Origin of the sequence: Ewingella sp. AOP9-I1-14 (assembly GCF_052375995.1) — a bacterium.
Lineage (GTDB): Bacteria > Pseudomonadota > Gammaproteobacteria > Enterobacterales > Enterobacteriaceae > Ewingella > Ewingella allii.
In genome coordinates this window covers 283758-397103 of the sequence record NZ_JBQSVA010000002.1, presented here as the reverse complement: position 1 = coordinate 397103, position 113346 = coordinate 283758, and the positions used below count along the sequence as shown (strand labels likewise).

Genomic DNA, 113346 nt, shown 5'->3' with positions numbered 1-113346 from the left:
CACGGAATGGCAGGAGACGCAGCAATTTTATCACCATCTTCTTAAAGTCTGGCGCAGCTGGAGTGAGGAGATGAGTGAGGTCAGCGCTGGCGTCTTGCATCAGCAGGCGGAAAAGATTGCGCGCATTGAACAGCAGGATAAATGGTTCAAAAGCAGCGAGTTGGCCGCCGTGCAAAAAAGTATCGCCGAATCCTTTACCGCCGTGCCGGTGCCGGTTGAGCGTTTGCACGAGTTCAACAATTGTCGCGAAGACTACGAGCTGTGTCTGAGATGGCTGCGTCAGGGCAAAGAGAGCGTGGTGTCCCGCAATCAGGCATGGACTGAAAGAACTATCGAGCAGCATCGCGATTTCTTCGACAACATCGAAACCACTCCCCTTAATGACAGCCAGTGCCGCGCCGTGGTCAACGGCGAAGACGCCGTTTTAGTGCTTGCAGGGGCAGGGAGTGGCAAAACGTCGGTGCTGGTGGCCCGCGCGGGCTGGCTATTGTACCGTCAGGAAGCGATTGCAGAACAGATCCTGCTACTGGCGTTTGGTCGTCAGGCCGCCGACGAGATGAATGAAAGAATTAAAGAACGCCTGCACACCAGTGACATTAAAGCTAAAACCTTCCACGCCCTGGCGCTGCACATTATTCAGGAAGGGAGCAAGAAAACGCCAAAAATCAGCAAGCTGGAAACTGATAGCAAAGCCCGTCGCAGCCTGTTGATCAAAACCTGGCAGCAGCAGTGTGCCGAGAAGAAAGTTCAGGCCAGCGGCTGGCGCGCATGGATGACCGAGGAACTAGAGTGGGAGGTTCCTGAAGGAGATTACTGGAAGAACAAGGCGCTGGCGGAGCGTCTAGGCAGCCGCCTCGAGCGCTGGCTGGGGTTGATGCGCATGCACGGCGGCAGTCAGGCTGAAATGGTTGAGCAGGCGTCCGACGAGGTGCGCGATCTGTTCCAGAAGCGGATTCGCCTGATGGCACCACTGCTCAAAGCCTGGAAGTCAGCGCTGAAAGAAGAGGACGCCGTGGACTTCTCCGGGCTGATTCATCAGGCGGTCAATATTCTGGAGAAGGGGCGTTTTGTCAGCCCGTGGAAACACATCTTAGTTGATGAATTCCAAGATATTTCCCCGCAGCGGGCGCGCCTACTGGCCGCATTGCGCGAGCAAAATAGCTACACCAGCCTGTTTGCCGTTGGCGATGATTGGCAGGCTATCTATCGTTTCAGCGGTGCCGAGCTTTCCCTCACTACCGCCTTTGAAGGCCATTTTGGCGAAGGGGCGCAGTGCGCGCTGGATACCACCTATCGCTTTAACGATCGCATTGGTGAAATCGCCAATAAGTTTGTTCTGCAAAATCCGTATCAGTTGATGAAGCCGTTGAATAGCCTGACTAAAGGCAGCAAGAAAAGCGTCACGATTTTGCCCAATGAACAGCTGGATGCCCTGCTGGATAAGCTGAGCGGCTTCGCCAAAGCCGATGAAAAAATCCTCATTCTGGCGCGTTATCACCATCTGAGGCCGGAGGTTTTGCAGAAAGCGGCGACGCGCTGGCCTAAGCTCAATATCGAATTTATGACCATTCACGCCAGCAAAGGGCAGCAGGCGGAGTATGTGATTATTGTCGGTTTGCACGAGGGCAATGACGGTTTTCCGGCCCCGGCGCGCGAATCTTTGTTGGAAGAGGTGTTACTGCCCGAGCCAGAGGATTTTGCCGATGCCGAAGAGCGCCGCTTGCTGTATGTGGCGATCACCCGCGCCAAGCATCAGGTGTGGCTAATGCAGGATAAATCGCAGCCTTCAGTGTTTGTTGCCCAGCTTGAAGATTTGGGCGTGCCGGCGCAGAGAAAGCCGTAATCTGGCTCCGTAATACAGTAAAACGCCCCCGCGAATGGGGGCGTTTTGCTTAGGCTTTCAGGCGGGAAAGCAGGTAATTTTGGTAGTCGGGAATAGAAATCTCGACTTCCTCTTTAAATAGCGGCGAGGCGATAAGGAAATCGGCGGTAGCAAGATTAGTGGCAACCGGAATGTTCCACACGGTGGCGAGGCGCAGCAGGGCTTTAACGTCGGGGTCGTGCGGCACGGCATTCAGCGGGTCCCAGAGAAAAATCAGCAGATCAATCTTCCCTTCGGCGATCATCGCGCCCACCTGTTGATCCCCACCCATCGGGCCGCTGAGCATGCTTTTCACGTCAATTCCGGTATTGCGCTGCACCAGATTCCCGGTGGTGCCGGTGGCATAAAGGGTGTGCTGCGACAGCTCCGCGACGTTCTTATCAACCCATCTCATCAACATGTTTTTACAGTGATCGTGGGCAACCAGCGCGATATGCTTTTTTTTACCAATGGTGCGGGTGGTGAATTCCATAAATATTCCCTTCGACGCCAAATAGAGTTGCGTCCAGAGTACTGAAACTCATATTTTCTGCATAGCTCTGATGCAACAATTCAGCCGAACGTTGAGGTTTTTCGTGACATCAGGCTGATAATGGAGGGTTTTTCAGGATGAAGGGAAGCTGAACCAAGAGAAAAAACGGCCGACGTGCGGGGAGGCGACCAGCTTCGGCCAGCTCGTTTTACCCGGGCTGCTGTGCTTTTGGCTGGAAACGTTGAGCATCGACAGTGATGTGGTATTGAACAGTGAGCTGTCCCGCTGTTGTACGGCAGTGGCGAAGGCCGGCACGGACGCTCGCAGACCAGATAAGTTATAGCGCAGCATCACCTTTTCTAAATCAGTCGCATTGCCATAAACCACCTGACGAAGCACGTCGCGGCGGCTCGGAATGTCTCGACCGTCTTGATCAACAAGGCGATAATTGAGCTTTCTGCTAAAGAATGCGGCATCCATTTCGTTATTCAGCGTTGGCAAAATGAAGGAAGCCGAACGAACCCCTTTGGCGCTAAAGCTGACTATCATGGCGGGGGAGTGGTACATCAGGGCATTCATGGTGGCCGGATGCAGGTTTTTGCTGACCTGGAATAAAATCTGATGCTGTCCTGCATCGACTTCAAGGCTTTCTGCCCCTTTGAGAATAGCGCCGGATATACGTTTTCCATCCAGCACTAGCAGGTCGATGTCCGATGAAAGTTTCAGACTGGTCGCGCAAACGGGTGCCAGCAGGCAAACCGACATTAAAGCGGCCATTAATCTGACTTTCATACTTCACTCCTTACCTTTCACTGACAGCCTCTATTATTGAGCAATGCGGCGAATGTGTCAAAACTTTACAGGATGTATTTATTGTTACATTTATACCCATTTTCTTGGCAATCAGTGCTTTCAGCCGCAGTTTTAAGCTAAAAACTGCCGAAGTTTTGACACTGAGTTAAACTGGTAATACGTCGCTTAATGAGGGAAATGGCATGCAAGATAATGACATCGTCACCATCTTAAAAGAGGTGAAAACTATTGCGCTGGTGGGGGCGAGTGACAAGCTGAACAGGCCGAGCAACGGCGTCATGGCTTATTTATTGTCTCAGGGATATGAGGTAACCCCTGTCAGCCCGAAACTGGCTGGAAGCACGCTGCACGGACAGAAGGTCTACGCCACGCTGGCGGATATTCCCCATGAGATTGATATGGTTGACGTTTTTCGCAATACCGAGGCGGCTTATGGCGTCGCGCAAGAGGCCATCGATATTGGTGCGAAAGTGCTATGGCTACAGTTGGGGGTGATTAGCGAACAAGCGGCGGTGCTGGCTAAACAGGCTGGTCTGAAAGTGGTCATGGATAAATGCCCGAAAATTGAAATTCTGCGCTTAGGTCTGGAGAAGTAGGTCTGGCCATAAATCTGCTGCATGTAGACATAAAAAAACCGACCCGAAGGAGTCGGTTTTTTATTGCCGCAGGCAGCAGGTTTAGTGACGCAGGCGCGGTAAGGTTAACTGGCTGCGAATAGACTCGGCCAAATCATCTAAAGAGCTTTGTTCCGGGTGGGAACGCGCCGCTTCGTGATCGATTTGGATCTCTGCCAGATAAGTGTGTACCGGCTCGCCTTTTTCGTCTTCCATCACCACGTGATACCAAGGCGCGGTGCGCATAGAGTCATCGGTCTCGAGTTCCTCGACCTTTGGCTTCTCGAGCGAATACTCTGCGTCCACGTCAATCACGACGCCGAGATAACCTAACATTCTGTGGCGTACTTGCTGGCCAATACCGAATTTGCTGGCGATCATAGTCATCTCCTGAAAAAAATTACCTTAACTTCTATATGGAGGTTAGCGGCGCTATTTCAAGTTTTGACCCTGTTTTGCGGTGTTAATTCAGGTTCTGTGCCGTGATAAGGCACAGAACGATAAATTACGACATCACTACGCAAGCGAAGCCTTTCAGGTACAGACCTTCCGGGTAAGAACCGATAACCGGGTGGTCAGCGGCCTGACGGAACTGCTCCACGAACTGGATCTCGCGATTGGCGTCCAGCGCGGCGTCGGCGAGGATTTTCTGGAACAGATCGGTAGGCAGCAGGCCAGAACAGGAGAAGCTCAACAAAATGCCGCCCGGACGCAGTAACTGCAACGCCAGCATGTTGATATCTTTGTAGCCACGGCAGGCGCTGGCCAGCTGGCTCTTGTTTTCAACAAATTTTGGCGGGTCCATGACGATCATGTCGAACTGCACGCCTTCGGTGCGGTACTTGCGCAGCAGTTGGAACACGTCTTCGCGCACGAACTCGGCTTTCGACAGATCCAGATTATTCAGCTCAACGTTTTGACGAGCGATGTCCAGCGCGTCTTGCGAGGTATCAACGTTAGTCACTTTCTCACAGCCGCCCATCAGCGCCGACACGGCAAAAGCGCCGGTGTAAGAGAAGCAGTTTAGGACTTTGCGGCCTTCGGCATATTTACGCGCAGCCAAGCGGCTATCGCGCTGGTCGAGATAGAAACCGGTTTTGTGCCCCTGTTTGATGTCCACCAGCAGGCTCATGCCGTGCTCTTGGATCGGCAGCAGTGCAGGTGGCTCGGCACCAATCACGTGGCCCTGAGTCAGCTCTAAGCCTTCTTTTTTACGCACGGCGACGTCGGAGCGATCCCAGATTGCGCATTCCGGGTAACATTTTTGCAGCGCGGCCAGCAGAGGGGCGCGCTGATATTCAGCACCGGCAGAAAGCAGCTGCAGCACGAGGAAATTCTGGAAACGGTCGATGGTGATACCCGGCAAACCGTCGGACTCACCGGCAATTAGGCGATAGCCATCAAGCCCGTCACGCTTGGCAATCCAGTTACGCCAGCTCTGCGCTTGCTGTAAACGACGCACGAAAAATTCGATATCGATATCTTCGTCCTGGCGGAAGGTCCAGACGCGTGCGCGGATTTGCGACGACGGAGAATATGCACCGCGAGCCAGCCATTTCCCGTGACTGTCTACAATATCAATAGTATCGCCAGAGTTTGCTTTACCTTCGACACGGGTTACCGCACCGGAAAATACCCACGGGTGGCGGCGTAAGAGAGATTTTTCGCGGCCTTTGGCCAAGAATAAACGAGCAGTCATAGAATTAGGTTCTGTCAGTTCGGGGCAAAAAAGAGCGTCATTGTCCGAGCAAGCAGCCAAAATTGCAACGAACCATACCGCTAACGGAGAGAATATTATGGCAAAAGTCAGTATAGCCGCCTATGTCTACGGCCGGGTGCAGGGCGTAGGATTTCGTTTCGCCACGCAACAGCAGGCCAACGGCTTGGGCCTGACGGGCTATGCGAGAAACTTGGATGATGGCAGCGTAGAAGTCATTGTTTGCGGCGAGCAGGAGCAGGTGGATCAACTGCTGGCGTGGCTTAAACAGGGTGGCCCGAAACACGCCAAGGTAGATAAAGTGTTAAGCGAGCCCGCGCCACCGGGGGATTATGGCGAATTTAAAATCCGCCATTAGCTTTCGCTATCACCTAAAAGCTACAGGCATTTGACCGGTTTTGGCAGGCCAGCAATTTTGGTGGCTTGCTTCGCCGGGCCTTTAGGGAACAGTCGGAACAGGTAGCGGCTGTTGCCTTTCTCTTCACCATATTTTTGCGCCATGGCTTTGACCAGCATGCGAATGGCGGGGGAGGTATTGAATTCGAGATAGAATTCCCGCACAAAGCGCACCACTTCCCAGTGAGCCTCGGTCAGCACGATCTCTTCTTCTTCGGCCAACATAGGGGCCAGATCTTCGTGCCAATCAGCACTGTTTTTTAGGTAGCCCTGAGCATCGGTTTCAATCTCGCGGCCTGCAAACTCCAACATAACACCTCAATTCTCAATAAAACGCTGCGCGCAGTTTAGCAAAAAGGTCGGAGCCACAAAATAAAAAGCCCCGCTTTCGCGAGGCTTGGCTTGCTGAAGGGCCGGATTAGTTGCTGCGGGACAAACCTAAGATACTCAGCAGGCTGACAAATACGTTATACAGAGAAACGTACAGGCTCACCGTGGCACGAATATAGTTGGTTTCGCCGCCGTGAATAATGTTGCTGGTTTCCCACAGGATTGCGCCAGCGGAGAACAGGATGAACAGGCAGCTAATCGCCAGTGACAGGGCAGGGATCTGCAGGAACAGGTTAGCGATAACCGCTACCAGCAGCACCACGAAGCCCGCCATCATCATGCCTGACAGGAAGGACATGTCTTTACGGGTGGTCAGCACGTAGGCTGAACAGCAGAAGAACACCAGCGCCGTGCCACCAAGGGCCAGCATAATGATGTCACCCGCGCCAACCGAAAGCAGGGAGCTAAGCAGTGGGCCGAGGGTGTAACCCATAAAGCCGGTCAGGGCGAAGGCCGCAAGAATACCCACAGGGCGGTCAGCCGTGCGGTAAGTCAGGAACATCAACCCGTAGAAACCCACCAGCGTCAGCAGCATACCCGGCGAAGGTAAACGCAGTAGGGTGCTAGCGGTAGCAGTAATAGCGGAAACGCCGAGCGTCAGCGCCAGCAGGAAATAGGTATTACGTAGAACTCTGTGGGTGCTTAACAGCGCGCCCGCACGAGAGGAGGAAGAGGCAACAATACGTTCCATTTAAAATCTCACTTATCGACAAAAGTTGGAGTCGGTGAAAATACAATCAGCCATGAATAGTAGATAGTTACCTGCCGTGATTAAAGGCGTTTTACCCTTCTTTACCCATGAGTTACCGCCAACTCGCCGTAGAAATGACGCTTCCCTGTTTTAAAACTGGCCGTAATGTCGATTTAATCATCATTTGAAACGCCAGTGCCTGTTTTTCAGGCAAACGAACATAATCAGGCTTTACAACCTAATGGCCTATGTTTATAGTTCGCTTCGTTGCGGAGGGGTGGCCGAGCGGCTGAAGGCACCGGTCTTGAAAACCGGCGATGGGAAACCATTCAAGAGTTCGAATCTCTTCTCCTCCGCCATATACAACACAAGAAAGCTGCTAAGAAATTAGCGGCTTTTTTTGTCTCTGCGTTTTGGCATTTCCTGTCTCGACTTTCCCATGTTTCTTCCTTTGTTCGATTTCTCAGCAATTAATGAATTTTGCAAGAATGCTTATTAAATCAACAAAATAGAACGAAAATAATGTTTGCATCTTCTTCTGCTTCTTGTATACTACGCCCCGTCTGATGAGCACTGCTCTTGAGACAGATTGTTGTTGCGGAGGGGTGGCCGAGCGGCTGAAGGCACCGGTCTTGAAAACCGGCGATGGGAAACCATTCAAGAGTTCGAATCTCTTCTCCTCCGCCATTAACAACAACGCAAATGAGCTGCTAAGTGATTAGCGGCTTTTTTTGTGCCTAAAATTCACCGAAATCTCTCTTTTCCCTCTTTTTGCATTTTTCCTGAGCTGTTAACCCCCGGTTTTTAACTCTTTCCTGAGGTTTTTTCGTGGTGTTAATGGTGTTAATTGCCTAAAAAATGCCCCGTCTCACAATTCGCGAACATAACCCGTTAACCTGATTGCGCAGGAAGTGGCACTGCCTATATGTTGATTTTTAGTTTCCCAAATGTAACTAGAGGTTAACAATAATGTCTAAGAAATTACGTATCTCTCTGATTGCTACTGCCGTTTTGATGTCTTCCTCTGCAATCTCTGCATTACCTGAAGGGTACCCGGCTGACTACCAGAATCTGGTCGACGGCGCCAAGAAAGAGGGCAAAGTCGTTATTTATTCCACCACCGACGTTAAGGCCGCAGGGCCGCTGATCCAGGGCTTTGAAGCGACTTATCCGGGTGTGAAAGTCGAATACAACGACATGAACAGCACCGAGCTGTACAACCGTTTTATCAGTGAGCAGGCGGCGGGCGGCAACAGCGGCGACGTGGTGTGGAGTTCCTCCATGGACACCGCGCTGAAGCTGGCGACCGACTACGCGCAGGAATATACCTCGCCGGAACATGGGCAACTGCCTAAGTGGGCAGTGTGGAAAGAGAAGGCTTACGGCACCACCTATGAGCCAGTGGTGTTTATCTACAACAAACGCCTGATCCCAGCCGGTGACGTGCCGGACTCTCACGCGGCCTTGGCTAAGCTGATTGCCAGCCAGACCGACAAATTCAAGAAGAAAGTCACCACCTATGACATCGAGAAATCAGGTCTGGGCTTCATGCTTTCCGTTGAAGATTTCAAGGCTGACCCGAACTACTTCAAAACGCTGGCTGACGTCGCCAAGGGCGGCTTAGCCGTGCAGTCCTCCACCGGCACCATGATGGAAAGGGTGTCCTCTGGCGAAAACCTGATTGGTTTTAACATTTTAGGCTCCTACGCCGAGGCCCGCGCCAAAACTGACCCGTCGCTCGGGATCTCCTATCCGAAGGATTACACGCTGGTCCTTTCCCGCGTCTCCTTCATCAGCAAAGAAGCCAAAAACAGCAACGCGGCGCGCCTGTGGCTGGACTACGTGCTGTCGGAAAAAGGCCAGAGCATCCTGGCGAATCAGGGCGACATTCCTTCCATCCGTAACGACATCGAAGGCAACAACGATATCGACGGTATGACCAAAATGCTGGGTAACGCCCTCAAACCTATCCCGGTTGATGAAACGCTGTTGGAGTACTTACAGCAGAAAAAACGCCTTGATTACATCAAGCAATGGCGCGAGGCCGCGGCCAAATAAAATACCCGTCAGCCTTCGAGCCATAGGGGCGACTCACCCGAATCACTGACTTGAGTAAGCTCATCGGGGGGCATTTGCTTGCCGCCTTCCTATGACTCAAATGATTTAGGGTATTGATTGATTTAAATCGGTAAAACGGGATGCGCGTCGGTGAAAAAGGGCGCGTATCCCCTCGATTTGCTCTGACCGTCTTCATTTGCATGGCTCAGAGCGCATAACCGAAGGGACGTGACATGATTGCATTACGCAGAAAGTGGCAGAGCCTGCCGCGCAGCGTAGTGGTGTTGATAACCGCGCTGGTTATCTACATTCCACTGTCGTTTATCGTTATACAAAGTTTTCTCTCGGCGCCTTTCTTTTCGCCTTCGAAGGAGTTCAGCCTTGAATCCTTTGAATTTATCTTCACCGATCCTGATTTCTATAAGGCGCTGAAAAGCGGCTTTATTCTGGCCTTTGGGCTGATTGTCATTTCTATTCCTCTGGGCGGCATTCTGGCGTTCCTGATGGTGCGCACCGATTTACCGGGAAGACGCCTGATCGAGCCGCTGATCCTGGTGCCGATTTTCGTGTCGCCAATGGTATTGGGCTTTGGTTACGTGGTGGCGGCGGGGCCAGTGGGATTCTTCTCCCTGTGGGCTGAATCGCTGTTCGGTTTCGTGCCGTGGAACATCTATGCCATGTCGAGCATCGTGGTGATCGCGGGCCTGACTCACGTGCCGCACGCCTACCTTTATATCTCCTCAGCGCTGCGCAGCGTTGGGTCAGATGTAGAAGAGGCCGCGCGCACGGCGGGGGCCACGCCGCTACAGGTCATGACCGCCGTCAGCCTGCCGATGGTGCGCCCGTCGATTCTTTATGCCAGCGTGCTGCTGTTTTTCCTCGGGCTGGAAGTGTTCGGCCTGATGCTGGTGTTGGGCGACCCGGAAGGCAACATGGTGCTGGCCACCTACCTTTATAAGCTGACCAATAAGCTCGGCACGCCGTCTTACCACCTGATGGCTGCCGTCGCCGTGGTGCTGATTTGTATCACCGTGCCGTTGGTGATGCTGCAACGCCGCCTGATGCGCACCGCCAACCGTTTTGTCACCGTCAAAGGTAAGGCCTCGCAGGCTCGCGCACTCCCATTGGGCAAGTGGCGCTGGGTGGCTGGCGCGGTGGTGGCCTTCTGGCTGACCGTCACCATCGGCGTGCCGCTGGTGGGCGTGGTGCTGCGCGCCTTTATCTCCAACTGGGGCGTCGGCGTGTCGCTGTGGGACGAACTTTCGCTCAATACTTTCCGCACCATTTGGGAACAGCCAAACCTGCTGCGGGCGATTGTGAACTCAATGGCAATTGGCGTCTTTGGCGGGGCGCTGGCGGTGGTCTGCTACCTGTTTATCGGCATCGCCATGCATCGCAAGCCGGACGGCGTGACGCGCTTCCTCGACTATAGCGTATTGGTGCCGCGCGCGGTGCCGGGCCTGCTGGCCGGTCTGGCCTTCCTGTGGGTGTTCCTGTTCCTGCCGATGTGGCTCGACAACGCGCTGAAATCGGGCTGGCTCTCTGGCCTGCCGGTGTCTGAGTGGCTGCGTGAGAATCTGGTGGTGTGGCTGCGTTCGCTGCGCAGCACCATCTTCAGCGTCTGGCTGGCCTATACCGTGGTGTGGATGGCTTACGGCCTGCGCCTTATCTCGTCGACCCTGCTTCAAGTCGGGCCGGAGCTGGAAGAGGCGGCACGCAGCACGGGCGCCACCCGTGGGCAAATCACCCGCCACGTCACCATCCCGCTGTCGCGTTATGGCCTGATTGGCTCCTGGTTGCTGATGTTCCTGATTTTCGAGCGCGAATATTCCACCGGCGTCTATCTGTTGTCGCCGGGCACGGAGACTATCGGCTCAATGCTGGTTTCCCTGTGGGCGGCGGGGGCGATTGATATCGTGGCCGCGCTCTCCTTTATTAACATCCTGCTGGTGGTGTTAGGTCTGGGTATTGCCTTACGTTTTGGAGTCAAATTACATGATTGAGTTAAGCGTCGATAATCTGCATTTAACCTATGGCGACAACCCGGTGCTGAAAGGCGTATCCATGGATTTAAAACGTGGAGAAGTGGTGTCACTCCTTGGGCCATCCGGCAGTGGCAAAACCACGCTGCTGCGCGCCGTGGCGGGGCTGGAGAAGCCGACGCAGGGCCGCATTGTGATCGGGAAAAACACCGTTTACGACGGCAGCCCGCGCAGCGAAATCCCGGCCGAAGAGCGCAATTTGGGGCTGGTGTTCCAGTCCTACGCCCTGTGGCCGCACAAAACCGTGTTCGAAAACGTGGCTTACCCGCTGAAACTGCGCAAAGTGGCCTCGGGCGAAATGAACCAGCGGGTGCAATCGGTGCTGGATCAGCTCGGGCTGGGGCATCTCGGCAAGCGCCACCCGCACCAGCTGTCTGGTGGACAGCAGCAGCGCGTGGCCATTGGCCGTGCCCTGGTTTATAACCCGCCGGTGATTTTGCTGGATGAGCCACTCTCCAACCTTGATGCCAAACTGCGCGAGGAAGCACGCGTCTTCCTGCGCGAACTGATCATTAAGCTAGGCCTGTCGGCGCTGATGGTCACCCACGACCAGAACGAGGCGATGGCGATTTCCGACCGCATTTTGCTGCTCAACAATGGCAAAATTGAACAGCAGGGCACGCCGCAGGAGATGTACGGTTCGCCGAAAACCCTGTTCACCGCCGAGTTTATGGGCAGCAATAACCGTCTGCACGGCAAAATCACTGAGCTGAGCAACGGCAGGGCGCGCATTGAAGGTAAGGATTGGGCGCTGTGGGGACTAGCGGGCGAGGGCGTGCAGGTCGGGCAGCAAGCCACGGCGGTGATCCGCGTCGAGCAGGTGAAACTGGGCGATAGCGCCGAGGGCAACCAAATCGAGCTGCCGCTCCTAACCAGCATGTATCTTGGCGATCGCTGGGAATACCTGTTCCGCACGGTCGCCGAAGATTTTGTGGTTCGCGCTTATGGCAGTGAAGTGCGCGGTCAGGAGATGTTCCGCCTGTCGCTACCCGCTGAACACCTGTGGATCTTCCCGAAAACTTGATGTGATGACTGACTTTCAGGGGCTGCGGCCCCTGAAATATTTCTGTCATTTCCCACGAGTAAAATTCTGCCTACGCTAAAAATTATGCAGAATAATCATGAAATTAACTTTCCCTTTCTTTAAAGCTCATGGCCTTTTCAGCACAGTATTCCGCACAGCTTTCACATCTCGCCCAAGAGGTATTCTTTTTGGGGTAATTTGCGTTATCACGCTATTTTCCGCCTTGCAGATCTTCTCGACCCTTATCCTCACCAACATCCTGCAAGATGCCCGCCAAAACGTCATTGCCACCGAAAGCCTGCGCCAGCAGCAGGCGGTGATGGACAAGGCGCGCATGGAGCTGCTGATCGCCAGCGATAAGCTCAACCGCGCGGGGATTTATTTCATGCAGGACAAAGAGACGGGTTCAGACGGCAGTTGGCACAGTCTGATGGAGGAGTCGCAGGCCGCGCTGGCCGCGTCTGATAAGGCTTTCAAGCGGTTTGCCACCATGACCGGCGGCTTGCAGGGCGACGCGCAAAAGGCGGCGACCGACCTTCAGGCCAGCTACCAGATGTTCTATGACGGGCTGCGCGAGCAGTCTGACGGCCTGCAAAAAACTAATACCATTGATTCCTTCTTTAATGTGCCTATTCAGGCGTTTCAGGATGATTTCAGCGACAAATATTATCGCTATCTGAGTGTCAATGAGCAGACGGCAGTCTCGCTCAGCGACCATCTGCTGGCGGCGCTGTCACAGGCGAAATCTCTGTTCCTCGGCACATTGGTGCTGCTGGCGGTGATTGCCCTTATGGTCTGGCGCGGCATTACTCGCTGGGTTATCAGACCTTTACAGCAGCTGATCGCCCACATTCGCGTGCTGGCGGCCGGGGATTTATCCGAGCAGATTGGCGGCAAAACCCTGCGTGTCACCGAGGTTTACCAGCTCAATCAAAGCCTGAGCGAGATGCAAGCCGGGCTGCGCAGATTGATTAGCGAAGTGCGCGACGCCTCGTCGCATATCATGGTGAACATTAATGAAATCGCCTTAGGTAATGAGGAGTTGTCAGCCCAGGCCCTGAAGCAGCGCGATGAGCTGGCCGCCGCCAACCAGCACATTAGCTCCCTGACCGAGCGCGTGAAGGACAACGCGCAGCATGCCCATCAGGCCAGCCAGCGCGCCGAGCAGGCCCAGCAGGTGGCGACCAGCGGCGGCGACGTGATGCATAAGGTGGACAGGGCGATGAAAGAGATTGTCAGCCAGTCCGCCGAGATGAGCAATATCGTGGCGATGATCGACAGCGTGGCGTTCCAGACCAATATTTTGGCGCTCAATGCCGCCATTGAAGCCGCTCACGCCGGGCAGCACGGTCGCGGTTTTGCCGTGGTGGCGAAAGAGATTGGGCTGTTGGCGCAAAAAAGCAGCCATTCGACGCGCGGCATTCATCAACTCATCGAAGATTCAATGGCGCAAATCGGTCGCGGCTCAACCTCGGTGACGCACTTGGGCAAAAGCTTAAATGAGATCATCACCCTTTTTAGCGGGCTAAATACGCTGGTGGGTGAAATCTCTGACGCGACCCAGCATCAGCGCGAAAGTATTCATGAAGTGTCCGAACGCATTGTCACTCTGACTCAGGTAACGCAGCAAAACAGCCAGTTGGCGCAGCAGGCGGCCAGTTCGTCGCAGGAGTTATTGGCGCAATCGCAACGTTTGGAGAGGGCGGTGTCTAGATTTGGTTTGGGCGAAATTCAGGCTGCGGCTTGACAGTCAACGGGGGAATCGACAAATTAGTTGCCCTGATTGCTTAAAACGGTTTTCCCATGACTGAGACTTCATCTCCATCCAACGCCTGTGCTGTGAAGATTGCCAACCTTGCGGATGTTCCCCAGTACCTCGAGGTGATCACAGAATACCTGCATGGCGAATGGTCTGCTTTTCCGCACTGGGCCCAGAAAGAGTATATTCGTCAGCGACTTACCCAGAGACTTGCCAGCAAAGGCCGCCAGTTCGTGCTGGTCGCTTTTGATGAGAATAACGAGGTTGTCGGCACTGCCGGCGTGATGCGCTATGAGCTGGACGACGTGGCCGAGCGCAAATATTGGCTGGGCGAAGTCTTTACCCGCCACCACCTGCGCGGCCGTGGTATTGGCTCCGCCTTGATCAATGCCAGCATCGAGCGCGCGCGCGCGGCAGGTGTTGATACCCTTTGGCTTTATACGCCGGACCAAAAGGGACTCTATTCCCGCCTTGGCTGGCAGGAAGTGGAAACACGCGAAGTGGACAACGAGCAGGTCACGGTTATGCAGCGCCCGCTGCGCTAATCCTGCCTGACCTTATTTCGCCGCGTGCCAGTAATGCATACTTCCTTCTGAATGGCCGGTGACCGGATCGCTCTCCGGCATCGGCACCTGATTTATCGCCTTAATTCGCTCCGCCATCTTCTTCGGCTCATCGTGGCACAGGTCGGCGGTGACGTTCGGCGGATAGGCGCCCACCAGCATAAAATTGTCATCCGCTGAAATCTGTTTGTGGCCGACGCCGGCCGGAATAAGCAGCACATCGCCAACATTAACCTCAATGATCTTGCCTTTCTCTCCCCCCAGTTGCAGCTTGGCCGCGCCTGCGTACACGCCGACCACTTCATGGGTATTAGAGTGAAAGTGGGTGAAAGGGTAGACCGGGTAGCGCCACTGCGGCGGCCAGCCGTTAGCGCGGAACAGATGTTCAAGGTATTCGGCGTTGTCAGCCACTTCTGGCGGGATAACGTGATGATAAATCAGCACCGGCAGCTTGCTGTTGGGCACGCCACCGTCCGGTTTGCCGGTATGTAGGATCTCCACGGCGACCTCCCGAGGTTGGGCTTTAAGGGTTAAAGGTAAGGGCAGCAGGGCGGCAACGCTGAGTAAAGTACAAAATCGACGTCTGTCCAAAGCCATTAGCACTGCTCCTTGTTACAAAAGAGAAACCAATAACCCTAAGTTCAAGGGTTTACTTCCTTCATTTATAGAACAAAGTGGCTGCTTTCACATCAGCTGAACGGCAATGTCGGCTATTCTTTAACCGCTCTTATCAGAAAAAGCCTAATTAGCCGACTTATTCACATATAAAAGTCATATTAACTGGCGAAATTGACCGTTTCTTCTAGTCTTAACTAAACATAAGCACTTCAGGAGAAAGAAGTCATGAATAAGAAGATGTTAATTATTGTTGCTACAGCGGTATCAGTGCTTGCTGGGTGTCAGACTTACGATCGCGCAGCGAGCTATGTCAAAGAGCCTGTGGTCAGCGACGTTAAAGTCGGTATGACCAAAGCGCAGGTTCGTGCTCTGGCGGGTCCACCTTCAACTGAAGCGACGCTGGTCCATGCTAAAGGGACTTGTCAGACCTACGCCGTTGCGCCACGTGATGGTAAAGCTCAGACTTACTTCGTCAGCTTTAACGACACGGGCCACGTAATGAATAAAGGCTACCAGTCTTGTTCTGATTACGACAAAGACCCACAAGCCGGCCAATAACGGTTGATTTAGCGGCTAGTTTGCTGGCCGCTAAAGAAGAAAACGCCTGTCAGGTTTAACCTCACAGGCGTTTTTTTTATGATTTTTTTGGCGGGAAGTTTAGCAGGAAGTCTGTTACTTAGGCTTTTTCGGTCACAATTCTTACCCCGACTTTGCTCACGTCTTTGCCATCCATCTCGGCAATGGTCCAGGTTAAGCCGTCCCATTCAATATGGTCACCAATAACCGGCTCGCCGCCCAACAGCTGAATAACGAAGTTGCCCAGTGACAGGGATTTATCCACCGAGTCATCCAAATTCAGGCCATAAAGCTGTGAAATGGCGTCCAGCGGGGCATCGGCTTGCAGGATAAAGTCACCGAAGAATCTGTCATCCAGCACCACCGCGTTGCTGTCGCTAAACAGCTTGCCCAGCTCTGGCAGGTCTTTTTCCTGCCCAATCACGCAGAGAATATCCCCCTCTTTCAGCCGCGTGCTGCCCGTGGGGTGCAGCATCTCAGTGCCGCGAAACAGGGCGGCAATGCGCGTTTCAGCGGGCATTTTCAGGTCACGCAGCGCCGCGCCCACGCACCATTTCTCAGAACCCAGCTGGTAAATAAACTGTTCCCAATTGCTGTACACGTCGATATCCAGCCCCACGCGGGAAATTGGTGTCGGCATCGGCGGCACGATCACCTTAGCTTTCTTGGCGGCAAAGCCCAGCGAGGTGCCTTGCAGCAGCAGGGAAACCAGCACCACGAAGAAGGCCACGTTGAAGTACAGGTTGGCCTGCGGGATGCCCGCCATCATGGGGAATACCGCCAGAATCACCGGCACCGCGCCGCGCAACCCGACCCACGAAATAAAGAAACGCTCGCGCAGGGTAAAGTTTTTGAACGGGAACAGCCCGACGAATACCGAAAGCGGGCGGGCAACCAGAATCATCCACAGAGACAAGGCCAGCGCGCCGGCGGCAATCGGCAGCAGATCGCTTGGCGTCAGCAGCAAGCCGAGCACCAGGAACATGCCGATTTGGCTCAGCCACGCCAGCCCGTCGAAGGTCTGCATAATGCCGTGGCGGTTGCGGATCGGCATATTGCCCAGCACCAGACCACAGAGATACACCGCCAAAATTCCGCTGCCGTCCATGGCCACCGTCAGGGCATAGACCATCAACCCGCCGCTGAAAGCCAACAGGGGGTAGAGGCCGGTGGCCAGAGAGATTTTGTTGATCAGCTTATGCAGCAGCCAGCCGCCGCCCAGCCCGAAGAAAATGCCCAAACCAAATTGCTGAATCACGTCGAGAACGAACATCCAGCTCAGTCCGTGCTGGCCTTTGGCAATCATGTCGATCAGGGTGATGGTCAGGAATACCGCCATCGGGTCGTTACTGCCTGACTCAATCTCCAGCGTGGCGCTGACACGTTCGTTTAAGCCTTTGCCGCCAATCAGTGAGAACACCGCCGCGGCGTCGGTGGAGCCGATGATCGCGCCAATTAACAGGCCTTGAATCATATCGACTTTAAACAGCCAGGCCGCCGCCATGCCGGTTAATCCGGCGGTAATGAGGACACCGACGGTGGCTAGCGACAGGGCGGGCCAGAGGGCCACGCGAAAGGAGGAGGCCCGGGTGCGCATGCCGCCGTCGAGCAGGATCACCGCCAGCGCCAAGTTACTGACTAAATAGGCCGCCGGATAGTTGTCAAAGGCGATGCCGCCAATGCCGTCAACCCCCGCCAACATACCGATGGCGAGAAAAATGACCAAAATGGGAATTCCGAGGCGGGAAGAGAGCGAACTGAGCAGAATGCTTGCTGCTACCAACAGGGCGCCGACGAAAAAAAGTGTGTTGATAGTGCTTGCGTCCAAAATGCCTTCTCCTGCTAATGCGCCGATAAAACCTGATTAAGCCAGTATGCCATTGACTCACGTATTAATTTATCAGGAAAAAGTTATCGTCGCTGAAGGAATATTCAGATATTTATTATTCGAACTCTGGCGGAATAAAACTATGCTTAATACTGAGCTCATGGAACCTGATATGAGCATCCGGCTTCAGTTTGATCACCAGAAAGAGGAACTTATGAGCGAATTTACTGGCATCCATCGCGAAGTCCTGAAAGACGGCACTATTAAGCACGTACTGGTGCGCGATAAATCTGGCCATGAACAGGCCAAAGCGGCGAAAGACTATATCTCTGAGGGCATTCAGCCCGATTTAGACGACCTGCCGGAAGTCTCGGCGGGCAGCGAGTACCCGAAAACGGGCAAAGGTAACGGCTAACTTTCTTCTCTTGCTTAACGCAGCCCGCGCCGCTGCTGGCCGCGCGGGCCTGCCATCTCTGTTTCAGAACAACTTTACCTCGCTACTCTTTCGCCTCAGCCAGCCACTGTTTGCCTTTGGCTTTCATCTCTTGTTCCTGCTGGCTAAATTTGGTGGCGAACACCCGTTTCACTGGGAAACCACTCTTCTCCAGCAGATAGGCTAGCGCCGCGTATTCGCGCGGATATTTCTCCACCGTGGCCTGATCGATATCCACCACGCCGACTGGGAAGGTGAAGTTACCCATATCGTAAATCGACTGGCGCTTAACAATGCGCCACACACCGTCGCGCTTCTCAACTAAGTCATAGAAACGGTTATGACCGTTACAGCCCAGCCCCAGCGAGGCATTTTCGCCAATAATAATGGCATTGGTTTCGACAATCGCCCGATCGCCATTAAAGGTGATCACCGGCGAGCCAATCACATGCTTGGTGCTGAAGCCAGAATTGCCCATTTTCTGTGACCCTTTGACGAATTCGCTGAACAGCCCTTCAAACCATGTGACTTCAATAATGCCGTCGTCATGGAACAATTCGAGCAGTTGATCCCACTCAGCTAAATCGCGATGTATCCAGCCGGTCATTAGGTCGGCAATGTCTTGGCGGTCTTGCAATGTATTGCTCATGGTGCTGCTCCTGATGATTCGTTGCTTAGTCATTTTCTGCTGACAGCATCGGCGTCTAGAGCCATCAAAACAAATAGTTTAAATTGAGCTATTAATCATTTTAGTTGATGAGTGCTAAAACATGGATTTGCGGCAAATGCGTTACTTTCTTACGGTCGTTGAAGAGGCTCATTTTGGCCGTGCCGCCCAGCGTCTCAACATTGTGCAGCCTGCGCTGAGTATGCAGATTAAAGCCTTGGAAGAGGAGGTGGGCGGGGTGCTGTTCCTGCGCACCACGCGCAAGGTGGAGCTGACCGAGGCCGGGAAACTATTCCGCGCCGAGGCCGAACTGGCCGTTGCTCAGGCCGAGCGGGCAAAAAGCGTGGTGCAGCGCGCCCTGCGGGGAGAAACCGGCAAGGTAAGGATTGGCTTTGCGGGCAACGCGGTATTCACCGGCAAGCTGCTGGCGGATATGCGCGCGTTCACCGCCGCCTATCCGCAGGTGGAGATTGAGCTGCAAGAGTTGGCTCCGCAGTGGCAAAGCGAGGCGATTCTGGCGGGCAAAATTGATGTCGGCTACTGCCCGGCAATGGGCATTGAGTTTGACAGCCAACTGAGTACCGAGATGATTGGCGACTGGCCGATGATCATCGCGCTGGCGAAGGACCACCCTTTGGCAAGCCTCGAACTGCTCACCCGACAGATGATTGCCAAAGAGCCGCTGATTGTCTATTCCACCGGCAAAGCTAATGGCGGACAGTTGGCGCAGTTGGAGCGAGCCTTGGGGAGTCCGCCGTGCATTGCTCATCAGGTTTCAAGCACGCTGAGCGTCTTGATGCTGGCGGCCGCCGGAGAGGGGATTGCGTTGGTGCCCTCGACTTTCGAACAGGTGCCGTTGCCGGGTCTGCTATACAAGCCGCTGGATAACTTCAGCCTGCGCGCCAATATGATTTTGCTGCATCGCACGCAAGAAACCACGGGTTCGGTAAAAGCCTGGCTGGCGCTTACCCAGGAGAATAAGTGAGTTAAATCAGCCTTGTAAGTCTAAAGAAATTCCGTATAACGGTAGTGTTACTAAGAATTACAGAGTCCATTAACGGCCACTCGGCTACAAGGAGAGTTATGCAAGAGTTTATCGTCCCTGTTATCACTCCCACGATTGAAATCACCACGCCGCGCCTGATCATGCGCCAATGGCGCGAAGAGGATCTGGCGCCTTTTGCCGAGCTGAATGCCGATCCGCGCGTGATGGAGTTTTTCCCTTCGGTTATGACCCGCGAAGAGAGTGACAACTTGGCCGAACGCTGTAGCGCCTTGATAACCGAACGCGGCTGGGGCATCTGGGCGCTGGAGACGCGCGACGAACACAGGTTTATCGGTTTCCTCGGCCTGCACACGCCGGGCTATCAGCTGCCTTTCAACCCCTGCGTCGAAGCCGGTTGGCGTCTGAGCGCCGAGTCATGGGGCAAAGGGCTCGCCAGCGAAGCCGCGCAGGCCGCCCTAAAGGTAGGTTTCAACCAGCTCGACCTGCATGAAATCGTCGCCTTCACCGCGCTGATAAACCTGCGTTCTCAGGCAGTAATGAAGCGCATGGGGATGACCTGTGACCCTGCGGAGAATTTCAATCACCCGGTAATAGCCGAGGGGGACAGACTTCAAGAGCACTGTCTTTATCGCCTGCGGCGGGATGATTGGGCGGCTGCCCAAAGCCGCTGAGATTTTTGCGTTGGCATGCAGACTGGCCCCTAAGGTCAAAACCGTGGGCTCGCCGCCCATACGGACCTGAAGGTCAAAACCTTGCGTTGCCACGCAAACTGGCCCAAAGGGTTTTAAACGAAACCCTTTGGAATCCTGCGTTTTTTTGCTGCTGTAAGATCGAGGCTGCGCAGGGTCGGAATGGACATGTTTCAGTCGCTTTGGTGACAGCCGCGAAGAGCCGCCGCTTAGGCGGTTCCCTCGCTGCGGGATTACAACCCGCGTAAAAAGCCACGCGGTTTTCCACCTCTTGCTCGGCGTCACTTCTGAACGCGACCTACTGGCTTATCAACCGAACCTTTTCAGTAGGGTTTGTTTAAGCTTTGGGTTTGCTCCTCCCCCTGATAAGGGGGAGGCCGTTGTGGCGGCAGCGCACGCTGTTGACCTTAAAGCGTCTGGCGTTCGCTCAAACGCCCCAACACGCTTGCCCCAATCATCCCACCATTGCCGCCAGCGCCAGCAAACTTGCCAGTGACGACCAGAGGTTCCGGGTAGCGATGCAGCACGCCGTGGCGGACGGCCAGATCCAGCGCGGTGATCAGGGGGATGGCGTTGGCTAAGCCGCCGCCGACCACGATTTTAGAGGGGCCAAGGATGTTGACCAGCAGCGCCAGAGGTTCGGCGACCAGTTGCAGCCAGGCTTGGATGGTTAAATCTGAGTCCGGCTGGCCGTTTTGCCAGCCATCGACGATTTGCTGGCTGGTGCGATCTTGCTGATTAAGATGCTGATGCAGGCGCTCCAAACCGCGCGCGCCGCCGAGTATATCCAGACAGCCGTGCTGGCCGCAGGCGCAGGGCAAGCGCGGGATATTGTAGGTCTTGCCATTGATCGGCAGCTCGGTGCGGGTGATTGCGCCGTGGCCCCATTCGCCGGTGACGCCGCCGTGACCGCGCACCAGTTGGCCGTTGATCACCAGACCACCGCCAACGCCGGTGCCGAGAATAATTCCCGCCACAATCGGCTGATTCTGCGCGTTTCCGGCGTAGGCTTCCGCCAGTGCAAAACAGTCGGCGTCATTGGCGGCGCTCACCGGGCGCTGCAAGGCGAGGCTGAGATCGGCCGCCAGCGAGCGGCCGGTAAATGCCGGAATATTGGTTGCCAGTAGCTCACCGGTTTGTGGCGACACTAGCCCCGCCGTGGAGATAGCCAGCGGCGTGTTGGCAGGGTAGTCCGGCGCGTACTGGGTGATCAAACCTTGTACGGCGGCAACGAAAGCATCCCACGAGGCGGTCGGGGTCGGCACCTTGCCAAACTCCTCCACTTCGCCTGAACGCGCGGAAATACCAAACTTAATAAATGAACCGCCGATATCGGCACAAAAAACCGCCGCGTCAGCTGACGCAGCGGAGAAAGGTTTGCTCATGAGCGGGTATCCAGTAAATCGCGTAATCCATCGCCCAGGACGTTAAATCCGAGCACCGTCAGCATGATAGCCAGACCGGGGAACAGCGAAAGGTAAATATTTATGCCGAGGAAGTTTCGGCCATCGCTCATCATAGTACCCCATTCCGGCATGGGTGGCTGCACGCCTAGGCCAAGAAACGAGAGGCTGGCGGCGGCCAAAATCACCGTACCGGCAGTCAGGGTTGATTGGACAATAATCGGCCCGACGGCGTTGCGCAGAATGTAGTGCACGATAATCCGGTAATGTGACAAGCCGAGTGCCTGCGCCGCCTCGACGTATTCCATCTGTTTCAGGCCCAGAGTCAGGTTGCGGCTCAGACGAGCATAAACCGGAATAGCGAACAGCGAGATGGCAATCAGCAAGTTGACCAATCCACTGCCCAGAATGCTGACCACCAAAATCGCCAGCACGATGCCGGGGAAGGCAAACAGCATGTCCATAAACCACATGATGACCATATCGACATAGCGCCCGGCCATCCCGGCGATCACCCCCAGCGGGATGCCGATAAGCATCGCCAAACCGACGCTCAGCACCACTTCAATAATGGAAATCCGTGCGCCGTAAATCACTCGAGCGAAAATATCGCGACCATAGTCATCAGTGCCGAAAAGATGGTCCGCCGAAGGGGCAAGCAGGGTATCTATCAGGTCCTGCGCGTAGGGATCGTGACGCGTCAGCCACGGCGCGAAAATACCGACTAAAACAATCGCGCCGACAATCAGACAGCCAAAGGTCACCGCCGGATGACGCCATAACCAGCGGAAGAACCGCAGCGTGCGCGGCTTGCGACGGGGTAGTTGGGTGATAATGGCAGACATTAATCGAACCTTATTTTTGGATTCAAGAAGGCAATCAACAGCTCGCCGAGCAGGTTCATCACCACCACGCCGCACACGGCAACCAGCGCCACGCCCTGAATAACCGGGTAATCGCGATAGCGCACCGAGTCCACCAACAGACGCCCGATGCCCGGCCAGTTAAACACCGACTCGGTGACCACCGCGCCGCCAATCAGGCTGCCGAAGTTGAGGGCGACAATGGTGACAATCGGGATCAGCGCGTTGCGAAACGCGTGGCTGCAATAGATGGTGACGGCGGACAGCCCTTTGGCGCGCGCGGTGCGGATGTAGTCCTCCGACAGCACGTCGAGCATGCTCGAGCGGGTCATGCGCGCCATCACCGCCATCGGCAGCACCGCCAGCGTCACCGACGGCAGGATGTAGCTCTTCCACGAGGTCGCGCCGAGCAGCGGCAGCCAGCCGAGCGACACCGAGAAGTAGTTCATCGCCATCAGCCCGAGCCAGAAGTTAGCAATAGAAGCGCCGGCAATCGCCAGCAGCATCACGCCATAGTCCGGCCAGCGATTACGATACACCGCGCCAATCATCCCGGCGGGGACGCCAATGACCACCGCCAAAAAGTAGGCCAGCACGGCGAGTGCTAGCGTATAGGGCAGGCGCTCGCCGATCTCCTGCGTCACGGGCTGCTGCGACTGCAGGGACAGCCCGAGATTCCCGTGCAAAACGTCGGTGGCAAAATGCACGTACTGGGTGACGATCGGCTGATCCAACCCAAGGCGCACGCGCATATTGTCCACCGCTTCCTGCGTTGCTTCCGGCCCGGCCATCAGGCGCGCCGGGTCGCCCGGCAGCGCGCGGATAGACCCAAAAATCAGCATCGACACGCCGATCAGAATGACCGGGAAGGCGATGAGTTTTTTTGCCAGATAAGCTTTCATATCAACCCTTATGTGCGTCTTTTACAACAATCTGACCGCCCGGAACCATGGTGACGCCGGACACGCCGGTGCCTGTCGCAAACAGGTCATTCTGGTAGTACAGCAGCACTTGCGGCGCCTGCTGGTTGATCTCTTTCTGCGCCTCGACGTAGATGGCGTTGCGGGCGTTTTCATCCTGCGTTGACGCCGCCTTGTCTAGCATTTCATCCAGTTTAGGGTCGTTGAAGAAGCCGAGGTTGGCACCGCCCGGCGCAAAGCTTTTGCTGTAGTAGAGTGGGCGAAGTTGCAGATCCGCGCCGTTAACGCCGGAAGACCAGGACGCCAGCACCGCGCCGGTGTTATCGGCTTTTTTGCCAGCCTGATCGGCAAAGGCGGCTTTGGCCCACACGCCGCTTTCCATCTGGCGGACGTCCAGCTTGACGCCAATTTTCGCCCACATGCTTTGCAGCACTTGGCCGATACGCGCGTCCTGCCCCTGTACGGCAATCGACATGGTAAAGCCGTTCGGCAGCCCGGCCTCTTTCAGCAGCGCCTTGGCTTTCTCCAGATTTAGCGGGTACGGATTGAGGGTTTTGTCATAGCCCGCCGTCACAGGCGCGAGAGGCGAGTTAGCCGGAATGGCGAAGCCGGACATGATGGCGCGCACCAGACCCGCGCGGTCGGTGGCGAAGTTCAGCGCCTGACGCACACGCACGTCATCTAACGGCTTAAGGTCGGTGTTGAGCGCCACCCAGAATACGGCGGAGCCAGGGCTTTCATGCAACTGGAATTTAGGATTGTTTTTCAGCACGTTGGCGAACTGCGGCGGCACTGGGTTAATCACGTCAGCTTCGCCCGCCTGTAGGGCCATGTTCATCACCGACGGCTCGGCGCTCCAGGTCCACTTCAGGTCGTCCGGCCCGCTGGTCTTATTCCCCCAATAGCCCGGATATTTCTCTTCCAGCACGAATTCACCGGTTTTGTACTGCACCATTTTGTACGGGCCAGTCCCCACGGCTTTGCTGTCCAGCGTGCCGGCTTTGTCGGCGGTTGGGCTGACCATCAAGGACGCGCCGGTCGTCAGTAAATTGAGGAAGGCGGGGTAAGGCTTCTTCAGGGTGAACAGCACCGTCGAGTCATCCACCTTGGTGACGCTTTCGAGGAAGGTGCGCAGACGCCCGCTGGCCGCCAGACCGCGCTTGGCGTCGAGGTGGCGGGCGAAGTTGGCCACCACGGCATCGGCATTAAACGGCGTACCGTCGTGGAAAGTCACCCCGCTGCGCAGCTTAAAGGTCCACTTCAGGCCGCTCTCATCGCTGCTCCACGAGGTGGCGAGCGCCGCCTCTGGCTTCAGCTCGGGCGACATGCGCAGCAGACCTTCATACATCGGGTCCAGCACCGTACCAGTAAAGGTCGCCGTCTGGTTGCCGGGGTCCATGCTGCGCGGCGCTTCGTTCTGCATGATGGTCAGGGTGGCCGCGTAGAGCGGGGAGGAAAGTGCGGCAAGCAGCGCCGTACTTAGTAGAGTTAATCGCATTTTGCTGTTCATCGTATTTCCTCTGCCCAAAATACCCGTCATCTTTCGAACCGCAGAGGCGTTGGCTGCTCTCTCTCCCGAATCACTTAACTGTGTAAGTGATTCGGAATTCGTTCGTTCGCCGCCTTTCTGCACGCCGAAATCTTTCGGGTATTACGTGTAATTGATTAAAAGGTGATTCGAAAACATCAAAAACAGTGTGAACGTTTTTTTGCGTAATTAGTTCATATGAAAAACTTATGTTGAGATGTTTGGTTCAAAATGTGAACTAATTGGCATTGATATATCCATTTTTAATGTTTAATGTCAACGCAGCTGATTGAAATTTGAGAGCCCGGAAACAAATATGCTAACCACCTTACAACAACAGATATTAGGGGCTATCACCGCAACGGATGGCCTGAGCCGCACTGACCTCGTTCAGCTCTCCGGCATGAGCAAGGCTGCGGTCAGCGGGGTGGTGCGCGAGATGATTGACGCCGGACTGCTGCTCGAATCGCAAACCGTGCCGGGCGCGGGGCAGGGTCGCCCCTCGGTGCGTTTAACCGTCCACCCGGACGGCGCCTATTTCGCGGGCGTGTCGTTATTACAAGATCCGGCGCATATGGTGCTGATTAACCTGCATGGCGAGATCCTGTCGCGGGTGACATTCCCCCTCGACAATCAGCCGCAGCGGCTAGCGGATAACATCGCCACCGCGCTGCCGGAGCTGCTGGCGGCCCACGCCGACGCCGCCGACAAGCTGCTCGGGCTGGGGGTGACGCTGTCGGGCTTCATCGATGAACATCAATCCACCTGCGTGCAATCCACGCTGCTGAGCTGGCGCGACGTGCCGCTGGCCGACTTGATCCGCCAAAGCATTCACCAGCACTGCCCGACGATTAATCAGGGCGGCGGCATTGCCGTCGCCATTGAAAACGACGCCAAGGCGCTGGCGGTGAGTGAGAAACGCTTCGGTCACGCCCGCGAACTGAGCAACTTCACCCTGGTCAGCCACGGCGCGGGTATCGGTAATGCCCACTTTATCTCCGGCCAGCTGCACCGCGGTTTTCACGGCGGCGCGGGGGAGATTGCCCACTGCACCATTGAGCTGGACGGCCTGCCGTGCCGCTGCGGCAAGCGCGGCTGTCTCGACACGCTGGCCTCTCTCAACGCCATTATGGAGCGCGCTAAGGCTGAGGCTCTGGATGTCGAATCCTTGGCGGAATTGGAAAAGCTGGCGGCGCGCGGCAGTAACGCGGCAATTGGCATTTTGCATCGGGCGGGCACCGCGCTGGGCCTGGCGATTTCGCATCTGATCCAAATTAATGACCCGGACATGATCCTGATCGCCCATCAGGAACAGAGCTTCTCCGGACTGTTTGGCACCGTGGTACAGCAGTCGATAGATGCCAACGTGCTGCCGGGCGTGGCCGGGCTAACGCCGGTCAAAACCTTCGCGCTTAATGACGATACCTGGGCGCGCGCTGCGGCAAGCATCCCGGCGCATCGTTTTTTGGTCGGCCTGAAATCTTGCTGAAACGTTTACTTTCACACTCTGAATTCTGAGGTTAAACACCATGCGTATAGCAGTCGGCGGTATCCATATCGAATGCAGCACTTACAACCCGGTGCTCAACGAAGAGAAAGACTTCCGCATTACCCGCGACGGGGCGCTGCTCGCCGCGCCTTACTTCAAGTTCTTGCAGGATTACCCGGCCACCTTCTTGCCAACCATTCACGCCCGCGCTATTGCCGGTGGCCCGGTGTCCCGCGCAACCTATGAAAAATTCAAAGCAGAATTTTTGAGTGGTTTGGAGGCGCAAAAGCCTTTTGACGGCCTCTACCTGCCGATGCACGGTGCGATGTATGTCGAAGGAATGGAAGATGCCGAAGGGGACTGGATCGCCGCGGCCCGCGAGGCGGTGGGCGACGACTGCCCGATCAGCGTTAGCTACGACCTGCACGGCAATGTGTCGCAGAAAATCATTGATGCGATTGATATGTTCTCCACCTATCGCACCGCGCCGCATATTGATACGGAAGAAACCATGCGCCGTTCGGTCGCCATGCTGATTAAAACCCTGCAAATCGGCGTCAAGCCGACACTGCTGTGGGCACCCGTGCCCGTGGTGTTGCCGGGGGAACGCACCAGCACCGAAGATGAGCCGGCGAAAAGCCTGTATGCCCGCTTGCCGGAAATAGATCAGATTGACGGCATCTGGGACAGCTCGCTGATGGTCGGCTATGTTTGGGCCGACGAGCCGCGCGCCACGGCGGCGGTGATCATGACCGGCACTGACCAAGCCGTGCTGGAACGCGAAGCCAAAAAGCTGGCGCAGGCTTACTGGGACGCACGCGAAGAGTTCGTTTTCGGCTGTGAAACCGACACAGTGAAAGCCTGCGTGGCCAAGGCGATTGCCAGCCCGACGCGCCCGGTGGTGCTTGCCGACTCAGGCGATAACCCGACCGGCGGCGGCGTGGGCGACCGTGCCGACGTGCTGGCCGAGCTGATTGCCCAATATGCCGAGGGCGTGATTGTCGCCGGTATTGCCGATTTACCCGCCACCGAAGCCGCATTCAACGCAGGCGTGGGTTCGCGCCTCAGCCTGACGCTCGGCGCGTCACTTGACCACTCAAGCCCGCAGGTGAAAGGGGAGTTCGAGGTGGTTCTGCTGCTCGACGCGCTGGCCCCGGCGGACCGTCAGGCGGTACTGCGCACTGGCGGCATTGATATCGTAGTGTCGGCGCGCCGTCGCCCGTATCACAACATTAGCGACTTCACCGCGCTGGAGCTGGCCCCCCACAGCGCCAACATCGTGGTGGTGAAATCGGGCTATCTGTCGCCGGAACTGGCGCCGATCGCCAGCCCGAACCTGATGGCGCTGTCCAACGGCGTGGTCGACCAGTTTGTCGAGCGCCTGCCGCGCCTGCGCAAAACGCGCGACACCTTCCCGTTCGACAAAGACTTTAGCTATACGCCAGAAACATTGCTGTCAGCCCGCAGCCGTTAATCGTTGGCTTAACCCGTTTGCCCTTGCCGGAGAAAGAACATGAACGCCACTACCCCGCAACAAGCCGCCGCGCCACGCCTGCCGGTGCTGGAAGTCAAAAATCTCACCACCTCGTTTCGTGGCGAAGATGATTGGCTGCCGGTGGTGCGCGACCTGTCGTTTGAGGTCTATCCGGGGGAGACGCTGGCGATTGTGGGCGAATCCGGCTCGGGCAAAAGCGTCACTTCGCTGTCGGTGATGCGCCTGCTCAAAGCCCAGTCGAGCAAGATTGAAGGGATAGTTAACCTCAATCAGCGCAGCCTGCTGGGGCTGTCGGACAAGGCGATGCGCGACATTCGCGGCAACGAAATGGCGATGATTTTTCAGGAGCCGATGACCTCGCTCAATCCGACGTTTAGCATCGGCAGGCAGATTGCCGAAAGCCTGAAACGCCATCGCGGGATGTCGTCGAAACAGGCGCGGGCCGAGACGCTGCGCCTGCTGGAGAAGGTGCGTATTCCTAATGCGCAGGCGCGGTTTGATGAGTATCCACACCAGTTTTCCGGCGGTATGCGCCAGCGGGTCATGATTGCCATGGCGCTGGCGTTGAAGCCCAAACTGCTGATTGCCGATGAACCCACCACCGCGCTGGACGTCACCATCCAAGGGCAGATCCTCGACCTGATTAAAACCTTGCAGGAAGAGGAGGGGATGGCGGTGCTATTCATCACCCATGATATGGGCGTAGTGGCGGAAATCGCTGACCGCACGCTGGTAATGTATCGCGGCGAGTGTGTGGAAAGTGGCGAAACCGCCGAGCTGTTCCATCGCCCACAGCACCCTTATACCCGCGCCCTGCTGGCGGCGGTGCCGAAGCTTGGCTCAATGCAGGGGCGACCTTGGCCGCTGCGTTTCCCACAAATTGACCTGCAAACGGGCGCGTCGACCCAGCCGCTGGAAGTCGCCAATACGCCAGACAGCGGGCAGACGCCGGTGCTGTCGGTGAAAAATCTCAGCGCGCGCTTCCCGGTCTACGGCGGTTTGTTGAGCCGACAGGTGGGGGCGGTTCACGCGGTAGAAAACATCAGTTTTGACCTGTTGCAAGGGGAAACCCTGTCGCTGGTGGGGGAGTCGGGCTGTGGGAAATCCACCACCGGCCGCGCCGTCACTCGTCTGATGACCCCGCACAGCGGCGAAATCGACTTCGACGGCTTTGACGTGATGAACATTGATAAGCGCCAGATCCTGCAAATGCGCCAGCGCATTCAGATGATTTTTCAGGACCCGTTCGCCAGCCTCAACCCGCGCATGCGTATCGGCGACGCCCTCATCGAGCCGATGCTGCAACATAAGCTGCATAACCGCGCCGACGCCAAAGAGAAGGCCGCCGCGCTGCTGCACAAAGTGGGGCTGTCGCCGGACATGATGCGCCGCTTCCCGCACGAGTTTTCCGGCGGCCAGCGCCAGCGTATTTGCATCGCTCGCGCGCTGACCCTCGACCCGAAAGTGATTGTCGCCGACGAATCTGTCTCGGCGCTGGACGTGTCGGTTAAGGCGCAGGTGGTGAATTTACTGCTCGATTTGCAGGAGAGCATGAACCTTTCATATCTGTTTATTTCCCACGACATGGCGGTGGTGGAGCGGGTCAGCCATCGGGTGGCGGTGATGTATCTGGGGGAAATTGTGGAAATCGGCCCGCGCGCCGCCATCTTCGACAATCCTCAGCACGCCTATACCCGCAAGCTGATGGCTTCCGTCCCGGTGCCAGACCCGGCGCGACGCGGCCTGAAGCGCCATATGCAGGTGGAAGAGTTGAAAAGCCCGGTGCGCGACAACGGCTATGTGCCACCGATTCGCCAATATAATGAAGTGTCGAAAGGCCATTTCGTGCAGGTTTAACGCTATTTTACTGGCTATGTTGAACGCGGCGGGTGAGCTACCGCCGCGTTCAGACTGTCTCTGGCAATGCGCCGATCGCCGCCGCAAGGTTTTCTTAACATCCCCTCACGTAAAGTTAATCCTTTCCTTAAAAGTTGTTATAAAATAGCGCTCTCGCTTTCGACGAGTTCCCTCGTCAGACTTGGTATGCGAACTACATTCAAAACGCAACAGGTTAATTTCTTAGGAGTTTTCATGTCTAACCAGTTCCCAAACTCACGCCTTCGCCGCCTGAGACAGTCCGATTCCATGCGCGCTCTTTTTCAGGAAACCGAATTTAGCGTGAATGACTTGGTACTGCCGATTTTCGTAGAGGAAGAGACATCTGAATACGTGCCGATCGAAGCCATGCCTGGTGTGATGCGTATCCCTGAATCCCGCCTGGCGTTTGAAATTGAACGCTATGCCCGCGCCGGTATTCGCTCGGTGATGACCTTTGGTATCTCCAAACATATGGATGCCACCGGCAGCGATACCTGGAATGAAAACGGTCTGGTGGCGCGCATGGCGCGTATTTGTAAAGACACCGTGCCGGAAATGATCGTGATGTCCGACACCTGTTTCTGTGAATACACCTCCCACGGCCACTGCGGCGTGCTGCATGACCACGGCGTCGACAACGACGCCACGCTGAAAAACCTCGGCAGGCAGGCCGTGGTGGCCGCCGCCGCCGGGGCTGATTTCATCGCGCCTTCTGCGGCTCAGGACGGCCAAGTACAAGCCATCCGCAGCGCACTGGACGAAGCGGGTTTTATCGACACCTCCATCATGGCGTACTCCACTAAGTTTGCTTCTTCTCTTTATGGGCCATTCCGCGAGGCGGGCGGCAGCGTGTTGAAAGGCAACCGCAAGCAGTACCAGATGAACCCAATGAACCGCCGCGAAGCCGTGCGCGAATCGCTGATGGACGAGCAGGAAGGTGCTGATGCGCTGATGGTGAAACCTGCCGGTGCTTACCTCGACGTGATCCGCGATATCCGCGAAGCGTCGCGCCTGCCTTTGGCGGCGTATCAGGTCAGTGGTGAATACGCGATGATCAAATTCGCTGCGCAGGCCGGTGCCATTGACGAGCGCGCCGTGGTGCGTGAAAGCTTAGGTGCCATTAAACGCGCCGGTGCCGATATCATCCTGACCTACTTTGCGATGGATATTGCTGAAAACGGCCTCTAATCGCTTGAGTCGTCAGCAAGAAAAGCCGGGCTTTGATGCCCGGCTTTTTTATCCGTTAAACACAGCTAATATCAGTCAGGTCATTCGCAACGGCGGTTTCTTGTTGCCGGGTGCAATTGATAATAAGCGCGACCATAGGGCTTACTATTATTAGTCGGCGGTGTAGCCACCTTCAGCCCGGAAACAAACAGTTGCGAATATTCACCTGAAACCCTCTGTTCCGGGTTACTGCTGGTTTCGAGATCGACATAGGTATAGCTCGATGGGTTATCTCGGTTAAATGACCAGATACCAATAAAGCTCAGTGGAGTGAGTTTGGCAAAGCGAGTTAGCGTATTGACATCGTCGAGCTTGAACATACTGGCATCATCGTTAAGTCCAATCATCGGCGTGATTGCTACCTTGCTTAATCGTTCTTTTTCAGTGAGATCGGGATAAAGCGGGGCAATCTGCGCACTGATGCTCAGGGCCGCGTCGACCGCTGCCTTACCCATGTCAGTTTGGGTCGAAGGGTCATTATCGGGATCGCCATAGTCCATTGCCATACCGTTTACGCTGAATTCAAAACCGGCATCTTTCGCCAGTTTGAGAATCGCGACGCCACTTGGATTCAAACCCGTAGGCATGGTTGGGAGGGTGAAACTGATTGCCACGTCGGGTTTGCGGCTGGCGACATTCTTCAGTGCAGCACAGATCTTCACGGCATCGAACAGGCCATTTTCCAAATCAAAGTCCAGCCCTTTGGCTTCGTAGAGTTCAATGGTGGTGATATAGATCTCTTCGAGTTCAGTAATGGAGAAATGGGTTGAGATATCAGAGTTAGAAGCCCCGCCAAATGAAATGATAACCGACAGCCCCGCGCTGTTTAGCTCTTGCGCGAGAGGGAGCGCCCAGTCTAAAGGCATGGCAGAACTGGCTGCCCAGCATGGCGTATTGGTTTCGGGATTCAGTGTGATAAAACCAAAAATCAATCCATCAATTTTCCATCTTAGCGCCCGCTCGTAATAGATTGGATTTGGGCGTCCCTGCGGATAATTTTGCCAGTCGCTCCATTGTGCATTAATCGTGACATCAATATAGGGGGTATATGAATTAGGCATAATAAATTCCTCGCATATGGTATTAGGTCTATTTTAAAAATGGGATCACAGAGTTTTATTAAATAGTGCATTATAAGTTTTAGTATTAATATTCATAAAAATAACCGTGGTATCGGTTTTGCCAATACGAATAACTTCGCCAACCCGATTAATGGAAATACCCTGAATCAAGAGCATTCTTTCAATGGCGGTGGTGGTGACAAAGACATAACGCGAAATATCATTGTGCTGAGCGTACATCACCAAATTGCGTAATAAGCGAATAACGGATTGCGAAAAGCCGTAACTTTTTGAGTCGGCATTTTTTTCAAATGAGAAGCGGGAAAGCTCGCAGACGCTGTCAGAGCTGGGCATTGGCTGCTCGCTTTGCCAAAGGTAGGGGAAGATTTCACTGAGCATATAGTGGCTGGTGGTCGGCAATAGCCTGACGCAGCCTTTAACATTATTATTAATGTCAGTGGTAACAATATATTGGGTTTGGTCATTGTCGAACTGATCGATTTCTAAATCATCAATGCTCGATACATCCCATTTGAGTCGTTGTTTAAATACGCGATGGCGTAAACCAAACATCGATAATAAGAGTTCTTGATTTTCCATTCCCCCAGAAATACAGCCATACAAAGAAGGGGGTGGAATATCTTTATTAAGGGTCTGGTGGCTGAGAGGAATAATCGTTCTCGCCAGCGGAATAATATCTGCTGTGCTCATGGTTAATTCTCATCATTTAAAGAGGAGTGCCTGCCGTAGCGGGGACTCATTTTTACCAGGAAAAACTGGGGAACAGAATGTTCCCCAGATGGAGTGTGACTTACTTACTTGTTATTACCCGGATTGCGGCCGCGTGGTGCGCAGGCTCTGCGAGACGGGCTGTTTGGCTGGCCGTCAGTTGGGTTAGCATCCAACTTGAGCCATGGTTCACCACCAGCCGAGTCTTCAGTGCCAGGCTCAGTGCCCTGCGTCCACCATTTCGCCACATAGTTGCTGCCTTTCCAGCTCACATGGTCGCCTTGGTTATACACAGCATTAGCATCCCATTGTGGGTAAGCGGAAGCGGGTTTCACAGTGACATCGTAAGATGCCGTGCTGGTCAGCCCACCCACGTCAGTGACGGTCAGTTTGAAGGTCAACTTCTCGTCAGCCAGCACCGATGGTGCGATATAATTCAGCGTGCTGCCGGTTACTGAAGTCGCCTTGACGTTAGCCGGTAGCGTCCAGAAGTAGCTTAATGGCTGGCCTTCTGGGTCAGACGATTTAGTCCCGCTCAGAGTACCTGAAGCGCCACTGTTAACGGTCTGGTTGCCAGAGACAGAAGCCACTGGTGGCTGGTTTGCTCCACCAACAACGGTGAAGGTATAGCTGCTTGTACCGGTTTTGCTGCCGTCGGACACGGTCAGTGAAACGGTGTAGCTGCTTTGGAAGCCCGTTTGCGGAACTTTTGCATAAATGATCGGGTCTGTCAGCCTACCCCTGAATTCCAGACCGGCTGGCACGCTCCACTGATAAGTGATGGGATCACCCTCTGGGTCGAAGGAATGAGTTCCATCAAAGGTCAACTCGGTCGCTGGTAAGACCGGGCTTTTCGGCCCTTCGATTTGCGCGACAGGGGCGCGGTCAACCGGATCTGGCGAGGTGTTGATGCCTTTGAAGTAGAACGGCGACATATCAATTTTTTGCGTGATAATCGGCGAGCCCAGACCTTCGCGAGCTGCGTTGACCAGCAAACCGTTGTCCTGATCGGCAGTCCAGGTAAACACGCCGCCCAGCCCTCTATTGCGTGCATAAGCCGCTTTAGCTTTGACTGAACGTGGTGTATCCAAGGACAGGAACAGCTTAGACGTTGAGCTATACAGGTAATCCGCATCAGCCACTTCATCGGTATAGAGGTCAAAGCCGTTTTTACCTTTTTGCGCTTCTAAATCGAGGTAGTTGTTGATGATGTCATACCATTCGGTACTGCCAGACTCGAAAGTCCCCGCGGTGGTAGCCGCGCCCGGCTCATAGGTGCCGACCAGTGGAGAAAGTTGCGAGATAGAGGCATTGCGGGCGTTACGGGTGTAACCGGCATAGCCGATATTGATATTGCTTTGCTGAACACCCAGACCAATCAGGAAGTCCACGGCTGCGTCGGTGCCATAGGTGGTGGCTTCGGTTTTGTGCAGGTTAGTGTGGTGGTTCAACGCCGGAGCCCAAGGGGTGCCGAAGAAGTCATAAGTCATCAGGTTGATGCCGTTAAGACCTGCATCCAATAAGCCCGGAATGTCCGATTTTGCCAGAATGGCCGGATCCGCGGATGACGCGATACTGATCTTGGTATTCGGCAGACCCGCATTATTGAAGGCGTTGCGTAACTCTCTGATCAAATGCACGTAGTAGACGCTATCGTCTTCAGCATATGGGTTGTTGTTACCCGGCGCACCTGGGTATTCCCAGTCGATATCCACTTCAGAGAACATTGGGAAACGTTTAAAGATATCCACAATGCTGGATGTGAAGCGTACACGCTGGATTGGATCGCGAGCCATGTTGTAGAAACCATTACTCATGGTCCAGCCACCGACGCTGAAGGAGAGCACCAGATCATGGCCTTCGGCTTTGGCGCGTTTTTGCAGATCACGTAGACCACCGAGCACACCCTGAACTTTCTCCTGCTGGAAATCGGCAGGCATGGTGACATCTAGGTAGCTTGGAAAGCCGTTGTTAACGAAAGTCTGGGTATCGCCCCACACGTCAAGGAAAGTGACAGAGCCGTCCTGGTCATGCAGACCGAAGGCCGCGGCGCCATTAGCGATCGCGGTGGATTTCTCGCCCAGGTCGCCGAGAATACCAACGAAACCGATGATCAGTTTGTCGAAAGCCGTCGGTGCGACCAATGCAAGGTCAACGCCACGGCCCCGGTCAGCGGGTTGCTGGCTGCCTTGCAGACGGCCGTCATACTGCGACCAGTCTGTGTAGTAACCAAATACCTTAGGACGACCGGCGTTGTTGTACTTGTTGTACACCGGCTTAGCTACGCGGGCAGAGGTATAGCTGTATTTCTCTGTAGAAGTAGCGGGATCAAAACCATCGATGCGGTAGGATTCTTCTGTAGCAGCATCAGGTTTAATGATATTTGACATAAGTATTCCTTACATTTCGCTAAGAGATTAAGTTTCTATACCGAATAAAAATTCGGCTATAGAACCCGTTGAGATATTCCAGACTTCGAGAATGAGTTTGGACTCAATTAATATTTATGCAAATTAGCGATATTTTACTTAATCTTTATTGCTCATGGACTTAAAGATAATAAAGAAAAAAAGTGATCAAACCTGACAGTTATTGCAGGTTCCTGAATGTGGAATAATTGACAGTTCCCTTAAGCTTTCTATAATCACAGCACGGCTCACCTTATGCGTGGTTAGAATATGATCAAAAGTGAGGATGTATATACTAAGTTTACCGATCTCAATTACCTGGTCGATGACCAAATAAAAATCAAACTTGATAGGTGGATTTACTCAATAAAATTCGATAGTTATGCCTATGTCATCGTGCCCACTACCGGCTTCGATGACCTCTTTATACTGGAGGGTTTTAATGCGGAATGGAGGCGGCAATATATAGAGTATGGCTTTAACAGAATCGACCCAATTATTAATAAAGCACAGCACTACCAGTCACCTAATATTTGGACAAGCATCGACTTATCTTTAGATGACCAATTTTTGAATTGCGCAAGAATACACGGCATTCGTTATGGCTATTCAATATCATTACCCTTGAACGAGAAATATATTGGCGTGCTAAGCGTGGTCCGAAAAGATGATTATTTTATTTCCAATAAGGACTCGATAAGTATTATTGGCATGATGTCTATTTATCTACAGGAGTTTAATAATTGTGCAGCAAAACACTTTAATAAGTCTAATGAAGAGCGGATTGTTTTACCTTCGTTAACCAGCCGAGAGCAGGAGTGCCTGCACTGGCTGGCCGAAGGGAAGACCAGTTGGGAAATCAGCCGAATCCTCTCCATCTCGGAAAGAACGGCGGTTTTCCACATTAATAACTGCATGTTGAAATTGGGGGCGAAGAACCGGGTGCAGGCGATCATGAAGGCGGTGAGGGCAAATGTGTTGAAGTGAAAGGATGAAAAAAGCGACATCAACAGATGCCGCTGCGCGACGAGCTCGGCGTTTTGCGCCTAACGGGTTGGTCGCTGTAGTAGGTTCGGGTCCAGCACCACGCGGCTCGCCGCTTTGGACGGATGCCCCGGCTGTTCCACTCTGACCATCAGGGTTAACACCGCAGCAATCAGGTAGAGTGCGGTATACACCCACACCACGCCGACAATATCAAAGAACGGCAGAATGATTGAAGCAATGGCGGGCGCCACAAAGTTACTTAGCCCGGCAGACAGGTTATAAATCGAAATGGCCGCGCCTTTATGGTTAGGCTCCAGCACCGGGAAAACGGCGGTCATGGGCACAAAGGCGGCGACGGTAATGCCTAACATCACGGCAGGGACTAGCGCGACCCAGAAATTATGCCCGGCATAGACCGGCAGATAGTAGAAGGCCAGGCTGGAGATTGCACAGCCAATACAGCCAAACCATCGTACCTGACGCAGCCAGCCAATTTTCTCGCCTAAAATTCCCCACATTACGTTCGTAAAAATCGTCACGAAGAAGAACACCGCCCAGATCTGTAGCCACTCCGACATGCTAAACCCAAGGCGGCCGACGAACAGCATCGGCATGATCACCGCGAAGCCAAACAGCGAAATGGTATTAATGATGCGAATCAGGCAGGAGAGGAAAATATTGCGATTGGTGAACAGAATGGTCACCGCGCGGCTGAGTTCGCCGAGTTTCTCTTTCGGGCTGAGATGGGCTTTACCGCTGGGTTTACCGACTTTTCGCAGCAGCGTCATCGCCATAATTCCGCCCACCGTCACCCAGGCAATAGCGAACCACAGCGTGCCGGTTTCGCCCATAAACGGAATGGTAAAGCTCGGCAGATAGCTCCCTACGCAGCCAATGCCGATGGAGTACATGGCCCAGAACCAGCCCATGGCGGAAGAAAGATTCTGCTTGGGCACGGTTTGCACCACCAACATGACGAACGAGTAGATAAACAGCGGGTAAGCCAGCCCGCGAATGCCGTAGAACAGCAGCATCAGCGGGTAATTCTTCATACCCAGCCCGAACAGCATAAACAGCGTGTGCATTACTATCCACAGGATGAAACCGATGCGCATGGCTTTCTGCGGCGTGATGATCTCCGCCACCACGCCGGAACTCCAGGCCGCCAATGCCGCCGCCAGTCCGTAAACCGTGAACACCACGGCGGATTGCGAGGCGCTGAAGCCCATGTCGATGATGTGTTTAGACAGAAAAGCCATTTCGAAGCCGTCACCGCTCATGAAAATGGCGATAGCGATGTAGCCCCAGAGCAGGTTCTTTGGTAAACCGAACCAGTGGGTTGCGTGTTTTTGCATGTCGAACTCCTGTGCTGCGTCGCCGCAGCGGCTGGTGAGTAGGGGCAGAGATGGGGCGCTTAGGCGCCCTCGGGGTGTTATTTTTGGGCGGTTCTCAGCGCGACCTGTTGCTGGTAAAGCTGCCGGTAGGTCTGCAATCGCTCGCGCAGCATGTCGCGGTTTTCGGCCTGCGGCTGGAAGCGGCGGGCGATCTCCGGCTTGCGGCACGCCTCGGTGACATCTCCTCCGGCAGCCAGCCAGCCCAGACGCGCCGCGCCCAGCGCGCCTCCGGCTTCCCCGCCGGAATGGGTGACAATCGGCAGGTCCAGCGCGTCACTGACCAACTGCGCCCAGCGATCGCTGCGCGCACCGCCGCCGACCAGCGAGCATTGTTGCAACTGAGTTCCTGCCTGTTGCATCACCGCCAGCCCGTCGGCCATGCCGAAAGCTACCCCTTCGAGCACCGAATATCCCAGCGTGGCGCGATCCGTGCTGTGGGTCATGCCGTGGAAAACGCCGGTGGCCTGTGGGTCGTTGTGCGGCGTTCTTTCGCCGGACAAGTAGGGCAGAAACAGCGGAGCCTGACGCTGCTGGGCCGGGCTAAGCTGGGTAATTTCCGCCAATAAGGTGGTTTCATTGCTGCCAATCAGCGTGCAGTACCAGCGCAGCGCGCTGGCGGCGGTCAGCATCACGCTCATCTGGTGCCAGCTGTTGGGCAAGGCGTGACAGAAGGCGTGCAGGGCCGATTGCGGGTTGGGCCGGAAACGGTCATTTACCGCAAACAGCACGCCAGAGGTGCCGAGAGAAATAAAGGCGTCACCCGGCGTGACGGCGCCAATACCCACCGCGCTGGCGGCATTATCGCCACCGCCGCCGGCAATGATCACGTCATCGCGCAGGCCCCAGGCGCGGGCAATATCGTTTTTCAGCGTGGCGCTGATTTCGCTGCCTTCCACCAGTCGCGGCATCTGATCGCGGCTCAAACCACAGGCCGCCAGCAGGGAGTCTGACCAGTCGCGCCTGGCGACATCCAGCCACAGGGTGCCAGCGGCGTCTGACATCTCCGACACCTTCTCGCCGCTCATCATCCAGCGCAGATAGTCTTTCGGCAGCAGCACGGAGGCGGTTTGCTCGAAAATCTGCGGCTCGTGGCGGGCGACCCACAGCAGCTTCGGCGCGGTAAAGCCGGGCATGGCCAGATTCCCCGCCACCTTAAGCAGTTCGGGGGCCGCCTGAGTCAGCTGCTCGCACTGCGCCGCGCTGCGGGTGTCATTCCACAAAATGGCCGGGCGCAAAACCCGCCCGTCGCGGCTGAGCAGCACCGCGCCGTGCATCTGGCCCGACAGGCCGATGGCGCGGATCTCCGCCCACTGCTGTGGCACTTTTTGCCGCAGACGACCCACCGCGCGCTGGGTTGCCTGCCACCAATCGTCGGGGTTTTGCTCCGCCCAGTGCGGCTGCGGGCGGCTGATTTCCAGCGGCTCACCGGCGCTGGCCAGCAGGTGGCCGTCGGCATCAATCACCACGGCTTTGATTTCTGACGTGCCTAAATCCAGTCCGAGATACATCGCTTTCCCCCTAGGCGCGCTTGGCGTCGGTCAGCCACTGGTTAACCCGCGATACCGACTGGCGCAGCAGATCCGCGAATTCAGTTTTACCGGCGAGGCTGCCAAACAGCTTGTCGTCGGCGGCAAAGCGGGCCAGCGGATCGGCGCTGTCGAACAGGGCGTGAACCGCCGCTGCGTCCAGAATGCCGTCCTGATACTCATAGGGCAGGCGACCTAAATGCCATTGCTGCATATAGACAAAGAACAGGGCGGGAAGCGCGGCGGTGGCGCGCGGCGTCTGCCCGCGCTGATAGCACTCTTGCAGCGTTGGGGCGATAAAGCCGGGGATTTTCGAGAAGCCGTCGGCGGCCACGCGCTGATTGGTGTCCTGAATATACGGGTTACTAAAGCGCTCCAGCACCACGTCGCGGTAGGCTTCAAGGTCCAGCGGGCTTGGCGTCAGAGAAGGGATCACATCTTCGGTCACATAGTCATAAGCCATCTGGCTAATAGCCTCGGTGCGGGTGCTTTCGTCAATAAAGCTTTGCCCCAGCAGGGTTCCGGCCCAGGCAATACAGCTGTGGCTGGCATTAAGGATCCGGATTTTGGCTTCTTCATAAGGCAGAACGGACTCGACCAATTCGACGCCAACCTGCTCAAGCGGCGGGCGTCCGGCAATGAAATCATCCTCAACCACCCACTGGATAAAGGCTTCGCCCATTACCGGCGCGCGGTCTTTGATGCCGGTGGCCTGCTCGACGCGAACGGCCACTTCGGGCGACGGGCGCGGGGTGATGCGATCCACCATGGTGTTCGGGCTGCGGGTATTTTTCGTCACCCAGTCGAGGGTGCTCTGCTGCTGGCGCAGGGTTAAAAACTGCAACAAACCACTGTGGAATCGGTCGCCGTTGTGGCGCAGGTTGTCGCAGTTCAGCAAGGTCACTGGGCCGCCGTCATTGGCGATGCGTCGCGCCAGAATGTGGCTGATGGCGCCGTAAATGGTGCGGCAGCCGCCGTTGAGATCGGCCTGCACGTCGGCATTGCTTTGGTCCAGATTGAACTGGTTATCGAGGTAATAACCAGCCTCGGTCACAGTAAAGGAGATCACTTTGGTGTGCGAATCGGCCCCCTGAGCAATCAGCGCTGCTAGCTCGTTATCCCACGGGATGATTTTTTGAATCGAGGTGATGGTTTCGTATTCTCGCTCACCCTGCGGGGTCACGGTTTCCAGCACATATTGGCCGTTTTGGGCTTGCAGAGCCTCGAGCAGAGGCACGCCGTCTTGGCGAATATTGCCCAGCGCGATTGACCACTCTCTATGGCCTTCTACCAGCAAACGGTGCAGATACCATGCCTGATGCGCACGGTGGAATGAGCCGCTGCCGATATGCAGCCAGACGGAGGGGGTTGGGGTCAGTGAGGTGTTCATAGGATCTCCACTCGGGTTAGTCTTCGGATTTTTGGGCTTAAGCTCTTTTATTGGGCTTTTGCTCGAATAAAAGTAGCTTAATAGAACATTTGCCCTACAAGTGGGCTTAAGCTCACACTTTCCGATCTTGGGAGAATTTTGCTGTCACGGCGGGGTGTAAATGGCGATAACATGGTGGAAGTGAAATTAGCGAGTCGGGAAGTACGCATGAATAAGAGTGACAAGAAGCTGGATCTGGCTGCGCGGGCGGCGTGGATGTACTACGTGGCGGGGCAGACGCAGAATGAAATCGCCGACGCGCTGGGCGTTTCTCGCCAGGTGGCCCAGCGTCTGGTAGCCAGCGCGCTGGATAACGGGCTGGTCAGCGTACATATTTCCCACTCAGTGGGGCGCTGCATGGAGTTAGCCGCACAGCTGAAAAAACGTTTTGGTCTGGGGGTTTGCCAAGTGGTGCCGGGGCAGGGAATGAGCGATGCAGGCATCAGCCACGCCATTGCCGTCGCTGGCGCGGAGGTGATGATGCAGTATATCAAACAGGAACAGCCGATGATTATCGGCGTCGGCTCGGGGCGCAGCCTGAAGGCCGCCATCGACGAACTGGCCGATGTAGAACGCCCGCAGCACAGCAGCGTGTCGCTGATTGGCGCCATTGCCTCGGACGGTTCCTGTACCCGCTACGACGTGCCGTTGCTGATGGCGCAGAAAACACAGGGGCGCTATTTTATTCTGCCCGCGCCGCTGTTTGCCGATGGCGAAGATGACCGCGCCGTCTGGTGCAATCACCGGATTTATCGCACCGTGAGCGAAAAAGCCAGTCAGGCCGATGTGACCTTTATTGGCATCGGGACTATCGAGCCGGGCTGTCCGTTGCACAAAGATGGCTTTATTAGCGAGCAGGACGTCGAGCGTTTAATGGCGAAAAATGCCGTGGCGGAAGTGCTGGGCCACTTTATGGGGCCGGAGGGGGAGCGCGTTGAGAGTGAACTGAATGCCCGTTTAACCAGCGTCGGCCCCACGCCCCATGATGATAAACCGGTCATTGCCCTTGCTGGCGGAAGTGCCAAGCATCTTGCCATTCGCGCCGCGCTAAATGGCAAATGGATCAACGGCTTGGTCACGGATGAGGTCTGTGCCGAGTGGTTGGTGCACTAAACTTATTTCTTGCTGATATCGGCGATATCGTTGGTGTTCATCAAATGGTAATCGCCGTTTAAATCGATGTAGCTGGTCATGCCGCTGTCGCGGTCTTTGTCCGGCTCGCCGTGGCTGAGAATAGAATCCCCGGCTTTGGTGCTTATTACGTAATCACTGGTGCAGCCAGAAAGCGCCATCGCCAGCAAACCGACTGCTAAAAAAGCACGTTTTTTCATCAATTACGTTGTCCTGTTCAAATATCGTGATGACTTCGCGACTTAAAATACCCGATAGCGTACTCAGGCGCACCCTCTTGCAGCATCTAACCTCCAATTCACACCAAAATAATCACCCATGAGAATTAGCTGAAAAGCGCGCCATTGCTGGTGATACGCACGATTTGATTTGTCTAGGGTGAATGTTTCAGTAAGATTAAACGAAGGTTAACTTTTTGTTGAAAACGGGCGATACAGATCACGTTTTGGGCAAATATTCTCGCTTTCTCCCCTTAACTTGACCTCAGGCAGCAAACAGGCGTTGACCCTGTTGATTTTATTACGCTATATAGCGCATCCCCCGTATTTTTCGGCCCTGCGCTTGGCAGGCAAAACATCTTTTTATTACCTCTAAGTTTCAGGGCGCAGCAATGGTCACAGATTTCATTTCATTCTTTTTATTTGTCTCGTCCATTTTCTTATATGTGCGACGCGCATCCGCGGGCCGTATTTGGTTCTCTTTGCTGTTGTTTTTCCTGACGCTTTACGTGGTTCTTAATTTGGTGCTGATTGGCAGTAACTATTTTACCGGCGACGGCATTACCGACGCGGTGCTTTATACCGTGACCAGCAGCCTAAAAGGGGCAGGGCTGAGCAAATATATTCTGCCATTCGCCGGGCTGGTGGTGGCGCTGGTGGTCATCGTTTCACTGCTGGTCTGGTGTCTGAAAAAGCGCCGCGCCAGTAACAGTAGTTGGGTATATAGCGTGTTTGCCGTGGTGCTGGCGGTGTTCTCCGTGGGATCTACTCAGGCATTCCAGAACATTTCCCGTCTGGTGAAAACCCAAATGAGTGGCGATACCGCCGACTTCGACACCTATTACAAAGTGCCGCAGAAGGTGATTAAGGGTAAGAAGCCGAATCTGGTCTATATCTTTGGCGAGAGCCTGGAGCGCACCTACTTTGATGAGCAGACCTTCCCCGGCCTGACCACTGAGCTTGCTAAACATAAAGATGCCAGCATCGATTTTACCGGCACGCGGCAGGTGCCAGGCACCGGATACACCATCGCGGGGATGGTTGCGTCGCTGTGCGGCATCCCGCTGTTTGCGCCTTTTGATGGCAACGCCTCAAGCGCGCTGTCGACCTTCTATCCGGAAAATGTCTGTCTGGGCGACGTGCTGAAAGGCGCGGGTTATCAGAACTACTTCTATCAGGGCGCGGAGCTGGCTTTTGCCGGAAAGGGCACTTTCTTGAAGTCGCACGGCTTCGATAACTTGTATGGTTACAACGAGTTGCGCAGCACGGTCAAAGACCCGGCCTATAAGAATGACTGGGGCTGGTACGACGACACCTTATTGGATGAAGCCTACAAGAAATTCGTCGAACTGAGCAAGGCGGGCCAGCCTTTCTCACTGTTCGCGCTCACCGTGGATACCCACCACCCCGATGGTTTTATCTCGCGCGGCTGTACCAAAAAAGAGTATCTGGTGAACAATAAGGATAACCGTTCGCTCAGCGCCGTGGCCTGTAGCCAGCAGCTGGTGGCGGCGTTTATCGATAAAATTAAAGCCTCCGGTTACTACGACAACACTATTATCGTGGTGAGTTCAGACCATTTGGCGATGAACAACACGGCGTACAGTATGCTCACCAAGAAAAATCGCAAAGACCTGTTCTTTGTGATGGATGGTCGTAACCCGCAGGCTGAGCTGAACAATGTGAAACGCAGCACCATTGATAATGGCGCGACGGTGCTGGATCTGATGGGTGGCGATAACTTTATTGGACTGGGGCGCAGCGGCCTGTCGAGCACTTCGCTGGCTACGCAGTTTATGAATATCGACGAGAAGATTGAAGGCTGGAAGCCTGCGGTCATCAAACAGTGGGGCTTCCCGAATCGCATCAGTAAATACAGCATAGATAATAAAGCCAACACCTTTACCTTCTCCGGTATGACCATCAAAGCGCCGTTTATCCTCAAAGTCGGGGTCAATAAAGTGGAGCCGATGTTTGACGTCTATCTCTCCACGCCGCTGAAAAAGCAGCTGGCTTCGTTAACCATGGGCGATAACTTCGTCTGGGTAGATAAGTGTTATGAGATGGGGCGCGTGTGGGCACCGGAGCTATCACTGAATACCGGACTTTGCGTCGCTTCGGGCAATCTGGCGTCAAAACCGCAGATCGTGCAGGCCAGCGGCGCGGTCTATAAAGGCAAGGTGGATTTTGAGCAGACCTCGGGCAGCCAGCAGGTGTATCAGAGCACGGTAGACCAGCTCAATATTGATGACGACGCCACCAAATATCAGTCTCAGGCTATCGTCTTTATGCTCCCCGGCCTGCCACAGCAGGTGCGAGCCATCAGTGGCATTTCCAATGTCGAAGAGTGGGGGCGCTGGTCAGATGCTAATTTGGCTCCGGCGGTGAAAATCGATTATGTCGATCCTCTCCCGGCCAGCTTCAATCTGGTACTGCGCGCCCGAGCTTATGGCAACAACATCGGCAAGCCAATCTCGGTAAAAGTGGGGGACGAAGAGCAGTTTGTGACCTTTAACGCGCAGGACGACACCGTGAGCCTGTCTTTCACCAATCCGGGCAATGCGCAGAGCATCGTCATTACGCCGCCATCGCCTACTGAGCCAACCGAAGGCACCAGCAGCGGTTTTGAGCCGAAAAAGTTGGGCATAGGCTTAGTCTCGCTGACGGTGGAAGATCGAGATACTCAGTCCTAATTTGCCGCAGTAAAATATCCGCGCCACGTCACAAAAAGCCCGCATTAGCGGGCTTTTCTTATGTTCGAGCCTAAGTATTTTATGCCGATGGTCGATAACCCAATTAAGCCAGCGACCCTTGCGTCGCTAAGAGCGCCTCGCTCAGCATTCTCTCTTGGGGAAGACATGGATAATTTTCAGAAAGAAATCGACGAGAGAACCAATCTCACCTCATCAAACCGTTTTGAATTGTTGCTGTTCCGCTTGGGGAATTCTCATGACGACGGGCAGTCTGAACTCTATGGCATTAACGTGTTCAAATTACGGGAAATTGTGGTCATGCCGCCGTTGACCAAGGCGGCGGGGATGGCCTCACCCATGATGGGTATGGCGAATATTCGCGGGGAAATTATTCCGGTGATTGATCTTCCGGCGGTGGTGGGCTGTGAGCCAAAAACCGGGCTGAATATCCTGCTAGTGACTGAATATGCCCGCAGTACGCAAGCTTTTGCGGTGGAGTCGGTGGATGACATTGTGCGCCTCGACTGGAGCCAGGTGCTGGCGGCAGAAGCTGGTGTGAAGAGCCGCAACATCACCAGCATTGCGCGTCTGGATAACGATAAATCCAGTAACCGCCTGGCGTTGGTATTAGATGTCGAGCAAATCCTTTACGACATTATTCCCCCCGACCGTAATACCAAAATTGATGCTAAAAAAACCAAAGCGTTTGCGTTAGAGCCGGGTGCGGTAGCCATTGTCGCTGAAGACTCTAAAGTCGCACGCTCGATGCTTCAGCACGGTCTCGACAGCATGAAAGTGCCCAGCGTGATGCACGTAACCGGGCTTGAAGCATGGAATAACATCAAAAAGATCGCCGAACAGGCCAAGGCTGAAGGACGGCCAATTTCCGACAAAATCGCCTTTGTGCTTACCGATCTGGAGATGCCCGAAATGGATGGCTTCACGCTGACCTTAAATATCAAGCGTGATGAATTCCTGAAAAATATCCCGGTCATCATTCACTCCTCGCTTTCCGGTAGCGCCAATGAAGATCACGTGCGCAAAGTGGGTGCCGACGGTTACGTTGCGAAATTTGAAATAAATGAATTGGAAGCCGCCATTCATAAGGCTCTGGATGGCAAAAAAACGGGGGCACTGAGTAAGTAAATTCCCTCCCTGGCCAGTGCTAACTCCTAGTCTGTTAACGCTGGCCGATCAGATGACTTATCAAAAGTTAATTCCCTTTCTTATTGGTTTAAAAATCAGCTTATTCAACTCCGAACTTGCCACTTATTATTTCAATAACACTCTTCTTAACAACAAAAAATCACCTTGGCACTTAGAATAAATAAATATTATCTAGCAATATTTTATATTGCTACCTGTCATATTTACATTGCGCAGGATCTATATAAATCAGGATGTTCATTATTTGGTTTGCCTTGTCTAAAAAATGGTTTGATATATATGTTGATTTTTATTTAGTACGTTATTTTAATCCATGTACAACAATCTAGACAGTTATTCTTGAAACTTTACACTGTAAAATATATCGCTAACTCCACATTGGGCATATATTGCTCTTGTTAAATCGTTATTATTGTATCTAATTATGAGCGCCTAAGCATGGCGAAGGCTTTGTCACACCTTTACTTTTTCAGGTAGATAGCGATATAGACCTGCGTATTAGTACAACATTTACTCTACGGCAATAAGAATGTTAGAGAATGTTTAAATACCTATTGTAAGTAATTAATGAGCAATTAGAGCATGTATGTTTATTCTTTTAAAATCATCACGATTATCACGCGAAGGCATGATAACTATTTTTTGGTCAGAGATGACTAAACTTTGCACCTTGAAAAAAACAAACTTAGCTACATTTAATTAACTACGAAATGGGACATAAACTATGGGGTTATTCATATCTATCAAAATGAAGTATTTCATGACTATCATTGAGGAAGGTAGTGTAGCAAAGGCCTGCGAAAAGCTTCATTTGACACGAACGCCGGTGAGTAAAGTCATCGCAGACATTGAAAGCTCAATCAACATGCAGCTTTTCACCAGAAACAGCACCGGACTTCAACCTAACAGCCATGGAATCAAGCTGTATGAAGAACTGCTGCCCATTTACCATCAACTGATTAATGTTGAGCGCTCATATATTAATAATAAGCAGAGAGAAATTGTAAAAATCTTAATAGATGACAGCGTACCTCCACTGGTCTCGAGTTTTGTCGCCAACTACCTTTCATTTAACTCCCATAGCGTTGATATTAAATATAAAGATATCTTTTCCGATGAGGGCTACGATTTCTCCTTAGGTCGCTATGACTTAATCCTGACGGCAAAAAAATTCCCAGAGGCTTATCCCATTTTTGACTCGACTACCTTTAGTATTAGCGCCACGATACCAGAGCGTTTAGCCCGCGACGTTTTAAAGAGTGGACCAGTGAATCTCTATTGCATCGGGGCTAATGGACAGGCTATTTACAACGATGAGCATTTCAGTTGGCTTTCTCAAGAGAATTGCATAGAGAGTGCAGAAACTGATGTAAGTAACATGTTGCTGAAAATGTCCCGTGGACAAGGTATCGCTATCATGCCTGAGGCGATGGCCAAGGTGTACTATATTCCGCGAGCGGAAGTTGTGCGGCTTGTTAATGGGAGTCTTCCTATTTACCATTATTCCAGTTTGAAAAGTAACAGGATTAGAGAGGTGAGCAACACCATAAATAATCTCACTGAGACAAATTCTTAGTATGTTATAAGGATATTTTACTTCGCATACTATGAATATCTCTTTTAAATAACGTATCCCATACATAGACGCGGTAAAAATGACAGGTTTAATATCTTCACCTTTTGTGAAATATTTTATCTCTTTATTCGTATGGCGGCGTGCCAAAGGAAAAATAACTATGGAAGCAATCCACGGCATCTATACTATTTTCCATTTTCTCTGGATCCATCCTTTGGCTTTTTTCTCCGGGCTATCAACATTTGCTATATCTTGTTGGTCCGGAGGAATTGAAGGTCTATCACCAGGGAGAATCTTTGTTAATTCCATCATCTGCGTATTATGCACATTGGCCTTTTTGGCTGCTTTCAATCAGGAAGGGCATCATCAAGTTTTTTTACCCCTGATAGGGATTGTGGTGGGTTTTGTTGGGGCAGAGAGAATGCGGAATGCGGTTCTCAATACTTGGCTGCTGCACCGACGACGTTATTGGCCCCGTGATAGAAAAAACCGGGATGAGTAATAGTTATACCCATCTAGGGAAACCCGCCGTGGGGTTTACTGAGTCGTGCGCCTGAAGCTCGTTGAAAAAATTCAGGATATGTTATAACGTAACAACAATTTGATAAGGACTATCAGGAGAACGTTATGACAAAAAGCATACCTTTTACTTTATTCACTCTGGGGATTTTACTGTCCAGTTCACAGGCCTTGGCACATGGCGCACCCATGTCGGAAAAAGATCGCAAAGCTAGCGAGGGTGTATTTGAGAACGCGGATGTTAAAGATCGTGCCCTCACCGATTGGGATGGCGTATGGCAGTCGATTAACCCATATCTCTTGAACGGCGACCTTGACCCGGTTTTGCAGAAAAAGGCCAAAGAGAATAAAAGTAAAAGCGTGGAGGAGTATCGCGAGTATTACAAGAAGGGCTATGCAACTGATATCGATATGATTGGCATTGAAAAAAACGTCATTGAATTTCACCAGAATAGCCAGGTGAGATCATGTTACTACCATTATGACGGTTTCAAAATCCTCACCTATTCGTCCGGCAAGAAAGGGGTGCGTTACTTGTTCGAATGCCGCGACAAGCAATCCACCGCGCCAAAATATGTGCAGTTTAGCGACCATATTATTGGGCCGAAAAAATCTTCTCACTACCATTTATATATGGGCAATGACTCTCAAGAAGCCTTGCTGAAGGAGATGGACCACTGGCCAACTTACTATGAATACTCTTTAAGCAAAGAGCAGCTCGTCCACGAGATGCTTGAGCATTAATCGATTGGCTGTGGAGAATCTCCACAGCCAATAAGCTATCGCACAAAGCAAAACGCCCGCTTAAGTTTCCTTAAGCGGGCGTCTCTAATATGGCTCCTCTGACTGGACTCGAACCAGTGACATACGGATTAACAGTCCGCCGTTCTACCGACTGAACTACAGAGGAATCGTTGGAACGGGGCGAATAATAGCGATTGCCCGCAGGCATGTCAAAGGGACATCTGCATATTTATGTCCGTTTGCTCGCTGTTTAGCCAAGTAGCTGAGAATTGAGCCGAAAAGCGGCGTTTGCGGCGCATTATTGCGGCCCATCTCGCAAAAACCTCTCTTCGAGCGTCGCCTCAAGACCGAGCATCGCGTCTTCGGCATGCTGCATATGTTCGGTCATGACCTGAGTGACTACGTCGGCATCTTTACGGCGCATAGCTTCAATCAGACGATATTGATAGTTAATACCGACGCTGCGTTCTACAGGCTCGGGGCGCAGGTAAATGTCTTTACAGACCGCCAAATCTTTAAGCAATCGTTGCAGGAAGTGGCAGATAAAGGCCAGCAGCACGTTGTCAGAATAGCTGGCGACCACGCCGTGGAAGTCCAGTTCGGCCATTCGCTGCTCCCAGCGTTCTTCTTCATCTGCCGGTTCGTGGTCATAAACCGTAATCAGCTGGTGCAGCTGCTCGAAGCCCTTGGCATCAATATTGTCGATGGCACTGACCGCCACCAGAGGCTCTAACGCCTTGCGCAGTGCATAGATATTGCCGATGGAAAGCTGGCGGGTAAAAAGATAATTGGAGAGCAAACTCATGGCGCGGGTTTCGGTCATGGATTCGATAAATGCGCCGCCGCCGGGGCCGGTTTTAGTGCGGATCAGACCCTGCACCTCCAGCGATTTCAAGGCTTCGCGCACGGTGCCTTTCCCTGCTGCGTAGCGGGTTATCAGGTCTTTCTCCTGTGGCAGTCGGTCTCCCGGCAGAAGGTTATCGCTAATAATGCTCTCTTTTATGGCATCGACAATTTCATCGGTGCGTTTGCGGCGCGTCGGTTCGCTCTGAGTTGGCCTGTCTGTACTCATAAAATCCTTCATCCCTTCAAACCCGTGGTGCGCTGGCGAGTAGCCGCTGCGTATAATCATGCTGTGGTGCGTTGAACAGCCTATCGCTTGGCCCACATTCTACCAAATCTCCGTGATACAGCACGGCCACCCGATCGGCAATCGACTCCACCACTGCCAAATCATGGCTAATAAACAGATAGGAAAGCCCAAACTCCCGTTTTAATTGGTCTAATAGCAACAACACCTGCGCCTGCACCGATACGTCGAGCGCGCTGACCGGCTCGTCGAGCACCAAGATACGCGCTTCCGCTGCCAGTGCGCGAGCAATCGCCAGCCGCTGTGCCTGCCCGCCGGAAAACTCATGGGGATACCCAGCCAGCGCGTCGGCGGGCATCTGCACGGCATCCATCAGTTCCAGCATCCGCGAACGACGGCGCGCGGCGGGGTAGTTGCACAAATATCGCAGAGGCACGTCCAGCGTATCGGCGATGGTTTTGCGCGGATTGAGTGAAGCCACCGGGTCCTGAAACACATACTGAATCATTTGGCCGAAGGCTTTGTCGCCGCGCTTGGCGTGTGCCGACATCTCTTCACCCATTAGCTTGATGCTGCCGGACGTCGGGCGTTCAAGGCCCACCAACATTCGTGCCAAAGTACTTTTGCCTGAGCCGCTCTCGCCAACAATCGCCAGCGTTTCCCCTGCGTCTAGGTGCAGGGAGACCCCCTTGAGCGCCTCTACCTGATGTTTGTGGCCGGAAAACCAGCCGGACACGCTGCCGAAGGTTTTCACCAGCCCGGTGGTTTCAATCACCTTGTTCATGGAGCCTCCTTCAGTGAAGCTTCTTGGCGATAAAGCTCGCCGACTTGTTTAAGGAAAGCACGTCCCTGACCGAGCTTTGGCACGCTGGCAATTAGGCGTCGGGTATAGTCGTGTTGAGGTTGGCGAAGCACAGACTGTGTCTCGCCAGTTTCAACGATTTCACCGTGGCGCATCACCGCTACGCGGTCGCAAATCTGCGCAATAACGCCAAAATCGTGAGTGATAAATAGCAGAGTTAGACCGCGTTCATGACGCAGCTTTTGCAGCAGTTCGAGAATGCGGGCCTGCACCGTGACATCCAGCGCGGTGGTGGGTTCGTCAGCGATAATGACCTCGGGGTCATTGGCCAGCGCCATGGCAATCCCCACTCGCTGGCGCTGGCCGCCTGAAAGCTGATGCGGGAAGGCGTCAAAGCGAGATGCTGCTTGATCAATGCCGACGCTTGCCAACAGCTCCAGCGCCCGCTGTTTGGCGGCTGAAGCTGCTAGCGGCTGATGGGCCTGAATAGCTTCAATGATCTGAGCGCCGATAGTGAACTGCGGGTGCAAGGTGGTCAGCGGATCCTGAAAGATATAAGCCACCCGCGCGCCACGCCTCTGCTGCAACTGGCTTTGGGGAAGAGACAGCATCTCTTCGCCACTCACGTAAATCGCGCCGCCGGTTATCTCGCCGGGCGGGGAGGACACCAGCCCCATGATGGACAGCGCGGTGACGCTTTTCCCCGAGCCACTTTCGCCTATCAGCCCTAAACATTCACCCTGCGCAACGTAGAAACTAATGCCTTTCACTGCCGCCGAAACATGGGCGCCGGAGCGGAAATTCACCTGCAAATCGACCACTTCCAGCAGGGCTTTATCACTGTGCCGCGCCGCCGGTACCTGAGGGCGTTTTACGCAAGTCACTGCCTGAGCGCGCTGCAGCACGCCGGACTTGAGTCGCGGATCTAGCAGGTCACGCACGCCATCGCCGAGCAGATTAAAGCTCATCACCAGCAGGAAAATCATTAAGCCAGGCACCACCGAGACGTGCGGCGCGCTGAACATCTGTGCGCGGCCCTGTCCAAGCATTGAGCCTAAATCGGCATTGGGGGGTTGCGTCCCGAGGCCGAGGAACGACAGTCCGGCAGTTTCCAAAATCATCCAGCCGACGGTAGTCGACATGGTTACCACTACCACCGGCATGACGTTTGGCAGCACTTCAGTCAGCAAGATTTGCAGGTGATTTTTACCCGACAGTCGCGCCGCCTGAATAAAGTCGCGCTGGCGCAGGCCGACGGTTAAGCCACGAATATTACGGGCAAAGAAGGGAATGTTGACCACCGCGATAGCGTAAAGCGCATTCAGCAGGCCGGGGCCGAGCACCGCGACAATCACCAACGCCAGCAATATGTAGGGAAAGGCCATCAGCATGTCTATCAGCCGCATCAGCAAGCTGTCGGTTTTTCCCCCGGCATAACCGGCGATCAGCCCAATCAGCGTGCCAAAAAATGCTGCCAAAAGCGTGGCGCAAATGCCCACAGCCAACGACACGCGCGTGCCCCACAACAGGCGTGAAAGCACGTCACGGCCCAAGGGGTCAGTGCCGAGCCAGTGTCCTTGTGAGAAGGGCGGCAGTAGGCGATTGAGTAAGTCGGTCGCGTCAGGATCTGGCAGAGGCAACAGCGGAGCCGCTAGCGCTGCCGCAACAGCCAGCACTAACAGGATTAGGCCCAGCGTGGCCAGTCTGTTGGCCAGCAACAGTGCCCAGAGTGATTGGCGATGGCGCGGCGCGGTGGTCGTTGTCGTCGAGTTCATGATTTTAACCTCGGGTCGAGAAGCGCCTGAAGAATGTCAGCACAGAGATTGATCAGCACGTAGGCCGCTGCTGCAATGAGCACGCCGCCCTGAACCAGAAGCAAATCGCGAGTCGCCACGGCTTTCACCATCATCGCCCCCAGCCCCGGCCACTGAAAAACGGTCTCGATATACACTGCGCCACCCAGCACAAAGCCTGCCTGAATGCCGATCACCGGAATAACCGACACCAGCGCCATACGAAACGCGTGCTTATAGATCACTTTTCGCTCGGAAAGACCTTTGGCACGGGCGGTTCGAATGAAGTCTTGTCGCAGCACTTCCAGCATGGCGGTGCGCGTCAGGCGGGCAATCACGCCGGTAGCGACAATCGCCAGCGTAATGGCGGGCAGGGTAAGGTGATGCAGCAAGTCCAGCGCGCCACCACCACCCCAAATGGCGTACATGCCAGAGGCGGGAAACCATTGGAGCTGCACGGCAAACAGCATGATCATCAGCAGGCCAATCCAGAAAGAGGGCATTGAAATGCCCAGCAGCACTAGCAGGGTTATCAGGCGATCCCCCCAGCCGAACTGACGCACTGCGGAGAAAATCCCTGCCAGCAAGCCCAGAACTGCGCTTATCAGTAACGCGCAACCGCCCAGCAGCAGCGTGGCACCAAATCGCTCCAGCACTTCATCAATCACAGGCCTGTTAAGCACGTAAGAGCGCCCAAAGTCGCCGTGCAAGATATTCCCGGCCCAGATGAAATACTGCTGATAGAGCGGCTTATTCAGCCCCAACTCCTGATTAATGCGCGCGACGTTTTCTGGCGTCGCCCACGCGCCCAGCAGCGCCTGCGCCGGGTTGCCGGGGATCATCGCCATAATCAGAAAGACAATCAGCGACAGCCCGATAAACACCGGAATGGTCGCCAGCAGCCTTTTCAGTACGTAACCCATCATCGTGGTTCTCCCCGTTTACTGTTTGGTTACCCGATTGAGCAACAGATTGAAATTCGGTTGCAGCGCAAAGTGCTGAATGCGCGTTGACGTCACGGCGTTTTGTTTCCAGTTAGCGACGAAAATCCACGGCGCGTCGTCATGAACCTTCTGCTGTACCTGACGATAGAGTGCACCGCGTGTGGCGGTGTCCGTGGTCAGCCGCGCCTTTTGCAGCAGCGCGTCAACCTGCGGGTTACTGTAATACCCGGAGTTAAATCCTCCCGCTTTCGGCCACGCGTCGGTGCGCAGCGTGAGGAATGGCAGAGTGTCCGGGTCATTGGTCATCCACGCCATTTCCGCCATATGGGTTTGGTTATTCAGCCCGGCGTTGACCTTCGACAGATAGGTATTCCACTCATAGGTTTGAATCGCTACATTCAGGCCGACGGCTTTCAGATCGGCCTGAATAGCGGTCGCCATCGGGATAGGGTCGAGCATGCCGGAGCCACCCTCTGTCACGTAGAAGGTCAGCGTCGCCCCTTCGGCTCCTGCGGCTTTGAGCAACTCACGCGCTTTGGCTGGGTCATAAGGGTAGGGTGAAACCTCTTTGTTAGCCGCCCAGCCAAAAGCACGGGGGATAGGACCATCAGCCACCTCGGCGGAACCTTGCAAAATATTGTCTGCCAGAGACTGTTTGTTCACCGCGTAATTCACCGCCTGCCGCACGCGTACATCATTGAAGGGTGGCACCTGCGTATTGAGCATCACGTACCAGACGTGCGGGCCGGTGGTCTGATACATACGGAAGCGATCGTGCTTTTTCTCAAACAGCTTTACCGTGTCTGGCGGCACTTCCACCATGGCATCGATGCCGCCAGACAGCATCTCGGCCACCCGTGTATTACCGTCGGTTATCGGCCTGAATACGACGTTCTGTACCGCAGGTTTGCCGTCCCAATAATGCTCATTGGCATTGACCACCACCCGCTGATTGGCCTGCCACTCAGCAAAGCGAAATGCGCCAGTGCCCACCGGGTGGCGGCCAAACTCCTTGCCATATTTCTTCACGGCGGTTGGCGAGACAATCAGGCCGGTCGGCGTCGCCAGATTAGAGAGGAAAGGGGCGAAAGGCTCTTTTAGGGTGAACACCAGCGTATTGGCGTCCGGCGTCTCAATGCTTTTTATCGATGAAAAGAAGAAGGAAAGCGGGAAGGGGCCGGTGTTATGCCACGGGTTTTTGTCATCCAGCATACGGTCAAAGGTGAATTTTGCCGCTTCGGCGTTGAACGGCGTGCCATCCTGAAACGTCACGTTTTCCCGCAGATGAAAGCGATAGGTCAGACCGTCCGGGCTGATTTCCCAACCTGTGGCGAGGGCCGGCTCGATATCCAGCTTGCCTTCGCCATTGCGTACCAGTCCGTCGTAGATATTGACCAAAATACGTGAATCGTTTGCCGCGGTGGCGATTTGCGGGTCGAGGGATTGCGGCTCGGCAACTTGGCCGATCAACAAGGCATCGGCTGGCGTTTTCGCCATGGTGGGAGCGCACCACGATAGCGCGCCGAAGCAGAGACAGAGCGGGAGAAACCTTCTTCGCAGAGTGTGCAGCATACCGACCTCGTGGCGAGTTGTGTGTCGTGTGACTCCTTTCAAAAGAGTCTGTTTATTATTTGTGCTTATTTTATTTATGCGTATAAATAGAATTAAATGCAATAATTTATACTCATAAATTTAACGAGGCTGTCATAACACGACAAAAACAGGGGGCGGTTTTGACCTTTTCAATCGTAGCGCGGGATGAACAAACGGGAGCACTGGGCGTTGCCAGCGCTACGGCGGGCCCGGCGGTGGGCGCGCTGGTGACCCACGGGCGCTCGCAAGTTGGCGCTATTGCTACCCAAGCCATGACCAATCCACTGTACGGTGAGCGCGGACTGGCATTGCTCCGACAAGGCGCAGACGCCGCTTTGACCTTAAAAAACTTGCTGGCCGAAGACTTCAACCGGCAGGTGCGTCAGGTGCTGATTATTGATAATCAGGGCAAGATGGCGCATTGGAGCGGCGGAGAGTGCGGCCCGTGGGCCGGCAGTTTGGCGGGGGATTCGTGCGTGGTCGGCGGTAACTTGCTCACCGGCGCCAGCACGCTGTCCGACATGCTGGAAAGTTATGACCAAAACGGCGATTTACCCTTTGCTGATCGCCTTCTCAGCGCCATGTTCGCAGGTGCGCAGGCCGGTGGAGACAAGCGCGGGCTGAAGTCAGCGGCGCTAAAAATTTGGCACGATCGCGAATATCCCAGCGTTGATCTGCGTGTTGATTGGTCTGATCTCCCCCTTGCCGAATTGGCCGAAATCCTCCAGCAAACCCGCGAGCCTTCCTACGCCGACTTCTTCGCCTCTCTACCTAAAGGCCATGTAGGTTAACGCGTCATAAGATTGCATTATGTTGGTGCAATAGGATGTGAATGGTGCGCGTGTGGGAAGTAATTACTTATGCGATGATTGAGAAATTAAATATTAATTACAATGAGTTATATATATTTTTGTAATGATTAAGTTTTTGGCCCAGTTATTGCTCTCTTGATGTAGCTACTATGTTTGGCACCCCCTCAGGGGAACCTTTTCTGGCAACGTGGAGAACAGTGATGAACCTCAGACGCTTAAAGTACTTCGTGAAAATCGTCGATATCGGCAGCCTGACTCAGGCGGCAGAGGTTTTGCATATCGCCCAACCTGCGTTGAGCCAGCAACTGGCGACGCTGGAAGGGGAGTTGCATCAGCAATTATTAATTCGCACTAAGCGTGGTGTAACCCCAACCGAGGCCGGAAATATTCTTTACATGCACGCCCAGACGATTTTACGTCAGTGCGAGCAGGCGCATAGCGCCGTGAACTGTGCCGGTCAGGCACTCAGCGGGCAAGTGTCCGTCGGTTTGGCCCTCGGCAGCGCGGCACCCAACATGGCCGCCCAGTTGTTACAGGCCGTTCGCGAGCAGCACCCGCGCATTCTGTTGTATATCAACGAAAACTTTAACTCGACCCTCACCGAACTTGTCACCGAAGGTCGCATGGACATGGCAGTGATCGCCGAATCCCGCCCAGCCAAAGCCTTCTCCGTCGTCAGCGGCGCATCAGCCCGCCAGTCGCACCAGCTAAAAGTTTCCACCACCCAACCTTTGTCACCTCCGGCGCAGGCGGTTTATAAGATTTTGCAGGAGCTGATGGCAGGGGAGAGCAGCCGTGTGGCAGAGCCTTTACTGGCCGTTGGGTAAGAGTCCGGTTTTGCGGTTTAAGGTCAAGATTGTGGGCGTCGACCCACACCGACCAACTGGCCTACCATCCCCTCACAACCCGGGTGCTTTCCACATCGACGTGGTCAACTGCCTATCTACTAGGCCCAACTGGTCGGCGTAAACGGCCTGCCAGTTGCTCTTCTGCAATAAATAAATCTCATGATTTGCCGCGTCGGGCTGATACTCCCTTTCCCAACGCACCAGCGATTCCCCGGTTTCCGCGAGGGTGGAGTAGACGCCCGCCGCGACGCCGGCGGCAATGGCGCAGCCCAGGGCGGTGGCTTCCTTCACGACCGGCACTTTTACCGGAATGCCGGTGACATCGCTGAGGATCTGGCACCACAACTTGCCCTTCGAGCCGCCACCGGCGAACACTAATGATTTAGCGCGAACGCCGGAAAACTCGGCAATCAGGTCCAGATTGCAGGCGGAGACGATGGCGGCATTCTCTTCCAGCGCGCGGAATAGCGTTTGCTTATTGCAGCGTTCGGGGTCAATCGACAAGTTGATGAAAGAGGGGGCGGCGTGATACCAGGTTTTAAAATGCATCGCGTCGGAGAAAATCGGTGTCACGCCCCATGAGCCGACCGGCACGCGGGCAGCCATGTCTTCTAATAATGAATAAGTGTCGACTCCCAAACGCTGGGAGAGCAGCTTCTCTTCGGAGCAAAATGCGTCGCGGAACCAGCGCATCGTCAGGCCGGTGAAGAAGCTGATTGACTCGGCTTGCGCCATGCCGGGGATCACGTGCGGGTTGATGCGAATGTTCATTTCCGGGTCGGTGACGGGTTTTGGCAGATTAACCACTTGCTGCCAGAAGGTGCCGCCCAGCACCGCCGTCTGCCCGGCGCGCACCACGCCCAGCCCCAGCGTGCCGAGTTGCACATCGCCGCCGCCCATGCCCACCGGCGTACCGGCCTGCAGGCCGCTGGCTTCTGCCGCCTTGGCGGTGACTGAGCCAAGTCGGGTGCCGGTTTCCGCAACGGGAGAAAGCATATCGGCACGCAGCCCGGCCATGTCGAGCAATTCAGGGCGCCAGTTGCGCGTGGCGAGGTCTAACATGCCTGTTGTGCCCGCGTTGGACGGGTCAACCGCCAGCTCGCCGCTCAGCATATAGGCCAGCCAGTCGCTGATCATGGTCACGGTGGCCGCCTGACGGTAAATGTCCGGGCGATGGTGAGCCAGCCATAGCAGGCGCGGCATGGCGCTTAGCGCCAGCGTCTGGCCGGAGCACTCATAGACTTCGCGCTCGAATTCATCATCATGGATCTCTTTAAGCTCGGAGACTTCACGGCTGGCGCGAGCGTCAACGTTGGCGCAGGCCCAAATTGGCTCACCGGCTTTATTATAGAGAACGATGCCTTCGCGCATTGAGCAGGCGGCGACGGCGCGAATGCTCGAGGCGGGGATCTGTGCCTCATGCAGCGCCTGACGGATGCACTGGCAGGCCAACTGCCAGTTTTTACTCAGGTCGAACTCCATTGAGCCGGGTACGTCCGGCACCGCGAGGTGGATCCACTCGGCCTGTCCCGCGGCTATCTGCTCACCTTCGAGATTGAAAATAACCGCGCGAATGCTGCCCGTACCGGCATCCAGTGCCATCAAATAAGCATCGTGTTTTGTCGCAGATGATGTGCTCATAGTCGCTCTCTCATAACGGTTTTTGTCCATACCCGTTACCGCCGCGCAGAACACATCCTGCGCGTTAGTCGAGCAGCGCCAGCATCGCCTGCGCCGTGCTCTCTTCGGTAACCAGTGCGTTAATTCGTTTGCCTTTTAGCGCCGCGACAATCGCCTCGGCTTTTTCTACCCCGCCAGCAACGCCCAGCACGGTGGGGATATTGGCTAACTCATCCGGCGAAACGGCAATCAGCTCGTCGTGAATCGCCATGTTCTCCGCCAGCTCGCCGTTGCGCTGCATGAAGTAGCCGAGAATGTCGCCGACCGCCCCCTTGCGGCCAAAAATCAGCTGTTCCCCTTCGCTGATATAGCCCGAGCGCAGAATAGTGGCGTCGTGCTTCTGGTTCAGCGAGCCGATGCCGACGATGGCGATGTCCGCCGCGCAGGCCGCCAGCATTACGTCATGCACATTGCGCTCCTGGCGGAAAATCGCCGCCACGCTGGCCGAGGATGCCCGCAACGGCGCGGGGATAATGCTTACGCCGCAGGCCGCGTCGAGCTGGCCGATGCCGGTCATATAAGGGCCGACGCCGCCGGACAGCGTCACCATGCGGATTTGCTGTGAGCTGATAAAGCCGCTCAGGTGCTGCAAAGTGCTCATCGCGGTTTCGCCAAACCCCACCGCCAGCAGCTGATCGGGCTTAAGCAGCGTCATCAACATGTGCGCGGCACCCACGCCTAGACGGCTGCTCAACACCCCTTCAGATAGCTGCGGCAACACGCGGACGTGCTGCAGATCGAAGCGATTTAGCAAGGTGTTTTCCAGCGCCAGACAACCCTCAAAGCGCGAGTTAATCTGCACGCGAATAACGCCCGACTGACGGCCTTTCTCCAGCAAACGCGAGACTTTCAGGCGCGTCAGCCCCAGCCGGTCACCGATCTCATTTTGGGTCAGGCCGTCGTGGTAATAGAACCACGCGGTACGTGCCAACAGCTCTTCTTCGCCCATGCCGTATTCCATTGGGATAGTCAGGTCGGACTGCGTTGCTTTGTCATTCATAGTGAACACTTATCAAAATGTAGATCAATTGTTCGTTAGCAAAATGTTGTTAACTGTGATGTGTATGGCAAATCATGAATGATTGCTGTTCGAATCATAACGCAGAGTATATGGATTGAACAAACTGTGATCGCGGCTGAAGTTTTATCCGTCACCTGAGACTAGGCTTTTGAACAATATTAAATGACAAATACATTTGTTCATTGAATGTGTTTTCACTCAGAGGCCCTTTCATGCAGACAGACTCCCTCGACGCGTTATTACAGGTTTCCGGTGTCAGCAAAGGTTTTTCCGGCGTGGCGGTACTGAAAAATATCGACTTCACCCTGCACGGCGGTGAGATCCACGCGCTGCTGGGAGGCAACGGCGCGGGGAAGTCCACTTTGATGAAAATCATCGCCGGGGTCGAGGTGGCAGACAGCGGCACGCTGTGGCTGAACGGCAAAATACAAACCGGCATGACGCCCGCCAAGGCCCACCAGGCGGGGATCTATCTGGTGCCGCAGGAGCCAATGCTGTTCCCGAGCCTGACGGTAAAAGAGAACATTTTATTTCGTCTGCCCGCCCATCAGGCTCGCGGCGATAAGCTGAAACAGCGCCTTGACCAGCTGGGCTGCACCTTGCCTCTTGGCGCACTGGCCGGAACGCTGGAAGTGGCCGACCAGCAGCTGGTGGAGATCCTGCGCGGGCTGATGCGCGACGCGCGGCTGCTGATCCTCGACGAACCCACCGCCTCGCTGACGCCTGCTGAATCCGCCCGGCTCTTTACTCAGGTGAAAAAGCTCACGGCGCAGGGCGTCGGGGTGGTGTTTATCTCCCACAAGCTGCCGGAAATTCGCCAAATTGCCGACCGCGTGAGCGTGATGCGCGACGGCAAAATTGCGCTCAGCGGCGCCCTGAGCGAACTCGACAACGAGCAGCTGATTCAGGCTATCACCCCGCAGGCCGCACAAACCGCGCTCCCCGCCGAACAGAAGCTGTGGCTGGATCTCCCCGGTTCGCGCCGCAACGCTGTGGCAGGCCAGCCGGTGCTACAGGTGGAAAACCTCACTGGCGAAGGCTTTATTGATATCTCTTTAACGGTGAATGCCGGAGAAATTGTCGGGCTGGCGGGCGTGGTCGGGGCCGGACGCACCGAGCTGGCTGAAACGCTGTATGGCCTGCGCGCGGCGCGGGGCGGGCAGGTGCGGCTGGCGGGGCGCGATATCACTTCGCTCAATACTCTGGCCCGGCTGGAGCAGGGGCTGGTATACCTGCCCGAAGACCGTCAGGCCTCCGGCTTATACCTTGACGCGCCGCTGTCATGGAACACCACCTCGCTGACCTTTAACCGCACCGGCTGGTGGCTCAACCCCAAACGCGAAGCCGCCGTGCTCGAACGCTACCACCGTGCGCTGGGCATTAAATATTCCCACGGCGAGCAGCATGCCCGCACGCTCTCCGGCGGCAACCAGCAAAAGCTGCTGATCGCCAAATGCCTGGAAGCCGCCCCGGCGCTGCTGATTGTTGATGAGCCAACCCGTGGCGTGGACGTTTCCGCCCGCGCTGACATCTACCAACTGCTGCAAAGCGTGGTGAAACAGAATGTGGCCGTGCTGCTGATCTCTTCCGATTTAGACGAGATAGAAGGGCTGGCGGACCGGGTTTTTGTCATGCATCAGGGGGAGATGAGCGGCGAGCTGCGCGGCGGCGACATTAACGTCAACGGCATCATGCATATCGCCTTCGGCAATGCTCACCAACCCGCACCTGCCAAGGCTTTAGATGGAGAAGCGTCATGCTGAAACTGATTCAGAATAACCGTGAGCTCACCGCGCTGTTGGCGATTGTCGCGCTGTTCGGCCTGCTGGGCGCGATGGACAGCCAGTCGTTTAGCTTTCAGACGCTGGGGATGATTTTCGGCAGCGCGCAGATCCTCATGCTGCTGGCGATGGGCGCCACGCTGGTGATGCTGACCCGCAATATTGACGTCTCGGTCGGCTCGATAACCGGGCTGTGCGCGGTGACGCTGGGCATCTTGCTTAACAGCGGCGTCGCCTTGCCGCTGGCCTGTCTGGCGACGCTGGCGGTGGGGATTGCGGCGGGCTTGTTCAACGGCGTCCTGGTGGCGTGGCTGCGCATTCCGGCGATTGTCGCCACCCTCGGCACGCTGGGTTTGTATCGCGGATTAATGTTGCTGCTGACCGGCGGTAAGTGGATTGAGGGGCTACCCGCTGACCTGAAATCGCTCTCTGCGCCTCTGGTGCTGGGCGTTTCACCTCTCGGCCTGCTGGTCATAGTGCTGCTGTTAGCCATGTTCTGGATGTTGTCGCGCACGGCGTTTGGCCGCAGCTTCTACGCCGTTGGGGACAATCTACAGGGCGCGCGCCAGCTCGGCGTGCCGGTGAATCGCATGCGCATTCTGGCTTTCGGCATTAATGGCGCGATGGCGGCGCTGGCCGGGATTGTCTTCGCTTCGCAAATTGGTTTTGTGCCGAATCAAACCGGCAGCGGGCTGGAAATGAAAGCCATCGCTGCCTGCGTGCTGGGGGGGATTAGCCTGCTTGGCGGCACTGGCAGCATCGTTGGTGCGGTGCTGGGAGCCTACTTCCTGACGCAAATCGACAGCGTGCTGGTGCTATTGCGCCTGCCCGCGTGGTGGAACGACTTTATCGCGGGCGTGGTGCTGCTGGCGGTGCTGGTGTTTGACGGGCGTTTGCGTCAGGCCCTCGACAAAAACCTGCGCCGCCAGAAGTACGCTCGCTTCCAACCCAAAGTGACGGTAGTCGAAAGAGCCAAAACCAAACCGTCGGAGCCGCGCACATCCCGACGCATGAACGCCAATAAAAGCGGGGTGCTGTGATGAACAACCTGAAGCGTTACGGCTGGGAAGGGGCGCTGCTGGCCCTGCTGGTGATGGAGATCTTACTGTTTGGCTTTGCTAACCCGCGCATGCTGGACATTAACACGCTGCTGTTTAGCACCAGCGACTTCATCACCATTGGCATCGTCGCGCTGCCGCTGACCATGGTGATTGTCAGCGGCGGCATTGATATCTCTTTCGGCTCGACCATCGGCCTTTGCGCCATCGCGCTCGGCGTGCTGTGTCAGGCGGGCGTGCCTTTGCCGCTGGCGATTGGCCTGACGCTGGCTCTCGGCGCGGCCTGCGGCCTGCTCAACGCCGCGCTCATCCTTTATACCGCGGTCAATCCGCTGGTGATCACCCTTGGCACCCTATACCTGTTTGGCGGCAGCGCGCTGCTGCTTTCCGGGCTGGCGGGTGCTACCGGTTTCGAAGGCATTGGCGACTTCCCGGCGGCTTTTACCGATTTCGCTAACCAAGTGGTGCTGGGCTTGCCGATGCCGCTGCTGATTTTCCTTCTGGCAACGCTGTTCTTCTGGGCCTTGATGCACCGCACCCGCACCGGCCGCAATGTGTTTCTGATTGGGCAAAACGCCCGCGTGGCGCGCTATGGCGCACTGCCCGTCAGCCGCACGCTGTTTGCGCTGTATGGCATGACCGGGCTGGCCTCGGCGGTTGCAGCGATAGTCATGACCTCCTACTTCGGCTCGGCGCGCTCGGACCTCGGCGTCTCCTTGCTCATGCCTGCCATCACCGCAGTGGTGCTGGGCGGGGCGAATATTTACGGCGGTTCCGGCTCGGTGTTAGGCACCGCGCTGGCGACCTTGCTGATTGGTTATTTGCAACAAGGGCTGCAAATGGTCGGCATCTCCAGCCAAGTTTCCAGCGCACTCTCCGGCGCGCTGCTGATTCTGGTGGTGATTGGCCGTTCAGCCAGCCTCAACCGTGGCCTCCTTCGCAGTGTTTTCCAGCGCTATTACCGCCGCTGGTCTGCGCCTTCTGCTTCTCTGACCTCGAAATAATGTGGAGTGAATGATGAAAACAACCGCGTGGAAAAACCTGTTCGCCGTCAGCGCATTAGCTGTGGTTTGTGCCAGCGCACAGGCCGCAGATCGCATTGCCTTTATCCCGAAACTGGTCGGAGTTGGCTACTTCACCAGTGGCGGCAGTGGCGCAACGGCGGCGGGCAAGGAGCTAGGCGTCGACGTGACCTACGACGGCCCGACGGAGCCGAGCGTGTCGGGGCAGGTGCAGATGATCAATAACTTCGTCAATCAGGGCTATGGCGCCATCGTGGTGGCGGCGGTATCCCCCGATGGACTCTGCCCGGCCTTAAAACGCGCCATGCAGCGCGGGGTGAAAGTCTTGACATGGGACTCGGACACCAAGCCCGAGTGCCGCTCGATTTACATCAACCAAGGCACGCCGCAGCAGTTAGGTTCCATGTTAGTGGACATGACCGCCAGCCAAGTGACCAAGGAAAAAGCCAAGGTGGCGTTCTTCTACTCCAGCCCGACGGTGACCGACCAGAACCAGTGGGTGAAAGAGGCGAAAGCCAAAATCGCCAAAGAGCATCCGGGCTGGGAAATTGTCACCACACAATATGGCTATAACGACGCCACCAAGTCGCTACAAACCGCCGAGGGCATCATGAAATCGTGGAATGACCTCGACGCCATCATCGCCCCGGATGCCAATGCCTTGCCAGCGGCGGCGCAGGCGGCGGAAAACCTCGGGCGCAAGAATGTCGCCATCGTCGGCTTCAGCACGCCAAACGTTATGCGCCCGTACGTCGAGCGCGGCACGGTGAAACAGTTCGGCCTGTGGGACGTAGTGGCGCAGGGCAAAATCTCGGTGTATGTCGCCGAACAGCTGCTGAAGAAGGGCGAGCTGAACGTCGGCGACAAGCTGGATGTGCCGAAAATCGGGCAGGTAGAAGTCTCGCCGAACAGCGTGCAGGGCTACCAATATGAAGCCAAGGGCAACGGCATTGTTCTGCTGCCGGAGCGCGTGGTGTTCACCAAAGACAACATCGGTAAATACGATTTCTAACATTAACGTCACTGTAAGGAGAACTTGAGATGGCTGATTTAGACGACATCAAAGACGGCAAGGATTTTGGTATTGGTACGCCGCAAAGCAACCGCGCTTTCTTCCTTAAAGGAAGCGGGGCGCTGGACTGGGGGATGCAGTCGCGGCTGGCGCGCATTTTCAATCCGGCCTCCGGGAGAACCGTCATGCTGGCCTTCGACCACGGCTATTTTCAGGGGCCGACCACCGGCCTTGAGCGTATCGATCTCAACATCGCGCCGCTGTTCGAACACACGGACGTTTTGATGTGTACACGCGGCATTCTGCGCAGCGTGGTGCCCGCTGCCGTTAATAAACCCGTGGTGCTGCGCGCGTCTGGCGGTAATTCGATTCTCACCGAGCTGTCGAACGAAACCGTGGCCGTAGCCATTGAAGACGCGCTGCGCCTGAACGTTTCCGCCATGGCCGCGCAGGTTTATATCGGCAGCGAGCACGAGCATCAGTCGATCAAAAACATTATTCAGCTAGTGGATCAGGGCACCCGCTACGGCATGCCAACCATGGCGGTGACCGGGGTGGGCAAAGATATGGTGCGCGATCAGCGTTACTTCTCATTGGCCACCCGCATCGCCGCCGAGATGGGGGCGCACATCATCAAAACTTACTATGTGGACAGCGGCTTCGAGCGCGTCGCCGCAGGCTGCCCGGTGCCGATTGTTATCGCCGGTGGTAAGAAACTGCCCGAGCGCGAAGCCTTAGAGATGTGCTTCCAGGCTATCGATCAGGGGGCATCTGGCGTGGATATGGGGCGCAACATCTTCCAGTCCGAATCGCCGATTGCCATGCTGAAAGCCGTGCAAGCCGTGGTGCATCACAACGCAAGCGTCGACCACGCCTACGCGCTGTTTCTCGATCAAAAAGGCTGAGCCAAGGAGGAGTTATGGAAGTCACACTGGTAGAAATTAATGTCAAAGCCGACAAAGTCGATGAGTTCTTGAAAGTGTTTCAAGACAACCACTTAGGCGCGATTAAAGAGCCGGGCAACCTGCGTTTTGACGTGCTGCAAGATGAGCAAGAACCCACGCGATTTTTCATCTATGAAGCCTATGTCGATAATGACGCCGTCGCCGCGCATAAGAAAACACCGCACTACCTTAAGTGCGTCGAGGCACTGGAGGGGCTAATGACCGGACCGAGGAAGAAGACCAGTTTTAGAGGGATTTATCCTGAATAGGGCCTGCTACTTCTTCTTTTTAAGGAGAGGGCTGGGGTGAGGTTTGCAGTATTGATCACCCTCCCCTAAATAGGGGAGGGTGCAAGTCAAAACCCATAATAAAACCCACTGACACGGCACGGTCTAGATGCCAGTAGGTCGCGTTCAGAAGTGACGCCGAGCAAGAGGTGGAAAACCGCGTGTCTTTTTACGCGGGTTGGAATCCCGCCGCGAGGGAACCGCCTAAGCGGCGGCACTTCGCGACGAGCGCGGTGGCTGCTGAAACATGTCCATTCCAATCCTGCGCAGCCTCGATCTTCCAGCAGAAAAAACGCAGGGTTCCAAGGGAGGCGCGTTTACGCCTCCCTTGGTCGGTGTGGGCCGACGCCCACGACCTTGAATTTGAATTTGAATTTAAAGATTTAAAGATTTAAAGATTAAAAAGCGAGTCAGGGGCCGCCGCCCCGCCAAAACTGGAATGCACCTCGTAATTTATTTTGTCGCTGATGTAACCCGACAATAACCTTCCAAGACACCTCGCAGAGATGATTTTTCCCTCTGATAAGCCAATAAAAAAGGAATAGGCTGTCCTTGCTGCGGTGAAAACCGTGGTCGGGCGTAGGAACCTGAGGCAGTCCCCAATAGCAATTGTAGTGACGTCTTCGCTGCGTATTACATTGATTTTAAAAATGTAACTATGGTGGCTCAGACGGGGCAGCCTTCGGGCTGACCGGAAATTGGGACCGGTATTCCTACCTCCGTCTGAGCTGTCTCCCTATGCCGTAGGGGCTTAGGAGTCGGCCATAATTACTCTTCAGGAAGGTATATAAAATGGACAATGTTGCTACTTTAGTTAATTCATTTGATGGGCTTTACGATGCGACGCCTCTGACGGCGGTTGAACTGTGTGAACAATGTCGGGCACTGGTTTTTGCGATGAGCGAATTAGCCAATCCTATTGCGAAAGAGCTGTTGAACTCGATTCTATGGGAACGTATCGATCAGCTTTATCAGACACTGACGGCTCTGGATGTTGACCCGCAGGCTAGATTTTCGGTGCTGATGTAATCGGCGAGGAGCTAAGGGAAGGCAGGGCGCGTGGCGGCGCCCTGCGAAGAGGGATTACTGCGGTGTAGCCCAAAACACGCCGCTGTAATCCAGCGAGGTGAACTTCTCGTGGGCCATCTTTAAATCGGCCAGTGGGTCGATATCTTTGAACAAGTCCGGGTGCAGGAACTTGGCAATCTCTTCGACGGCAATGACGTTGAAAGGCAGGTCATAGAACTGGTGGTACATCGCCAAAACCTGCTTGTCTTTAATGGATTTCAGTACGCTGATGCCATTGCGGCTCATCAAGGCGCTCAGGCTTTTCTGCACGGCCGCTTCATTGGTGCTGTAGCCGAAAGGCACGGCGCCAGAAGGTTTGTTGCCGCGGCTCCAGTCAGCGCCGGTCATCAGGTAGTAATCCGGGTTGCTGCTGATCAACTGCTCAACGTTGATATCGCCACCCATTGCCGGGAACAGTTTGCTGCCAATGTTCTGACCACCGGCCTCGTCAATAAACTGACCAAAGCTGCCTTTACCAAAGGTGGAGCAGCACTGTTCGCTGTGCAAACCTGCATGGCGCTCAATGAAGACGCTCGGGCGCTGGTCTGGCTTGAGCGTGGCTACCCGCTGGCGAATTAAATTCAGGCGCTGTTGGTAAAAATCAACAAAGGTTTGGGCGTTTTTCTCTTCGTCAAACACCTTACCTAACATCTGCATGCTGGCGACGGTATTAGTCAGCGGCTGCTGGCGGAAGTCGATAAACAGCACCGGAATATTGAGTTTTTGCAGTAAAGCGAGGGTGCCGCTATCGGTCATTTTGCTCAGCAGGCCGGTATCGAAAATCACCAAGTCAGGCTTCAGCGTCACCGCTTTTTCGACACTGAAATCAGCCACGTATGGGTTATCGAAAATGGGAATGTCTTTCATTTTCGGGAATTTTTTCAGGTACGCCTTATTCATATCTGCGGCTTTGGTTTGCAGCGAGTTGTCCATTGAAACGATATTTTTCAAGGGATCTTCCGGGTGCAGAATATTTAAGGCAATCAGGGCGCGCGAGTCAGCCAGCATCACGCGCTGCGGCGTATGGTCGAAGGTCACTTGGCGACCGGCGATATCAGTAACGGTGAAAGGTGCGGCCTGCGCCATAAATGAAATCAGCAGCGAGCTGGCCACCGCCAACAGGCGTGCGGGGCGAAGTAAACCAGTGAACATGACAATCCCTAGAGCGAAAAAGAAAGATGATAATGATAATCATCTCTTTTGGACTTGGGAACGGCTCGCACACAATTTGACATCAATCTTGTGGCTCAGGGCGTGTGTCTCACCTTATGGCTGGGCGATCAGCGGCATTCTGCTCTGCAGCCAATGCTTTAATTCCACAATGTCGGCGCGATCGGCTTTATCTGGCGAGGTAACAAAATAGTAATTCGCGCCGGGCAGGCACTGCTCGAAGGGCACTTGCAAAATGCCTTTATCGATAAAGTCTTTCGCCAATAGGCTGCTGACGATGGCCACGCCCTGTCCGGCAATCGCCGCCTGAATGGCATGGGTTTCATCGGTAAAGCGCAGGCCGGCATCAATATTTAATCCGGCAGGACCAAACTGCTGGCACCAATTCTCCCAGTCCGGCGAGGGCTGCGGGATCATGCGATTTTCTACATGGAACAGCGTGGCAGTGAGTAAATCTTCCAGCCGCTTTAATCCCAGCGTAGGACTGGCAACCAGCACAAAACGGTCATGGGAGAGCAGGGTGGAGTCGAGCTGAACGCTGGCGCGCTGGCTGTAGCGAATAGCAACGTCCACGGTATTCTTGGTTAAATCCACCAGTTCAATGCTGGTATGAAGCCGCAGGTCGAGCGTCGGCGCATGGGTTTTCAAATCAGCCAGGCGTGGTACCAGCCAGTGTGTCAAAAAGTTCGAGGTGGTACTGAGGGTTAAGGCTGTGGGCTGGCGCGCGTGGTGAATTTCATTCACCGCGTCTTGCAGAGTGCTAAATGCCTGACGCGTTGCCTGACGCAGGATCAGGCCGACGGCGGTGAGTTTCACCTCGCGGGCGCTGCGTTCAAACACCTGAGCGGACAGGGACTCTTCCAAAACGCGGATTTGATGGCTAATGGCGGTGGCGGTCACGCCAATCTCTTCGGCGGCGCGTTTAAAGCTGCCCTGCGTCGCCACCGCGTCGAAGGCTTTGAGTGAACCCAGTGGCGGCAGGCGCGGTTTTCTTACGTTTGCACTCATGATGAGTTATTTTCATCCATGGCTGAAAATGATGACTTTGATTGACCCAAAATAAGCGGAGTAAGCTTGCTTTGCAATATCGGTATAGATGAAGTGAATTCATGCTGGTGCCGATGACCCTCAATCAAAGGAAGCTCTCTCATGACTCTGTGTATCGAGCAACGCCAGCTGCGGGCTGGCAATAAAGCCGAGTTATTCGCTCTGCTGTTTTCGTTTCAGGCGCTGGTTTCGGGCCTGCTGTTTTCTCTCGTTGGCTGGGCAGAGCTGTTTACTGCCAATTTATTGCTGGGCGCTGTGGTGATTTTTGCGACAGTCGGGCGCTCGGCGGCGGGGCATGCGATGTCGACTTTACTGGCCTGTCTGACCGCAGTCAGCCTGTTGGTGGCATTACTTAGCTGGTCGGAGCGCGGCGTGGCGGATGCTAATACACATTTGATCAATGGCATCGCCGCCATCCTGTTGGGGCTATTGGTTCTGAATGAGAAGTATGGGGCGCGGCCTTGGCTGCCAAGGGCTTTGCGCCGTCAGCACGGTTTCTCATGGGCGCTTGGGGCTGAGGTATTTTCAACGGCGGGGATTGCCACTGGGCTTTTTCTGACCGTCTTGGTGAGCCAAGCCTTCTTCATCCACCAGGCCACGCTGGAAACCGGTTTATTTCCACTGGTACTGACCCTCTTTATGCTGGTGCTGCGGATATGGGTTTTAAAGCAAGGGGCCAACGCCGCGATCTCTCAGCAGGTCTATCTGCCCTACGTCCTGCCGCTGCGTGCGATGGGAGCAGCAGTCGGGGTCGGGCTGGCGGTATTTTTACTGCAGAGTTATCCGAATGGGGAAGGCTTTGCCGGTGCATCAGCCTTGCTATTGCTGTTAGCGCTGGGAAGCACTACGACAATGCTGGTCGCGGCGGATGCGCCGGCAGAATGAGGCCGGTTCACAGCACTTTTTCTAGGAAGCTGCGGGTGCGGCCGTGGCGCGGGTTGTCCAGAACCTGCGACGCAGAGCCGCTCTCCACCACTTTGCCATCAACCATAAAGACCACCTGGTCCGCCACCTGACGGGCGAAACCGATTTCATGGGTGACGACGACCAGCGTGACGCCAGAACGCGCCAGCTTTTTAATGACGTCGAGCACTTCGCCGACCAACTCCGGGTCCAGTGCCGAGGTAGGCTCATCAAACAGCATCACTTTAGGGTTGAGAGCCAGCGCGCGGGCAATGGCAATGCGTTGCTGCTGCCCGCCGGAAAGATGGCGCGGATAAGCCTGAGCTTTTTCGCGCAGCCCGACGGTGTCCAGCAGCTCATAAGCACGGGCAATGGCCTGTTTGCGGTTCATCAGCCGGTGAACGATAGGGGCTTCAATGATGTTATCCAGCACCGACAGGTGCGGGAAAAGGTTAAAGTTCTGGAAGACGTAGCCGACGTTAACCCGCTGTTTGAGGATGGCCCGCTCTTTCAACTCATACAGCTTGTCGCCTTTGCGCTGATAGCCAACATAGTCGCCATCAATCTGAATGGTGCCCTCATTGACGCGTTCCAGATGATTAATGGTGCGCAGCAGAGTGGATTTCCCTGAGCCGGATGGCCCGAGGATCACCGTCACGGTGCCGGGTTCAATGCTTAGGCTCACGTCATCCAGCGCCTTGTGTGCGCCAAAATGTTTGCTCAGGTGGCTGATTTCAATTCTGCCCGGCGCCTGATGCTGCCGCTGGCGCAGCAATACCGGCTCGGCGGCTTTGGCCGTTGGGGGTGAAACGAACAGGTCAAAAGCTTCAGACATACATTTACTCCTTCGCGGCTTAGCCGCGCGCCCACAGGCGGAAACGTTGGATTGGCGTCGGTCGTAGCTCGCGCACGGCTCCGCGTGAGAAATAGCGTTCAACATAATATTGCAGTACCGACAGCACCGAAGTGATAACCAGATACCAGACGGTCGCTACCATCAGCAGGGGAATTACCTGCTGGGTGCGGTTGTAGATCACCTGCACGGTGTAAAACAGCTCGGGCATCGACAGCACGTAAACAATCGAGGTGCCCTTGGCGAGACTGATCACTTCATTAAAGCCGGTAGGGATAATCGCCCGCAGTGCCTGCGGCAATATGATGCGGAAGGTGCGGCGATAGCCCGGCAATCCCAGTGCCGCGGCTGCCTCATGCTGACCATGCTCGACACCCAAAATGCCACCGCGAATAATCTCGGCGGTGTAGGCCGACTGCACCAGCGAAAGCCCCAGCACCGCGACGGAGAACTGATCCAGCAGGTCCACGGTTGGGTGGCTGAAGAACTCAATCGAGGTAAAGGGAATGCCGACCGACAGGCTGTCGTACAGATAGGAAAAGTTGTAGAGAATGATCAGCACCAGCAACATAGGCAGTGAACGGAACAGCCAGATATAGCCCCAGGCCAGCCCATTCAGTAAGTAGGATTTGGACAGCCTGGCCAGCGCCAGCGCGGTGCCGAAGATAATGCCAAACAGCGTGCCCAGTAGGGTGAGCAGCAGGGTTTTGGCTAAGCCTTGCAGGATAGCCGGTTCAAAGAACCATTGGCGAAATACGCCCCATTCCCAGCGCGGGTTGGTGGCAATCGACTGGACGATCACCAGCAGAATGAAGACCGAAAATATGGCACCAATCAGGCGCAGCGGGTAGCGGGCAGGGACCACTTTCAAAGGCGGCTGGTCGGCCTGTCGCAGCGAGGTGTCACTCATAGGCTTTCTCCGCAACAGGGGCAGCAGCCACGGCGACGGGCAATGCTTTGGTAAAGGGTAAACGGCCATCATAAGGCGGCAGGGAGTAAACCACCGGGTCCACGCGGGTATCAAACTGCGGCTGATAGCCGTTTGCCAGATATAACCCCACGGCCTCCGGCTGGCGGAAACCGGTAGTGAGGAACAGCTTGCTGTAGCCTTGCTCCAGCGCGCGTTGCTCCAACTCAACCAGCACTTTTTTCGCCAATCCCTGGCGGCGCAAGGTTTTGTCGGTCCAAATGCGTTTTAGCTCGGCGGTCTGCAGGTCGTAGCGTTTAAACGCCCCCATCGCAATGGGAGCACCGTTACGCAACAGCACCACAAACACCCCGTCCGGCGGGGCATAGTAGCTCAGCGGCTCTTCTTCCTGATGGCCAAAATAGTCGCCATAACGCGCGCGATATTCACCAAATAAGCCTTCAATGACGGGCGCAATCAGCGGGTCGTCCGGCAGGGTTTGAATAAAAATGTCCTGACTCATGGTCTGCTCCTGCTGAAGAGAAAAATTAATCACCAAGGCCCGGCGGGTTGATTTCAGAGTGGTCGATCTTCTCGACGCTCTCGCCCCAGCGGTCTAACACTTTCAGGTAACTGCCACTGGCGATGGCGCTGTTAATCGAGGCTTGGACGGCATCAACCAGCCCGTTGCCCTTTTTCAGCGTCACCGCGATGTTGGCGGTTTTCGGCCAGCCACCCGGCACGGTGCCAACCAGCTGGGTTTTGCCCGTTAACAGGGATTTATACGCCCCGGTGACGTTCGGGCCAAAGGTGGCATCGGCGCGGCCTGACTGGATAGCCAGCGTCGAAGCCGCGTCATCTGTGACATAAATAGGCTGTAGCGGGGCGAGGCCCTTGGTGCGGTTTTCCTTATCCCACTCCAGTAAGACGGCTTCCTGATTGGTGCCGGAGCCGACGATGATTTTCTTACCTGCAATATCCGGCGCTGAAGTAATAGATTTAATTTTGCTGCCGGTCTTCACGTAGAAGCCCAGCGTATCTTGTCGATAGGTGGCGAAATCGAATTTAGTTTTGCGATCTTTCGTCACCGTAATGTTGTAGATAGCGGCATCGTATTTGCCCGAGGTCACGCCGAGCGGCCAGTCTTCCCACGAGGCGGGCACTACTTTCAGCTTCAGGCCAAGGCCATCGGCAACCAGACGCGCAATGTCGGCCTCGCTGCCAATCACGGTTTTATTGTCACGAGCATAGAGGCCAAAAGGTGGGGCACTGCCGAGCACGGCCAGCGCGACGGTCAGGGTGCCCGGTTCGACAAACTTAAAGTTTGCCGGGATTTTGGCGATGGCTTCAGGGCTTTTTGGCGTATTGATTGGGGTTTCATTGGCGACTAAGTCGATACCCGGTGCTGCATAAGCCACGGAGGAAAAAAGAACCAAAGCGGCCACGGCGGTTAATTTCGTGCTAATCATCATTATTACCCTCATACCCTTCATATTTCGCGTTGTAGATGCGTTGGCTGCCTTTCTGCACCACGAACTATCTAGGTTAATTATTTTTTATTAGACCCTTGCAGGTGTCGAATTCACTATTCCTGAGCGGCTGTGGGATGTAAAACAACAAAATTAAATAACTAAACTGATAAAGCAGAAATAAAAAAACCGAGATGAAAGACAGGCAGAAAGCCCGCTGACCGACGTTAAATCGGGCGGGCTGTTCATATTATTGGTTGGGGAAAGATTATTTTTCTGTCAGTTCGGCCAAGGCTTTTTCCGCTAATTGTTGGAAATAGACCGCTGCCGGATATATGGCTTTTTCATTCGGATTAAATTTAGGGTGATGCAAGCCGAACTCACTGGCCGAGCCAATACTGACAAAGGCGCCGGGCACGTGATGCAGGTAGTGCGCGAAGTCTTCACCGCCCATTTGCGCCTCGGACAGCTCAACGTTATAGCCTGCTTCCCGCGCCGCCTGACTGGCAAACTCGGCCCAGCGCGGCGTATTGACCACCGCCGGTGGCCCCGGGAACCAGTGCAGTTCGGCCTTCGCGCCAAGAGCCTGCGCCACGCCCTCAATCACCTGACGGATTTTACCGGGGATCTGCTCGCGGATCTCGGCGTTATGGGTGCGCACCGTGCCTTCGAGGTCAACATCCTGCGGCAGCACGTTCCAAGTATTGCCGCCCTCAATGCGGGTCACGCTGACCACCACTGACTCTTTGGTGCTGAAGTGGCGGCTGACCAAGGTTTGCAGCGCGGTAACAATGTGGCTGGCGGTGACGATGCTATCAACACCCTCTTCAGGGTGCGCGGCGTGCGCGCCTTTGCCCGTCACCGTGATTTGGAATCGGTCGACGTTTGCGTAGAACGCGCCGCCCTTGGTGGAGAAGGTGCCGACCGGCAGCTGTGGCGCATTGTGCAGGCCGAAAATGGCGTCCACATTGTCCAGCGCGCCGGCTTCAATCAGCTGGAGCGCGCCGTTGAAACGCTCCTCGGCTGGCTGGAAGAACAGCCGCACGCGGCCCGGCAGTTGCTCTTCCCGCGCTTTGAGCAGGTAAGCCGCGCCAAGAATCACCGAGGTGTGGAAGTCATGGCCGCAGGCGTGCATTACTCCAGCCTGCTGCGAGCTAAAAGGCACGCCGGAAATTTCATTAATCGGCAGGGCGTCGATGTCCCCGCGCAGCGCCACCAAAGGGCCGTCCTGCGGGCCAATTTCGGCCACTACGCCGGTTTTTAAACCGAGATTCAGGATGCGGATCCCCGCAGCGTTCAGCCACTGGGTAATTCGCTTGGTGGTGGCATATTCGTGGTTCGACAGCTCCGGGTTTTGATGCAATTCACGGCGCCAGTCGATCAGCTGTTGTTCAAGCTTTAAAGGAGTGAGTGATGCTGCGTCGAGGGTGTCATCGGCAGTATGAAGACTCATATCATTTTAACCTTATGGTATTGGCCGGCGAATAATGGCGGCGGGGAAATTAATGTCCTGATTAATCCTGACCGCATATTGGCAAATTACTAAATATCGACTGGTTATCTGTTATGCCTTTCGGTTCTCTTTAGGTTTTTATTCCATTAGCTAATTATCGAAATAAGAAGAACGGTTTTTATATTTAGGCCGCGATGCTTTCTGTGGAATTCTTTTGCTATCGCCTTTTCATATTGCATCGCAGACCTTAGTTGGGAGTCTAATTATGAGCCAATCCATTCCATCTTCATCAGCCGCTGACGCTAACGCGACTAACAAGAAAAGCATTAAATTAGGACTGATGTTGCACGGCGCGGGCGGACATATGAATTCTTGGCGACATGAAAAAGTCCCTGCCGATGCCAGCGTCAATTTTCCCTATTTCCGTGAGTTGGCGCTGAAAGCCGAAGCCGCTAATTTCGATTTCCTGTTTGTCGCTGACGGTTTGCACATCAATGAGAAATCACTGCCGCACTTCCTCAATCGCTTTGAGCCGGTGGCGCTGCTCTCTGCGCTGGCATCCGTCACCCACAGCATCGGGCTGGCGGGCACCATTTCCACCTCTTACAGCGACCCTTTCACCGTGGCGCGCCAGTTAGCCAGCATCGATAACATCAGCAATGGCCGTGCGGGCTGGAACGTGGTGACCTCGCCACTGGCGGGTTCCGCCAAGAACTTTGGCAAAGACCACCCTGAGCACTCACTGCGTTATCAAATCGCCGAAGAGTACATCAACGTGGTGCAAGGGCTGTGGGACTCGTGGGATGACGATGCCTTTGTCCGCGACCGCGAAAGCGGGGTGTTTTTCGACGCCGCCAAGCTGCACAAGCTGAATCACCAAGGGCAGTTCTTCTCGGTGGAAGGGCCGCTCAACATCAAGCGTTCGCCACAGGGCCAGCCGGTGATTTTCCAAGCTGGGGCCTCGGAAGCTGGCATCGCGCTGGCGGGAAAATCGGCCGACGCGGTCTTCACCAACGCCCGCACCCTGCAAGAAGCGCAGGTGTATTCAGCCAAGTTGCAGGCGCAGGTAGCGCTGCACGGTCGCCATCCTGTGGGCATTTTCCCCGGCATCAGCCCGATTGTCGGCGCGACCGAAGCCGAAGCCGAGGCCAAATATCAATATCTGCTCTCCCTGATCTCAGTGGACGACGCGCTGGCCTATCTGGGGCGCTTCTTCGACCATCACGACTTCTCCCAATACCCGCTGGATGAGCCTTTCCCGGACGTTGGCGACTTGGGGCAGAACACGTTCCGTTCCACCACCGACCAGATTAAACGTTTAGCCAAAGAGAAAAACCTGACGCTGCGCGACGTGGCGTTCCAGACCACGCTGCCGAAAGGCGAGTTCTTCGGCACGCCGGAGCAGGTGGCTGACACCTTTATTCGCTGGGTGGAAGAGGGCGGCGCTGACGGTTTTATTATCGGCGGCCCGGTTTTGACCGAGGCGCTGGACGACATCGTCCGTCTGGTTCTGCCCGTGCTGGCCGATCGCGGCTACTGGCATCCATCAACGGAGAGCAAAACTCTGCGTGACCGACTGGGTCTGCCGTTCAAGGCCAGCCGCTACGCGCAAGTATCAGCAAAACAGCAAAAAAATGAGCAGCCGCAGGTTGCCGCAACATTGACCCATCATTAAGGAATAACTATGGCTCGTTTGGTTTCTAGTAAGGCGTCACTCGCAGCATGGATTTTACTTTCAATCGGCGGGGTAGCGAGCTTCGCCGCCCACGCCGATCAACTGTCGGACATTAAAAAGGCCGGGGTGATTAAGGTCGCCACCTTCGACTCTAACCCGCCGTTTGGCTCAGTAGATGCCAAAACCCATAACATCGTCGGCTATGACGTGGATTTCGCCAAAGCGCTGGCGAAGTCACTGGGCGTGAAGCTACAACTGGTGGCGACAAACCCGGCAAACCGCATTCCGCTGCTGCAATCGGGCAAGGCTGACATCATCGTGGCTGACATTACTATCACGCCGGAACGCGCCAAGGTGGTGGATTTCTCCATCCCTTATTTCGTCACCGGGCAGCAGTTCCTGGTGCCAGTTGGCTCACCGGACAAGCTGGATGAGTACGCCACTGCGCGCATTGGCGCGGTGAAAGGCACCACCGGCGAGCAGGAGTTGCATAACCGATTCCCGAAATCTCGCGTGCTCTCATATGACGATATTCCGCTGGCGCTGTCTGCTCTGCGCAATGGCAACGTTCAGGCTATTACTCAGGACAGCACCATTCTGGCTGGCCTGCTCGACGGCGCGCCGGACAAGGCGAAATACAAAGTGTTGCCGGATTTACTCAGTAAAGAGGAGATTGGCGTGGGCGTGAAAAAGGGTGAAACCAGCCTGCTGAAAGCCGTCAATGATGAACTGCTGAGTCTGGAGAAGTCCGGCGAAGCGACCACCATTTATAACAATTGGTTCGGCCCGCAGACCAAATCGCCGCAGCCGCGCTTATTTACGATTCAGGCCAAGAGCTAAGCAAAATAATTAGGCAGGCAGGGTTTATGCAACAACCATCCTCAGCAACCGCAGACTCGTCTGCGGTTTTTTCGTCTCCGGCGGGCGGCAAGAAAGCCGTCGCGGTGCAGTTCAAACAGGTGAGTAAATCTTTCGGCGCGCATCAGGTTATCCAGCAGGTGGACTTGAGCGTGGCGGTGGGAGAAGTGGTGGCGGTCTGCGGGCCGTCCGGCTCGGGCAAGTCGACGCTGATCCGCCTGATCAACCATCTGGAAACCCTCAGCAGCGGCGAGATTTTCATTCATCAGCGCCCCACGGCGGGCCTCAGCGGCAAAGCGCTGCGCCAGCTTCGCACCCATATTGGCTTTGTTTTTCAGCAATTCAATCTCTACGCCCATCTTGATGCCTTGGATAATGTCAGTCTGGCGCTGACCAAGGTCCACGGCTGGAAGCAGGAGGCAGCGCGGCACAAGGCGCGCGAGCTATTGGCGCGGGTCGGGCTGGCTGACCGGGCTCATCATTTCCCCTCTCAGCTGTCCGGCGGCCAGCAGCAGCGGGTGGCTATCGCCCGCGCGCTAGTCACCGATCCCAATATTATTCTGTTTGATGAACCCACTTCGGCGCTGGACCCGGAGATGATTGGCGAAGTGCTGCTGGTGATGCAGGAGCTGGCGCACAGCGGCATTACCATGATTGTGGTGACTCACGAGATGAGCTTTGCCCGCGAAATTGCCGACCGGGTGGTGTTTATGGATGGCGGGCAAATCCTCGAGCAGGCCGACCCGGAGAGCTTCTTCACCCAGCCCCAGCATCCGCGCGCCCGGCGTTTTCTGCAAAAGGTGCTGTTCCCGCTGCGCTCGGCGCAAGAACAGTTAGCCAAAGAGGGGAAGGTTGATGAACTGGCACCTTGACTGGGCGGGCGTGCTGACCGGCCAGCCGCTGCAATGGATTATTTCCGGCTTTCTTACCACCTTATATGTGACGCTGGCCGCCAGCCTGTTGGCGACGCTGCTCACCCTGCTGCTATTGGTGCTGCGCCTCGCGCCGGGCCGCGTGGGCAGAGGCGTGGCGGCGGTGTATGTGTCGATATTTCGCAATACGCCGCTGCTGGTGCAACTGCTGTTTTGGTATTTCGCCGCCTATGGCGCGCTGCCGCAGACGTGGCGTTTTTACATTGGCGACGAGCACCCTTGGGCCACCTTGCCGGTCAATATCGCGTGGCTGACGCCGGAGTTTCTCTGCGCCACCTGGGGGCTGGCGCTGTTTAGCGCGGCCTTTATAGTGGAAGAGGTGCAGGCTGGGCTGAACTCGGTGCCCGCCGGGCAAAGGGAGGCCGCGATATCGCAAGGGTTCAGCCGCTGGGCGTTGCTGCGTTACGTGCTGTTGCCGCAGGCGCTGACCAATGCGTGGCAGCCGATCACCGGCCAATATCTCAATCTAATGAAACTCTCGTCGCTGGCGACCGGGATTGGCTTCTCAGAGCTGACTTACCAGATAAGCCGCATTGAAAGTTACAACGCCCACGCGCTGGAAGGCTTCGCCATTGGCACCGCGCTCTATTTACTGCTCGGTTTAGTGATGGGCTGGCTATTTATCACATTAGGGCCAAAACGGCCGGGGCTGCGCCAGTCGCCATCCGCCGCCGTGGCTAATGCCGAAGGAGCGCCGCGTGGAGTTTGATTATTCGGTTCTGCATGACAATTTCACCTATCTGCTGTGGGGGCGGGTGGCTGAGGGTGAGCCGGGTGGCGTGCTGCTGACTTTAATTATGGCTATCTCGGCGGGCGCTATCGCGCTGGTGCTGGGCGTGGGAATGGCGGCGCTGGCCTGGCGGTTTGGCGGCTGGACGCGGCGCGTGCTGTTCGTCTGGGCCGAGTTTATTCGCGGCATTCCACTGATCTTTGTGATTTTCTGGCTCTACTTTCTACTGCCGGTGGTGTTTGGCAGTTCAATGCCGGGCGCGCTGACCGTGATACTGGCGCTGGCGTGGTTCACCTCGGCGGCGGTGATGCACTCGACGCTGGCCGGAATTGAGTCACTGCCCGCAGGCCAGAGCGAGGCGGGCACGGCTTCGGGTTTCAGCCAGTGGCAGGTTTTACGCATTCTGCTGCTGCCGCAGGCGTGGCCCAACCTGCTGCCGTCCTATCTCGGCTTGCTCATTGCGCTGCTAAAAGACACGTCGCTGGCGTTTATCGTTAACGTGCCGGAACTCACCACCGTCGCCGGGCAGGTGAATAATCGGGTGCAAATCTACCCGGCGGAGATCTTCCTGTTCATCGGCCTGATTTACTACCTGCTGTGCGCCACGCTGGCGGCGGTGGCGGGGAGATGGCTGGTGCGGCGTCATTCTCAACGCTAACCTCTGGGATTTGTATCAGAATGTTCATCGCGCCAAAGAGTGATGTCAGTGCCGATGTGGCCTTGCCGCGAGGCGGGTTTTTTATTGCGCATTAAATGTCCAAATATCAATGATAAAAGCCTTTGCAAAACGCAGGGGCTTTTACCATTCTTAAAGCAGGCATCTGACCTCACCTCATAGCTGGAACTATCTTGCAAAACATCAGAGTTACCGTGCAGCACGCGCTGGAGCGCACCAAGTGGTATCACAAGCGGCGTTCCTATCGTGTGTTGTTCTGGCGTGAAATTACTCCCCTCGCAGTACCGATATTTTTCGAAAATATGTGCGTGCTGCTCATGGGGGTGCTCAGCACCTTTCTGGTCAGCTGGCTCGGCAAGGAAGCGATGGCAGGCGTGGGGTTGGCGGACAGTTTCAATCTGGTGGTGATCGCCTTTTTTGCCGCGATAGACCTCGGTACGACGGTGGTGGTGGCCTTTAGCCTCGGCAAGCTGGATCGCAAACGCGCGCGCAACGCGGCGCGGCAGTCTTTAGTGCTGATGACCCTGTTTGCTTTGCTGCTGGCCGTCGGCATCGAGTTCGCCGGTGAGCATATTATTGACTGGATAGCGGGCAGTGCCGAGCCGCAGGTTAAGGCCCTCGCCCTGAATTATCTCACTATTACCGCGTGGAGTTATCCGGCGGCGGCCATCGCGCTGATCGGCTGTGGGGCCTTGCGCGGTGCCGGTAATACCAAGATCCCGATGCTTATCAACGGCGGGATGAACATCCTCAACATTATTATCAGTAGCGTCCTGATTTATGGCTGCTTCGGCTGGGGCGGTTTGGGCTTTTCCGGTGCCGGATTGGGCCTGACGATCGCCCGCTATATCGGCGCAGCGGTGGTGATTTACGTGCTGATGATCGGCTTCAATCCGGCACTGCGCATTCCCCTTAAAAGCTATTTCAAACGTCTCAATACCGGCATTTTGATGGAAGTGCTGAGCATCGGCGTGCCCGCCAGTATTGAATCCGTGCTGTTTAACGGCGGTAAATTGCTGACGCAGGTGTTCGTCGCCGGGATGGGGACTGACGTGATTGCCGGTAACTTTATTGCCGCGTCGATCGCCTCGCTGATTAACCTGCCGGGCAACGCCTTGGGTTCGACTTCTACCATTGTGGTCGGCACCCGTTTAGGGCGCGGGCAGATGGGGCAGGCCGAGCATCAACTGAAACATATTTTCTGGCTCTCAACCATTGGCCTATGCGCGCTCTCTTTGCTGTCAATGCCCTTGGCGGGCTTGCTAGCGTCCTTCTATACCAAGGAAGATGATGTTATCCACGTGGTGAAAATGCTGGTGTGGCTGAACGCTGCCTTTATGCCATTCTGGGCCGCCTCCTGGGTATTACCCGCCGGGCTGAAAGGGGCTCGCGACGCGCGTTTCACTATGTGGGTATCGCTCCTCAGCATGTGGGGTGGTCGCATCGTCGCTGGTTATACCCTCGGCGTGGTGCTCGGTTTCGGCGTCATCGGTATCTGGCTCGGCATGTGCCTCGACTGGATCATTCGCGGCAGCTTCTTCTACTGGAGATTGGCGAGCGGCAAGTGGCTGTGGAAGTATCGCTAGGGGTTTTCTTTGCAAAAAGGCCGCTTCTCAGCGGCCTTTGTTTTATCTACTTGAAATTACAAGGTTTTTTGTGGATTCAGCGGCTGAGCCTTGGCTGCAGAAGTCGGCTGTGAAGTGATACCCGGCAGGGCGATTTTCAGGCCGAAGGTCAACAGGGCGTAGATCCCGCCGCCCACCAGCATCGACACAATAACGCCGATATTCGCGGTGGCGAACACGCTGTGGCGCGTTTCGTCCGTCAGCAGGAAGCCGACGATGTGCGCGATGTACGGGTCGCCCGAGGTGATGGTGCCTAGGCCGACAATAGTGGCGGTAAACAGCGCAACCAGCGCGGTCCAGCGGCCATTTCTGCCGCCGAATCCGGCTTTATTGGCCATCGTGATATCCCAACCCAAACGTTTTTGGCGCAGGAAGTCGATCAGTTCAATCGCACCCGCCGAGCCCATCACCACCGAGATTGACGCCAAGAATGATTGGAAGGTGGAGAGGAAAGAGTCGGAGATAAACATCAGATAGAACGCGCCGAAACCAATGATAATGGCGTTCAGCATGGTGGTGGTGGCACGGCTAGCAGGAATGCCCAGCGCCAACAGCGCCAGCCCTGAGCTGTAAACGCCGGTGATCGCCGCCGCCAGCAGGGAGATGATGATAACGATGGAGAATGGCACGTAGAACCAGAACGGCAGCAGGTTAGTCAGCGAGGCAATCGGCGCTTGCGCGGCGGCGGCACTGAGGTCCGGATTGCTGTCGGCCAAGAACGCGCCGAGGATCAGTAAAATACTCACCGGCAGAGAGATGCCCGCGGTGGTCCAGAAAATCACTTTTGAGGCCGGGGTTTTCTTCGGCAGGTAGCGCGCAAAATCACCGCCGTAGTTGAGGAAGCCTAGCCCCACCATGGTCATCGCCATCACCACGCCGCCGATGTAAGTCAGCAGGTCGCCGTGCGCCGCGCCCTGTCCCAGCCTGTCCCAGTGAATGTGTGGCAGCATCAGGAAGATAAAGATGATGCTCATAAAGCCGGTCAGCCAGGCGATGTATTTTTCGACTTTCATAATCAGCTGGTGGCCGTAAACCGCAATCGACATGGTTAATGCCAGACTCAGAATAAACCAGCCGAGGATGCACATCAGCGTCGGCTTGCTATCCGCCAGCGCGAAGGCCGTCGGCCAGAGTTTGGCAAATAGCGCCGCGCCGGTGGAAGAGGCCAGAGTGATCAGGGTGATTTTCCAACCCATATTGGAGATGTAGGCAAACAGGGTTGGGAATTTATTGCCGTGATAACCAAAGCAGAAACGGGTTTGGGTCAGCGTCGGCAGGCCGGTTCTTGGGCCGCCCACCGCCAAAATACCTACCAGAATGCAGGAGAGCAGATACCCTATAATCCCGGCGGTGATGGACTGCCACAGGCTCAGTCCCAGCGAGTAAACATACACCCCGTAGGCGATACCGAGGATGGAGACGTTCCACGAAAACCAAATCGGGAACAGCCCGGAAGGGTTGCCGTACCTTTCGGATTCAGGTACGGCGTTAACCCCGTTGGATTCGACTTTGAGGCCGCTTGGTGCAGGTGAGTGTGTAGAGTTCGTCATCGGATAAGCCTTATAAATAAGATCAATCGCTGAATATTGCTGTCTCTAAAGCCAGCTCAAACATGTTGTTTAACGTTTTTTGTAATTGTTCTGCGCTTGGCTCTTCGCCGGTGACGCTATTGACGCAGGCGGTCAACAGGCTCAGGGCTTTGGCGCGGTACTGCGCGGCGATGGTGTAAAGCGCCGAGGTTTCCATTTCTACTGCCAAAATATTCATTTTTTTGAGGGCTGGGAGCATGCCTTCGGGTTTGTCATACAGCAGGTCGTTGGTAAAGGTGTTGCCGAACTGGGTCGGTAGCTGGCGATGCTGCGACACCGTCCAGCAGCGGCGCAGCAGGTCAAAATCGGGCACGGCGGCGAAGTCGTAACCGCCAAAACGGTCGCGGTTGGCGGAAGAAGAGGTGCCCGCGCCGGTAGCGACAATCACGTTGCTCATGTCCACCGTGCTATCCACCGCGCCGCAGGTGCCGATGCGAATCAGCTTCTTCACGCCAAATTCGTTAATCAGCTCATGGGCATAGATTGATACGGACGGGATCCCCATGCCGTGGGCCATCAGCGAGAGAGGTTTGCCGCGATAGTAGCCAGTAAAGCCAAACATATTGCGGGTATCACAAACGCGTTTGGCGTCAGTCAAATAGGTCTCGGCGATGTACTGGGCGCGCAGCGGGTCCCCCGGCATGATCACGGTTTCGGCAAAATCGCCCGGGTTGGCATTAATATGTGGCGTCATCTGATGACCTCCTGACTGGATGTAGGCCATCATGGTAGAAAGCCCTTCGCGCGTAGAAAAAGGCAAATGTCCGACCCTAGCCGACGGCGATCACAAAATTGATTTTTACTGGTCTGCGCGGCTATGGCGGCGAGGCAAAGTGGTGTAGGAGAAAGGAGACTCAGGGCGAGGATCGTGCAAGGGGCATTGACAATGATCAGGGCCGATCGTTAGTCTCAGCAGCCCCTCGACTTCGCGAGCGGCGCGATGGGTAATCCTCAGGGTTGGCGTTACTCACTTAACTATTATTTCGGGCCGGTCGGAGAGCGACGACATCATGACAATCATTCAGCAATACGCTCAGCGCGGATACAAAATCTTGCGCGACGCGGTGCACGCCGCGCCACTCAAAGACAAAGTGATTGGCCCCGATGAGTTCATTTTGCGTCAGGGGGAAGAGATTCAGGCGTTGTACTGGATAACCCTCGGCGAATACACCATGCATTACAATGCCGAAAACGGTAAGACCTTCAGCCTCGGCCAGCGCTTCGTTAGCGACACTATTATTGGTGAAATCGAATACCTCACCCAGACGCCCAGCCAGTTTTCCGTCGTGGCTCACGAGGCCATGGCGGTGAAAGTCATTCCGCTGGCGATGATGGACAGCATCCTCACCAGCCACGTGGAGGTCGGCGTTTGGCTTAGCCAGCTGCTATCCCTCAGCTACCAACGCGGTATGGCAAAAACCATGGAACGCTTCTTACAGCCACTGGTGTTTAACATCGTCGCCGACCTTTACGAGCGTCATCAGCAGCAAAAACCGCTGGTGGATTTCTCCCAGGTTTACCGCGAAGCCGAACGCTTCGGCTGCTCCGAGCGCACCTATCGGCGGGTGATCAATCAGCTGATGGAAGAGAACTACATCCAAAAAAACGCGAATGAGTATGTTATCTGCGACATAGACAAGTTCCGCCAGATATTGACCCATTCAGTCAGGGTGGGATAAGTAGCTCTAACGATTTGAATCGGAAAGCAAAAAGCCCGCTTAGTTTCCTAAGCGGGCTTTTCTAATTTGGCTCCTCTGACTGGACTCGAACCAGTGACATACGGATTAACAGTCCGCCGTTCTACCGACTGAACTACAGAGGAATCGCGTGAATGGGGCGAATAATATCGAGTGACATTGTTGATAGCAAAGATTTTTTTACTTCCACAATCTGATGGGAGACAATTTGTGCAGACGGCTCAAGAACGAGCGACTTTTCATCAATATTCATCAAATAAACTGAACCCTTAGGTTAAATAAATGAAATTTATTCTCATCCTGAGAGGCGTAGAGTAAGGGTATCGCTGTGCCATATCCTCTGGGGATAGGCCGGAATCTAAGGATACTTTTACTATGAAAAAGATTGGCTTTTTATCGTTCGGCCACTGGACGCCATCACCACAGTCGGCGACCCGTTCGGCGTCTGACGTGCTGCTTCAATCCATCGATCTCGCCGTGGCGGCTGAAGAGCTGGGCGCAGATGGCGCTTATTTCCGCGTTCACCACTTTGCTCGCCAACTGAGTTCGCCATTCCCGCTGTTGGCGGCTATCGGCGCAAAAACCAGTAAGATTGAGATTGGTACTGGCGTGATCGACATGCGCTATGAGAACCCGCTGTACATGGCTGAAAGCGCCAGCGCCGCAGACCTGATCTCCGGCGGGCGTTTGCAACTCGGTATCAGCCGCGGATCGCCGGAGCAGGTGATTGACGGCTGGCGTCACTTTGGTTTCCAGCCAGCCGAGGGTGAAACCGACACCGATATGGCGCGTCGCCACACTGAAGAGTTTTTAGAAGTGATACGCGGGAAGGGATTTGCCGAGCCGCATCCGCAGCCGATGTTCCCTAATCCACCGGGCTTACTGCGCCCAGAGCCTTATTCCGCTGGCCTGCGTGAGCGCATCTGGTGGGGGGCGGCGACCAACGCGACCTCTATTTGGGCCGCCAAGTTGGGAATGCATCTGCAAAGCTCGACGCTGAAATTTGATGAAACCGGCGAGCCGTTCCACATTCAGCAGGCGAAGCAGATTCGGGCTTACCGCGCTGCGTGGGCCGAAGCGGGGCATCAGCATGCGCCGAGAGTGTCCGTCAGCCGCAGTATTTTTGCGCTGATGAATGACCGTGACCGCGCCTACTTTGGTTCGAGCAGCAATGATGGCGATAAAATCGGTTATCTCGATGAGCAAACCCGCGCCATTTTCGGCCGCAGCTATGCCGCAGATCCAGAAACGCTGGTGAAACAGTTAAAACAGGACGAAGCCATCGCCGAAGCCGACACTATTTTGCTGACGGTACCCAACCAACTGGGTGTGGATTACAACGTGCACGTGATCGAGTCGATCCTTAAGCATGTCGCTCCAGCGATGGGCTGGCGTTAGGAATAGGGCATACGATTAGAGACACAAAAACCAAAAAGCCCGCTTAAGTTTCCTTAAGCGGGCTTTTCTAAATTTGGCTCCTCTGACTGGACTCGAACCAGTGACATACGGATTAACAGTCCGCCGTTCTACCGACTGAACTACAGAGGAATCGTGTGAACGGGGCGCATGATATCTAGAGCCCCGCGAGGTGTCAACGGCAAAATGGCGCTATTTGACTGACTGTTCAGCAACTGAGCAAAAAGGCCCGAAAAGTGCAAAAAAGGTGCGGCGAGGTCACAGTTTTTAGGCTGATTAAGCGTCGCACGGCTGGTTGCGCAGCAGCCTTGCCAGCGGGTCTTGTTTGTAAAAACGGCTAAAATGGCCGTAAACCAGCGGGAAGCGGCTCGAAAGCAGTTCTGGCGCACTGAAGAAGTACTCGGAGAGCACCGCGAAGCACTCTGCCGGGTCACTGGCGGCATAGGCGTCCATGCTGGCGGCCTCTTCGCCCACCATATCGATCTCATCCTGCAAATTTTCCATCGCGGCGTGCAGGTCATGTTCCCAGGCCACCACGTCGCGCAGCGGAATAGGGGGAATGCCGCTGACTTCGCCGCCGTTGCGCAGGTCGAGCTTATGCGCGGCTTCGTGGATGATTAGGTTAAAGCCCGAGGTGTCGAAAGAGTCCTCGATATCCTGCCAGTTCAGCACAATCGGCCCCTGATCCCAGCTCTGGCCGGAGTGCACCTGCGAACCCGCGTGAACCAGACCATTGTCATCCTGCCACGGGGTGTCCACCACAAAAGGCTCTGGGTAGAGCAAAATCTCGTGGAAGCCGTCGAGCCACTCCGCGCCAAGCTCCATTACCGGCAGGGCAAACAGCAGGGCGATACGCGCCTGCATCTGCTCGTTCAGCTCGATGCCTTGCAGCGGCACCAGCCGTTTTTGGCTCAACAGTTGACCGGCGACTTTCACCAGACGCTGGCGCTCTGGCTCGTCTAGCGAGGCAAACAGTGGAATATCCAGCGCGTCTTGCCACTGTTGCCACTTGTCGGTCTGAAGCTCATTCGATTTCCACGGCCACTTGATCATCGTCTTGCTCGCAAAGTGAACATTTAAATTCATACCCAATTTCAGTCTGTCCACCGAGTATTCAATCAGTTACGGCGGCAAATGTCTGTGACTAAAACCACGTTACGCCTTGCCAAGAGTTATCGGCGCGGGAGAATCGGACTGCAACCACTGCTTGGAGAACTCTTCTGGTGTCACGGGTTTACCGAAGAAGTAGCCTTGGAAGAACTCCAAATGATACGGCGTTAAGTAATCGACCTGCTCCTGCGTCTCAATGCCTTCCGCCACTATCACCATATCTAGCCTTTTGGCTAAATCAATCACGTTATCGACGATATGCCCGGAAAGCGCGTCAGTGCCGATACGGCCGATGAAACTCTGGTCAATCTTCAAAAAGTCGATATGGAATTTTTGTAAGTAGGTCAGGCTGGAGTGGCCGGTGCCGAAATCGTCAAGTGCGATAGACACGCCGAGGCGACGCAGGGCTTTGAACAGGCTGTCGGTGATGTCGCTCGGCTCAATCAGCTCGCGCTCGGTCAGCTCCAGCACCAGATTGATTTTTTTGCCTTTAAAGGCGTCGAGGAAGGTTTTGCAATCTTCAATCAGGCTCAAATCTTTGAAATGGCTGGCACAGATATTAAAGCCGAAATGGAAACCGTCCGGCAGGGTCGACAGCCGAGGGGAGAAATACTCGTGAGTCTGGGTCATCAGTTGGCGCGTCATCTCGACAATCATCCCGCTCTCTTCCGCCAGCGGAATAAACTGGTAAGGCGGCACCAGCCCGGCCTGCGGATGCTGCCAGCGCATCAACACTTCACAACCCGTCAACTGATAATGGGTGCCATCCACCACCGGCTGGAAGTAGGGCACAAACTCGCGGTTGGCGACGCTGGCTTTTAAAATCGCCAGAGGCGTGCCGACGCGTCCCAGCAGCATATAGGTCATCAACCCCATGAATACGCCGAGCAGCGGGAACAGCAGCAGGCTGAATGGCGAGTAGTCGAGCACGTAGCGCCAATGGTTGACGTGTTGAACTAACAGGGCGATTTGATAGGGATAGCGGGTGGAATCCAGACGCAGGCGCGTGCCTTTGAGGTTGTCTGCTCCTAAATGCACTTTGCCCTGATGGTCCATCCACTGGTCGCCAATGCGAATGATCAGTGACGAGCGGGTGCTGAGCAGGTCGAGGATGTTATGCATGTAATAGCCATCCACACCAATCAGTACGCTGTTATTGCCGTGCTGCTGGCGGTAGGCGATCAGCGGATGCTGCGGCGTCACGGCGTTGCCGGTCATCAGGTACAGCTTGCCGCCGACATACTGCCGGTCATTGATCGCGCCCTCTTGCGGGCCAAACAGCGCGGTGCAGTAGATGGTGTCACCGGTCGCCAGATTCACCGTGCGTACGTTGGGGACAATGGCAATTTGCCGCCGCATCTCCAGCACCACGTCGCGACTACAGGATTGCCCGAGGTAGGGCTGCAAGGCGGTGGCGGCCTGGTCGGCATTATCAAACATCTTATCAATCTGCTTCACCGCCTGCTCTAAACGCTGCTGGCCGTCATGTTGCAGCCCTTGCATGGTTTGCCAGGAAACGGAGGCCACGCCAAGCCCGACGATCAGCAGGAAAACCAAGGCTGACGCAGTGATGCGGATATAAGGTCGAATGATTTTGGCTCTTACCAAAATGAAGAGTCCCGAGGTCATAATTGAGAGGCGAAGTAATAGGCTAAATATAACCTATTACTGTTAAAACTGTTTTTAAAAACAGGCGAATATGATGTTTCTGAGCGTATCATCTGGCTTAGATCAATACTCTTATACACGGGGGTTTACATTCTTAGGATTTCTTTGATGGCTTATACTTTGTAGGATTTGTTTTTTAGGCGGTCAGTTGGCCGCGATGATTTTAAGGATTGAGCGATGCCCTCCCCACTGAAATTTCTGCTTCCCGCCGCCTTGTGTTCCCTGCTGTTAAGCCCCCTGGCGATGGCCGATACTCCCTCTTATGGCCCGCAGCTTGAGGGGTTTACTTATCCTTATCCGCAAAAGCACTTCTCCTTTAACTCTCAGGGCGAAACTCTGCAAATGGGGTATATGGATGTCGCGCCGGTCGGCCATAAAAATGGTCAGACGGTGGTGCTGATGCATGGCAAGAATTTCTGCGGCGCGACCTGGGGTGACACCATTAAGGCGCTGGCGGGCAAGGGCTACCGGGTGATTGCGCCAGACCAGATTGGTTTTTGTAGCTCGACCAAGCCGGGCGACTACCAGTACAGCTTCCAGCAGCTGGCGACCAATACCCATGAGCTGCTGAAAAGTCTGAATATTAAGAAAGCGGTGATTGTCGGGCACTCTACCGGCGGCATGCTGGCGACGCGCTACAGCCTGATGTTCCCCAATGGAGTCTCAAAACTGGTGATGGTCAACCCTATCGGGCTGGAGGATTGGAAAGCCAAGGGCGTGCCTTATCGCACGGTAGATCAGTGGTATGACCGCGAGCTGAAACTCTCGGCTGACAGTATTCGTCAGTACGAATTGAAGACTTACTACGTCAATAAATGGAAGCCGGAGTACGATCTCTGGGTAGACATGCTGGCGGGGCTGAATAACGGGCCGGGGCATAAGCTGGTGGCGTGGAACTCGGCGCTGATTTACGACATGATTTTCACCCAGCCGGTGGTCTACGAGTTTAAAGACCTTAAGGTGCCGACCACGCTGATGATTGGGACTTCTGACACCACGGCGATTGGCAGCGACATCGCGCCGCCGGCGGTGAAAGCCAAGCTTGGCCATTACAATGTGCTGGGCAAGCAGATCGCCAAGCTCATTCCCCACGCCAAGCTGATTGAATTTAAAGGGCTGGGTCACGCGCCGCAGATGGAAGAGCCGGAGAAATTTAACGCCGCGCTGCTGAAAACCCTCGCGCAATAACAGCATCCGCGCGGCGAACATGAGGGGCGCGCCGCGCGGATTGACTCTCTTAACTCGCTGCCTTAATTGGCTGTTTTACATTCTCGTAGAATATCCAACTGCGGGTCCAGCTCGTGGGTCTGCACGTTCATGGCGTCCAGAACGGTGTGGAATAAATTATCCTGCGACACCTCGGCATTTTTGCCTTTCCCCTGTAAACACGACAGGTTGACGCCATTGGCACTGGCGTAGCCTGGCGACAGCCAAAACAGCATCGGCACGTGAGTCTGTTCCGCCGGCGCCACGCTGTAAGGCGTGCCGTGCAAATACAGGCCATTTTCCCCCAGCGACTCACCGTGATCCGACAGGTAAATCACCGCCACGTTATAGCTGTCCTGATACTGTTTGGCTTTCTCAATCACCTGAGATACCACGTAATCGGTGTAGCGCAGCGTGTTGTCATAGGTGTTGATCAGCTGCTCGCGCGAGCAGTTTTCAATATCGCTGCGCGGGCAGTCCGGTTTGAAAACGGCAAACTCCGGCGGATAGCGTTTGAAGTAAGTCGGCCCGTGGCTGCCAATCAGGTGCAGGCCAATCAGCCGGTTTTTACCGTCGCGCTTGACCTCGGCGTCGAGATTATCCAGCAGCGCCATGTCATAGCAGGTGTCGCCGTCGCACTGTTTGTTGTCTTTGGCGGTGCTGATAATGACGTTTGGCACCCGGTCGCACACGCCCTTACAGCCTTCGTCATTATCTTTCCACGACACGGATACCCCGGCGCGTTGCAGAATATCCAGCAATCCCTCGCTGTTGCGCGCTTTATTGTTGTTGAAGTCGACTCGCTTCATATTGGAGAACATGCAAGGCACCGAAACCGCCGTGGCGGTGCCGCAGGAGCGGGTGTGGTTGAAGTAAACCACGTCCGGTATTTTCTGGGTGAAGGCGTTGGTGGGCTGGCTATAGCCGCCGGAAGATTGATTCTGCTCGCGCGCCGTCTCGCCAATCACCAAAAACATCAGGGTTGGTTTTTGCGCCGGTGACTGCACCAGCTTGGCATCTTCGCCAATTTTCTCGAACGGCCCGGCGTGGGTGAAGTAGCGATGGTTGTAATACTGGAAGGCGCTGTAGAGATAGTTGGTCGGCACAATTTCCAGATTCAGCGTGCGATTGCTGCGGCCCACCGAGGCGTAGTCTTTGTAATACACCGCGGCCACGGCGGCGACCACCAGCAGTGAGAGCAACATGGAGAGCAGGCGCACGCCAAGGCGGCGCAGTGCCGATTTCGGGTAGCTGACCTGAGTGAAGAACAGCAGCACGGCAGGCAGCAGGCCGGTGAACAGCACCCACAGCACCACGGAGAGGTTGAGGTAAGAAGAGGCTTCGCTCTGCTGGGTCTCAACAACGTTTTCAATCATTCCACGGTCAAACACCACCTGATATTTGAGCATGGCGTAGCTGACCAGGGCGCTTATCGGCAGAATGATAATGAAGAAGGGTTTAAGTAACGGCCGAAAGCTGAACGGCGTGAAGACGAAATTCAGCGCGACAAACAGCACCAGCGGAATGGTGAGAGCAAAGCCCAGATTGTAGGCCGGCAGCGCGTTAAGGATCCGATAGAAGTGCAATAAAATGGGGAAGTTAACGACAAAGGTAAAGTACAGACTCAACAGTAAAGTCAGCCAAAGGTAGCTGACTTTAGGAATAAAATTACGCAAGAAATGCTCCAACGAAAAGGGTCAATACCGGGGAAATTCTGAAGCTGAATGTCTCAACCTGACGCCACTTTAGCGATGCAAGCTTAAGAAAGCCTTAACCTGCGTTTGCAGACAGTTCATGGGCCTAAAGTTCATAAAATAAATAAAATATATAACCGTCTTTTGGCGGCGCAACGCCGTATGCTGGGTAACTCGCACGGCCTGGAAATTTCAGGCGTGGTGCTCTCTCCGTGCTTTCTGAATGCCTTCTGTTTTTTCAGCGCGACCTCGAATTTTGTCCGTTTTCTTCTTATAGAAAGCTTGTCTCAGAGACTGATTTAATCGGGTTCTGGAGGGTTTAGCGTTGATCTCAAATTCTGCCACGGTGGCAACTCAGGCAATTATTTCTCCCGGCGCGATTATCGGCGCGGGGGTGCAGATTGGCCCATTCTGCCTAATTGGCGAGCACGTCGAGATAGGTGAGGGGACGGTGATTGACTCCCACTCGGTGATCAACGGCCACACGCGTATTGGCCGCAATAACAACATTGGTCGCTTCTGCTCGATTGGCGAAGTGAATCAGGACTTAAAATATCGCGGCGAGCCAACTCGAGTTGAGATTGGCGACAATAACCAGATTGGCCGCAACGCTACCATCCATCGCGGCACCCAGCAGGGCGCGCAGACGACTATTATCGGTCATCGAAATCGGCTGTTGTCCAATGTTCACGTTGGCCACGACTGCCTGATTGGCAGCAGCACCGAGATCGGCAATAACACTGCTCTGGCGGGGCACGTGGTGTTGCGAGACTTTGCGCAGGTCGGCTCAATGTGCGCGATTCACCAGTTTTGCATCATCGGCTTCTCGGCGCTGATTGCGGAGCAATCCTGCGTGGTTCAGGACATTCCGCCTTTCGTCCGTGCCAGCGGCAACCGCGCCGTGCCGCAGGGGTTTAACCTGTTGGCAGAAGCTTACCTCTCTATCGATAAGCAGCAGCAGGCCGTGATGCGCCGAGTGTATGAGCAAATCTATCATTGCGGAATGGCGATTGAAGCCTTGAAAGTAGAGGTGCAGCGCCTGAGTAAAGCACACCCCGCGCTGCGCTGTTTTGAGGATTTCTTTGCTTTATCCACTCGCGGCATCATTCGCTGATGCTGCGAGTGGCCGGGGATTATCAGGCTTCCAGCGCCAGCAGGGCGAAGGTTGCCAGCCAGTGTTGGCCCATATAATCCGTGTCGAGGTGGTCCAGCGCGCTGTCTAAATGCTGCTGGGCGCTGTCACGCAGCGGGGCGACGCGCGGGTCGTCTGTCGGCAGGGCCGCCGCCAGCGAACGCTGACACCATGCGCGGCTGAGATTCAACCCGTCCAAATGACCAATCTTGCCGTCAGTTCGGTCCGTGACCGTGGCGGGCACAAACAGCGTTTGCGGCTGGCGCTGGGCCAGATCCGGCAAGAAGTCACTAAACCACTGGGAAAACTCGGCCTGCGGCAACACGCGGCGCATCAATTCGGCTTCCATCAAAGACGGGGATAAAAACTCATCGCCGCCCGGTTCCCACGCCTGACAATTCACATCATGCAGATGCCAGCGTTTGGCAGCCTCTTCGATTTGCGCGGTTAAGGCGTCATTCGCCACGCTGTGCGAATACTCTAGAGCCAGCGATAGGGCAAACGCGGTGTTGAAGTGGCTCCCTACCCGCAGCGGATAGGTGGCTTTCGGCAGAAATTCACAAAATGCCTGCTCGAAGAACTGGCTCATCGGCGCCAGCGTTTTCGCCCAACCGGCGGCCTGCGGCAGCTTCATGGCGTTTAACTGCTGCACCAGTCGCAGGAACCACGCCCAGCCGTAAGGCCGCTCGAACCCTTTATGCTGCGGCTGCTGTAGATAGGCCATCTCCCCGGCAACGTTTTCCGCCGTGAAGTGCTGCTCAACAATGGCAATAATCTGCTCGGCCTGCGGCAGTTGCGGGTATTTGTCGATTAAGCGCAGCAGCAGCCAGTAGCCGTGAACGCAGGAGTGCCAGTCATAACTGCCGTAAAAAATCGGGTGCAGCGCGCGCGGCGTTAGGGCGTCTTCTGGCCCGCTCATGGCATGCATCAGCTTATTGGGAAACTCGCGGTTCAGGTGATCCAGCGCCATCAGGGCAAAGCGGGACGCCATTTCTGGCGTCAGTTGCATCGTCATTTTCAATCTCTCCCGAGTTGGCGGTTAGAAGCGGAACACGAATAAATACATCAGCGCGGTGTTCACCAGCAGCAACAGGGCGCCGGTCAGCCACTGCGCCTTGATGACGCCGTTTTTATCCTGAAGCTCGAGCAGCGCGGCGGGCACGATGTTGAAGTTGGCGGCCATTGGCGTCATTAGCGTGCCGCAGAAGCCGGACAGCATACCGATAGCGCCCATAATCGCCGGATTTCCGCCCAGCTGGTTGACGATCAGCGGCAGGCCGATACCCGCGGTCATCACTGGGAAAGCGGCAAAACCGTTACCCATGATCATGGTAAACAGCGCCATGCCGAAAGTGTAAGCCACGATAATCGCCAGCGGCGAACCCAGTGGAATGATGCTTTTCACCAAGTCGGCCACCACGCCACCGACGCCCGCCAGAGCAAAGAGCGCGCCCAGCGCGGCGAGCATCTGCGGCAAAATTGCCGCCCAGCCCACGGTGTCCATGGTCTGCCCGCCTGCCTTGATGGCCTTCAGCGGCGAGTCGCGCAGCATCACCAGCGCCACGATAAAGGCAACCAGCGTGCCTAGCACCAGTGAGATCAGCGTGACGTTTTTGGCTTCCACCAGACCGCTATTTTTTAGGGTCAGGGTACCGACCAAGGTCACGATAGGGATCAGCAGGGCCGGAATAAAAAGCTTGTTGCCAAAGCGCTTGGCGCCGGCTTCGCGTCTGGCGGTGGCTTCCGGCTGGTCGTTATCCGACTTGCCTTTGCCCAGTTTGCCGGTCCCGGCAATCACCGCCAACAGGATAGCCATACAGCCCGTCACGAAGTGCGGCAGCTCGCCGCCAAGCAGGAAGGTCACGCCATACACTCCCCAGAACAGGGCGTTAACCAGACGGCGGTTGTTGGTTTTGTCATACAGATTGAAAATGGCGTAGGCGCAGAACATCAGGCCCGCGAGGATATAAACCGATTCTAAGCTGATCATTTGGCAATGCCTCCATGCTGAGCATCAAAACGCTTGGCCAGCGAGCGATCCAGCAGCCACAGGCGAATAAAGTGAATAATAAGCGCGGCGATGGCGGTGGGAATGGCCCAAACGGAGAGGTGCAGTGGCTCGACGGAGATCCCGTTTTGCTCCAGGAAGCCTTTGATCAGCAAGATAGATTGCACGGCGATAAAAATATCTTCACCGAAGAACACCGCGATGTTATCGACGGCGGCGGCGTTAGCGCGAATTTTCTGGCGAACGTCATTGGGCAAATCGCCATACTTAGTGACCGCCGCGGCTTCCGCCATTGGGGCAATCAGCGGGCGCACCATCTGCGCATGGCCGCCCAGCGAGTTCAGCCCCAGCGCGGCGGTGACTTGGCGCAGGAAGAAGTAGAGCATCAGCACGCGCCCGGTAGTGGCGGCGTGGATCTTAGAGATCAGGTCGCGCGCGCGCTCTTTCAGGCCGCTGCGCTCGAGGATGGCGATAACCGGCAGCGTCAGCCAAATCAGCCCCATATAGCGGTTCTCGGTAAAGGCTTTACCGAAGGCGCTGATGATATCCACCGTATGCATGCCGCCCGCCGCGCCGGTAGCAATACCGGCAACGGTGACGACTAAAAGTGGATTAAACCGCAGCGCAAAGCCCAGCACCACGATCGGGATGCCTATTAATACCCACATATTTCTTACCCCTGTTGTCTGTAATCTGTGAATGAACTCAACGTCCTGTCTTTATATTTTTTAAGCTGCGCGTTGCTCGCTAATAACCACAAAATAACCTTGAGTTATAAAGTAGACGAGTGAGGAATAACGCTCAGCTTTGTTCGGAAAGTACCAAGCAGTTCGGTGCAGCGCAAGACTGTGAATTGATAAGTGGCAGGACAAGAGGGAGGAAAATAAGCGAGTCTAAGATAAAGCTCAGGCTAATTAACTGGGTGTTTTATTTAGCATGGAATATTGTGCGGGGCGAGAAGTTTAGATTAGTGAATTAACCCCGCGAGACAGGTTGCGGGGTTAATGAACAATAAGGCGATGGTTAAGGCTTATTCGTCGTCTTCGTCGCCGTAATATTTTACGCCGAGCTTAATCAGGTCGCGGCCTTGAGCCTTGCGGTGCAAATTGCTGTCGCGCAGCGAGTAAACGCAGCCGCAATACTCTTGCTGGTAGAAGCGTTCGCGCTTGCTGATTTCAATCATGCGCGCCGAACCGCCTTTCTTGCGCCAGTTATAGTCCCAATAGACCATGCCCGGATAAGGCGCCGCCGCACGGTCGCCGCAGCCGTTAATCTGTTTCATGTCTTTCCAGCGGGAAATACCCAGCGAGCTGGAGATGGCGCTGAAACCGTGTTCATAAGCGTACAGCGCGGTGCGCTCGAAACGCATATCAAAACACATAGTGCAGCGAATGCCGCGTTCAGGCTCGTTTTCCATACCGCGCGCGCGTTCAAACCAATTGTCAGTGTCGTAATCGGCATCAATAAACGGAATACCGTGCTGTTCGGCAAAGCGCATATTTTCTTCTTTGCGCAGGGTATATTCTTTTTGCGGATGAATATTTGGGTTGTAGAAGAAAATGGTGTATTCAATGCCCGAGGCTTGAATCGCTTCCATGACCTCGCCGGAGCAGGGTGCGCAACAGGAGTGAAGCAGTAATTTATCATGCCCGTTAGGCAGGGACAGTTTTTCTCGGATCAGTTCGGACATCTTCTTCGCCTGTTACTAAGATTTTCTTTATCAAAATAGAATCATCATGATGGTTGATGCCTATGATAAAAGACAGTGCGCCACTGTCAAAAATTTCTTATTGATCTCCTGAATGACAACTTGGGCAATAATCAACAATGTTATGCTAACGACCGGGATGTTGGCCGAGCACGGCGCAATGCCCAGCAATTGAATGTTAAGGACGCAGACAATGCAGTTAATGAAATCGCACCATATCCGCTGGCTGAGTTTATTTATCGTGATGGGGGGGCTACTGTTGGTGCTGCCTCTGCACCTGTTGGCATGCTTTATCGCCGGATTCGTGGTGTTCGAGCTGGTTAATGGATTAACACCGCATTTCCAAAAAATCATCAGTGGCGATCGCGCCCGCTGGCTGGTGGTGGCGCTCATCAGCACCGTAGTAGTGAGCGTGCTGATTCTGGCGATTGCCGGGATTATCGACTTCCTGATGGATGATATTAAGAACCCGGTGGCCTTCAACGCCATGGTTTCTCGCTTGCTGAGTGACGCACAGGGGCGCATTTCGCCAGTCATGTTGCACTATCTGCCCGCCAATATTGAAGAGCTACAGCGCCAGTTCCTGCAATGGGTGCGCGAACACGTCGCCATGATTCAAACCGTGGGGAAAAACGCGGCCCACGCCTTTGTCACCATGCTGATTGGTATGATTCTGGGCGCGATTATCTCTTTGCAGCGCCCAGACAAAGAGAGTCAGGATGCCCCGCTGAAAAACGAACTGTTGCAGCGCGTGCGCCTGCTGGCTCAGGCATTTCGTAATGTAGTTTTTGCCCAGTTCCAAATCTCACTGATTAACACCGTGCTCTCCGGCGTGTTTCTGTTCGGCATTCTGCCGCTGTTTGGTATTCACCTGCCGTTGGCCAAAACGCTGGTGGCTTTTACCTTCATCTGCGGGCTGCTGCCGGTGATTGGCAATCTGATCTCCAATACGGTGATCTTCATTGTCGGCCTCTCCCTGTCACTGTGGGTAGGCGTCGGGGTGCTGGCGTACCTGATTGTCATTCATAAGGTGGAGTACTTCCTCAATGCGCGGATTGTCGGCACGCGCATTAACGCCAAGTCGTGGGAAGTGCTGCTGGCGATGCTTATCTTCGAATCAGCCTTCGGATTGCCGGGCGTGGTGGCCGCGCCGATTTACTACGCCTATCTGAAAAGCGAATTGAAACAAGCTGAGCTGATTTAACCTTTACCCTAGGTTCCCTTCTTGAAGTAAAACTCGTCATATTTCCCCCGGAGGTGCGGTGTTAATGCCGCACCTCTTGGGATACCGCGTCAAAAATCCTGAGAAAAACAGATTCGGGCAAGTAATCGCGAGGATCGTTATACGAAATCCCACTTGCCAAGGGGCATACTTAATATCGTTAGCGCAGGTTGCGCTGGCATTTATGTCTAACGATAACCCCTCAGGAGAGAACTCATGACACTTAACGTCCGAGGTTTTGCTGCTACGTCAGCCACTGCGCCATTGGCACCCCATAATTTTGAGCGCCGCTCGCCGCGCGATACTGACGTAGTTATCGACATTATGTACTGCGGCGTCTGCCACTCAGACATCCACCAGGCGCGTAATGAATGGCACCAGAGCATCTATCCGCTGGTTCCAGGACACGAAATCATTGGCCGCATCACTCAGGTTGGCGCCAAAGTGAAAGGCTTCAGCGTCGGTGATACTGTCGGCGTGGGCTGTATGGTCGATTCTTGTCAGCACTGTGATTCCTGCGCCGAGAGCCTGGAACAGTACTGTGAAGAAGGCGCAACCATGACCTACAACAGCTACGATCGTCATGACAACATGATGACCTACGGCGGTTATTCAGAGCAGATCGTCGTCTCTGAAAAGTTTGTGCTGCGCGTGTCTGAAAAGCTGGATATTAAATCTGCAGCGCCACTGCTGTGTGCCGGTATCACCACCTATTCCCCGCTGCGTCACTGGAAAGTCGGCAAAGGCCATAAAGTGGCGGTTGTCGGTCTGGGCGGTTTGGGCCACATGGGGCTGAAATTTGCTAAAGCGCTGGGCGCCGACGTCACGCTGTTCACCCGTTCCGCCGGTAAAGAGCAGGAAGCTTACCGTCTGGGTGCTGACCACGTGGTGATTTCTACGGATGAAAAGCAGATGGACGCGGTGAAAAACCACTTCGACTTCATCCTTGATACCGTGCCAAACCAGCATGATCTCAACCCGTACCTGAACACGCTGAAACGCGACGGTACCCATATTCTGGTCGGCCTGATCGAGCCAATCGAGCCTGCAATCCACAGTGGCAAGCTGGTGGGCGGGCGTAAAACCGTCGCGGGTTCACTGATTGGCGGTATCGCTGAAACTCAGGAAATGTTGGATTTCTGCGCCGAGCACAACATTGGTTGTGACGTCGAGATGATCGATATGCAGGACATTAACGGTGCCTATGAGCGTATGCTGAAAAGCGACGTGAAATACCGTTTCGTGGTGGATATGGCGTCTCTTAAAAACGCCTAATCTTCGGCGATTTGCCTGATAGTCGTCTAGCTCATGCGCCTGCAAACTTCGATTTGTGGGCGTTTTTTTATGGTCATTCTGAGCAAAAAGGGACGGGATGAAATCATTGCGTGCTGAAATTTCATCTTTCACCACTTCGCTGACTTCTCGCTTTGTGACGGCGGTGGTATTCTTCGGCTTTCGCCGAGCGAAGGAAAATCAGTGGCAAAGAATTTTGATGAATTAATCAGAGATATTGATCTGATGATTGAACACGTGGACGGTCTGAAAAACCTTCCACCGCGCGCAAAAATTGTAGATGCAGTGCCCGCTGATAAGCCTGCCTACGACTCTTTTTGTGAAATCTATGCGCTAAAAGCGGTGATGCGGGCCTTTATTTCCTCGGTCGATACCATCGTAAAAGTTCAGATTGCTAAAAAAGTCGAACAGGATATTGGCCATCTGGAAAATACCGTGCGTTCCATTGGCGGCGGTAACGCCGATCCTGAGGACCTGGCGCAAATTACCGCCTATGTGCGCCATGCCGTATCGGAATTAATGGACTAATCAGGTTAGGGTCTGAAGACAGAACCTAGCCTGAAAACAAAAACGTCGTTTATCTATTGGGATAACCGGCGTTTTTTTATGTTTGAATTTGGCTAAATAAGCCGGGCAGGGCGCGAGAATAGGTTTTCTAGCCAGAAAATAGCTATTCTTGAGCCATTATCTTCTCAGGATGAGCATTGTTATGGCACATCGGTTTCGTTCTATCGCGTTGCTGCGCAGGCGCTGCTACCAGCTGCTGTTTGATAACTATACGCGCAGCGGGCGGCGCATGGAGGCGTTCTGGGTTCTGACCGCCATTCTCAGCGTGATTGCGCTGTTTTTTGAATCCAGCGCGCACACTCTTTTCCCCCATACGCCCAACATCATGCAGTTCTTCGGTCTGATCGAGCTGGGCTTTACCGCGATTTTTACCGTGGAATATGTGTTGCGCATTTTTGCCACTCCGAGCAAAGAGCGCTACCCGCTGAGCTTCTTCGGGCTGGTGGATCTGTTGACCATTCTGCCACTCTATATCCTCTGGCTATTCCCGTCGCTGGTGAGTACCGGCGATATGGTGGTGCTGATTCGCCTGCTGCGAATATTGCGCGTGCTGAGGGTGCTCAAGCTGCTGCGCTATATGAATGAGGCGGGTGTGCTGTGGCGCAGTTTGATGCGCGCGCGACATAAGCTGACCCTATTCTTCGGCTTCGTGGCGATCATTCTCTGCCTGTTCGGCGGGTTAATGTTTGCTATAGAAGGAGGGCGCGACGGCTTCACCTCGCTGGGGACCTCGGTCTACTGGGCGGTGGTGACCCTGACCACGGTAGGGTATGGCGATATTACGCCGCACACGCCGCTCGGACGGGTACTGGCTTCCGTTTTGATTTTGCTGGGCTATTCGATAATCGCGGTACCTACGGGGATCTTGACGGCCTATATGTCGCAAGAACTGCAAAAAGGGCGTGAGCAGCGTTCTTGCCGCCACTGTCATCACATCGGCCATGAATTAGATGCACGTTTTTGCGACCATTGTGGCACCCGATTGCCGGCGCTTAGATCTCAACTTATTGATAAAAAACCAAATAATCGTACGCTTAACGAGCGCATTGATGATTAATGCGCCATTTTCGTTACTTTAGGCAGGTTATTAGATAAAAAGAGTTGCTATTAGGAGGCAGTCATGAGTAAATACGTTCCGGCCTGTGGTACAGACCTATTTATGCACGACATCCTGAGTAAAGTGGTTCAAATTTAAAGCGTTATCCTCGATAACCCTGATCTGACGAATTTCCTTCTTAGTGCCTCCATAAGTAACGACTGAAATCCGGCTATAACATGCCCATGGTGGCTAAATTTATTTTTTAAAGGTAATTCCTATGTCTATGATGAAAGGTCAGGTTAAGTGGTTTAACGAGTCTAAAGGCTTTGGCTTCATCACTCCTGCTGATGGCAGCAAAGATGTGTTCGTACACTTCTCTGCAATCCAGGATCAAGGTTTCAAGACCCTGGCTGAAGGCCAGAATGTACAGTTCTCTATCGAGAACGGTGCTAAAGGTCCGTCTGCGGCTAACGTTACCGCTATCTAATCTCGCTTTTGCGCTGTTTACAGCACATTAACGAAGATTACAAAAACCCGCATATGCGGGTTTTTTTACGTCTGGATTTCGCCAAAGCCTTTATCTAATGCACGGTATTTCTCGCTAAACGCTTTGCCAAAGTCTAAGCCGCATGCCTTTTAAGGCGCACTGTACTACAATCAACAACATGGATAATAACGGGGTAACTCGATGAAAGTTAACGATCTGGTGACAGTTAAGACCGACGGCGGCCCGCGCCGTGAAGGCAAGGTTCTGGAAATTGAAGAGTTTTACGAAGGCGTGATGTATCTGGTTTCTCTGGAAGATTACCCGGCCGGGATCTGGTTCTTCAACGAAGTCGACAGCAAAGACGGCACCTTCGTTGAGCCTCGCGTGGCCAGCAGAGACTAACCGCTTTGGCTTTTCGCTAAAACTAAAAAACACCGGAGCAGGAGACTGCATCCGGTGTTTTTGTTTATGGGGCTAACAGCACTGGAGGTTAGAAGGTTTCCCAGTTCTGGTTATCGGTCGCCAGTTTGTTCTCTTTCAGTGGCTCAACTAATGCCAACGTCGGGCGGCGGGGCGCAGTGGTGATTACTTTGCTATCAAGGCGGAACACCGCGACGGCCTGCGTCAGGCGCTCTGCCTGCTCCTCCAGCGATGCCGCCGCCGCAGAGGCTTGCTGCACCAGTGAAGCATTCTGCTGGGTGACGCCGTCCATCTCCGATACCGCCTGACTTACCTGACTGATGCCCCGGCTCTGTTCATCTGACGCCGAGGCGATTTCGTCCATAATGTCGGTCACATGGCTGACGGCAGTGACGATTTCATACATGGTGTCGCCCGCGTCGCCGACCAGCAGGCTGCCTTCGCCCACGTGATCTACCGACTCTTCAATCAACTGTTCAATCTCTTTAGCGGCCTGCGCGCTGCGCTGCGCCAGATTTCTCACTTCACTTGCCACCACCGCAAAGCCGCGACCCTGCTCACCGGCCCGGGCAGCCTCTACTGCAGCGTTAAGCGCCAGAATGTTGGTTTGGAAAGCAATGCTATTGATAACGTTAGTGATCTCGGCAATTTTGGTCGAACTGCGCGAGATGTTTTCCATAGTGCTCACCACGCTGGCGACGATATCTCCGCCTTTCTGCGCTTTCTCGGAGGCGTCGGCGGCCAGTTTGCTGGCGTGATGGGCGTTTTCCGAATTGAGTTTTACCGTGGCGGTGAGCTGTTCCATGCTGGCGGCGGTCTGCTCCAAGGCTGCGGCCTGCTGCTCGGTGCGCGAGGAGAGGTCAGTGTTGCCGCTGGCAATCTCGGTGGAGCCTTGGTAAATCGAGGTCGCACCTTCGCGCACGGTCAGCACGGTACTGGCGAGTGAACTCTGCATATGGTCAACGTTAGTGCTCAGCACGCCAATCTCATTGCGACCCGCGATGTCGGAAGGCTGGGTGAGATCTCCCTGCGCGATGTGCTGAATGCGATTCACCAGACGGTTAATCGGCGTGATGATCACTTTGCGCATAATGAAATAGGTGATAACCGTCAGCAGCAGCGCCAGAGCAAAGGCGCCTGCCATCAGGGCGTAACCCAGCTTGGCGTCGGCGTGGGCACGCTGGTTAATCTGATTGGCGGTATCGGTGCGATAAGTAATGGCTGCCAGCAGCGGCGCGTTGTTGGCCTGATCCAGCCCGCGCAGGGTTTCGGCTTCCTGCGAAATGACTTCTTCAAAATGGGACTGGCGGGCAGACTCTAGCATCGGCGCCATGCCTTGCTTGAGATAATTGTCATATGACTTTTTCAGCGGCTCGTCGAGAGCATGGTCAGTCTCGGTTTGATGCGGACGGTCGATGTACTGCTTGAAGGCATCTTGCGACTGCTTAATGCGCTTTTGCGCCTCAGTAATGTTCTTCTCAAAGGTATCCTGATCGCTGACGCGCGCGGCGGCGGCGGCCTGAATCAACAGCAAACGCGCGGTGCGCAGATGGTTTGAACTGTTGGAAAGGGCCAGGCGAATCTGTAGCTCCTGCGTGGCGTTTTCCAACGCATCGTTACTCTGCTTGAGGAAGAAACTCGACGTACCGATGGAGAGGGCAAACAGAATGAGGATCCCGGCGAGAATGGTGCTGATCAAGGTGATCAGGCGAATATTGCTGATAAAAGAGGTGGCTGGCTTCTCGGTTGCACCGGGAATGGCCGTGGTAAAGGTGTCCATATTATTCCGCTCTGTTAGTCCTGCATGTGCGACAACTCTGGGCGCATAGGGTACAGGCCACGCACGCGAGGTTTTCTTTGCACACTTCAACAATCAGGGGTTGCCAGCGGGCTAACCCTGCCGTGACGAAAAACGCCATCTATAGTCATCGGCATTTGGCGGAGGAGGTTGAATTTATAAGTGAGATCCGGCTCGCATTTTTGTCATAAGAGCGGGGACTGTCAGAAGTCAGGCGGCCGCAGCCGCCTTGAGGTATTGCGCAGAGTTTACCAGTAGGGTTTCCAGCACTGCGTCAGGCGTACCAGCGCCTCGACATAGAAGTAGTCACCCCAGCTAGAGCACTGATCCACCCCTTTGCCGCTCGCCATGTGGTAGACGGAATGCTTGAGCAAGCCGTCGCAATCTTCGTCATCGGCCGCCAGATAATTGGCGGTCAGCGACGCCATGATGCGCAGCGCCATCTCCTCATAGTAGGCGCGTGTTTCATCCGTGGCGGGCAGCGCTTGGGTCAAGTCCAGCAGGCCGCACACGGCGATGGCGGCGGCCGAGCTGTCGCGCGGCTGGTCGGTGCCGAGCAGGGCCAGATCCCAGTGGCAGACGTCATCTTCCGGCAGGCGATTGAGGAAGTAGTGAGCCAGTCGCCGCGATAACTCCACCATCTCCTTGTCGCCGGTATAGCGGTAACTGAGCAGGAAGCCGTAAATCCCCCAAGCCTGCCCGCGCGACCAGCATGAATCGTCGGCATAGCCTTGGTGAGTATTGCCAAAGCGCGGCTCGCCGGTCACCGTATCCATATAGTAGGTGTGGAAGGTCGAGGCGTCCGGCCTGACAATATAGTTGGCAGCCTGCTGAGCATGGCGGCGCGCGGCCTCGGCGTAGCGCGGTTCCCCGGTTTGCTCGCTGGCCCAATAGAGCAGCGGCAGGTTCATATTGCAGTCAATGATCATCCGGCCAGCCTGTTCCGGGTCGCGTAAATCGCCCCATGCCTGAATAATTCCCGACTGCGGGTTAAAGCGTTCCATGAGGGCATCCGCCGCCAGCAGGGCGAAGCCTCGCGCCTCGCGATTGCCAGTGAGTCGCCACGCGCTGACGCAGGAGAGGGTATAGAGGAAGCCCAAGTCGTGAGTGGCGGTGTCGATGCGATTAGCAATTCTGTTGCCGAAGGAGTGGATGTGCTGCTCCGCCGCCAGCCGGTATTTCTCCTCGTCGGTCATCTCCCACGCCAGCCACAGCTGTCCGCTCCAGAAGCTGGTGGTCCACTCGACATTTTCGGTTAACGCAAAATGGTTGTTTTCACAGGTTTCAGCCGGGAATTTCCCCTCGAATTTGACCCTGTTGCGGTCGATTTTCTTTAGCACCCGCTGGCGGGCTTCTGCCAACTGCTGGCGAAGAGCAATTTTGTCCAATTGGTTTAGCTCAACCGGCAGCAGCTTCTCTTTGGTTATGGTCACGGTCATTATTTCTCCCTTAGCAATCGAGTCGCAAATTAGTGTTTTACGGGGGTTAAAGGCGCGGCGGCGTTAACCTCTGGGGGCGTCGGGGCCTGAACCACGCCATTACGGCGGCTGTGGCAGGCTGACAGGGTAAAGGCGGAAATCAGGGTGAAGCACAGCGCGATGCCACCCATGATCAGGTAGGTATGGGCAAAGCCGATGCGGTCATAGAAGTAGCCAGCGGGCGGGGCGACCACAATGGAGCCGACATAAATCATCGCCTGATAGCCCAGCAGGTACATGGTGGCATTGACGCGTTTATGGAAATGCTCGGCGATATATTTGAAAACCGACACCAGAATCAGGGCAATTTCGAGACCATAGAAGGGTTTGATGATCGAGATAATCAGCGGGTCATTGGTCAACCCAGAGGCAATCAGCCGCACGCCGACCACCACCCCAACCAGCAACAAGCCCTTTTTAGCACCGAAATAGTTCACCAAGAAAGGGATCACCATCATCATCAGGAACTCGGTGCCAGACTGCACGGTGCTGAGGTACCCGTACATGGCGTTGCCTTGCTCTTTGGTCGGGAAGAAGGTGACGAAGTAGCGCGAAAACTGCTGTTCGGCGACAAACATCACCCAGGCGACACCGGCGACGTACAGGGAAAACATCCAGAATTTGCGATCCTTCAGCAGCAGAATGACATCGCTAAAAACGATTTTGTCTTGCGAAATCACATTGTTATTGCGCATTTCGGCTTCGCCAATTTTTAGCGACAGCAGCACGCCGAGCATCAGCAGCGAACTCAGGCTACTCAGACTGAAGTTCCACGCCGGAGAGAGGTTAAACAGCAGGCCGGAAAACGACGCCGCCACCGCCCAGCCGAGCGAGCCCCACATGCGAATCTGCCCGAACTCCATGCTGTACAGGCGGCTAAAGCGATCGGCATAGGATTCCGATGCCGCGACGCCCGCGTACCAGCCCAGGCTTAAATAGAGCGCGCCGATAATAATGCCGGTCATTAAATGGGTTTCCAGCAGGGGCTGGTAAACATAAATAAAGAAGGGGGCCATCATGGCGGAGACGATCACCACGAAATAAAGCAGGCTTTTACTCATGCCTATTTTATCCATGATATAGCCATAGACCGGTTTCATGACCACGGCGAAAACGCCGTTAATCGCAAATACCGCGCCGATATCCATACTGTCTAATCCGGCCTTTTGTCCCAGCCATAACGCATATAAGCCGAAGCTGGAAGACCAGGTGAAGAAATAGAGGAAGATGAAACTGCTCATTTTATAATAAGCAGACTTACTGGCTGTTTTTATTGTTTTCATACTGACTCCTGACAACCGAATAATTAAAGGATGACGGTCCAGTGACGGCCCTGATAGTGGATCTCTATCTCGCTTTCACCGCGAATAACGCGGGGTAAGATTTTTGGCATAGCTGATACATCGGCAGAGGCGAACACGGCGGACATCAGCCAGTGCGAGCCGGGGGAAAGGGAGGTTTTGAGCAGCGGTATAGCCGCGGTTTCGGCGAACATAATGCTGCTATTGGGCGGCGTTACCACGCTCGCCGCCTCGCGCGGGGTAGCCTCGCCGACGTCGGCGATGTGGCTGTAGCCATTACAGGCGACGATCCGGCTTGATGAGGTATTTACACCTAACTGTACCTGCGTCTGGCGGTCATGGATCACCGCGAAGCCGCCTTCGACTGCGTCGAGTGCGCGGGCGCTGGTCAGATGGTGCAAACGCAGATGGCCCTCGCCGCAGGGGAACAGCCAGCTTTTCACTTCCACGTCGTGCCAGGGTTTCCAGCGCGAATAAATCACCTCTGGGCGCGTCACTGCCTCTTCGCAGCCACGGCGTCCACGGTAGTAGCCATCACCTTCTGACAGCACCAGCATGGAGTCGCAGCCCGCGTGATTAAGGCCAAAGCGGCCGCGGTCGAGGGTGAAACCAAACTGGCTGGAGTAGGCAAACTTGGTGTATTTCGCCTCGGTATTGACGAAGTTATTCAACTCCAGCTGGCCTGACGTCAGCATCACCACGTGCCGTTGCGCCGCGTCGCGCAGCAATATTTGATTGGCGTGAGGAATGCCGTGCGGGCTGTTGAGCTGAGGCAAAGGCAGCTCTTGCGCCTGCCAGAAAGCATGGTTCTCGGGCAATGCCAGCACCAGAAACAGCTTGCAGGCCCAGTAAGGAGAGCCGGGCGCGTTGTAATCCTCGGCCATCACCAGATTCGGCGTGTGATAGCCAATGCTTAGCACGCCGTCGCGGTCAAAAATCGGCTGTTTCAACCAGCTGCGCAGGTGGCGCAGGACAATGCCTTTAATGACGCCGGGGGAGTAAACCTCCAGCCCGCTAAAGGCGGCGGCGCTCCAGAAGGCGGCTTCGGCGAAGCGATAGGTCATGCTGCGGCCAAAGGGCACGGCGGCCCCTTCGGCGGAAAACAGGCTGATGAAATCCCCGGCGAACTGCTGCGCGCGCTGGCGCAATTGGGCACAACGTTGGGCATCGACATCCGCCATATAGTTGGCGTACAGCAGGCCGTAGTAGTGAAATGCCATCGACACATAGTAGTCGCGCGGGCGATCCGGCCCGTCGGAATACCAGCCGTCGCCGAGGTAATAGGCCTCCATCAGCGAGAAACGGGCCTCGACCGCCTCGCGGTCCCACGGCAAACCGGCCTGCTTGCAGCCCATCTGCACCATGATGGGGAAGTAATTCCAGTTGTTATTAGGGATGGTGGCGTCTTTGCCTTGGTTAAGCCAGTCAATCAGGTTGTGCTGCTCGGCGTCACTGAAATAGGCCAGCAACCTTTTATCTAGCAGCGCCAGGCCGACGCCAAAAGCCGCCATTTCCACACAGCGCTGGTCAAAGTCGTGAATATCGCCCCAATACTCGGCATGCTCGGGGTTGGTGCCGTTGCGGATCGCCGTGAGGTAAAACGACAGGTTTTCACACTCATCGCCATTAGCGAGTAGGGGGAAAATGCCCCACAGCATGCGCGACAGGGCTTCCATCTTCGCTATCTTTTTACCGTAATGGGTGGTGGAGTGGCCGAGGTCAATGCCGCTTTTGCCTTCTTCGGTATAGGGCGCGACGGCAGACAGCATATCGCCCAGCAGATCTTTCACCTGTTGGCGAGTGCGTAGCGGGTAATCACTCTTGATTTTCACCTGATTCATTCGATATTCCTTCTCCCGAAAGGGCTGAGAAAATAATGGCATTAAGTATGTGAAACATTATTTCAATTCTATTTTTACGCTGTTTCATCAACTGCAACGAGTGTGTAACTTGCCATTGGAATATAGAGAATCTGTTTTGCTCGATTGTTATACGGGTCACATAACAGTGCATTTTTTTAAATTGCTATTGCTGATTGGAGCAGAAAAGAGCCTAAATTATAAAAAGTGACTTAAAAGTTTTAATTTCTTGTCATCGGGTGGGGGAGCTTTATGGCGGTGACCGACTTTCTCGAACGCATTGCATTAAACGATCGGCAGATCTCGTTTAATCGCATGAGCAGGGGCAGCGCCAATTATTTTCATTGGCACCAATGTTTAGAGATGCTGTTTATCAGTCAGGGGTACGGGATAGTGATTGTTGATAATCAACAGTACACGCTGCGCCCCGGCCGCCTGTTTGTCTTTCCGCCCTTTAAGTTGCACAAGGTGTTTGTCGAGCAGAGTGAGAAAAACCACTATGTCCGCACCACGGTGCATCTTGATCACCTGCTGCTGGACGGCTTTTTGCACTGTTTCCCCCAGCGCCGGGCGCACTTCTCACACCTGTGGGGCGCGGAGAGCGATGCGCATATCTTTGATTTAGCAGATAACGCTCAACATATCGAAACCATTCTCGAAAGCTTCCAGCGGCTACAGCTGGCCGCCACGCCGCAGTGGGAGGATATCGCCATGATGATATTGCAGCTGATGGAGTTCATGCCCGAGCAGCAGGTGAAGCGCAAAACCGTCAGCCGCACCACGGCCTCCAAAGTGATGCAGTGGATAGAAGAGAATTACGTGATGAAGTTTTCGCTGGCCGAGTTATCGACGGCGATTGGACTGTCGCAAAGCTATATTTCGCGAGTTTTTAGCCAAGAAACGGGCGGCTCGGTGGTGGACTATTTGGCGACGCGGCGCATCAAACGCGCCTGTGAGCTGCTGCGCTCCACCGATATGCGGATAGAAGAGGTGGCGAGTCAGTGCGGGTTTGCCGATACGCCCTATTTTATTACCTGTTTTCGTAAGTTGATTGGCCGCACCCCGCTGCAATATCGCAAAGCGGCGTTTCGGCTTGAGCTTTAAACAATAATTCATTAATTCATAACGTTTTGTTAACTTGGGTGGTCACGGAATCCTCTTAAAAAACGGTTTTTTGCTGCTTTTATGAGCGCTCTTAATCGGCCGTTTCTTTAGCGATATCAAAATGGTTAAATTATCGCTCATCCCCCGTATGCCGGAGCTTTGGCATGCCGTAAGCCCGCGTTCTGTGCAAGCTATTTTTAGCTGAAAGCATTCAATTTTGTGGTACTCGCCATGGGAATTTTACGTTAGCCTTAGGGTCGTATTTTTACATCCCGCAGATGCCCTTGTGTGCCACTTTCGGCAACATGCCTTTCGGCGCTACGGCGTTGCGGATAACTTGACTTGCCCGGCACAGGAAACCCTCTGGCATGGAACGAAGAGCATTTATTAAAGCGTCAATGGCGTTTGCCGCCTACTGCGGGGTGCCAGCAATGGCATCAGTGTTCACGCGATCTGCTGAGGCAGCGCAGGGGAATGTTGCAGACGGTGGTGCAACGTCTTTTGACTTCTCCGTGTTGCAAAAGATGGCCAGCTCCCTGGCGTCGAAGCCCTACGGTGGCGCGCCGCAGCCTCTGCCTAAAACGCTGGCAGAGCTAACACCGCAGGCGTACAACGCCATTGAATATGATCACGCCCACTCCCTGTGGCATGACCTGCCAAACCGCCAGCTGGACGTCGAGCTGTTCCACGTCGGCATGGGCTTTAAGCGCCGCGTGCAGATGTATTCCGTTGATGCCGACAAAAAACAGGCGCGTGAGATCCACTTCCGCCCTGAATTGTTCCAGTATCACAATGCCGGGGTCGACACCAAGCAGCTGGAGGGCATTACCAACCTCGGGTTCGCCGGTTTCAAAGTCAACAAAGCCCCTGAACTGACCCGCCGTGACGTGGTTTCTTTCCTGGGTGCGAGCTATTTCCGCGCCGTGGATGACACTTATCAGTATGGCTTATCTGCCCGTGGCGTGGCCGTCGACACCTTCGTCGGCCAGCCGGAAGAGTTCCCGGACTTCACCGCGTTCTGGTTTGAAACGCCAAAATCTGGCGACACCACCTTCACAGTTTACGCCCTGTTGGATGGCCCAAGCGTCACCGGCGCTTACCGTTTCATCATTCACTGCGAGCCAACGCGCGTAGTGATGGAAATCGAAAAGCACCTCAATGCGCGTCAGGACATCAAGCAGCTCGGCATCTCGCCAATGACCAGCATGTACAGCTGCGGTACCAGCGAGCGCGGACGCTGCGACACCATTCACCCGCAAATTCATGACTCGGATCGCCTGGCCATGTGGCGCGGCAACGGCGAATGGGTTTGCCGCCCGCTGAATAACCCGCAAAAGTTGCAGTTCAACGCCTTTGCCGATGAAAACCCGAAAGGCTTTGGCCTGTTACAGCTCGACCACGACTTCAACAATTATCAGGACGTGATTGGCTGGTACAACAAGCGCCCGAGCCTGTGGGTGGAGCCGGTCGGCAACTGGGGGAAAGGGGCGATTAACCTGCTGGAGATCCCAACCACCGGCGAGACGCTGGATAACATCGTCTGCTTCTGGCAGCCGGAGAAGCCGGTCAAGGCTGGGGATAATTTCACTTTCAGCTACAAGCTTTACTGGAGCAGCGAGCCGCCGGAGCGTAGCCCGTTATCCAACGTGCTGGCCACCCGCACCGGCATGGGCGGTTTCCCTGAGGGTTGGGCGCCGGGCGAACATTATCCTAACGTCTGGGCGCGCCGCTTCGCGGTCGATTTCATCGGCGGCGAACTGAAATCCTACGCCGATAAAGGCATCGAGCCGGTGATTAATGTTTCTGCCGGTAAGATTAAAAACATTGAAATCCTGTACGTGCAGCCGTTCGATGGTTATCGCATCCTGTTCGACTGGTACCCGGACAGCGATTCTGTCGCGCCGGTCGAGCTGCGCATGTTCCTGCGCTCGGGTAATACCGCGCTGTCAGAAACCTGGCTTTACCAGTATTTCCCACCGGCCCCGGATAAGCGTAAGTACATTGATGACCGCCAGATGAGCTAATCTGCTGGCGATGCAGAAATGAGAAAGCCCCGTCTCTTGCGAGCGGGGCTTTTTTTACTTCTATTTTTTTACTTCTATATTCGCAGGTGAATCAGAAGCTTATCTTGCTGGTTACCCGACACAGGAGACCCACGCAATGATTCTTAGAACGCTTTTACCAGAACTTCTCTTTGGGAAGGTTCTTGGCCGGTTCTCAGCAGGCTATCGAAGGATTTCTCCATCTTTTTCACTTGCTGCAAAAATTCTTGTGGCGAGAAATCGTGTGATTTGCCGCTCATATAAGCGAGAGCCAATTCTTTAGCCTGGTAGCGCTGGAAGTTATACATGTTATCCCCCAATCCCTGCATATTTGGCGCTGTTTATTGATTGGCGCGCCAGCTAATTCGGAATTTATTAAATTTAAAATGAAAAGTTAAACAGGATGGCTAACAGCGAGCTGACCTTGTGCAACTGCTTACATCGTGCTGCCAATGCGATGCATTCTACGGCATCCATTGATAAGTGAAAGCCGCTTTAATTGATGGATTCGATAGTTGAAACTTTATAAAAACAGTTGAAGCGACCCTATTTCCCGTGTGCAAAAAAGACCTCGTTTTCTGCCTTAAATTCTTAGCTTCCCATGCGATCATTATTAGATTTAATAATGTGACTTTGGCGCAGAACAGGCTAGGCTCAGGGTAGGTTTTTCAATGGAAAGAGGTTTTTATCATGAGTAAATTTATCTTCTCTTCACCTCGAAAATACGTACAAGGCAGTGGCGTACTGGACGAACTCGGCGGCTATCTTCCGGCGCTGGGCGGAAAATCCTTCCTGATAGCTGATGATCTGGTTTGGGGACTGATAGGCGAGCGCGTTAAAAGCTCGTTGAAGCAGGCCGAAGTCGAATTTCACTTCGAAAAATTTAATGGCGAAGCTTCGGCGAATGAAATCAGCCGGCTGACCGCCATTGCCCGTAAAGCGGGCACTCAGGTGGTGGTCGGGCTGGGCGGCGGTAAAACGCTGGACACGGTCAAAGCCATTGCCGATGAGTTAAAGCAAAACGTGGTGATTGTGCCGACGGTGGCTTCTACCGATGCGCCGTGCAGCGCGCTGTCGGTGATTTACACCGACGAAGGGGTGTTCGATACCTACCGTTTCTACAATAAGAACCCTGACCTGGTGCTGGTGGATACCCACGTCTGCGCGCAGGCCCCGGTTCGGCTGTTTGCATCAGGAATTGCCGACGGCTTGGCGACCTTCGTCGAGGCGCAGGCGGTGCTGCGCTCCCACTCGCACTCCATGGTCGGCGGCGACCCAACGATTGCCGGTATGGCGATTGCCGAAGCCTGTGAGAAGACGCTGCTGACCTACGGCTACAGCGCTTATACCGCCGTCGAGCAGAAGCTGGTCACTCCGGCAGTGGAAGCCGTGGTGGAGGCCAACACCTTGCTGTCCGGGCTTGGCTTTGAAAACGCCGGGCTGGCCGGGGCTCACGCCATTCACAACGGGTTTACCGCTGTTTCCGGCGACATCCACCACCTGACCCACGGCGAGAAAGTGGCCTATGGCACCCTGACGCAGATGGTGCTAGAGCAGCGCCCGGATGAAGAGATTGCCCGCTACATTCGCTTCTACCGCTCCATCAACATGCCGACCACGCTCAAAGAGATGCATCTTGAGAAAGAGTCTTACGAGAATCTGGTGAAAGTCGGCAAGCTCGCAGGAGGCGAGGGCGATACCCTCGGCAACCTGAATCGTAATCTGTCGGCGGAAGATGTGGCAAACGCCATTCTGGCAGTGGACGCCTTCAGCAAAACCGTGAAATAAATCGGCTCACTCCCCCTGTTCAGGGGGAGTTTTTATAACCTCGCCAGCACCCACGGCATCACCACCGGCAACTGCGACAGCAGGTAAAGTATCAGCCCGATAAAGGCGCCAACCAGCGTGCCGTTGATGCGAATAAACTGTAAATCCTTGCCGATATTCAGCTCAATCTGCCGCGACATATCCCGCGCATCCCAACTTTTCACCGTGTCACTGATATGGCGAGTAAGAAACTCTGCGAAGTCAGGCGCCATGCGCGCCGCCACGGTTTCCATCTGCAGATTCAGCGAGTCGCGCAGCTTTTCATCCTGCTCCAAAGCCTGCCCCAACCACTGTCCCGACTCGGTAATTTTCAGCCGCACCCGCGAGTTTGGGCTGTCTAAATCCTCTCTTAGCCAGCCGCGCATGTCGCTCCACAGCTGCATGACGTAATCATTCAGTTTTTCGTCATTCTTCAAATACTGCTTAATCTCTTCAGCTTTTTGCGCGGCGGCGGGGTCGGTTTGCAGCGTCCAGATGAATTTCTGCACCGAACGGTCAAAGCCTTTGCGGAACGCGTGGCTCTGGTCATTGCCCATATCATCCAGTACCGAGTTAACGGCGTTCGACACCATATCCGCGCCGTTGCGCCCCAGCCAGCCGGTAGGCAGTAGCTTAGCGGTCAGCGGGTGTTCGCGCTTCATCCAGTTGACGATTTGGGTGGAGATAAAGCTGCGCGTGCTCTCCTTGGCGAGCAGGGCTTCCAGCTGGTCCATCGCCTGATCCAGCAAAGCCTGATGCCGTCCGTCTTTGGTCAGGCTCTCCAAAATGGTGGCTACCGACTGCGACAGGTCGATTTTGTCGATCACCCGAAACAGCGCGCGTTTTATCAATTGGGCTATACGCTGGTCGTCGGTGAACTCGAGAAAACCGCGCATCATTTTCACCAGATAATGGGCGAAGCGCGGGGCGTTGTCCGGGGCATTTAGCCAGTCAGAAATCATCCGCGCCGGATCGTGCTTGCGGATCAGCTCGACAATCGAGTCCGGCGCCAAAAACTTCTCTTGC

General features: G+C 54.9%; 100 protein-coding genes, 5 tRNA genes and 1 pseudogene (2 of these 106 running past the window's edge). 54 read left to right on the top strand and 52 right to left on the bottom strand.

Annotated elements, in window-relative coordinates:
* Positions 1-1843, top strand: the 3' portion of a protein-coding gene (helD, locus tag ACT3RT_RS07060; protein ID WP_485902628.1) for a DNA helicase IV. It extends 212 nt beyond the left edge of the window; the window shows 1843 of its 2055 coding nt (coding positions 213-2055); its start codon lies off the left edge, out of view; it ends in the stop codon at positions 1841-1843.
* Between the two features lie 49 nt (positions 1844-1892).
* On the opposite strand, the gene ACT3RT_RS07055 is transcribed toward helD, so the two are convergent.
* Complete coding sequence (locus ACT3RT_RS07055; RefSeq protein ID WP_353501586.1) at positions 1893-2354, bottom strand: methylglyoxal synthase; 462 nt, start codon at positions 2352-2354, stop codon at positions 1893-1895.
* A 132-nt stretch (positions 2355-2486) separates the two neighbouring features.
* Complete coding sequence (locus ACT3RT_RS07050; RefSeq protein WP_485902626.1) at positions 2487-3146, bottom strand: DUF2057 family protein; 660 nt, start codon at positions 3144-3146, stop codon at positions 2487-2489.
* 203 nt (positions 3147-3349) lie between these two features.
* Here ACT3RT_RS07050 and ACT3RT_RS07045 point away from each other — a divergent pair, with 203 nt between their 5' ends.
* Complete coding sequence (locus tag ACT3RT_RS07045; protein WP_353501588.1) at positions 3350-3763, top strand: CoA-binding protein; 414 nt, start codon at positions 3350-3352, stop codon at positions 3761-3763.
* A gap of 81 nt (positions 3764-3844) precedes the next feature.
* Here the strand turns inward: ACT3RT_RS07045 and hspQ are convergent, their stop codons facing one another.
* Positions 3845-4162 carry a heat shock protein HspQ gene (hspQ, locus tag ACT3RT_RS07040; protein ID WP_034789304.1) on the bottom strand — a complete coding sequence of 106 codons (318 nt, stop codon included), beginning with the start codon at positions 4160-4162 and terminating at the stop codon, positions 3845-3847.
* A gap of 124 nt (positions 4163-4286) precedes the next feature.
* Positions 4287-5480, bottom strand: coding sequence for a 23S rRNA (cytosine(1962)-C(5))-methyltransferase RlmI (gene rlmI, locus ACT3RT_RS07035; RefSeq protein ID WP_485902624.1), 1194 nt, complete (start codon positions 5478-5480; stop codon positions 4287-4289).
* A gap of 97 nt (positions 5481-5577) precedes the next feature.
* On the opposite strand from rlmI, the gene yccX reads away from it, so the two are divergent.
* Positions 5578-5856: an acylphosphatase gene (gene yccX, locus ACT3RT_RS07030; RefSeq protein WP_485902622.1), complete on the top strand. Its 279-nt coding sequence runs from the start codon at positions 5578-5580 to the stop codon at positions 5854-5856.
* Between the two features lie 20 nt (positions 5857-5876).
* Here the strand turns inward: yccX and tusE are convergent, their stop codons facing one another.
* Both tusE and yccA read right to left on the bottom strand, forming a co-directional pair.
* Entirely contained in the window at positions 5877-6206 is a 330-nt protein-coding gene (tusE, locus tag ACT3RT_RS07025) for a sulfurtransferase TusE (protein WP_353501592.1), read from the bottom strand.
* A gap of 106 nt (positions 6207-6312) precedes the next feature.
* Positions 6313-6975: an FtsH protease modulator YccA gene (yccA, locus tag ACT3RT_RS07020; protein WP_034789313.1), complete on the bottom strand. Its 663-nt coding sequence runs from the start codon at positions 6973-6975 to the stop codon at positions 6313-6315.
* Positions 6976-7246: 271 nt separating this feature from the next.
* Between yccA and ACT3RT_RS07015 the strand changes: the two genes are divergently transcribed.
* The 7 genes from ACT3RT_RS07015 to ACT3RT_RS06985 all read left to right on the top strand — a co-directional run bounded on the left by ACT3RT_RS07015 (position 7247) and on the right by ACT3RT_RS06985 (position 14403).
* Positions 7247-7334 (top strand) — tRNA-Ser (locus ACT3RT_RS07015).
* A 240-nt stretch (positions 7335-7574) separates the two neighbouring features.
* A tRNA-Ser gene (locus ACT3RT_RS07010) sits at positions 7575-7662 on the top strand.
* Positions 7663-7944: 282 nt separating this feature from the next.
* The gene (locus ACT3RT_RS07005; RefSeq protein WP_496202735.1) at positions 7945-9033 is read left to right on the top strand and encodes an ABC transporter substrate-binding protein; all 1089 of its coding nucleotides are present in this window, start codon (positions 7945-7947) and stop codon (positions 9031-9033) included.
* A gap of 233 nt (positions 9034-9266) precedes the next feature.
* Positions 9267-11036 carry an ABC transporter permease gene (locus tag ACT3RT_RS07000; RefSeq protein WP_034789316.1) on the top strand — a complete coding sequence of 590 codons (1770 nt, stop codon included), beginning with the start codon at positions 9267-9269 and terminating at the stop codon, positions 11034-11036.
* A complete protein-coding gene (locus ACT3RT_RS06995) occupies positions 11029-12099 on the top strand; it encodes an ABC transporter ATP-binding protein (RefSeq protein WP_496202734.1) in 1071 nt (356 codons plus the stop codon). Before ACT3RT_RS07000 ends, ACT3RT_RS06995 begins: the two co-directional genes overlap by 8 nt.
* Before the next feature lie 97 nt (positions 12100-12196).
* Positions 12197-13846 carry a methyl-accepting chemotaxis protein gene (locus ACT3RT_RS06990; protein ID WP_496202733.1) on the top strand — a complete coding sequence of 550 codons (1650 nt, stop codon included), beginning with the start codon at positions 12197-12199 and terminating at the stop codon, positions 13844-13846.
* A 56-nt stretch (positions 13847-13902) separates the two neighbouring features.
* Positions 13903-14403 carry a GNAT family N-acetyltransferase gene (locus ACT3RT_RS06985; protein WP_084674052.1) on the top strand — a complete coding sequence of 167 codons (501 nt, stop codon included), beginning with the start codon at positions 13903-13905 and terminating at the stop codon, positions 14401-14403.
* A gap of 12 nt (positions 14404-14415) precedes the next feature.
* Here ACT3RT_RS06985 and ACT3RT_RS06980 read toward each other — a convergent pair whose 3' ends face one another.
* Positions 14416-15018 (bottom strand): cupin, encoded by a 603-nt coding sequence (locus ACT3RT_RS06980; protein ID WP_353501596.1) that lies wholly within the window; start codon positions 15016-15018, stop codon positions 14416-14418.
* A gap of 246 nt (positions 15019-15264) precedes the next feature.
* Between ACT3RT_RS06980 and osmE the strand changes: the two genes are divergently transcribed.
* Positions 15265-15597 carry an osmotically-inducible lipoprotein OsmE gene (gene osmE, locus ACT3RT_RS06975; protein WP_034789322.1) on the top strand — a complete coding sequence of 111 codons (333 nt, stop codon included), beginning with the start codon at positions 15265-15267 and terminating at the stop codon, positions 15595-15597.
* Between the two features lie 118 nt (positions 15598-15715).
* Here the strand turns inward: osmE and ACT3RT_RS06970 are convergent, their stop codons facing one another.
* Positions 15716-17443 (bottom strand): potassium/proton antiporter, encoded by a 1728-nt coding sequence (locus ACT3RT_RS06970; RefSeq protein ID WP_353501597.1) that lies wholly within the window; start codon positions 17441-17443, stop codon positions 15716-15718.
* Positions 17444-17657: 214 nt separating this feature from the next.
* Between ACT3RT_RS06970 and ACT3RT_RS06965 the strand changes: the two genes are divergently transcribed.
* Positions 17658-17858, top strand: coding sequence for a hypothetical protein (locus ACT3RT_RS06965; protein ID WP_034789351.1), 201 nt, complete (start codon positions 17658-17660; stop codon positions 17856-17858).
* A gap of 82 nt (positions 17859-17940) precedes the next feature.
* Here ACT3RT_RS06965 and ACT3RT_RS06960 read toward each other — a convergent pair whose 3' ends face one another.
* Positions 17941-18525: a nuclear transport factor 2 family protein gene (locus ACT3RT_RS06960; protein ID WP_353501598.1), complete on the bottom strand. Its 585-nt coding sequence runs from the start codon at positions 18523-18525 to the stop codon at positions 17941-17943.
* A 136-nt stretch (positions 18526-18661) separates the two neighbouring features.
* Between ACT3RT_RS06960 and ACT3RT_RS06955 the strand changes: the two genes are divergently transcribed.
* Positions 18662-19528, top strand: coding sequence for a LysR substrate-binding domain-containing protein (locus ACT3RT_RS06955; protein ID WP_496202732.1), 867 nt, complete (start codon positions 18662-18664; stop codon positions 19526-19528).
* A 98-nt stretch (positions 19529-19626) separates the two neighbouring features.
* Positions 19627-20220 (top strand): GNAT family N-acetyltransferase, encoded by a 594-nt coding sequence (locus ACT3RT_RS06950; protein ID WP_485903280.1) that lies wholly within the window; start codon positions 19627-19629, stop codon positions 20218-20220.
* Between the two features lie 425 nt (positions 20221-20645).
* On the opposite strand, the gene ACT3RT_RS06945 is transcribed toward ACT3RT_RS06950, so the two are convergent.
* From ACT3RT_RS06945 to ACT3RT_RS06930, 4 genes are read right to left on the bottom strand one after another with little or no spacing between them, the layout of a single operon-like run.
* The gene (locus ACT3RT_RS06945; protein ID WP_496202731.1) at positions 20646-21623 is read right to left on the bottom strand and encodes an ROK family protein; all 978 of its coding nucleotides are present in this window, start codon (positions 21621-21623) and stop codon (positions 20646-20648) included.
* Positions 21620-22486: an ABC transporter permease gene (locus tag ACT3RT_RS06940; RefSeq protein ID WP_496202730.1), complete on the bottom strand. Its 867-nt coding sequence runs from the start codon at positions 22484-22486 to the stop codon at positions 21620-21622. The genes ACT3RT_RS06945 and ACT3RT_RS06940 overlap by 4 nt, the downstream gene beginning before the upstream one ends.
* Positions 22486-23406: an ABC transporter permease gene (locus ACT3RT_RS06935; protein ID WP_034789358.1), complete on the bottom strand. Its 921-nt coding sequence runs from the start codon at positions 23404-23406 to the stop codon at positions 22486-22488. The genes ACT3RT_RS06940 and ACT3RT_RS06935 overlap by 1 nt, the downstream gene beginning before the upstream one ends.
* Before the next feature lies 1 nt (position 23407).
* Positions 23408-24934: an ABC transporter substrate-binding protein gene (locus ACT3RT_RS06930; protein WP_353501603.1), complete on the bottom strand. Its 1527-nt coding sequence runs from the start codon at positions 24932-24934 to the stop codon at positions 23408-23410.
* 334 nt (positions 24935-25268) lie between these two features.
* On the opposite strand from ACT3RT_RS06930, the gene ACT3RT_RS06925 reads away from it, so the two are divergent.
* The 4 genes from ACT3RT_RS06925 (at position 25269) to hemB (ending at position 31002) form a co-directional block, all read left to right on the top strand.
* Positions 25269-26441: an ROK family protein gene (locus ACT3RT_RS06925; RefSeq protein WP_353501604.1), complete on the top strand. Its 1173-nt coding sequence runs from the start codon at positions 25269-25271 to the stop codon at positions 26439-26441.
* 40 nt (positions 26442-26481) lie between these two features.
* Positions 26482-27915 carry a M81 family metallopeptidase gene (locus tag ACT3RT_RS06920; RefSeq protein ID WP_496202729.1) on the top strand — a complete coding sequence of 478 codons (1434 nt, stop codon included), beginning with the start codon at positions 26482-26484 and terminating at the stop codon, positions 27913-27915.
* 39 nt (positions 27916-27954) lie between these two features.
* Positions 27955-29793, top strand: a complete 1839-nt coding sequence (locus tag ACT3RT_RS06915; RefSeq protein WP_496202728.1) for an ABC transporter ATP-binding protein — start codon at positions 27955-27957, stop codon at positions 29791-29793.
* A 234-nt stretch (positions 29794-30027) separates the two neighbouring features.
* On the top strand, positions 30028-31002 hold the full coding sequence (gene hemB, locus ACT3RT_RS06910; RefSeq protein ID WP_496202727.1) for a porphobilinogen synthase: 975 nt from the start codon (positions 30028-30030) through the stop codon (positions 31000-31002).
* 80 nt (positions 31003-31082) lie between these two features.
* Here hemB and ACT3RT_RS06905 read toward each other — a convergent pair whose 3' ends face one another.
* From ACT3RT_RS06905 to ACT3RT_RS06895, 3 genes are all read right to left on the bottom strand, one after another.
* The gene (locus ACT3RT_RS06905; RefSeq protein WP_496202726.1) at positions 31083-32102 is read right to left on the bottom strand and encodes a chitinase; all 1020 of its coding nucleotides are present in this window, start codon (positions 32100-32102) and stop codon (positions 31083-31085) included.
* 45 nt (positions 32103-32147) lie between these two features.
* Positions 32148-32813, bottom strand: a complete 666-nt coding sequence (locus ACT3RT_RS06900) for an acyl-homoserine-lactone synthase (RefSeq protein WP_496202725.1) — start codon at positions 32811-32813, stop codon at positions 32148-32150.
* 104 nt (positions 32814-32917) lie between these two features.
* Positions 32918-35221: a glycosyl hydrolase family 18 protein gene (locus ACT3RT_RS06895; RefSeq protein ID WP_496202724.1), complete on the bottom strand. Its 2304-nt coding sequence runs from the start codon at positions 35219-35221 to the stop codon at positions 32918-32920.
* A 288-nt stretch (positions 35222-35509) separates the two neighbouring features.
* On the opposite strand from ACT3RT_RS06895, the gene ACT3RT_RS06890 reads away from it, so the two are divergent.
* Positions 35510-36226, top strand: coding sequence for a LuxR C-terminal-related transcriptional regulator (locus ACT3RT_RS06890; protein WP_496202723.1), 717 nt, complete (start codon positions 35510-35512; stop codon positions 36224-36226).
* Positions 36227-36285: 59 nt separating this feature from the next.
* Here ACT3RT_RS06890 and ACT3RT_RS06885 read toward each other — a convergent pair whose 3' ends face one another.
* From ACT3RT_RS06885 to dalD, 3 genes are all read right to left on the bottom strand, one after another.
* Positions 36286-37581, bottom strand: a complete 1296-nt coding sequence (locus ACT3RT_RS06885; RefSeq protein WP_485903271.1) for an MFS transporter — start codon at positions 37579-37581, stop codon at positions 36286-36288.
* A gap of 77 nt (positions 37582-37658) precedes the next feature.
* Complete coding sequence (xylB, locus tag ACT3RT_RS06880) at positions 37659-39128, bottom strand: xylulokinase (protein ID WP_496202722.1); 1470 nt, start codon at positions 39126-39128, stop codon at positions 37659-37661.
* 10 nt (positions 39129-39138) lie between these two features.
* A complete protein-coding gene (gene dalD / locus ACT3RT_RS06875; protein WP_485903269.1) occupies positions 39139-40536 on the bottom strand; it encodes a D-arabinitol 4-dehydrogenase in 1398 nt (465 codons plus the stop codon).
* A gap of 207 nt (positions 40537-40743) precedes the next feature.
* On the opposite strand from dalD, the gene ACT3RT_RS06870 reads away from it, so the two are divergent.
* Positions 40744-41688, top strand: a complete 945-nt coding sequence (locus ACT3RT_RS06870; RefSeq protein WP_496202721.1) for a sugar-binding transcriptional regulator — start codon at positions 40744-40746, stop codon at positions 41686-41688.
* A gap of 2 nt (positions 41689-41690) precedes the next feature.
* Here the strand turns inward: ACT3RT_RS06870 and ACT3RT_RS06865 are convergent, their stop codons facing one another.
* The gene (locus ACT3RT_RS06865) at positions 41691-41906 is read right to left on the bottom strand and encodes a YgdI/YgdR family lipoprotein (protein WP_353501615.1); all 216 of its coding nucleotides are present in this window, start codon (positions 41904-41906) and stop codon (positions 41691-41693) included.
* 410 nt (positions 41907-42316) lie between these two features.
* Between ACT3RT_RS06865 and opgB the strand changes: the two genes are divergently transcribed.
* The 5 genes from opgB (at position 42317) to zinT (ending at position 48623) form a co-directional block, all read left to right on the top strand.
* Complete coding sequence (gene opgB / locus ACT3RT_RS06860; RefSeq protein WP_496202720.1) at positions 42317-44617, top strand: phosphatidylglycerol--membrane-oligosaccharide glycerophosphotransferase; 2301 nt, start codon at positions 42317-42319, stop codon at positions 44615-44617.
* Between the two features lie 165 nt (positions 44618-44782).
* Positions 44783-45763 carry a chemotaxis protein gene (locus tag ACT3RT_RS06855; protein ID WP_353501617.1) on the top strand — a complete coding sequence of 327 codons (981 nt, stop codon included), beginning with the start codon at positions 44783-44785 and terminating at the stop codon, positions 45761-45763.
* Between the two features lie 781 nt (positions 45764-46544).
* The gene (locus ACT3RT_RS06850; RefSeq protein WP_485903266.1) at positions 46545-47360 is read left to right on the top strand and encodes a LysR family transcriptional regulator; all 816 of its coding nucleotides are present in this window, start codon (positions 46545-46547) and stop codon (positions 47358-47360) included.
* A 160-nt stretch (positions 47361-47520) separates the two neighbouring features.
* A complete protein-coding gene (locus ACT3RT_RS06845; protein ID WP_353501619.1) occupies positions 47521-47862 on the top strand; it encodes a phage holin family protein in 342 nt (113 codons plus the stop codon).
* 125 nt (positions 47863-47987) lie between these two features.
* On the top strand, positions 47988-48623 hold the full coding sequence (gene zinT / locus ACT3RT_RS06840; RefSeq protein WP_353501620.1) for a metal-binding protein ZinT: 636 nt from the start codon (positions 47988-47990) through the stop codon (positions 48621-48623).
* Between the two features lie 90 nt (positions 48624-48713).
* Here zinT and ACT3RT_RS06835 read toward each other — a convergent pair.
* The 6 genes from ACT3RT_RS06835 to ACT3RT_RS06810 form a co-directional block, all read right to left on the bottom strand.
* Positions 48714-48789 (bottom strand) — tRNA-Asn (locus ACT3RT_RS06835).
* Between the two features lie 132 nt (positions 48790-48921).
* A complete protein-coding gene (locus tag ACT3RT_RS06830) occupies positions 48922-49695 on the bottom strand; it encodes a FadR/GntR family transcriptional regulator (RefSeq protein ID WP_485903264.1) in 774 nt (257 codons plus the stop codon).
* A 16-nt stretch (positions 49696-49711) separates the two neighbouring features.
* Positions 49712-50497, bottom strand: coding sequence for an ATP-binding cassette domain-containing protein (locus tag ACT3RT_RS06825; protein ID WP_496202719.1), 786 nt, complete (start codon positions 50495-50497; stop codon positions 49712-49714).
* Entirely contained in the window at positions 50494-52290 is a 1797-nt protein-coding gene (locus ACT3RT_RS06820; protein WP_485903262.1) for a dipeptide/oligopeptide/nickel ABC transporter permease/ATP-binding protein, read from the bottom strand. Before ACT3RT_RS06820 ends, ACT3RT_RS06825 begins: the two co-directional genes overlap by 4 nt.
* Positions 52287-53234: an ABC transporter permease gene (locus ACT3RT_RS06815; protein ID WP_485903261.1), complete on the bottom strand. Its 948-nt coding sequence runs from the start codon at positions 53232-53234 to the stop codon at positions 52287-52289. Before ACT3RT_RS06815 ends, ACT3RT_RS06820 begins: the two co-directional genes overlap by 4 nt.
* 15 nt (positions 53235-53249) lie before the next feature.
* On the bottom strand, positions 53250-54824 hold the full coding sequence (locus tag ACT3RT_RS06810; RefSeq protein WP_353501625.1) for an ABC transporter substrate-binding protein: 1575 nt from the start codon (positions 54822-54824) through the stop codon (positions 53250-53252).
* A gap of 161 nt (positions 54825-54985) precedes the next feature.
* On the opposite strand from ACT3RT_RS06810, the gene ACT3RT_RS06805 reads away from it, so the two are divergent.
* Both ACT3RT_RS06805 and ACT3RT_RS06800 read left to right on the top strand, forming a co-directional pair.
* On the top strand, positions 54986-55636 hold the full coding sequence (locus ACT3RT_RS06805; protein ID WP_496202718.1) for a DUF1028 domain-containing protein: 651 nt from the start codon (positions 54986-54988) through the stop codon (positions 55634-55636).
* A gap of 221 nt (positions 55637-55857) precedes the next feature.
* Positions 55858-56310: pseudogene (locus ACT3RT_RS06800) on the top strand (LysR family transcriptional regulator); the annotation flags it as partial.
* 246 nt (positions 56311-56556) lie between these two features.
* Here ACT3RT_RS06800 and lsrK read toward each other — a convergent pair.
* A complete protein-coding gene (gene lsrK / locus ACT3RT_RS06795) occupies positions 56557-58146 on the bottom strand; it encodes an autoinducer-2 kinase (protein ID WP_496202717.1) in 1590 nt (529 codons plus the stop codon).
* A 64-nt stretch (positions 58147-58210) separates the two neighbouring features.
* Positions 58211-59185 (bottom strand): transcriptional regulator LsrR, encoded by a 975-nt coding sequence (lsrR, locus tag ACT3RT_RS06790; RefSeq protein WP_353501628.1) that lies wholly within the window; start codon positions 59183-59185, stop codon positions 58211-58213.
* Between the two features lie 233 nt (positions 59186-59418).
* On the opposite strand from lsrR, the gene lsrA reads away from it, so the two are divergent.
* The 7 genes from lsrA to ACT3RT_RS06755 all read left to right on the top strand — a co-directional run bounded on the left by lsrA (position 59419) and on the right by ACT3RT_RS06755 (position 66339).
* The gene (gene lsrA, locus ACT3RT_RS06785) at positions 59419-60969 is read left to right on the top strand and encodes an autoinducer 2 ABC transporter ATP-binding protein LsrA (protein ID WP_496202716.1); all 1551 of its coding nucleotides are present in this window, start codon (positions 59419-59421) and stop codon (positions 60967-60969) included.
* A complete protein-coding gene (gene lsrC, locus ACT3RT_RS06780; protein ID WP_353501630.1) occupies positions 60963-62027 on the top strand; it encodes an autoinducer 2 ABC transporter permease LsrC in 1065 nt (354 codons plus the stop codon). Before lsrA ends, lsrC begins: the two co-directional genes overlap by 7 nt.
* On the top strand, positions 62027-63049 hold the full coding sequence (gene lsrD / locus ACT3RT_RS06775) for an autoinducer 2 ABC transporter permease LsrD (RefSeq protein WP_496202715.1): 1023 nt from the start codon (positions 62027-62029) through the stop codon (positions 63047-63049). The genes lsrC and lsrD overlap by 1 nt, the downstream gene beginning before the upstream one ends.
* Before the next feature lie 13 nt (positions 63050-63062).
* The gene (lsrB, locus tag ACT3RT_RS06770; RefSeq protein ID WP_353503937.1) at positions 63063-64079 is read left to right on the top strand and encodes an autoinducer 2 ABC transporter substrate-binding protein LsrB; all 1017 of its coding nucleotides are present in this window, start codon (positions 63063-63065) and stop codon (positions 64077-64079) included.
* Between the two features lie 29 nt (positions 64080-64108).
* Positions 64109-64984: a 3-hydroxy-5-phosphonooxypentane-2,4-dione thiolase gene (gene lsrF / locus ACT3RT_RS06765; protein ID WP_353501632.1), complete on the top strand. Its 876-nt coding sequence runs from the start codon at positions 64109-64111 to the stop codon at positions 64982-64984.
* A 14-nt stretch (positions 64985-64998) separates the two neighbouring features.
* Positions 64999-65292, top strand: a complete 294-nt coding sequence (gene lsrG, locus ACT3RT_RS06760; RefSeq protein WP_496202714.1) for a (4S)-4-hydroxy-5-phosphonooxypentane-2,3-dione isomerase — start codon at positions 64999-65001, stop codon at positions 65290-65292.
* Between the two features lie 810 nt (positions 65293-66102).
* Positions 66103-66339: a hypothetical protein gene (locus ACT3RT_RS06755; RefSeq protein ID WP_496202713.1), complete on the top strand. Its 237-nt coding sequence runs from the start codon at positions 66103-66105 to the stop codon at positions 66337-66339.
* A gap of 54 nt (positions 66340-66393) precedes the next feature.
* On the opposite strand, the gene ACT3RT_RS06750 is transcribed toward ACT3RT_RS06755, so the two are convergent.
* Both ACT3RT_RS06750 and ACT3RT_RS06745 read right to left on the bottom strand, forming a co-directional pair.
* Positions 66394-67464: an ABC transporter substrate-binding protein gene (locus ACT3RT_RS06750; protein ID WP_496202916.1), complete on the bottom strand. Its 1071-nt coding sequence runs from the start codon at positions 67462-67464 to the stop codon at positions 66394-66396.
* Positions 67465-67644: 180 nt separating this feature from the next.
* Entirely contained in the window at positions 67645-68556 is a 912-nt protein-coding gene (locus ACT3RT_RS06745) for a LysR substrate-binding domain-containing protein (RefSeq protein ID WP_496202712.1), read from the bottom strand.
* 141 nt (positions 68557-68697) lie between these two features.
* Between ACT3RT_RS06745 and ACT3RT_RS06740 the strand changes: the two genes are divergently transcribed.
* Positions 68698-69480, top strand: coding sequence for a hypothetical protein (locus ACT3RT_RS06740; protein ID WP_496202711.1), 783 nt, complete (start codon positions 68698-68700; stop codon positions 69478-69480).
* Between the two features lie 7 nt (positions 69481-69487).
* On the opposite strand, the gene ACT3RT_RS06735 is transcribed toward ACT3RT_RS06740, so the two are convergent.
* The 5 genes from ACT3RT_RS06735 to ACT3RT_RS06715 form a co-directional block, all read right to left on the bottom strand.
* Entirely contained in the window at positions 69488-70333 is an 846-nt protein-coding gene (locus ACT3RT_RS06735; protein ID WP_496202710.1) for an amino acid ABC transporter ATP-binding protein, read from the bottom strand.
* A 19-nt stretch (positions 70334-70352) separates the two neighbouring features.
* Positions 70353-71261: an amino acid ABC transporter permease gene (locus ACT3RT_RS06730; RefSeq protein ID WP_034789407.1), complete on the bottom strand. Its 909-nt coding sequence runs from the start codon at positions 71259-71261 to the stop codon at positions 70353-70355.
* Entirely contained in the window at positions 71254-71781 is a 528-nt protein-coding gene (locus ACT3RT_RS06725) for a GNAT family N-acetyltransferase (protein ID WP_353501640.1), read from the bottom strand. The genes ACT3RT_RS06730 and ACT3RT_RS06725 overlap by 8 nt, the downstream gene beginning before the upstream one ends.
* Positions 71782-71806: 25 nt before the next feature.
* Positions 71807-72730, bottom strand: coding sequence for an ABC transporter substrate-binding protein (locus ACT3RT_RS06720; RefSeq protein ID WP_485903252.1), 924 nt, complete (start codon positions 72728-72730; stop codon positions 71807-71809).
* A 265-nt stretch (positions 72731-72995) separates the two neighbouring features.
* Positions 72996-74180: an amidohydrolase gene (locus ACT3RT_RS06715; protein ID WP_496199718.1), complete on the bottom strand. Its 1185-nt coding sequence runs from the start codon at positions 74178-74180 to the stop codon at positions 72996-72998.
* Positions 74181-74445: 265 nt separating this feature from the next.
* Between ACT3RT_RS06715 and ACT3RT_RS06710 the strand changes: the two genes are divergently transcribed.
* From ACT3RT_RS06710 to ACT3RT_RS06685, 6 genes are all read left to right on the top strand, one after another.
* The gene (locus ACT3RT_RS06710) at positions 74446-75855 is read left to right on the top strand and encodes an LLM class flavin-dependent oxidoreductase (protein ID WP_496202709.1); all 1410 of its coding nucleotides are present in this window, start codon (positions 74446-74448) and stop codon (positions 75853-75855) included.
* A 9-nt stretch (positions 75856-75864) separates the two neighbouring features.
* Positions 75865-76695: an ABC transporter substrate-binding protein gene (locus ACT3RT_RS06705; protein ID WP_485903249.1), complete on the top strand. Its 831-nt coding sequence runs from the start codon at positions 75865-75867 to the stop codon at positions 76693-76695.
* A gap of 26 nt (positions 76696-76721) precedes the next feature.
* Entirely contained in the window at positions 76722-77585 is an 864-nt protein-coding gene (locus tag ACT3RT_RS06700) for an amino acid ABC transporter ATP-binding protein (protein WP_353501644.1), read from the top strand.
* Positions 77569-78354 carry an amino acid ABC transporter permease gene (locus tag ACT3RT_RS06695; protein WP_496202708.1) on the top strand — a complete coding sequence of 262 codons (786 nt, stop codon included), beginning with the start codon at positions 77569-77571 and terminating at the stop codon, positions 78352-78354. Before ACT3RT_RS06700 ends, ACT3RT_RS06695 begins: the two co-directional genes overlap by 17 nt.
* Positions 78344-79033: an amino acid ABC transporter permease gene (locus ACT3RT_RS06690; protein WP_496202707.1), complete on the top strand. Its 690-nt coding sequence runs from the start codon at positions 78344-78346 to the stop codon at positions 79031-79033. Before ACT3RT_RS06695 ends, ACT3RT_RS06690 begins: the two co-directional genes overlap by 11 nt.
* A 191-nt stretch (positions 79034-79224) precedes the next feature.
* Positions 79225-80637, top strand: coding sequence for an EmmdR/YeeO family multidrug/toxin efflux MATE transporter (locus ACT3RT_RS06685; protein WP_353501647.1), 1413 nt, complete (start codon positions 79225-79227; stop codon positions 80635-80637).
* A gap of 56 nt (positions 80638-80693) precedes the next feature.
* Here ACT3RT_RS06685 and ACT3RT_RS06680 read toward each other — a convergent pair whose 3' ends face one another.
* Together ACT3RT_RS06680 and deoD are read right to left on the bottom strand one after the other, a co-directional pair.
* On the bottom strand, positions 80694-82226 hold the full coding sequence (locus tag ACT3RT_RS06680) for a purine-cytosine permease family protein (RefSeq protein WP_496202706.1): 1533 nt from the start codon (positions 82224-82226) through the stop codon (positions 80694-80696).
* A 22-nt stretch (positions 82227-82248) separates the two neighbouring features.
* The gene (gene deoD / locus ACT3RT_RS06675) at positions 82249-82959 is read right to left on the bottom strand and encodes a purine-nucleoside phosphorylase (protein WP_486029980.1); all 711 of its coding nucleotides are present in this window, start codon (positions 82957-82959) and stop codon (positions 82249-82251) included.
* A 316-nt stretch (positions 82960-83275) separates the two neighbouring features.
* Here deoD and ACT3RT_RS06670 point away from each other — a divergent pair, with 316 nt between their 5' ends.
* Positions 83276-83944, top strand: coding sequence for a Crp/Fnr family transcriptional regulator (locus ACT3RT_RS06670; RefSeq protein ID WP_496199725.1), 669 nt, complete (start codon positions 83276-83278; stop codon positions 83942-83944).
* A 67-nt stretch (positions 83945-84011) separates the two neighbouring features.
* Here the strand turns inward: ACT3RT_RS06670 and ACT3RT_RS06665 are convergent.
* Positions 84012-84087 (bottom strand) — tRNA-Asn (locus ACT3RT_RS06665).
* A 250-nt stretch (positions 84088-84337) separates the two neighbouring features.
* Between ACT3RT_RS06665 and ACT3RT_RS06660 the strand changes: the two genes are divergently transcribed.
* Positions 84338-85360, top strand: coding sequence for an LLM class flavin-dependent oxidoreductase (locus ACT3RT_RS06660; protein ID WP_278880845.1), 1023 nt, complete (start codon positions 84338-84340; stop codon positions 85358-85360).
* Positions 85361-85434: 74 nt separating this feature from the next.
* On the opposite strand, the gene ACT3RT_RS06655 is transcribed toward ACT3RT_RS06660, so the two are convergent.
* The 3 genes from ACT3RT_RS06655 to ACT3RT_RS06645 all read right to left on the bottom strand — a co-directional run bounded on the left by ACT3RT_RS06655 (position 85435) and on the right by ACT3RT_RS06645 (position 88096).
* Positions 85435-85510 (bottom strand) — tRNA-Asn (locus ACT3RT_RS06655).
* Between the two features lie 144 nt (positions 85511-85654).
* Positions 85655-86431 carry a DgsA anti-repressor MtfA gene (gene mtfA / locus ACT3RT_RS06650; protein ID WP_034789519.1) on the bottom strand — a complete coding sequence of 259 codons (777 nt, stop codon included), beginning with the start codon at positions 86429-86431 and terminating at the stop codon, positions 85655-85657.
* Between the two features lie 102 nt (positions 86432-86533).
* A complete protein-coding gene (locus ACT3RT_RS06645) occupies positions 86534-88096 on the bottom strand; it encodes an EAL domain-containing protein (RefSeq protein ID WP_496202705.1) in 1563 nt (520 codons plus the stop codon).
* 237 nt (positions 88097-88333) lie between these two features.
* Between ACT3RT_RS06645 and ACT3RT_RS06640 the strand changes: the two genes are divergently transcribed.
* Positions 88334-89344: an alpha/beta fold hydrolase gene (locus ACT3RT_RS06640; RefSeq protein ID WP_496202704.1), complete on the top strand. Its 1011-nt coding sequence runs from the start codon at positions 88334-88336 to the stop codon at positions 89342-89344.
* Between the two features lie 62 nt (positions 89345-89406).
* Here ACT3RT_RS06640 and ACT3RT_RS06635 read toward each other — a convergent pair whose 3' ends face one another.
* Positions 89407-91038, bottom strand: coding sequence for a phosphoethanolamine transferase (locus ACT3RT_RS06635; protein ID WP_496202703.1), 1632 nt, complete (start codon positions 91036-91038; stop codon positions 89407-89409).
* Positions 91039-91381: 343 nt separating this feature from the next.
* Here ACT3RT_RS06635 and lpxA point away from each other — a divergent pair, with 343 nt between their 5' ends.
* Positions 91382-92170 carry an acyl-ACP--UDP-N-acetylglucosamine O-acyltransferase gene (gene lpxA, locus ACT3RT_RS06630; protein ID WP_496202702.1) on the top strand — a complete coding sequence of 263 codons (789 nt, stop codon included), beginning with the start codon at positions 91382-91384 and terminating at the stop codon, positions 92168-92170.
* Positions 92171-92192: 22 nt separating this feature from the next.
* Here the strand turns inward: lpxA and ACT3RT_RS06625 are convergent, their stop codons facing one another.
* The 4 genes from ACT3RT_RS06625 to ACT3RT_RS06610 all read right to left on the bottom strand — a co-directional run bounded on the left by ACT3RT_RS06625 (position 92193) and on the right by ACT3RT_RS06610 (position 95886).
* Positions 92193-93203 carry a DUF2891 domain-containing protein gene (locus tag ACT3RT_RS06625; RefSeq protein ID WP_496202701.1) on the bottom strand — a complete coding sequence of 337 codons (1011 nt, stop codon included), beginning with the start codon at positions 93201-93203 and terminating at the stop codon, positions 92193-92195.
* A gap of 24 nt (positions 93204-93227) precedes the next feature.
* The gene (locus ACT3RT_RS06620; protein ID WP_496199729.1) at positions 93228-94178 is read right to left on the bottom strand and encodes a DUF979 domain-containing protein; all 951 of its coding nucleotides are present in this window, start codon (positions 94176-94178) and stop codon (positions 93228-93230) included.
* On the bottom strand, positions 94175-94864 hold the full coding sequence (locus ACT3RT_RS06615; RefSeq protein ID WP_396132591.1) for a DUF969 domain-containing protein: 690 nt from the start codon (positions 94862-94864) through the stop codon (positions 94175-94177). The genes ACT3RT_RS06620 and ACT3RT_RS06615 overlap by 4 nt, the downstream gene beginning before the upstream one ends.
* Before the next feature lie 362 nt (positions 94865-95226).
* Complete coding sequence (locus tag ACT3RT_RS06610; RefSeq protein ID WP_353501686.1) at positions 95227-95886, bottom strand: epoxyqueuosine reductase QueH; 660 nt, start codon at positions 95884-95886, stop codon at positions 95227-95229.
* Positions 95887-96097: 211 nt separating this feature from the next.
* On the opposite strand from ACT3RT_RS06610, the gene ACT3RT_RS06605 reads away from it, so the two are divergent.
* The 6 genes from ACT3RT_RS06605 (at position 96098) to dsrB (ending at position 100914) form a co-directional block, all read left to right on the top strand.
* Positions 96098-97108: an AI-2E family transporter gene (locus tag ACT3RT_RS06605; protein WP_353501687.1), complete on the top strand. Its 1011-nt coding sequence runs from the start codon at positions 96098-96100 to the stop codon at positions 97106-97108.
* A 234-nt stretch (positions 97109-97342) separates the two neighbouring features.
* Positions 97343-98401, top strand: a complete 1059-nt coding sequence (locus tag ACT3RT_RS06600) for an NAD(P)-dependent alcohol dehydrogenase (protein ID WP_353501688.1) — start codon at positions 97343-97345, stop codon at positions 98399-98401.
* A gap of 201 nt (positions 98402-98602) precedes the next feature.
* A complete protein-coding gene (locus tag ACT3RT_RS06595) occupies positions 98603-98947 on the top strand; it encodes a hypothetical protein (protein WP_034789488.1) in 345 nt (114 codons plus the stop codon).
* Between the two features lie 181 nt (positions 98948-99128).
* Entirely contained in the window at positions 99129-100043 is a 915-nt protein-coding gene (locus ACT3RT_RS06590) for an ion transporter (RefSeq protein WP_353501690.1), read from the top strand.
* Between the two features lie 259 nt (positions 100044-100302).
* The gene (cspE, locus tag ACT3RT_RS06585) at positions 100303-100512 is read left to right on the top strand and encodes a transcription antiterminator/RNA stability regulator CspE (RefSeq protein ID WP_034789491.1); all 210 of its coding nucleotides are present in this window, start codon (positions 100303-100305) and stop codon (positions 100510-100512) included.
* A 201-nt stretch (positions 100513-100713) separates the two neighbouring features.
* On the top strand, positions 100714-100914 hold the full coding sequence (gene dsrB / locus ACT3RT_RS06580; RefSeq protein WP_353501691.1) for a protein DsrB: 201 nt from the start codon (positions 100714-100716) through the stop codon (positions 100912-100914).
* Between the two features lie 88 nt (positions 100915-101002).
* Here dsrB and ACT3RT_RS06575 read toward each other — a convergent pair whose 3' ends face one another.
* The 4 genes from ACT3RT_RS06575 to ACT3RT_RS06560 all read right to left on the bottom strand — a co-directional run bounded on the left by ACT3RT_RS06575 (position 101003) and on the right by ACT3RT_RS06560 (position 107350).
* The gene (locus tag ACT3RT_RS06575) at positions 101003-102712 is read right to left on the bottom strand and encodes a methyl-accepting chemotaxis protein (protein WP_496202700.1); all 1710 of its coding nucleotides are present in this window, start codon (positions 102710-102712) and stop codon (positions 101003-101005) included.
* 266 nt (positions 102713-102978) lie between these two features.
* Positions 102979-104169, bottom strand: coding sequence for a glycoside hydrolase family 88 protein (locus tag ACT3RT_RS06570; protein ID WP_496202699.1), 1191 nt, complete (start codon positions 104167-104169; stop codon positions 102979-102981).
* Positions 104170-104198: 29 nt separating this feature from the next.
* Entirely contained in the window at positions 104199-105491 is a 1293-nt protein-coding gene (locus tag ACT3RT_RS06565) for an oligosaccharide MFS transporter (RefSeq protein ID WP_496202698.1), read from the bottom strand.
* A 23-nt stretch (positions 105492-105514) separates the two neighbouring features.
* The gene (locus tag ACT3RT_RS06560; RefSeq protein WP_496202697.1) at positions 105515-107350 is read right to left on the bottom strand and encodes a DUF2264 domain-containing protein; all 1836 of its coding nucleotides are present in this window, start codon (positions 107348-107350) and stop codon (positions 105515-105517) included.
* A gap of 270 nt (positions 107351-107620) precedes the next feature.
* Here ACT3RT_RS06560 and ACT3RT_RS06555 point away from each other — a divergent pair, with 270 nt between their 5' ends.
* On the top strand, positions 107621-108472 hold the full coding sequence (locus ACT3RT_RS06555; RefSeq protein ID WP_353501696.1) for an AraC family transcriptional regulator: 852 nt from the start codon (positions 107621-107623) through the stop codon (positions 108470-108472).
* 368 nt (positions 108473-108840) lie between these two features.
* Entirely contained in the window at positions 108841-110496 is a 1656-nt protein-coding gene (locus ACT3RT_RS06550; RefSeq protein WP_353501697.1) for a glucan biosynthesis protein D, read from the top strand.
* 143 nt (positions 110497-110639) lie between these two features.
* On the opposite strand, the gene ACT3RT_RS06545 is transcribed toward ACT3RT_RS06550, so the two are convergent.
* Positions 110640-110822 carry a hypothetical protein gene (locus ACT3RT_RS06545; RefSeq protein WP_034789500.1) on the bottom strand — a complete coding sequence of 61 codons (183 nt, stop codon included), beginning with the start codon at positions 110820-110822 and terminating at the stop codon, positions 110640-110642.
* 382 nt (positions 110823-111204) lie between these two features.
* Here ACT3RT_RS06545 and ACT3RT_RS06540 point away from each other — a divergent pair, with 382 nt between their 5' ends.
* A complete protein-coding gene (locus tag ACT3RT_RS06540; protein ID WP_034789501.1) occupies positions 111205-112302 on the top strand; it encodes a glycerol dehydrogenase in 1098 nt (365 codons plus the stop codon).
* A gap of 32 nt (positions 112303-112334) precedes the next feature.
* Here the strand turns inward: ACT3RT_RS06540 and ACT3RT_RS06535 are convergent, their stop codons facing one another.
* On the bottom strand, positions 112335-113346 hold the 3' portion of the coding sequence (locus ACT3RT_RS06535; protein ID WP_485903231.1) for a DUF445 domain-containing protein. The gene runs 275 nt beyond the window's last position; the window shows 1012 of its 1287 coding nt (coding positions 276-1287); its start codon lies beyond the right edge, outside the window — the gene reads right to left on this strand; its stop codon occupies positions 112335-112337.

What these genes read in the sequence shown, in the direction of transcription:
- ACT3RT_RS07055 (WP_353501586.1), bottom strand. Translation starts at nt 2,354, where the DNA reads ATGGAATTCACCACCCGCACCATTGGTAAAAAAAAGCATATCGCGCTG.
- ACT3RT_RS07050 (WP_485902626.1), bottom strand. Translation starts at nt 3,146, where the DNA reads ATGAAAGTCAGATTAATGGCCGCTTTAATGTCGGTTTGCCTGCTGGCA.
- ACT3RT_RS07045 (WP_353501588.1), top strand. Translation starts at nt 3,350, where the DNA reads ATGCAAGATAATGACATCGTCACCATCTTAAAAGAGGTGAAAACTATT.
- hspQ (WP_034789304.1), bottom strand. Translation starts at nt 4,162, where the DNA reads ATGATCGCCAGCAAATTCGGTATTGGCCAGCAAGTACGCCACAGAATG.
- rlmI (WP_485902624.1), bottom strand. Translation starts at nt 5,480, where the DNA reads ATGACTGCTCGTTTATTCTTGGCCAAAGGCCGCGAAAAATCTCTCTTA.
- yccX (WP_485902622.1), top strand. Translation starts at nt 5,578, where the DNA reads ATGGCAAAAGTCAGTATAGCCGCCTATGTCTACGGCCGGGTGCAGGGC.
- tusE (WP_353501592.1), bottom strand. Translation starts at nt 6,206, where the DNA reads ATGTTGGAGTTTGCAGGCCGCGAGATTGAAACCGATGCTCAGGGCTAC.
- yccA (WP_034789313.1), bottom strand. Translation starts at nt 6,975, where the DNA reads ATGGAACGTATTGTTGCCTCTTCCTCCTCTCGTGCGGGCGCGCTGTTA.
- ACT3RT_RS07005 (WP_496202735.1), top strand. Translation starts at nt 7,945, where the DNA reads ATGTCTAAGAAATTACGTATCTCTCTGATTGCTACTGCCGTTTTGATG.
- ACT3RT_RS07000 (WP_034789316.1), top strand. Translation starts at nt 9,267, where the DNA reads ATGATTGCATTACGCAGAAAGTGGCAGAGCCTGCCGCGCAGCGTAGTG.
- ACT3RT_RS06995 (WP_496202734.1), top strand. Translation starts at nt 11,029, where the DNA reads ATGATTGAGTTAAGCGTCGATAATCTGCATTTAACCTATGGCGACAAC.
- ACT3RT_RS06990 (WP_496202733.1), top strand. Translation starts at nt 12,197, where the DNA reads ATGAAATTAACTTTCCCTTTCTTTAAAGCTCATGGCCTTTTCAGCACA.
- ACT3RT_RS06985 (WP_084674052.1), top strand. Translation starts at nt 13,903, where the DNA reads ATGACTGAGACTTCATCTCCATCCAACGCCTGTGCTGTGAAGATTGCC.
- ACT3RT_RS06980 (WP_353501596.1), bottom strand. Translation starts at nt 15,018, where the DNA reads ATGGCTTTGGACAGACGTCGATTTTGTACTTTACTCAGCGTTGCCGCC.
- osmE (WP_034789322.1), top strand. Translation starts at nt 15,265, where the DNA reads ATGAATAAGAAGATGTTAATTATTGTTGCTACAGCGGTATCAGTGCTT.
- ACT3RT_RS06965 (WP_034789351.1), top strand. Translation starts at nt 17,658, where the DNA reads ATGAGCGAATTTACTGGCATCCATCGCGAAGTCCTGAAAGACGGCACT.
- ACT3RT_RS06960 (WP_353501598.1), bottom strand. Translation starts at nt 18,525, where the DNA reads ATGAGCAATACATTGCAAGACCGCCAAGACATTGCCGACCTAATGACC.
- ACT3RT_RS06955 (WP_496202732.1), top strand. Translation starts at nt 18,662, where the DNA reads ATGCGTTACTTTCTTACGGTCGTTGAAGAGGCTCATTTTGGCCGTGCC.
- ACT3RT_RS06950 (WP_485903280.1), top strand. Translation starts at nt 19,627, where the DNA reads ATGCAAGAGTTTATCGTCCCTGTTATCACTCCCACGATTGAAATCACC.
- ACT3RT_RS06945 (WP_496202731.1), bottom strand. Translation starts at nt 21,623, where the DNA reads ATGAGCAAACCTTTCTCCGCTGCGTCAGCTGACGCGGCGGTTTTTTGT.
- ACT3RT_RS06940 (WP_496202730.1), bottom strand. Translation starts at nt 22,486, where the DNA reads ATGTCTGCCATTATCACCCAACTACCCCGTCGCAAGCCGCGCACGCTG.
- ACT3RT_RS06935 (WP_034789358.1), bottom strand. Translation starts at nt 23,406, where the DNA reads ATGAAAGCTTATCTGGCAAAAAAACTCATCGCCTTCCCGGTCATTCTG.
- ACT3RT_RS06930 (WP_353501603.1), bottom strand. Translation starts at nt 24,934, where the DNA reads ATGAACAGCAAAATGCGATTAACTCTACTAAGTACGGCGCTGCTTGCC.
- ACT3RT_RS06925 (WP_353501604.1), top strand. Translation starts at nt 25,269, where the DNA reads ATGCTAACCACCTTACAACAACAGATATTAGGGGCTATCACCGCAACG.
- ACT3RT_RS06920 (WP_496202729.1), top strand. Translation starts at nt 26,482, where the DNA reads ATGCGTATAGCAGTCGGCGGTATCCATATCGAATGCAGCACTTACAAC.
- ACT3RT_RS06915 (WP_496202728.1), top strand. Translation starts at nt 27,955, where the DNA reads ATGAACGCCACTACCCCGCAACAAGCCGCCGCGCCACGCCTGCCGGTG.
- hemB (WP_496202727.1), top strand. Translation starts at nt 30,028, where the DNA reads ATGTCTAACCAGTTCCCAAACTCACGCCTTCGCCGCCTGAGACAGTCC.
- ACT3RT_RS06905 (WP_496202726.1), bottom strand. Translation starts at nt 32,102, where the DNA reads ATGCCTAATTCATATACCCCCTATATTGATGTCACGATTAATGCACAA.
- ACT3RT_RS06900 (WP_496202725.1), bottom strand. Translation starts at nt 32,813, where the DNA reads ATGAGCACAGCAGATATTATTCCGCTGGCGAGAACGATTATTCCTCTC.
- ACT3RT_RS06895 (WP_496202724.1), bottom strand. Translation starts at nt 35,221, where the DNA reads ATGTCAAATATCATTAAACCTGATGCTGCTACAGAAGAATCCTACCGC.
- ACT3RT_RS06890 (WP_496202723.1), top strand. Translation starts at nt 35,510, where the DNA reads ATGATCAAAAGTGAGGATGTATATACTAAGTTTACCGATCTCAATTAC.
- ACT3RT_RS06885 (WP_485903271.1), bottom strand. Translation starts at nt 37,581, where the DNA reads ATGCAAAAACACGCAACCCACTGGTTCGGTTTACCAAAGAACCTGCTC.
- xylB (WP_496202722.1), bottom strand. Translation starts at nt 39,128, where the DNA reads ATGTATCTCGGACTGGATTTAGGCACGTCAGAAATCAAAGCCGTGGTG.
- dalD (WP_485903269.1), bottom strand. Translation starts at nt 40,536, where the DNA reads ATGAACACCTCACTGACCCCAACCCCCTCCGTCTGGCTGCATATCGGC.
- ACT3RT_RS06870 (WP_496202721.1), top strand. Translation starts at nt 40,744, where the DNA reads ATGAATAAGAGTGACAAGAAGCTGGATCTGGCTGCGCGGGCGGCGTGG.
- ACT3RT_RS06865 (WP_353501615.1), bottom strand. Translation starts at nt 41,906, where the DNA reads ATGAAAAAACGTGCTTTTTTAGCAGTCGGTTTGCTGGCGATGGCGCTT.
- opgB (WP_496202720.1), top strand. Translation starts at nt 42,317, where the DNA reads ATGGTCACAGATTTCATTTCATTCTTTTTATTTGTCTCGTCCATTTTC.
- ACT3RT_RS06855 (WP_353501617.1), top strand. Translation starts at nt 44,783, where the DNA reads ATGGATAATTTTCAGAAAGAAATCGACGAGAGAACCAATCTCACCTCA.
- ACT3RT_RS06850 (WP_485903266.1), top strand. Translation starts at nt 46,545, where the DNA reads ATGACTATCATTGAGGAAGGTAGTGTAGCAAAGGCCTGCGAAAAGCTT.
- ACT3RT_RS06845 (WP_353501619.1), top strand. Translation starts at nt 47,521, where the DNA reads ATGGAAGCAATCCACGGCATCTATACTATTTTCCATTTTCTCTGGATC.
- zinT (WP_353501620.1), top strand. Translation starts at nt 47,988, where the DNA reads ATGACAAAAAGCATACCTTTTACTTTATTCACTCTGGGGATTTTACTG.
- ACT3RT_RS06830 (WP_485903264.1), bottom strand. Translation starts at nt 49,695, where the DNA reads ATGAGTACAGACAGGCCAACTCAGAGCGAACCGACGCGCCGCAAACGC.
- ACT3RT_RS06825 (WP_496202719.1), bottom strand. Translation starts at nt 50,497, where the DNA reads ATGAACAAGGTGATTGAAACCACCGGGCTGGTGAAAACCTTCGGCAGC.
- ACT3RT_RS06820 (WP_485903262.1), bottom strand. Translation starts at nt 52,290, where the DNA reads ATGAACTCGACGACAACGACCACCGCGCCGCGCCATCGCCAATCACTC.
- ACT3RT_RS06815 (WP_485903261.1), bottom strand. Translation starts at nt 53,234, where the DNA reads ATGATGGGTTACGTACTGAAAAGGCTGCTGGCGACCATTCCGGTGTTT.
- ACT3RT_RS06810 (WP_353501625.1), bottom strand. Translation starts at nt 54,824, where the DNA reads ATGCTGCACACTCTGCGAAGAAGGTTTCTCCCGCTCTGTCTCTGCTTC.
- lsrK (WP_496202717.1), bottom strand. Translation starts at nt 58,146, where the DNA reads ATGAGCACATCATCTGCGACAAAACACGATGCTTATTTGATGGCACTG.
- lsrR (WP_353501628.1), bottom strand. Translation starts at nt 59,185, where the DNA reads ATGAATGACAAAGCAACGCAGTCCGACCTGACTATCCCAATGGAATAC.
- lsrA (WP_496202716.1), top strand. Translation starts at nt 59,419, where the DNA reads ATGCAGACAGACTCCCTCGACGCGTTATTACAGGTTTCCGGTGTCAGC.
- lsrC (WP_353501630.1), top strand. Translation starts at nt 60,963, where the DNA reads ATGCTGAAACTGATTCAGAATAACCGTGAGCTCACCGCGCTGTTGGCG.
- lsrD (WP_496202715.1), top strand. Translation starts at nt 62,027, where the DNA reads ATGAACAACCTGAAGCGTTACGGCTGGGAAGGGGCGCTGCTGGCCCTG.
- lsrB (WP_353503937.1), top strand. Translation starts at nt 63,063, where the DNA reads ATGAAAACAACCGCGTGGAAAAACCTGTTCGCCGTCAGCGCATTAGCT.
- lsrF (WP_353501632.1), top strand. Translation starts at nt 64,109, where the DNA reads ATGGCTGATTTAGACGACATCAAAGACGGCAAGGATTTTGGTATTGGT.
- lsrG (WP_496202714.1), top strand. Translation starts at nt 64,999, where the DNA reads ATGGAAGTCACACTGGTAGAAATTAATGTCAAAGCCGACAAAGTCGAT.
- ACT3RT_RS06755 (WP_496202713.1), top strand. Translation starts at nt 66,103, where the DNA reads ATGGACAATGTTGCTACTTTAGTTAATTCATTTGATGGGCTTTACGAT.
- ACT3RT_RS06750 (WP_496202916.1), bottom strand. Translation starts at nt 67,464, where the DNA reads ATGGCGCAGGCCGCACCTTTCACCGTTACTGATATCGCCGGTCGCCAA.
- ACT3RT_RS06745 (WP_496202712.1), bottom strand. Translation starts at nt 68,556, where the DNA reads ATGAGTGCAAACGTAAGAAAACCGCGCCTGCCGCCACTGGGTTCACTC.
- ACT3RT_RS06740 (WP_496202711.1), top strand. Translation starts at nt 68,698, where the DNA reads ATGACTCTGTGTATCGAGCAACGCCAGCTGCGGGCTGGCAATAAAGCC.
- ACT3RT_RS06735 (WP_496202710.1), bottom strand. Translation starts at nt 70,333, where the DNA reads ATGTCTGAAGCTTTTGACCTGTTCGTTTCACCCCCAACGGCCAAAGCC.
- ACT3RT_RS06730 (WP_034789407.1), bottom strand. Translation starts at nt 71,261, where the DNA reads ATGAGTGACACCTCGCTGCGACAGGCCGACCAGCCGCCTTTGAAAGTG.
- ACT3RT_RS06725 (WP_353501640.1), bottom strand. Translation starts at nt 71,781, where the DNA reads ATGAGTCAGGACATTTTTATTCAAACCCTGCCGGACGACCCGCTGATT.
- ACT3RT_RS06720 (WP_485903252.1), bottom strand. Translation starts at nt 72,730, where the DNA reads ATGATGATTAGCACGAAATTAACCGCCGTGGCCGCTTTGGTTCTTTTT.
- ACT3RT_RS06715 (WP_496199718.1), bottom strand. Translation starts at nt 74,180, where the DNA reads ATGAGTCTTCATACTGCCGATGACACCCTCGACGCAGCATCACTCACT.
- ACT3RT_RS06710 (WP_496202709.1), top strand. Translation starts at nt 74,446, where the DNA reads ATGAGCCAATCCATTCCATCTTCATCAGCCGCTGACGCTAACGCGACT.
- ACT3RT_RS06705 (WP_485903249.1), top strand. Translation starts at nt 75,865, where the DNA reads ATGGCTCGTTTGGTTTCTAGTAAGGCGTCACTCGCAGCATGGATTTTA.
- ACT3RT_RS06700 (WP_353501644.1), top strand. Translation starts at nt 76,722, where the DNA reads ATGCAACAACCATCCTCAGCAACCGCAGACTCGTCTGCGGTTTTTTCG.
- ACT3RT_RS06695 (WP_496202708.1), top strand. Translation starts at nt 77,569, where the DNA reads ATGAACTGGCACCTTGACTGGGCGGGCGTGCTGACCGGCCAGCCGCTG.
- ACT3RT_RS06680 (WP_496202706.1), bottom strand. Translation starts at nt 82,226, where the DNA reads ATGACGAACTCTACACACTCACCTGCACCAAGCGGCCTCAAAGTCGAA.
- deoD (WP_486029980.1), bottom strand. Translation starts at nt 82,959, where the DNA reads ATGACGCCACATATTAATGCCAACCCGGGCGATTTTGCCGAAACCGTG.
- ACT3RT_RS06670 (WP_496199725.1), top strand. Translation starts at nt 83,276, where the DNA reads ATGACAATCATTCAGCAATACGCTCAGCGCGGATACAAAATCTTGCGC.
- ACT3RT_RS06660 (WP_278880845.1), top strand. Translation starts at nt 84,338, where the DNA reads ATGAAAAAGATTGGCTTTTTATCGTTCGGCCACTGGACGCCATCACCA.
- mtfA (WP_034789519.1), bottom strand. Translation starts at nt 86,431, where the DNA reads ATGATCAAGTGGCCGTGGAAATCGAATGAGCTTCAGACCGACAAGTGG.
- ACT3RT_RS06640 (WP_496202704.1), top strand. Translation starts at nt 88,334, where the DNA reads ATGCCCTCCCCACTGAAATTTCTGCTTCCCGCCGCCTTGTGTTCCCTG.
- ACT3RT_RS06625 (WP_496202701.1), bottom strand. Translation starts at nt 93,203, where the DNA reads ATGACGATGCAACTGACGCCAGAAATGGCGTCCCGCTTTGCCCTGATG.
- ACT3RT_RS06620 (WP_496199729.1), bottom strand. Translation starts at nt 94,178, where the DNA reads ATGATCAGCTTAGAATCGGTTTATATCCTCGCGGGCCTGATGTTCTGC.
- ACT3RT_RS06615 (WP_396132591.1), bottom strand. Translation starts at nt 94,864, where the DNA reads ATGTGGGTATTAATAGGCATCCCGATCGTGGTGCTGGGCTTTGCGCTG.
- ACT3RT_RS06610 (WP_353501686.1), bottom strand. Translation starts at nt 95,886, where the DNA reads ATGTCCGAACTGATCCGAGAAAAACTGTCCCTGCCTAACGGGCATGAT.
- ACT3RT_RS06605 (WP_353501687.1), top strand. Translation starts at nt 96,098, where the DNA reads ATGCAGTTAATGAAATCGCACCATATCCGCTGGCTGAGTTTATTTATC.
- ACT3RT_RS06600 (WP_353501688.1), top strand. Translation starts at nt 97,343, where the DNA reads ATGACACTTAACGTCCGAGGTTTTGCTGCTACGTCAGCCACTGCGCCA.
- ACT3RT_RS06590 (WP_353501690.1), top strand. Translation starts at nt 99,129, where the DNA reads ATGGCACATCGGTTTCGTTCTATCGCGTTGCTGCGCAGGCGCTGCTAC.
- cspE (WP_034789491.1), top strand. Translation starts at nt 100,303, where the DNA reads ATGTCTATGATGAAAGGTCAGGTTAAGTGGTTTAACGAGTCTAAAGGC.
- dsrB (WP_353501691.1), top strand. Translation starts at nt 100,714, where the DNA reads ATGAAAGTTAACGATCTGGTGACAGTTAAGACCGACGGCGGCCCGCGC.
- ACT3RT_RS06575 (WP_496202700.1), bottom strand. Translation starts at nt 102,712, where the DNA reads ATGGACACCTTTACCACGGCCATTCCCGGTGCAACCGAGAAGCCAGCC.
- ACT3RT_RS06570 (WP_496202699.1), bottom strand. Translation starts at nt 104,169, where the DNA reads ATGACCGTGACCATAACCAAAGAGAAGCTGCTGCCGGTTGAGCTAAAC.
- ACT3RT_RS06565 (WP_496202698.1), bottom strand. Translation starts at nt 105,491, where the DNA reads ATGAAAACAATAAAAACAGCCAGTAAGTCTGCTTATTATAAAATGAGC.
- ACT3RT_RS06560 (WP_496202697.1), bottom strand. Translation starts at nt 107,350, where the DNA reads ATGAATCAGGTGAAAATCAAGAGTGATTACCCGCTACGCACTCGCCAA.
- ACT3RT_RS06555 (WP_353501696.1), top strand. Translation starts at nt 107,621, where the DNA reads ATGGCGGTGACCGACTTTCTCGAACGCATTGCATTAAACGATCGGCAG.
- ACT3RT_RS06550 (WP_353501697.1), top strand. Translation starts at nt 108,841, where the DNA reads ATGGAACGAAGAGCATTTATTAAAGCGTCAATGGCGTTTGCCGCCTAC.
- ACT3RT_RS06545 (WP_034789500.1), bottom strand. Translation starts at nt 110,822, where the DNA reads ATGTATAACTTCCAGCGCTACCAGGCTAAAGAATTGGCTCTCGCTTAT.
- ACT3RT_RS06540 (WP_034789501.1), top strand. Translation starts at nt 111,205, where the DNA reads ATGAGTAAATTTATCTTCTCTTCACCTCGAAAATACGTACAAGGCAGT.